Here is a 113973-nt window from a genome sequence, read left to right as displayed (position 1 = left end):
TGGAAGCGGCGACCACCCGGGAAGGCGAACACCGCCTGCACTACCTCGCCACCGGCGGCCACTACGCGTTGCTGCGCATCGGCCAGGTCCGCGCAGTAGAGGATCACCAGCGGCCCCCCGTGGGCACGCACCGGCGCGTCGGCCACGAAGCCACCTTTCAGACGGCCGTCGTCGAACTCGGTGTAGGCCGTGCCGTAGTCCGTGAAATGCCAGCCGAACACCTCGCCGTAGAAGCGCTTGCTACGGGCAATGTCGGCGACGTTGAATTCGATGTTGTCGATGCGGCGTTCGGCATCGTGGGGCGCGGCAGGATTCATGGCGAGGCTCCGTGGTGGGAGCCCAGCATCGATCAATGCAGCACAGTGGTCTTGAACAAAACGGCCATCATTGTCCCCACTCCAGGCGCAGCTCGCTGGCGGTCATGCCCGCCAGTTCACGCGCCTCGCGGCTGAGATGGGCCTGGTCGGCATAGCCGGCATCAGCGGCCAGCATCGCCAGCGAGTGCTGCGGCAGCGCACGGCTGTGGCGCAGGAAACGTTGCAGCCGCAGGATCCGCTCCAGCGTCTTGGCGCCGTAGCCGAACTGCGACTGGCTGAAACGCCGCAGGCTGCGCGGGCTCAGGCCCAAATGCGCCGCCAGCGTATCCAGCGTGGCATTACCCGCGGCGAGCGCCTGGAACAGGACATGGGCGCGCCGCGCCGGCGTATCGAGCGCGGCCGCACCCATGTGCTGTTGCAGGCAGTGCGCCATTCGCTGCAGGCGCTGTGCAGGCGCGGTGTCGCCAATGGAGGCCGCCGCCTTGTTCGCCCACGCGCCCTTCAGGTCGGCCAGTGGCACGGCCTGGCCGATGATCCCGGCCAAGGGCAGGCCCAGCGCGGCCAATCCCTGGCCGGGACGGAAGCGTGCGCCCAGCACCTGCGCACCGGGTGCCAGCGCCGGGTGCGCGGCCACGCGGTCCGGGCCGACGACGAACAGCGCACCGTCGCGCCAGAGGATATCCACGCAGCCATCGGGCAATACGGTGATGTGCCCATCGGCATCGGCAGGAAGCTGGCTCTGCCACAGCTGGCCAAAGTGGCCGCGCAGCGGCGCAGGCGCCAGATGCTCCTGGTAGGTCGTGCCGGTGCCTGCAAGAGAGGAAGGGTCGCCCATGCCGCATTGTGGCGCCACGGGGCCCATAAAAGTGAAGCCCGGCGCGAGGCCGGGCTTCGGTTGGCGTGTGGGAGAGAGAGAGAGTCACACGCCAGCACAACACGCACTAACGACAGGCGTTTGTTACCAGGTGAAGCGCGGGCCCACGAACCACTCGCGGTCGCCGGCCTTGGCCAGCTTCACTTCGCCACTCAGGCCCCAGTTCTGGTTGAACTTGGCGGTGGCGCCGACACGGCCATAGAACTCGCCGTCCGGGTTGATGCCGTACTTCTTGGTGTAGTCCTCGTAGCCGGCCATCACGTAGCCTTCCACGTACGGGTTGAACGCGGTGCGCACGCCAACTTCGGTCGAGTAGCCGTTGAAGTCCAGGCCATGCTTCATGTCGAACTTCTGGTACGCAACGCGAGCCACCAGGTCGGTGTTCGGTGCGATGCCGTAGTTGTAGCCGGCGCCGATGCGCCACTGGTCGACGTCATTCTTGAACTTGTCGGTCTCCTGCGCGCTGTAGTCGCCGAAGATGTGGAAGTTCGGGTGCACCGCCACGGAACCCTTCACCTTCCAGCCGTCGGCGTCGCCGCCCTTGGCATCGGTGTTCACGTAGCCGCCTTCAACGTAGTTGTACGACAGGCCATCGGTTGCCGATGCAGCGAACGGCAGAGCAGCCAGAAGACCCAGGGCAAGCAGCGAATTCTTGTTCATCGGGACACACCTTTAATTATTTTGGTTTCGTCGGCCGCCTCCCGGGAGGGGGAGAGAGAAGAGGCGGTCGACAGGTGTGAATTATCCGTTAGGGGGTCTAATCAACCCTGAATATTGAACTGACTGGTGTATAAATAAGGCTGGCGTTCAGGGAACTCCGCATGGCATTGCGGGGCGAACACCATAGTTGTCACCGCTTGGGAGGAACTATGGTGAGAGGGGACTCGCACAACTATGGTGTCCAGCGAACTTGGCGTTAGTCTGAGCGGTCGCCAGTCACGACCCAAAGCTGGCAGAGGGCTAGAAGCGCAGCTTGGATACGACGTTTGGCATTCTACGCCCCGACTGCCACTGCTCAAACGTCAGCATTGTTTTCCATGACAGCTCTTTCGTCATTCGCTGAATACCAGATTCCGAACTCTCTTGAACAGCGATTAGCGTCTTGGTGTTGGCGTCCTTTCCCCATCGGTAGCGCGACTTGTTGTCATCTGGAGACCCTTGACGCGAAGGGTCGTCAGGTAGGAACAAGATCGCTTCCTCGCCATCGGAATTCAACGAAACATCTCTGGTCCTCTCACCAGACTTACAGTCGGCAGAATTTTTCTACGTCTTCAGTTGCCACTGAGGGCACTGTCAGCTTGCTAGATCGAGGAAGCGCTCTAACTCACCCAGAACCTGTTCAGGGGTGAGCCGCTTCGGTTGAGTCGCTGCATATACACGGGCAGTCTTCTGCTTTGCCGCGCGCTTCAGCTGCCGCCGTTCCTTGTTGCTACCCAAGACACTCTCCCTGTTTCCCGTTCTGCAACTAAGCCACAACCGAGAACAAGTTGCTGAGGAATCGCTCCAATTGTCTGAGAGTGTACGGTACCAAGTGGGCGACTAGCTCTGACAGTAATAATTCAGAGTACCGACTTCAGCCGCTTTGGTCCCCTTTTCCAGGCGATCATCAGCGGAGGAGGTCGGGCAGGTCATACAGCAGCCGCAATGCGTCGGGCCAACCCACCTCCGAGAACAGCTGTAGGATCTCGACCAGCATCGCACGCAGTCCGGGATCTTCGAAGATACCCCGATGGTCCGCGATATAGAGCGTCACGACCCTCACGACGGCGGCGCTGCCAAGGCTTTCGTAGTGATACCCTTCTTCAGCGCCTACGCCGGTGAGAATCGCGTGAATCGCCAAGAAGACTGCTACGGGATTACCGGTGATCAGATGCTCATACAGTTCGATGAGGTGATGAAGCGTTCTGGGCTCCCGAGACTTCTGGAGAAGCTGAAGGATCTCCGCATAATCTGCAAGAAAGCGCGACTTAGTTTCCCGATTATTCAGAGCGAGCCCAGCCGCGCTATCCTGCGTCCGCACGCCAGCGCCGAAATAGAGCTGATTCATGGCATGGTGAATCACACGTTCGGCAGCGATGTAGCGCTCTCCGGCAGGCCTACTCTCCTCTTGGCTAGTCGCAGACATTAGAGTTGCGTGCTCCTTGACCGATATAGCTAGCGCCTGCATTAGGACGACTTTAAGACCATCCTGCGCGCGGTCGCACATGTCTCGATCACTTTCCTTGGCATCCGCCCTGTAGCGCGCGAAGAACGTGCTTCGCAACCTAGACGTGTACGCGTTCAGCGCGTCTTGGAAGTGCAGGGGATCAGCTGCCCATCCCTCGAGCCAAATGCGCGCGATCGGCCGACCCTGTCCGGCGCCTAGTTGCGCGGCCCAACCGCCGAGACATTCCCTCAACAGGCTGCTGCCGTCCTTGTCGTAAAATGCGTCCAGCCTATCATTCGCCAACATCAGGAGTCGTTCGCAGCGTCGCGGCTCGGCGTGGCTGAACCTCCTGAGCGTGCCCGAGAGGTATGACACCAGGACCTGCTCGTCAGCTTCGCTGCTGGCGATACGCTCGCCCATCGCCCACATTCGGTCGGGAGCCGCCTTGGAGATCACATGCAGGTTCTGCGCGGCCTGCAACCGCACGGCGCGCTCCTCATCCCGCAGGATCGCCTCGATCTGATCAACTATCTCCGGCCGCTCCTCGGCATGTCGCGGTGCCAATGAAATCCACGATTTCGCCGCATACACTCTCACTGACAAGTTTCCCCAGCTAATGCTCATCGGTCGCCCGTCCGAGTTTCAGGATACTTGCTCGAAGAGAGACGACCGAGCACCGCGAGCATAGTGTCCAGGTCCGGCAGGCTTCCTAAGCCCGGAACGTAATTCGAGCTGGAGGCAACGCGCTCCACCGCATTCGCTACGTGTCCCCAAGCCCGGTGGTCGATCTGGCCATGGAGTCCGGGATTTTCATCGATCATGGCGATCATAGCCATGGCATCAGACCACAGTGCTGCGAGTGCCGACGCTTCGCTATCAGCCGGCGTGGCCATGCAATTGGCGTCAAGCGCACTAAATGCTTCGAAGATCATACGGTCGGGCCCAGCATCCATGTGGACGCCTTCGTGGCGCAGCCGCTCGATCTGCCAGTTCTCGTGATCGTCCCCCAATCTGTGGATGCCTTGGGCGCGCGACTCCTCCAGCAGTTCGCCATCATTCTCCATCTGCCGGCGGAGGCGCCGGGTGGCATCGAGGGCAAGCGTCTCCTCCGGGATAAGCGCTAGCATTCGGACCAGAACCCGCCGCCACTGCTGCTTGCGTTTCTCATCCGGATGCTCAGCTGCATGCAGAGACATCACCTCGAACCGCTCCCTATCCTCCAGCGTCCGCGATGACCAAGCGGCGGCGATGAAGTGCACAGCATCGCGGCGAGTGCCGCGGTTCTCGAACAGGTCGGGCTTCGTCATCATTGGCCAGAGGAGGTCACCGATCTCCTCCGCGCGTTCACTAGCGACGCCGAGGATACGGGTCCACACGGAGACTGTGGCATATCCCCGTGATGCCGCATCAACACTCTCAGAAAACGCATCGACATCACAAGCACGCAGGAACTCGACCAGATTAGCTAGAACGTCATCCTCACCTCGCGGGACATCCTCGTCCTTCTCATCCCAAGCATTAAACTCGACAGTTGGTCCACGGAACTCAACCTTCGTGGTACCGAGGTCGATGACCACGACTCCATTGGCTCCGCCATAGCCTTCCGTCGCGGCCTGACCGATGACCGCGTCGATAACCGCACGGGTACCGTACTGTGGCGATATCTCGAGAAATTTTCCGAGCGATCTGCCCAGTTGCCAGCGTGAATGCTCGTAATCTTGCCGCCGATTCGATGACAACGGCATGATCCGGCTCTGTGCACCGCCGAAGGCGGAAGTGGCGGTGTCGGCGATAATCTGGCCGTAAATGCAGCGATACACTTCTGCGGCGAACTCAGGGTCGGCTATGGCGATTGGGATGATCTGCTCGGACAGCCAGTGGGCCTCACGGTCAGCGTATTGGGAGAAATGCGGCTCACGCAGGATGCGGTCAAGTAGAGCGCGCGATGCTGCAATATCAGAGCCGAAGCTCTTCCCCACAAACCTGATAGCGTTGGCGCTAGTCGCCTGGAGGGGCGGAGACTGCGACCAAGCGAATCTCAGCATCGCCCGGGCCGCCCGTCCGAAGACACCTCGCAGAGCGGTGTCGGTGAGATCGCCTTTCTCGAACAGCACGTACAAGAGCGATCTGGCGGAATCGATCAATAGAAGTAGGTTAGCCTCAGTGAGCCTCTCGGAAAGGGTGGCCCAAGCGAGGGCACGCTTAGGCGTCAAGACGCGGGTCGCATCGATTCCCATCGCTACGAAGCGACTCAGGCGGTTCAGCAGACTCGCAAGCATTGCAACGTCGGGAGTCGTCCTCACGCGATCGATAAGACCGGCCAGGTCTTCGACATCGGTGACGTTATCGGAGAGGATGCGCAGCGCCACGTTCCCAAGCACTGGATCGACCTGGGTCGCTGAAAATATGTTGCACACCAGCTTCCAGCTCTGGGGTCGTCCGGGTCTGTCCGTACGCCAAATCCGCTCAATTGCGAACCGGAGCGCGGGCGCGAGTAGAAGCGCGACTGAGGTGTCGCCCGCGAGCTGCTCGATCAGTCGATCGGGATCGTCCCACGCAAGGTAGAAACGGCCCGCAACGTGATCGAACAGAACATGGTGGGGGAAGCGCACCAAATCATCTGCAGTGGTAAGTACACCGGCTTGGATGACCCGGTCTACGTCCATATGCCGTACGTCGACCTTGCGCACGGTGAGTCTGCGAAGCGTCGCCATGGCCTTAACGGCCTCAGCTGCGGCCTGGGTCATGCCGGTCGTCGGCATGCGGCGGTCCTCGTAGGCGTCGATTAGGCCCGACTGGCTCGCGATCCCAGCGAACCCTGCCGGATCCGCCCCGTCAGACAGCAGCTCGGACGCCAAGGACAAGTTGAATACGTTGCGCAATAGCTCGGCAAGCGCTTCGGTTGCGGAAGCCAGCAGTGCCGCGATCTCCGCGGACGCGGTCCCCGCCGCAACGATATCAGCATCGGTCAATCGAGGAACAGAGAAGTGCTGAATAGCTCCAAGGGTTGCGTCGGCGTGCAAGGCGTCGGCGGGCCTGCCCTTGAAGGCTGCCCGATACCGACGGCCGTTGCGCAGGTCGAATGTGCGAATCGATGCGACCACCGTCCAGCTGTCGCGAAGCTCGACCGTGACCCGTTCAATTAGGTTAGCGAACACGCCTTCGGATGGGCCACCTCGCGCCGCGTCCAACGCGTCGATGAACAGGAATCGCGGCTGCGATCCAGGCGCGGCCGACAGGATCTCTACAAGATCGTGATCGAGGTGCAGCTCCGAGCTGAGGTCCGCAGCTATAGCCACACCTGGGAAGCGATCGACCGAGAGAAAAACCACAAGAGCACCCTCGTCGATGAGCGATCTCGCAGCGCGAACGAGCGAACCGGTCTTGCCAGCGCCCGGCTCTCCGACGACCAGGAGAGAACCGGCCTTGATCGCCAGCTCCATCGGCGCATCGCTTTCGCGCTTGATTGTGATGCCACCGGCGAGGGGAAGTTCCCCGTGGACGGCAAGCCGGTCCAGTTCCATCCCTGCGACCGCGTGCAGTCTCGCCAAATCCTCGGCATACCGTGGCGCGCCCACGTCTGAATGACCCCGTTGTCTGAGAGCACGCAGCAGCCCATCGCGGTCAGCAGGTGCGCCGCTCGCAATGAGGTTGCGCATGATGCCGAGCAAGTCCCGCAACGGCGCGTCGCCTGCGGCATCGCCGCCGTAGAGATGACGGCCAAGGAGCATCGACGCCTCTCGCCAGTCGGTATCGCCCTCGTCCATGGCGAATCTGGCTACGTGGAAGGACCGGGCCATGTCGGCAAGATCTTCGAGTGTAGGTGCGGAGCCATGCGTGTTCGTCCATGCCGTCGTGACAATCTCCTCCAGCGCCCCAAGGGCGCTCTGCTGAGCAGCGTTGCGTCCAGCCTTCGTGGGAGCCCAAGCGCCTCCTTGGTCAAACGCACGGCAACCTGCCTCAAGGTGGTCCAAGGTGCGGGCCGCATTCGCCCTCACCGCCAGCACTGCGGCATTCCGCGTGGGGTCCGGCGAGCTGCCTGACGCTTTGGCACCGGATATCCAGTCAGCAAGCTGAGCGCCGGTCTTCGCTAATGGCGCATTGCTTCCAGTGGCGAGTGTGGCGGAGGTCTTGTTCTGCACGTGAACCGAGCCCCCATCGGACTGCGAAACCTCGATGTCGTCCAAGCCAACGCCGGTCTCAAGCTGGATTGCCATCGGCAACGCTATGTTGTTGATGCCCAAGCGGCCGCCGACCGGAAGCCGCACCAGGATGTGAACCGCGAACCAAGCCGCCACTGCGGCTTGGAATGCCATGCCAGCTTCGGTCGCCCTGCCGCCTGCATGCATGCGCTTGTTTGTAGGAATTTTAGTCAGCGCCATAGTCATGCGGCCACTTTGCCGGAGATTATCGAATACGCAATAGTATGCAGGCATCTCCCCATTTCGAGATAGCTCCCGACGTTAGCTTTTACCTGCTGGCTCCACGGCAACCACAACTCGGTAAGGGTGGCAACGTTCTGCTGCGTCCGGATAGCCTGCCGGACATATTCTGATCAGCGACTATTTGCGCGGTACGATTGCTATCCGCGGCGACTTTGGGTGACGGCCTCTGCCCGAAGGCAGGCGTTATGCAAATTGACACGGCAGATGCGATCAAGGTGGACAGCGCCTGTGATCTACTGACAAGATCGCGGACTCCTCTCCCCAGTTGAAGTTTTACAGGCCTCGCGATTGAAAGAGCTTCCGCGGCAGGTTCAGACAGTACTGTCTGAACGACGTCGCCCCTTCTCGTTGGCCCCTATGCCGAGCAAATCGAATCGTGCCGGATGTTCTAGAACGAGCGGTGTCCCACCAGTGCAATGGCACGGAGGCCTCTGCGGAGCAGGCCAGGGAGCGGGGTGGCCAGTCGAAAGTCTGGCTCTAAATAGTCAAATCTATTAGAGTGGAACATCAATTACTAGGGAAACAGGGAAATGGACTTCAAAGAGTTTGACCCCAACATTGGCGTAGAGGGCTATTGTAGGGAGTTGCGTAGCCTCCTCTTTCCGAACTCTGCCCCGGATACAATCAATGCTACGAGCCTGAATCTAGGGTCTCGGACCTATCCAAAGGGTTCGGTTTTCTCCAGGGTCCGCCGCCTCAGCGAAGAAGACGCAAAGGTGTTCCAAGAAACTAGGATTGCAGTCAAGGAGTTTCTTCCACCCCGGCGATTCGATGTTGAGGTTAGTGCGGGACGTTTCAACAAGAAGGGCGAGCGAAAGCTCTATCTTGCAGATCATCCGTATGTCGCAATGAGGGAGTGCCGCATAAAGCCAGGCGAGTACTTCTTACTCAGTCAGTTCAGTCTTGATGTAGAGACTACATTCGTGGAAGCGGAGAACACTGGCGGCGAATTTATGGAAGCGCTGATTTCTATTCTCAGAAGCGAGGATATCCGCTTCCATGAAGTCACTGCCATTGTGGCTGATGATTATTTGAATTACGACGCCATGCATGGGATTGCATATAATTCTGTCAGAGTTCCAGTTGGGCACGAGGATCCCGTATTTGGCAAAGTCACATCGACAACCAACCTTGTAATGAAGGAGCAATACGTTCCGTCGGCGCAGTTGCTGGCTGGGTGGCTGTTCAAATGTGATGAAGACGGACATCCAAGTCACGTCAGCCTATTCGTGCCCTGCAGTCAAAAGAAGAAGAAGAAGCTGACGACTATTCATCACCGGGCGAACAAGCGGCTATACCTGGAAAAAAATCAGAAACTCTTGAGATCAATTCAGGCAATTGCAAAAAAATCCGAGAGAAGTATTCCAGAAGTTGACCGTGCAGATCTCATGGTTGGCAAACTTCTATCCAATCAATAAATTTGCAATCACCCATTCTTCTCTATTCGGGTCATTCGGATTGTGTAAAGGTACTGTCTGTATTCTGCTTCATAGTATTCTCTGCCTTACGGCGACGCTGTCTGTTTTGGGGGGCGACCCGGCCAGCGATCACACATTAGGCGTTCCTTTGACTATCAAAGGGACGCCGCCCCTCCGCCATGATCACTGGGTGCAGGTCGTACCTAGCGTCCTAATAGCTTGTGCAACCGGCGACGCCGGCAGATTCGTCGGTAGGCTGCGATGAACTTCAGGTCCTCCTCGGTCAAGTCTATGGGGTAAAGTTAGCAGTTACTGAGGCAGCGGCTGCCATACGGCCGCTTCACCTTCACTCGATTCGAATCAGATGTAGCCGTTAATGTCTACTTGTGACCGGAAGCAGCCTTTGCAATTATCAGGAAGGATTAGTCATGGAAGGACGTCGCGGGACTTGACGTACAGCAGAGCCATACATTTTAGAAGCAGTAGAAATAATAGGAGGAAGGGAGGCATGTCACCACTGACAGTGCACCCTTTAGAGGTTCAATTTACTTCCCATGGATTGTGATGACGAAGAAGACAAAGGTCAGTCAAAAGGATAGCCGAGGTCCCACGCAGCGTGCCGCTGACAGTAGGAGCAAGTCCATTGCCGCTAGAAGAGCGCGTATTGCGAGTCACAACGATTGGCCTTCGATAACTGCAACTGATGCGGAACTGAAATTCAAGAAATTGCTGGATGACAACCCGGAAGTCCGAGTACTGAAGCCCTACGGCTTTAAAAACATCGACGACAATGATTTCCACCGACACCTTGGGATGTTGATTGATGGGCTCGAAATGCTACCCATGCGACCCGATCACGCTTTTGACTTTTTCTTTCGAGCTGCCGATGAGTTGTCCCAACTAATAACGAAGAGGACAAAGATAACTGATGCGGTAGAGGCACTAGGGCCGCATGTGTGCGGCAGTTTGGCGTCGAAGGAAACTTGGAGATACTTCACTAATCTCTTCTCTGAAAATCTCCCCATCACTACCGCCAAATTCATGGCTCAACGAATTCTATCTGCGTATGGGGACCCAAAAGACCCGATCAGGCCAAGAGCTGAGCGTTTGTTTAGCCAGAATCGATACAGTGAAATCCACCAGAAATTCTTCGGAAGCCGCATCGAGGAAGGGGAGGAAGGACTGGCGAAGGGGGCGAACGACGCGGGTATTTTTCTAAAACACTTGGTTGGCAAGCGAACGGCTATTATCTCAGCACGGCCTGATGACTCCTTCCCCTTGCTCGATCTGAAAGATCCGAAGAATATATTTGATGAGCCTCGTGCACTTTCGACCCTGATGTCTCTTGCAGCGTTTACCTCTCGAAACGAGCGCTTCCATGGCTCGTCCCTTTCTCCATTTAGGTCTAGCAAGGCGAGCCTGAAGACATACGCCAGCTATTATTTTGAGATGCTTTTTCTTTACACGCTCGTCGTGGGCTTGATGATTGAGTTGTTCGACGATTGCGGCGACGTGGATTCCTGGAAGGATGACATGGATGATAATATCCAAAGGCTTCATGTCATTTTCGGGAATAGCATTAAGTAGAGGTTGCGTGAACTTCTATGACCGGAGCGGCGTGCTTTGAGTCACGTAATCGTCGGCAATTAGTTGGCAGACGCGGTACACGTCTGCCACTCATCGCTAAAAGACCTGCGCGCACCCGATGTCGCGATCAGAATGCAATCCATAGCAAGCATCGAGCAACTACCGGTCGCTGTGCTTCTGAGTGCGAGGCTCGGCATTTTTGCGAGAACGTCGCAGCCTGGAGAGCGTCATCGCAGACAGGAGGGCACAATGGTGGTCGAACCGGTAACAACGTCTTGCTCTGTGCGTTCGCGCAACTGCCAGAGCTCGATCACCGTTGCCTCGCAGGTATCCAAAAGCCTGCCTTGCAACCTGATGGATTGGACTGAGGCCCTTTTTGACGGATGAGCACGCACGGAAGCTGCAGTCCCGTCCTCTACAACCACGTCTCTAATTTTTCGAAAACGCTTGAGCGCAATCCTCTGGTTGGCAGAGTGCGCGAGAAGCAATACAACGCATACCGGGATGCCCATTCCGGGTGCCGGTGACTGGACCGGCATAAGCACGAGGCTGCTTGCGATGAGGCGCCCGGATCGGTTCCTTTATGGGGACATAGCTATTGCTGTCGGCTTCTTACGCGCACCACGCTCGATGCTTGATGCGGGCACTGATCCTGATCGCCTCGCCGGTTGCGCTACTGCAGGCACAGGCCGCTGAGCGCATCGTTTCTGCCAGGCACATCGTCGTACAGACAGACGATGTCACGAGCTTCTTCAAGGTGCTGGACGCCAACCAAGGGCGCCCAAGCGCCGATGATCTGCAACACGGCTATCTGGATGCGGGTACGGATGCCCTGCGCAGCTTCACCGACCGCCGTATCGGCTCGATGGAGCGGCTGGCCAGGGCCATCCAGGACAAGCCGGCATTGTTTGCGAAAGCGAGAACCTGCGCGACCGCATTGCCATCGATCCGCACGCGCGTCGCCGCTGCCGTCGATCGACTTGGCGCCCTGTTGCCGTCTGCGCGCTTTCCTCCGGTCACCGTACTGGTGGGCCGCGGCAACAGTGGTGGCGTGACTACCGAAGCAGGTGTGGTCGTCGGACTGGAAGCACTGTGCAACGCCGACTGGATGCAGGCCGATGTAGGTGACCGCTTCGTACATCTGATCGCGCATGAGTATGTGCACGTGCAACAGCCCGGTGCACGCGTGGACCTCGAGCAGCCCACCCTGCTCTATCAGACCCTGCTGGAAGGGGGCGCCGAATACGTGGCCGAACGGATCTCCGGGCAACCGGCCAACGCGCATCTGCAGCGTTGGACACAGGGTCGCGAGTGTGCGCTGGAGCGTGCGTTCCTGCAGGACAGCATGGGTACCGATCTTTCGAGGTGGCTGTACAACGGTCCCGGCGACGATGCGCGCCGCGGAGATCTCGGCTACTGGATCGGCTATCGCATCGCCCATGCCTATGTTGCGCGCGCGGCCGACACGCGCAGCGGCGTCGCCGAACTGCTGGATGTCCAGCCTGGGAACGCTGCGGCGCTGCTGGAAGCAAGTGGATGGCAACCTGCGTGCGGAGCAGGCGAAAGCACGCAGACGCGCATGCCGTGATGGCGGCTTCATGCAGGTGAATGGGTAACGTTTAACAGGCACAAGGCGCTTCGCCGATGCAGATCAGTTCGCTTGATCCCGCTTGTTAAGGTTTGTTGATCTACAGGCCTTCACAGCCCATCCACGTACTCAAATTCCAGCTGAAAGCACGGGCTAGCGCCGGGAACAAACGCCGCTATATTCCAGCTTCCCCAGACGAAGGAGGGAGTTGGAAATGAAACTGACCAAGCAGCACATCAACGCAGCACGCGCCATCACCGTCGCCATCGTGGCCACCGTAAGCCTCGGCGCTTGCGCCACCTACAAGGACGAGTTCGCAACCATCAACTCGCGCCTCGATCAGCTCGACGTAAAGGTGCAGGGCGCTGCCCAGAGTGCCGAGTCCGCCAACCAGTCGGCGCAGCAGGCCAACCAGCGTCTGGACCAGATCGAAGGCCGCGTACAGCAGCTTGAAAGGGCACCGGCCGGTCGCAAGCCGCGCGGCTGATAGCTCCCTCATCCTTTGAATTGATCCACCTCTGTATCGGGAACCAGTGGCCTTCGCCGGCCACTGGCATCCTTCCACCCAGGATTGCATTGCAAGGAGCCGTCCCATTCGTACCTCCTCCTCCCCTGCACGCCGCGCCCTCCATGCCGCACTGGCGATGGCACTGGCCGTTGCGTGTAGCGGCGCAGCCAGCGCCAAGGGCAAGGACAAGGAAGCCCCTGAACAGCGAATTGCCGCCGTTGATGAACTTCCACCCGACCAGAGCGTGTCCGAAACAGTGATCGAGCTGGCCGGCTGGGTGGTTGCCAGCAAGGACAACCAGGGCTACCCGTTCGCAATCATGGACAAGGCCGCCGCGCAGGTCCTGATCTTCGGCGGCGACGGTAAGCTGCGCGGCGCGGCACCGGCGCTGTTCGGTTCGGCCATCGGTGATCACTCGGCCCCTGGTGTTGCCAAGCTCGCACTGAGCGCGATTCCCGGCCATGACCGCACCACCCCTGCCGGCCGTTTCATTGGTGGCTACGGCCCCTCCGACGATGCCGGGCGCGTGCTGTGGGTGGACTACGATTCCGCCGTCTCGATGCACCCGCTGCCGCCAGGCACCCCGAAAGAGAAACGCGCCCAACGGCTGGCAACGCCGACGCCGGACGACAACCGCGTCACCCACGGCTGCATCAACGTCTCGCCCGCGTTCTACGAGCAGATCGTGCAGTCCACGTTCGAGAAGGGCGGTGTGTTCTACATCCTGCCGGACAAGGATTCGATCGCGAAGACGTTCCCGGAGTTCGCGCAGAGCCGTGGCGATGCAAAGGACGAAGACGAGAAAGGCGCGCGGCGCGCAAGCAAGTAGAAGTGGGTAGTGGAAAGCGTTTGCGTACCGGAAGTCAGGAAGCCGCAGCGCCCGCCGCCCGCGCCAATGCAGCGGCATGCGCATCGCCCTTCCTCTGGCTGTAACGGTCCACCAGGTAGTCCGTCCTGCCACGCGTCAGCAGCGTGAGCTTCACCAGCTCCTCCATCACGTCCACCACCCGGTCGTAGTACGGCGAGGGCTTCATTCGCCCTTCGTCATCGAATTCCTGCCAGGCCTTGGCCACCGACGACTGGTTGGGGATGGTCAGCATGCGCATCCACCGGCCGAGCACGCGTAACGTGTTGACCGTGTTGAACGACTGCGAACCGCCGCTCACCTGCATCACTGCCAACGTGCGGCCTTGCGTGGGCCGTACGCTGCCATCCTCCAATGGCAACCAGTCGATCTGGTTCTTGAACACGCCGGTGACCGTGCCGTGCCGCTCCGGACTGACCCAGACCTGGCCTTCCGACCACTGCGACCATTCGCGCAGTCGCTGCACTTCAGGGTGGTGCGGGTGCACGCTGTCCAGCATGGGCAGCGCATGCGGATCGAACACGCGGGTCTCGCACCCCAGGTGACGCAGCAATCGCTCGGCTTCCAGCGCCAGCTTGCGACTGAACGACTGCGGCCGAAGCGAGCCGTAGAGCAGGAGGATGCGTGGCGGTCCCGGATCTGCCGCGGCGAGCTGGTGGTGATCGGGCTGGGGCAGCGAGGCGTCTACCAGATTCGGTAGATGGGGGCTTGTGATGGGCTTATTCATTCGATTATTCTAGAAATATGGAAACGTTGAATGCAATTGCTGCCCTGACTGCCCTGGGCCATGCCACCCGCCTGGCTGCCTTCCGCCTGCTGGTGGAGGCTGGCCCGGCAGGTCGCATGGCGGGCGACATCGCCACGGCCCTGCAGGTGCCCCCAGCCACGCTCAGCTTCCACCTGAAGGAGCTGGTGCAGGCCGGCCTGGTGGAGAGCGAAAGCCAGGGTCGCCATGTCTGCTACCGCGCCAACTTCGATGCGATGAACGGCTTGATCGAGTACCTGACGCACAACTGCTGCGCGGGCTCGCCAACCGAGCAATGCATGCCCACGGCGCCCGCCTGCAAGGGCTGACCCCACACAGATCCTCTCCACTCAAGGCAATTGCTCCATGACCCGCAATGTCCTGTTCCTCTGCACCGGCAACAGCGCCCGCAGCGTGCTGGCTGAAGCCACCCTGCGTGCATGGGGCGGCGATCGCTTCACCGCCTTCAGTGCCGGCAGCCAGCCCACCGGCCAGGTCAATCCGTTCGCGCTGGCACAACTGCATGCCGAAGGAATGCCCATTGAAGGGCTGCGCAGCAAATCATGGGACGAGTTCGTGGATGCAGCACCGATGGATCTGGTGATCACCGTGTGTGATGCAGCCGCAGCGGAAGCCTGCCCTGTGGTGTTCGGTGACTTCGTCCGCAGCCACTGGGGCCTGCCCGATCCGGCCGCCGTGGCAGGCAGCGATGCCGACAAGACCGCAGCCTTCGCGCTGGCTCATGCCATCGTGAAGGCGCGACTGCGTGCATTGCTCGCCTTGCCTGACTCATTGTGGTCCGACCGCGAAGCGCTGCAGCACGCGCTGGATCAGATTGGACAGTTGCAGCCGACCGACAGCATGCCGTGACTTCCCGCATGAATCTGTTCGAACGCCACCTGACGCTTTGGGTCGGGCTTTGCATTGCGGTCGGCACGCTGCTGGGCCACTTCCTACCCGGTGCTTTCGCGGTGCTGGCGTCCGCCGAAGTCGCCAAGGTCAACCTGCCGGTTGCCGCGCTGATCTGGCTGATGATCATCCCGATGTTGCTGAAGGTCGACTTCCGCGCAATGCGCCAGTTGCAGCAGCACTGGAAGGGCATCGGGGTGACACTGTTCATCAACTGGGCGGTCAAGCCGTTTTCGATGGCGCTGCTGGGCTGGCTGTTCCTGCGCCATGCCTTCGCGGACTGGCTGCCCGCAGCACACATCGACAGCTACATCGCCGGGCTGATCCTGCTGGCAGCGGCGCCCTGCACTGCCATGGTGTTCGTCTGGAGCAACCTGTGCCGCGGCGATGCCAACTTCACCCTGAGCCAGGTGGCGTTGAACGACGCGATCATGGTGGTCGCATACGCACCGGTGGTGGCGCTGTTGCTGGGCCTGTCAGCGATCACTGTGCCGTGGGACACGCTGCTGTTGTCGGTGGGTCTCTACATTGTGGTGCCAGTACTCGTGGCTGCACTGCTGCGGCACTGGATCCTTTCGTACAGTGGCGAAGCGGGCCTGCAACTCGCGCTTCGAAGGCTGGGGCCGCTGTCCCTGTCCGCGCTGCTGCTGACGCTGGTGGTGCTGTTCGGGTTCCAGGGCCAGCAGATCGTGAAGCAACCGCTGGTGATTGCACTGATTGCAGTGCCGATCCTGATCCAGGTCTACTTCACTTCAGGCCTGGCCTACCTGCTCAACCGCCGCTTGGGCGTGGCGCATTGCGTGGCCGGCCCTTCAGCGCTGATTGGCGCCAGCAACTTCTTCGAACTGGCTGTGGCCACAGCGGTGGGACTGTTCGGCGTGCACTCGGGAGCGGCGCTGGCCACCGTGGTGGGTGTTCTGATCGAGGTACCGGTCATGCTGTCCGTGGTGCGGATCGTAAACCGTACACAAGCCTGGTACGAGAGACGCGAAGAACACTGACAGATCAAAGTGTGTGGGAATCGATTTACGTTCTTCGCCCCGCACTGTCGTCATCGACTTGGTGGGGTGCCCGTACGCCACGTCATCAACTTCGACCCATGTCGCATATTCCCCATGCCGCTACGGCCGTTGCGGCGCCTGCGTCTGCGACAGCTTAACAGCGTGCAAAAATGCCAGAAGCGTCTTTGATCAAGCGTTGAATGCAACTGTTCTGATTGGCACCGCGCAGCAGCACGCGTACAGATGACGTGCCATCGAAAAAGGATGGCCGGGCTTCGAAAACCCGTGCGCTTGTTTAACAACGCTTGCCCGCCGGCGTCACCCCTCGTGGCGCCGGCGGGCAATCCGTCTGCCGGCTATGGCGGGCGGAGCGTGGAGGCCCTGTGCCTGCCGGTTTCAACAAGCGCCCGGTTTTCGAGCCACGTCTCCGCCCGCCACCTTTGCGTGGCGGCTGCCGTCTGTCCTGCACGGAGCATTGCCATGAGCACACCCGAATCCTCCCGACTACGCACGCAGTACGTGCCCGCCAGCGCGGACGCGCCTTCGGAAGCACTGCACCCGCACGATCCGCACGGTTTCATCGCCACGCTCGACCGCATCGGCAAGGGCGCGGCCGCCGACGGCCAGCCCTGGCCCGAACGTCATCAGATGCCAGGGCGCCGCATGGCGCTGGCCGACGCGGACTGTGCGTTGGCCGGGCTGCGCGTGGCGCTGGAAATGCTGCTGGCTGCCGAGCGCGTGCGCCAGAACGGACCCGACGAGGAGTACGTGGGCGACCGCGTGATGGAGGGCCTGATGATGGCCAGCCTGTCGCTGGCCGCACAGGTCAGCGCACGCATGCGGCCGGAAGGGTAATACGGGGAACAACGCACACTGCAACGCCGGGCACGGCCCGGCGCTGCGGCGCACGCCACATCACTCGCAGAGTGCGCTGTCTTCCTTCAACGCGGCATCCTGCAGTGGCTGGCGCTGTTCGATCTGCGCACGTTGTTCCGCCGTCGGCTCGCCCAGCCACCATACACGGCAGCGCGCGGTAAGACGGCCAACCATCTTCGACTGATCGGGCGAATACAGCATCGCCAACGCGGTGCCGGGGCAGTCGTGGGCCTGGCAGGCGGTGTAGAACCACCACGGCTCACCCTGCAGCACTACCAGTTCGCCAGGACCGCTGGGCCCGCTCAACAGGCGTTCGCGCAGCGATGGAATCTCCTTGTCAGCGGATTCGGCTGCGGCCGTGCTCTTCATCAGGGCGTTGAACGCGGCCAGCACCTTCGGATCCTTGCGGCCGCAGTCGTCCACGGTATTGCCGCCCACCAGGGTGAAGAAATGCGTCGCCAGCGGGTTGTCCACGCAGGTGAGTTCCCCGCCGGCGCTCGGGTCTTCCGGTTCGCCTTCGTTGTCCGACACCGAGGGGTCCACACCGTCTTCGGCGGACGGTTCCTTCTCGACCACCGTCGCCACGGCGGCCGGTGCTTCGGCGGTCAGCGCCGGCGCCACAGCAGGTGCAGTCTCGCCAGTCTTCTCCGGTGCCTGTCCGCAGGCTGCCAGCAGCGCGGCCATCATCGCCATCCCTGTGATTCGCATCTTCATTCCGTGTCCTTGTCTGATCTGCGCTGCATCCACCAAATCGGCGGCCGCGTGATTCTAACCAGCGGCGCGCTAGGATGCGTCTGAAGCCTTCCCATCATCGCCAGGGCCTGGACGCATGCGCCGCACACGACTCGCCATGATCTTCTGCAGTGCCCTGCTGATGGCATCGCCGGCAATTGCCCACGATGCAGAAGGCGCGAAGCCCGCACAGCCGCTTCCCGATATCGCGCTGCCCGCACCGCTGGACCGTGTACTGCGCGACTACGAGCAGGCGTGGCGCACGGGTGATGCCAAGGCATTGGGTGCGCTGTTCGCCGAGGATGGCTTTGTGCTGCAGAGCAACCAGCCGCCGGTGCGAGGCCGCAGTGCGATCGAGGCCGCGTATGCCGGCCAGGGCAGCAGTCCGTTGCGGCTGCGTGCCTTGGCGTATGCGGTGGAGGGGAATACGGGCTACATCATTGGTGCGTACAGCTACGGCAACAACGTGGGCGATACCGGCAAGTTCACGCTCACGTTGAAGCGCGTGGGGGATGGGCCGTGGCTGATCTTTTCGGACATGGACAACACCAGCGCGCCGCCGCGGGCGCGGTGATTGCTGCCGCCGGGCGCCAACCAAGGTTGGCAGCTACCAGAAGCGGGGTCCGTCGTAGATCCACGCCATGTGTGGATGGCACGGGCACAAAAAAACCCCGGCACGTAGCCGGGGTTTTTCGATTCACTTGAACAGCGTGTCCGGGTATTCCGGTTTCTGTTCCCGCGCCAGCAATGCGCGCAGGCCTTCTTCCGGCGTCTGCTCACCATGCAGCACGGCACGCACGCGGTCGGAGATCGGCAGGTCGATGCCATGGCGGCGCGCCTGTCGCATCACTTCGTCGGCGGTCTGCACCGATTCGACCACCTGGCCGATTTCGCGCACGGCATCCTGCAGCGTCTGGCCACGGCCCAGGGCCAGGCCCAGGCGGCGGTTGCGCGACAGGTCGCCGGTGCAGGTCAGCACCAGATCGCCCAGGCCCGCCAGGCCCATCAGCGTTTCCGGCTTGGCACCGATGGCAGCGGCCAGGCGCAGCATCTCGTTGAGGCCACGAGTGATCAGGCCGGCACGGGCGTTGAGGCCCAGCTGCATGCCATCGGCCACGCCGGTGGCCACGGCCAGCACGTTCTTCATCGCGCCGCCCAGCTCGGCACCAACCATGTCGTCGCCGGTGTAGGCGCGGAACGCCGGGCCATGCATCGCCTCGGCCACCATCTGCGCGAACTCGGGCACGTCGCCGTGCACGGTGATCGCGGTCGGCAGGCCCTGGGTCACTTCCTTGGCGAACGACGGCCCGGTGACAACGGCCAGCGGCACGTCCTCACCCAGCACTTCGCGCGCCACTTCATGCAGGAAGCGGCCCGAACCGGGTTCGAAGCCCTTGGTGGCCCAGGCCACGCCGGCACCGGCAGGACGCAGCGGCGCCAGCGCACGCACGGTTTCGCCGAAGGCATGCGAGGGGGTCACCACCAGGATCCAGGCCGCGCCCTCCACCGCCGACGCCAGGTCGGTGGTGGCACGCAGGCTGTCCGGCAGCGGGATGCCCGGCAGGTAACGCGGGTTCTCGTGGCGCTGGTCGATGGCTTCGACCACGGCAGCATCGCGCCCCCACAGCACGGTCGGGTGACCGTGCCGTGCGAGCAGGCTGGCCAGCGCGGTTCCCCAGGAACCGGCGCCAAGCACGGCGATCTTGTCAGCGGTAGTGCTCATCCGTGACGTCGCGGCAGGAATCAGGCGTTGCCAGCCGGCTCGGAGTCAGCCAGCGACGGTGCGTCGCCCTGCTCCTGGCGCTGGCGCAGGGTTTCTGCGTACAGGCCTTCGAAGTTGATCGGCTGCAGGAAGAACGGCGGGAAGCCGCCGGCCTGGATCAGGTCGCTGATCAGCTGGCGCACGTACGGGAACAGGATATTCGGGCACTGGGTGCCGAGCAGCACGTCGATCGACTGCGGGTCCAGGCCGACCAGGCCGAACACGCCGGCCTGCTTCACTTCGGCCACGTAGGCGGTGCGCTCACCGGCCTGGCAGGTCAGGGTCACGGCCAGCACGACTTCGAAGGCGTTCTCACCCAGGCGCTGCACCTGCTGGTTCAGGTTCAGCTGCAGCTCCGGCTGCACCTGGTCATTGAAGATGGTCGGGGCGTTCGGCGACTCGAAGGAGACGTCCTTGACGTAGATCTTCTCGACGGTGAAAGCGGGGCCGGTGGCGGCATCGACCGGCGCAGCAGCGCCGTTGGTGATCTCTTCGGACATTTCCAGTAACTCCAATGAATGCAATGAAAACGATGGTCGAATTACTGCGATGGGGGCGGGATCAGGCCCATACAAGGCCGGATCCGCCACCTGCGGCAATCAGTTGCGGCCCTTGACCAGCGGCAGCTCGGCCTGCTGCCAGGCGGGAATGCCGCCCTCGAGCACGTAGACCTTCTCGAAGCCGGCCTTCTTCAGCGCCTTGGCGGCGGTTTCCGAGGCATTGCCGCTGCGGCACACCAGCACCACCGGCGACTGCTTGGCGTTGGCCACCAGCTTGTGGTCCGGGCCGAAGGCACTGGCCTGGGCGTTGCGGCTGCCGGCAATGTGGCCCTTCTCGAAGTCACCGCTGGCCGACAGGTCGACCACCACCGTGCCGCCCGCGTTCATCAGCTGGGTCAGTTCGGCGGGCTTGATGCCCTTGAAGCCCCGGAACAGGCGGCGGATCTCGGTGACGATGATGGCCACGGTCAGGCCGACCAGGGCCGCGGACAGCATCGGGTTTCGGCCTGCAAAGGCCAGCAACTCTTCGTAATTCACTCAGGTCACGGGTCGATTAAGCGGGCGCCGATTGTCGCACAAGCCGGACGCGGCCCGTCACTGCCCCTTCCACAGGTCCGGCAGGCCGGCGGTCTGCCACCAGCGCTTGGCCTCCGGATCCCAGCGCCAGCGCTCGACCACCATCACGGTGCGTTCGGCCTGGGTGTTCTGGTTGATCACCCCGATTTCGACCCGGCGCTCGACCAGGCCGCCTTCCAGCGCCGCGCTGCTGCGCTCGCGGTAGGACGACACGCGCAGCTGCGCGTAGCGGTTGAGCTCGAACTCGGTGGGCGGCTTTTCCTTGCGCAGCTTGGGGTCCAGATAGCCGATGGCATCGTCCATGCTGCCCCAGCGGATGGTGGCGCCGTAGGCGATCTGGGTCTCTTCCAGCAGCTTGCGCTGCTTGCGGCTCAGGTCGTCGGCCGAAGCCACGGCGCTGACCAGCAGCAGGGAACACATCAGGAACTGGATGAGGCGGCGCATCGGTGGTTTCCCCAGAACGTCAGCCTGCCATCCTACCCTTTGGCGAAGGCAACAAAGCGACCGCTGAACTCGGCGGCAGGCTTGCCATCGACACCGGGCTGGGTGGCGATGATGCTGATGCGGGCCTTGCGGCGCTGGCGGAAGGTGTTCAGGAAGGCGTCCCAGCCGGTGGCCTCGGCCGCTTCGGCGTGGGCGTGCAGGTCTTCGTAGACCGGGGCCAGGTAGCGCAGGTTGCTGTCGGCCACGTAGACCTCGGCATCGTGGCCGGCCAGGCGCAGGCGCAGGCTGACCAGCGCCCAGCCGGACAGGGTCAGCACCGAGGCCAGGCTGCCACCGAAGGCGTTGCCCTTGTCGTTGACGTTGGCGGCCAGCGGCGCGGTGATGCGCAGCACGCCGTCGGCATAGCCGTCGAGCTGGATCTGCATGGCGCGGACCGCCGGCATGCAGTCCAGCACGTCCTGCAGGGCGGCCAGCGAGGAAGTCAGAGCATCAACGGACATCGGAGCAGAGACCACGACAACGAAGGGCCCGCATAATGCAGGCAATGGCCGACCATACGATACCCACTGGCGCCGCCGGTTCCGAGCCGGGCTGGACCTTCATTTCGCTGCGACCGCAGGGCCAGAATTCCGCACTGCGCCGCGCCGTTGCTGGGCTGGGCGGGCATGTGGTGGCCCTGCCACCCTGGCGCCTGCAGCGCCTGAAGGGCATGCCAGTGGTGCGTCAGCTGCAACGCGCGCTGAACTGCGATCGGGTGGTGTTCACCAGCCCGGCCGCCGTGACCGCGGCCGCCACCCTGCTGCCACTGGCCGAGGCGCAACGCAGCCCGTGGCTGACCGTGGGCGAAGGCACCGCGCGCGCACTGCGGGCGCAGGGCGTCGGCGAGGTGCATGCACCGCAGCGGATGGACAGCGAGGGCCTGCTGGCGCTGCCGGTGCTGGCCGAGGCGCGGGGCCTGCGCATCGGACTGGTCACCGCGCCCGGCGGACGCGGGCTGATTGCTGCACACCTGCAGGCCGCAGGCGCCACGATCGAACGTGCCGATGTCTACCAGCGCCGCCTGCTGCGCCTGTCGCCCCGCACGCTGGTTCGATTGGCGCATTCAGCGCAGCCGTGGGTGCTGGCGGTGAGCAGTGGTGAGGCGTTGCTGCATTTCTGGCAGCAGCTTCCGGCGGCATTGCAGCAACGCCTGCAGACCCAGGCCACCGTCGTCGTGGCCAGCGAACGGCTGGGCGATCAGGCGCATGCACTGGGGCTGCAGCGCGTGGTGCGCGCGGCCGGGCCCACCACGGCACAGCTGGTGGCCGCTGCACACGCCACGCTCACCGTCCCGGCAGCGACCTGAACAGGGACGTGGGTCACGCTTGCCGCTGTGGTCGGCAACAGTGATGCTGTGCACAACGCGGCCTGCCGGATCCTGACCGGCGACGTTGCCGACAAGGAAGCCCCATGAACGAGACTCCGCCCGTTTCCCCGCCCCGTCGCCCCGCGCGCTGGCTGCTGCCGCTGGCCGGGGTGGTCGTGCTTGGCGTGGGCGGCTATGCCGGCTGGTACGTCTGGCAGCAGCAACAGCACGAACAGGAAGCGCAGGCACAGACCATGGCCGTGCAGCTGCAGGGCCTGGAGGCGACGCTGGATGCACTGCGCCGCGACCAGCGCGCGACCAGCCAGCGCCTGCAGGATGCGGCGACCACCAACCGCGTGCTGCGCGACGAGATGCTGGGCCTTTCGCAGCGCAGTGCGCTGCTGGAAGAGAACCTGGCCAAGCTGGCCGACAGCGCCAACCAGGGCCGCCAGGCGGTACAGCGCGATGAGGCCGAACTGCTGCTGACCCAGGCGGCGCAGCGGCTGAATTATGCCGACGACGTGGAAGGCGCGCGCCGCCTGTATGCACAGGCCGCCACCGCGCTGGCCGATCTGCCCGACAGCGATGGCCTGAACCTGCGCCAGGCATTGGTGCAGGAGCGCGATGCACTGGATGCGCTGGGCGCCGGCCCGCGCGTGCGGTCGCTGCAGCGGCTGGATGCCTTGGCCAGGGCACTGCAGGGGCTGCCGTCGCAGGTGACCGGCAACGCTGCGACCGACACCGCAAAACCGTGGTGGCAATCGACGCTGGCCCCGTTCGTGGACATCACCCCGAGCCGCCAGAATGGCCCGCTGACCGCCGCCGAACGTCGCAATGCCGACGACGCCCTGCAGCTGGAACTGACCCTGGCGCGCGCCGCGATCGAACGCGGCGACCGCACGGGCCGCGATACCGCACTGGAACGCGTGGAGCACTGGGCACAGCGGCGTTGGCCGGATTCACCGGCCCTGCGCGCGCAACGTGCTGAACTGAAGGCCTTGCGCGAGCTTCCGCTGCAGGCCAGCAACACCGTGCTTGGCAGCACCCTGCAGCAACTGCGCACCCAGACCGACCGGAGGTAATCCCGCATGAAACCCCTGCAATCCCTGGTTGTGCTGTTGCTGGCGGTGGCCATCGGCGTGGTGGCCGCGCAATGGCTCGGCGCCGATGACCTCAACCGTTTCGGTGAAGTGACCCTGCGCTACGGCGGTTACGACTACCACAGCAACCTGCCGAAGGTGGCGCTGCTGTCGGTGATCGCAGTGCTGGTGCTGTGGCTGCTGTGGAGCCTGATTGCCGCACCGTTCCGCGCCTGGGGCCGCTACCGCCGCAAGCAGGGCCGGGTGCGCCTGATCGACGGCCTGCAGGCCTACGAGCACGGCCAGTGGCAGCGTGCCGAGAAGCTGCTGGATGGCGCTGCCAAGGACCCGGAAGTGAGCGCGGTGGCGCTGGCCAATGCCGTGCGCAGCGCACAGGCACGTGCCGACGGCCCCGCCGGTGAAGCGCTGCTGCAGCGTCTTGGCGAGAGCGATGCCACCCTGCAGGCACTGCTGCGCGCCGAACAGCTGCTGGCGCGCGATCTGCCGGTGGATGCGATCAACGCATTGGACGTGGCGGCGATCCAGCCGCTGCCGCCGCGCGGCCTGTGGCTGCGTACCGAGGCGCTGGCGCGTGCCGGTCGCGCACACGAGGCCTATGGCCAGCTGGGTGCGCTGCGCCAGAGCAAGGTACTGCCGGCCGAATCAAACAGCGAACTGGAAGCCCGCCTGGCCGCACAGGCGCTGCTGGAAGCGGCCGACGTCAACGCATTGGCCGCACAGTGGGAAGCCACGCCGAAGGCGCTGCGGCCGAACCCGGACGTGGTGGGCGCCTATGCCAGCCGTGCGGTGGCCCTGAACTGGGATGAGCCGGCGCTGCTGGCGCTGGAACAGGCGCTGGACCAGCGCTGGGACGACGAACTGGTGGCGCTGTACGGCCGCCTGCCGGCCGAGCGCCTGGCCACCCGCCAGGCCAACCTGGCGCGCTGGCGCAATGTGCATGATGGCTCGGCCGCACTGCATCTGGCGCAGGGCCGCGTGGCCCTGGCCCAGCAGCAGTGGGATGCCGCCGATACGTTCCTGCACGAGGCCATCGCCGCCGGCGCCGGTGCCCCGGCGTGGGAGGCACTGGGTGAACTGTTCGCGCAGCGTGGCGAGCACGCGCTGGCCGCGCAGTGCCTGGCCAATGCGCTGCGACTGCAGCGCGGCGAGGACAGCGTGGCGCTGGTGCGCGGCAGCGAGGCACCATTGCGTGCCACGGTGGAAGAGCAGCCGATCGCGGTGCAGCCGCCGGTGTATGACGCCAATGAAGAGCGCGACGAGTTCGGCAACCCGCGGTTGCCGTGAGGCGTGCCGACCAACGGTCGGCACCCACCGGAGCAACAAAAAAACGCCGCCCAATGGGCGGCGTTTTCGTACCAGCGCTGCCGGCCAGCGGCCGGCACTACCGTGATGCTCAGCGTTCGACGATCGCCACCACGCCCATGCCGCCGGCGGTGCAGATCGACACCAGCGCGCGGCCACCGCCGCGTTCGGCCAGCTGCTTGGCTGCGGTAGCAATCACACGTGCACCGGTGGCGGCGAACGGGTGGCCGGTAGCCAGCGACGAGCCCAGCAGGTTGATCTTGTCCGGGTCGATACGGCCCATCGGCGCATCCAGGCCCAGGCGGTTGCGGCAGTAATCCTCGCTCTCCCACGCACGCAGGGTGCACAGCACCTGTGCAGCGAAGGCCTCGTGGATCTCGTAGATGTCGAAGTCCTGCAGGGTCAGGCCGTTGCGCTTGAGCATCTCCGGCACGGCCACGGTCGGTGCCATCAGCAGGCCTTCGCCATGCACGAAGTCCACCGCAGAGACGTGCGCATCGCGCAGGTACGCCTGCGGCTCATGGCCGTGCGCACGCGCCCACTCTTCACTGGCCAGCAGCACCGCGGCGGCGCCATCGGTCAGCGGCGTGGAGTTGGCGGCGGTCAGGGTGCCACGGCCGGAGACCTTGTCGAAGGCCGGCTTCAGCGTGGCCAGCTTTTCCAGCGAGGTATCCGGACGCAGGATGTTGTCGCGCTCGACGCCACGGAACGGTGCGATCAGATCGTTGAAGAAACCGCGCTCATAGGCAGCGGCCAGCTTCTTGTGCGAGGACACCGCCCACTCGTCCTGCGAGTCGCGCGAGATGTTCCATTCCTTGGCCATGTCCTCGCAGTGGTCGCCCATGCTCTTGCCGGTGCGCGGCTCGGCCACGCCCGGGAACTCGGGCTTGAGCTCGGAGAACTTGAAGCCGGAAGTGAGCGCGCGGATCTTGTCGCCGGTGCTCTTGGCACGGTTGGCGGCCAGCAGGCGCGCGCGCAGCTTCTTGCCGTAGACGATCGGCACGTCAGAGGTGGTGTCCGAACCGCCGCCGATGCCCGATTCGATCTGGCCCAGCGCGATCTTGTTGGCGACGGTGATGATGCTGTCCAGCGAGGTGCCACAGGCGCGCTGCAGTGTGATGCCCGGGGTCAGCGGCGACAGGCCGGACGACAGCGTGGCTTCACGGCCCAGGTTCCAGTCGCTGGAGTGCTTGATCACCGCACCCATCGCCACTTCACCCAGCTGCTGGCCGTGCAGGCCGAACCGTTCGACCAGCGCGCCCAGCGTACGGACCGACATGCCGAGGTTGCCGACATCCGAATACGCGGTGTTCTGGCGGCAGAACGGAATGCGGACGCCACCGAGGATGGCGACGGGACGAGCGTTGGGCATGGAGATACCTGGCATGGATGAGGGTGTCTGCAACATGGCCTGCACGGCGGAGCAGGCATAATGGAGCCAAGTGTAGCTGCCGCCCTGTGATGGGCCAACCGTGGAACCATGAGCAAACCCGACCCCGCGATGAATGCCCTTGGCGTGCTGGCCCTGGAACTGGCCGGCGGTGAAATCCCCCGCCAGGCGGTACTCAGCGCCGAACAGGCCGGTGAACTGGCCGATCGCGTCGGCCGCGACCTGTCCAAGCTGGTGCCGCAGGTGGCCGAGCTGGACCTGGTGTTCGCCGCCGCCCATTTCGACCCGGCCGAAGTGCTGCGCCCGGGCTGGCCGATCCACCGCCGCCTGGAAGAACTGCAGATGCGTGCCCCGGGCCGCAACCAGGGCCCGCGCCTGCTGGCCTTTGGTACCGACGCCCAGGGCGACGTGCCGCTACCGTTCCAGGCCGACGCCAGCCTGGTGGGCGGCGGCCTGCGCGTGGTGCCGTTCCTGCTGACCGGCAGCGACGTGGCGACGACCAATGCGGTGGCCGAGGCGCTGGAAGACACGCTGCTGGCCAACGGCATGGCCCATGCCGACACCGCGTTGATGGCGCAGAACACCTTCGGTGCCCGCATCGAGCACGCGCGGTATTTCACTGTGAATGATCTGGCCGCGATGATGTCGATGCAGTACGACAACCAGGGCCTGGCCGCACTGTGGCCGCTGATCGAGACCGCGATCATGGCCCCCGGTGAAGACGAATGGCTCAACGCCGCGCCCGAGCCGCTGCTGCGTTACACGCATGGCGAAGCACGCATGGCGCTGTTCGATCCGGCCGGCTGGTGCGCGCACTACGATCACGGCAAGAACGATTGCGACCGCCTGAAGGGCATCTACGAGCAGTTCCTGATGCGCCAGCGGCAGATGGCCGCGGTGCTGGAAGCACATGGCGTGCCGGTACTGTTCGTGCACTGCGAGGCCGGCCAGGACGCGCGCGAACTGCTGGCGCGCTGATCAAGCCGCACCACGCGCCGCCAACCGGTTCGGCGGCGCGATGTGCCACCATTGCGGGCTAGTGCATGGATACTCATGCGCGATCAAGGACGAACTGCATGCTGTGTAGACTTCAATGCGCAGGGCTGACCCTGCTTGCCGCAGCCGTCTGTGGCCTTCCGATCATGGCCCAGGCAGCGGTACCGGTTGCCGCGACACCCACCTGCACAGTTGCGCCGGCCTTCGCTGCTGCCGTGGCGGAGCCCGAGGTCTATGACAGCCATATCAGCTTCAGCAACACGGTCAAGGTGCAGGTCAACGTCGATGCGCAGGGCCGCGCCCACGATGCGCGCGTGCTGAACGGCTCCCGCAACCGGGTGCTGGATGATGCAGCCCGGCAGGCGGCCCTCAGCTGGAAGTATCAGTGCACGGGCCCGGGCGGCATCGCGCAACCGGTCGTGCCTGTTCCGGAACCGGCTTGCCGGCTGGACCGCCTGAGCTGGGCGGACAACGAACCCAGGTTCTCCAGCGCAGTGCGGTCCAGCGGTTTGCGCGGCTCGGCGGAAGTCTGGTTGCGCCCGGTGGCCGGCGATCCGGCAAAAACGGAGGTGAAGATCGGCCGGAGCAGCGGGGATGCACGCATTGATGACACGCTGCTCAACGCCGCACGGAACTGGCGGCTGACCTGCCCGCCGGACGCGCCCGTGAAGCACCCCTGGATCAGCTTCACCCAGTCATTCAACTTCGAACCGCGGCGCCAGCCAGCGGCCACGGAGGCATCAGAGCCGGAGCCAGATGATGTGGTGATTGCAAATGATGCCCTGCTGGAATTCGGCACCGTCGCCGGCTTCGTCGAAGCGCTGCCGAAGATGAAGGGTGTAGATCTTGCGCCGGATCAGTCGAGTCAGCCGGGGATGACGCTCTACAACACCAGTCTTGGCGCGATCATGCGGGAAATCGAGATGACCGAGGGACGGTTGAAGCCGGTGACCATGACCCACTGGCTGGTGATGGTGCCGCCCCACCGCACGGCACCGGCCGTGGTGCGCACCTTCAAGCGCGAAGTGATCGATGCCAAGACGGGCAAGGCCCACATGCAGACCGATATCTCGATCCTGTGTGAAAGCGGCCCTGCCGAATGCGCTGAACTGCGGCGGCGACGCGACACATTGCTGCGATCCCCCTGACCGCAGCAAAGGGAGCCGAGCATCGGCTCGGCTCTACAGGAAGGGATGCAAGAAAAGCGCCGGCTTGCGCCGGCGTTTTCCATTTCCAGCAGGAGCGCGCTTACTGCGCCTTCTGGATCACCGCACACGCCAGGCGCGCGCCGGCGTTGCCGGTCGGCTGGGTCTTGTAGTCATCCGCATCGGCATGGACGATCAGGCCACGGCCGATGATGTCGAAGTCATCACCCTTGCCGATGTTGACGTTGCTCGACACCGGGCCGTCGATGGTGGCCACGCCCTTGTCGTCGGCCTTGATGTTGGGCATGTCGCCGCCGTGGTGCGGATCGGTGGCGACATTGCCGTGATCCTGCTTGCCCGGGTTGAAGTGGCCACCGGCACTCATGCCGTCCGGGGCGCTGCAGTCGCCCTTCTCGTGAATGTGGAAGCCGTGCTCGCTGCCCGGCTTCAGGCCGCTGATCTGGCCGGTCACGTGGACCTTGCCATCGACCACCTTGAAGGTGACGCTGCCCTTGGTCTCGTTGCCCTGGGTCGGTGCCAGCTCGGCGCTGGCCGTAGCATCGGCAGCCGGTGCAGCCGCCGGGGCCGGCGTTGCAGCCGGTTCGGTGGTAGCACCGTCGGCCGGCGCGGCCGGCGGGGTTTCAGCCTGCGGCGCGGCCGGCTGCTGGTTGCAGGCCGCCAGGCCCAGCGCAGCAATGGCTGCGAACAGCGAAGTGTGGATCAAGCGCATGGAATCTCTCCCTGGATGATGCCTGCAGTGATCAGCGGACAACCCGGATCACGCCACAGGCGATGCGGACGCCGGCATTGCCGGCGGGCTGGCTGCGATAGTCGTCGGCGTTGGCATGCACGACCAGTGCACGTCCGGCGATATCGGTGGCGGCGCCTCCGCCAAGGGTAACGCCCTTGAGGTGGATATCGACGTTGGCGCGGCCCTGGGCGTCGGCACGCAGATTGTCCATGTCGCCCAGGTGGTGCTTGCCGGTGCCGGCGCGGCCATGCGCAGCGCCACCGGGATTGAAGTGATTGCCGGCACTGCTGGCATCCACCGCACTGCAGTCGCCGCGCTCGTGGATGTGGAAGCCGGCCTGCTGCATCGGCTGCAGGCCACCGATCAGGCCGGTGATGTGGATACCGCCGGGCTCCACCATCAGTGCGATGCGGCCACTGACAATGCTGGCCGAGGCCGGCGCAATATTGGCCTCGCCCTGCTTCGCTGCGCTGACCACGGTCGGCGGCGGCGGAGTAGGTTCGGTCTTTTTCGGCGCGCTGCCGCAGGCAGACAGCAGCACGGCGGCGGACAACGGCAGGATGACAAAGGACAGACGCATCAAAGACTCCTTGCAGATGACACTAAGCGTTGCATCGTCCATGAACGATCAACAGTTCGGCAAGCGGGCGCGAGGATCGCGTGCAGGGGCCGTTCAATGGCCCCCGCGGCGGCGCCCGGCGCCCAGCTTGCGGGTAAGGGTATTGCGGCCAAGGCCGAGGCGGGCAGCGGCTTCTGCGCGGCGCCCATGGGTGATCTGCAGCGCGGCCTCCAGCAGCGCATGGTCGACCCGCTCGCGCACCTGCGCGTGCAGCCCTTCCACGCCTTCGGCCAGCTGACGGCGTGCCCATTCGGCCAGCAGCGCTTCCCACTGCCCCGGATCGGCGCTGGTGGTGCTGCTGCGACGACCGCGCGTACGGTTGAGCGCGGTATCGACGTCGGCCACGCCGATGGTGTCGGCGGCCGCCAACGCCGCCATCCGCCAGCACACGTTTTCCAGTTCGCGCACGTTGCCCGGCCAGTCGTGTTCGCGCAACGCCTGCAGTGCGGCCGCGGTCAGGCGCTTCGGCGGCGTATCCAGCTTGCGCGCGGCGGCGGCCAGGAACGTACTGGCCAGCTGTGCGATGTCCTCGCGGCGCTCGCGCAGCGGTGGCAGCTGCAGGCGCACCACGTCCAGGCGGTGCAGCAGGTCGGCGCGGAACTTCCCCTGCGCAACCAGACCTTCCAGGTCCTGGTGGGTGGCGGCAACCACCCGCACGTCGACGCGGATCAGTTCACGGCCACCGACGCGGAAGAACTCGCCCTGCGCCAGCACGCGCAGCAGCCGGGTCTGCAACGGCAGCGGCATGTCGCCGATCTCATCCAGGAACAGTGTGCCGCCATCGGCCTGCTCGAAGCGGCCGATATGGCGGCGCTGCGCGCCGGTGAAGGCGCCGGCTTCGTGGCCGAACAACTCGCTTTCCAGCAGCTCGGACGGGATTGCAGCGGTATTGAGCGCGACGAAGGGCCCCTGCGCGCGCGGTGATTCGCGATGCAGCGCATTGGCCACCAGCTCCTTGCCGGTGCCGGTCTCGCCGGTGATCAGCACCGCCAGCGGTGCCTGCGCCAGGCGACCGATGGCGCGGAACAGCGCGCGCATCGGCGGGGTATCGCCCACCAGTTGCGGCGGTTGGTCGCTATGCGCTTCGGCCGCAGGTGTGGCCGCCGCCAATGCCGGTGCGACGGCCGGCAGCACCCGTTGCGCCAGTGCCACCGCATCGTCCAGATCGAACGGCTTGGACAGGAATTCATGCGCGCCACCGCGGAACGCGCCGGCCGTGCTGGCTACATCGGTATAGGCCGACATCACCACCACCGGCAGCTGCGGCAGCGCGGCCTTGAGCTTGTCCAGCAGCACCAGGCCATCGTCGCCGGGCATGCGCACATCGGTGAACAGCAGCGCCGGTGGCGGGCCTTCGCTCAACGCCTGCAGGGCGGGTGCGGCGCTGTCGAAATCGACGACCTGGTAGCCCGCCTCGCGTAGCGCGGTGCACAGCACGAAGCGCACGGCCCGATCGTCATCGACCACCCAGATGCGCTGCGGGGACGAAGAAGACTCAGACATCGCGCGGGGCCTCCTCGGCCGGGGCAGCGCCGCTGACGATCGGCAGCAGCAGAGTGAACACGGTATGGCCCGGGCGCGAGCGGTAGGTCAGCGTGCCGCGATGCTCGCGCGCCACCTGCTGGGCCAGCGCCAGGCCCAGGCCAGTGCCTTCGGCACGGCCACTGACCAAGGGCAGGAACAGGTGTTCAGCCAGTTCCTCGGGAACGCCACGGCCGTCGTCGGCGATTTCCAGGCGCAACGCCAGCGTGTGCAGCTGCTCGGCAATGCGCACGCCATGCTCCACGCGGGTACGCAGGGTGATGTTGCCGGCGCCGGCCTGGATCGCGTTGCGCACCAGGTTCCAGACCGCCTGGGTGAGGCGGTCGGCGTCACCATGGAATTCGGGAATGCTGGGGTCGTAGTCGCGCTGCAGGCGCACCGCCCAGCCGGCTTCGCTCTCGGCCAGGCGCAGCACGCGCTCCAGCGCGGCATGGATGTTCAGTTCGGCGTGGGGCGCCGCCGGGGCCGGCGACAGCAGCTGGTCGAGCAGGCCGTTGAGGCGCTCGATCTCCGAACCGATCAGTTCGATCAGCTCACGTTCGCCGGCGTCGCGCTGAGCGGCACGCCGCGCCAGCAGCTGCGCCGCGCCCTTCAACCCGGCCAGCGGATTACGCAGTTCGTGGGCCAGCCCCTTCAGCGCCGCGCTGAGCGCGCTGGGCAGCGCCTGGGTGGGATCGAGTCCTGGGAACTCATCGACCGGATGCGCCTCCAGCAGCCAGCCGCCATCGTCGCGGCGGCTCATCCAGCCCTCGGCGAAGCGCGGCGCCTCGCCGGGCACCGCCAGCGCCAGCCGGTTCAGGCGCAGGCTGTCGCGCTCGTCGCGGGCCAGGAAATGGGCCAACGCCTCGCCCTGCACTTCCAAGGCGACCAATGGCCGACCCAGCAGGCGCCGGACGCTGACGCCCAGCCAGCGGGCGAAGGCCGGATTGCAGCCGGCAATGCAGCCATCGGCCCCGGCCCAGGCCAGCGGCGTGCCCAGGGCATCGAGGGACGGCGGGGGTGCGGGGTCGGACATTGCACCAATGTAGTGCAAAACGGGGGTCCGGGGTCGGATCCCTTTCCGTGAGGAAAGGGCTCTGACCCCTGCCGCAGGTCGAGCAAGCTCGACCACTACCAGATGCATGGCCGGTTACAGCTTCATGTTCAGGCCGACGAACACGCTGCGGCCCGGGGCCGGCGAGAACATCGGGCGGGCGCTGTCCCAGAAGAAGCTGTCGTACCAGGCGTAGGCGTACTGGCGGCCGGTGACGTTCTTCAGCTGCAGGTCCACGCTGAAACGCGGGGTGAGCTGATAGGCCGCACTGAGGTCGAGCACGGCGAAGCCACCGAACTTGCCGGCCACGTTGCGTTCTTCCAGGTAGTAATCGCCCTGTGCACGCGCCTGCAGGCCCAGCCGCAGCGCATCCGTGGCGCGGTAATCCACACCCAGATTGCTGATATGGCGCGGGGTGGCAGCCACTTCGCGGCCCTGCAGGGAAATGCCGGCATCGCGGTCGTCGCGGGTGATCTTCGCTTCCTGGTAGGCGTGCGAAGCCCATACCGTCCAGTCGTCGCCCAGTTGCAGGCTCAACTGCGCATCCACGCCTCGTCGGCGGGTCTTGCCCAGGGTGACCGTGGTGCCAGTGGCCGGCATGTTGGATACCTCGTTTTCCGCGTCCTGCTGCCACACCGCCAGGCGCGCCTGGGCGCCCTGGAACGGCTGGAACTTCAGGCCCAGCTCCATGCCGGTGTTGGTGGACGGCTGCATCGGTGCCTGCCCGGGGGTGAGGTAGGCCGGCGCGGTGGACCCGGTCAGCACCTGGAAGGTGCGGCCCCAGTTCGCGTAGACGTGGGTGGTCTGGCCCAGGCTGTGGATGATGCTCAGCTTGGGCTGACCGATGCTGCCGTAATCCTGCAGCCGAGCGGTGATGCCGTTCATCAGGTGCGTGCGGCCACTGAAACGGTCCACGCGGTAGGCCGGCACGATCTTCCAGGCCTCGACCGGCTGGTAGACGGCCTGCACGTAGGCACCCCAGTTGTCGAAGCTGTGGCGATCGTCGTTCTGCACGCGCGCCGGCGGCTGGCTGTAATCGGTCGGTTCGGCGTAGGCGTAGCGCTCGCGGATATAGCCGTTGTCCTGCTGCTCGTAGTTCAGGCCGCCCTCGACAGTAAGCGCGGGGCTGGCCTGCCAGGTCAGCGTGCTGAGCAGGCCAGTCTGGCGCTCATCCCACACGCGGCGCTGACGCGGCAGGTTGCCGGTGGGCAGATCGCTGAAGGTCACGCGGCGGTCGTCTTCATAGCGGTTGTAGTAGAGCCGCGTGCCGAAGGTGAGTGCGTCGGACAGCTTCAGGTCGACGTGCGCGGCGATCTGCCGCATGTCGCGGTCATCGCCATCATTGCCGTTGCGCAGCTCGCTGCCACGGCGGAGCGTGCGCAGTTCCTCGGCGGTCATGAAGCCCGGTTCGTCGGCCTCATGGTGGTAGGCGCGCGCCGTCAGGCCCACGCGCAGCCCTTCGTCCAGCGTGCCGAAGAACCACTTGCCGCCCAGCGAGTACTTCTTCGAGGTGTCGTGGTCGCGATAGCCATCGCTGGCCTGGGTGCCAACAAAATAGTTCTGCGCGAAGCCATTGGCTTCGCGGCCAACCGCCAGCTGTGCATCACGGGTGTTGTAGCTGCCGTAGGCCAGGCGCGCATCGGTGTAGCTGCCGCCCTGACGCGTACCGAAGTTCACGTTGCCACCGATGTTGTGCAGCCCATAGCGCGGGTCGTTGGTCCCGCGCACCACTTCGATGTAGCTGATGTCCAGCGGGAACAGCATGTCGATGAAGCGCTGGTTGCCGCTGTTGACGTTGCTGGGGATGCCGTCGATGAGGGTCTTGATGGCGTTGAGGTAGCCCTCGCCGTTGAAGGCGCGGAAGCTGACCTTGCCCGATTCGGCACCCTGCCGCGTTTCGGTGAGCTGGATGCCGGGCATCTGCCCCAGCAGCTCCCAGCTGTGCGAGACGTTGCGGTCTTCGATCTGGTCCGCGCCGAGCACGTCCACCGAAGTCAGCACCTGGTGCGCGCTGAGCTGGCCTTCGCCATGCTGGTGCACCTGCACCTTGCCGAGGGTGAGCGCGGCATCGGCGGACTGTGCGAAAGCTTCAGGGGCGAGCGGAGCGGCCGCCAGGGCGGCCACAAGGGTGGGAGTCTTCATGGGAAGGGGCGGCTGCGGTGAAACGTAATCATATAACATTTCACATGCCCGCTTTTTGCAGCGTCGAGCAAGGCTCGGCGCTACAAGGGCGGGTGCCGGGGGCTTGGATTACACCGGGTAGCCGGTGGCTTCCCGTGCTTTCTTCCAGGCGGCTTCGAATTCACGCGCGGAGATTTCGTCGTCCTCGTCGAAATCCAGGAACGACACTGGCTGGTCGGCCAGCAGGAAGCGGTCGTCGCTGTGGGCATGCTCGTCGGCCCAGACCATCCTGGTGCCGTAGATTTCCACCTGGCGCACGATCTTCTCGCCACGGGCTTCCATCAGCACGTTGCCCTTGCCCAGGCCCGATTCGGCCCAGTGCTTGTAGTACTTCTTTGCGGCGGATTTCGCGCCGGGTTTTGCGTTGTGCTTTGCGTAGGTCATTGCAGGGGTCCTGGCCGCAGGCGCGGCCGGAAAGTTCGGAATAGCGCCATTATCAGGCATCCGGGGGTCAGAGCCCTTTCCTTTGGAAAGGGATCCGACCCCTGCTGCTTCAATTCGGCAGGGGCACGCCCTTCGGCCACAGCATCCAGATATTGCCCTTCTGCTTCATGTCGCCGGCCAGCTTGCCGGCGGCATCCCCGCTGCCCCAGTACAGGTCGGCGCGCACCTCACCGGCGATGGCGCCGCCGGTGTCCTGCGCGGCCACCGGTCGCACCACCGGGCTGCCGTCCGGGCGCGTGGTGGAGAGCCACAGCAGGCTGCCCAGTGGCACCACGCTGCGGTCCACCGCCACGCTGTAGCCGGCGGTGAGCGGCACGTTCAGCGAACCACGCGGGCCTTCCGGGCTGTCCGGGTTGCGCACGAAGAACACGTAGCTGGGGTTGCTGCGCAGCAGTTCCGGCACGCGCGCGGGATTGGCCCGGGCCCAGGCGCGGATCGCGTCCATGGTGACGTCTTCCTTCTTCAGCTGGCCCTGGTCGACCAGCCAGCGCCCGACGGCGCGGTAGGGGTGGCCATTCTGTTCCGCATAGGCCAGCCGCACCTGCTTGCCATCGGCCAGGCGCACGCGGCCGGACCCCTGGATCTGCAGCAGCTGCAGGTCCATCGGGTCGGTCAGCCAGGCCAGCACCGGGGCGTTGGCGCCCTGGGCCGCGATGGTGCCGGCGTCGTCATAGGGCTTGAGCACCTTGCCTTCGACGCGACCGCGCAGGCGCTTGCCCTTCAGTTCCGGGTAGAGGCTCTCCAGCTGCACCACCACCAGATCATCGGGAGTGCCGTAGACCGGCACCGTCGCCTTGTCGGTGCGGGTCAGGCTGCCGGCATAGATCGGCTCGTAGTAGCCGGTAATCAGTCCGTCGGCCTGGTGGCCACCGGCACGCAGCGCATAGGCATCAAGGTCGCGCTGCAGGAACTGGCGGATCGCGGCCGGGTCCTTGTCTGACACTGCTGCGGCGGTGGCGCAGGGTTTGGCCCAGACCGCATCGTTCTTCAGGCGGGTGCAGCTGCTGCGCCAGGCAACGAAACCGGCCTGCAGATCGCTGTTGGAGACGGGTGGCAGCGCGCTCCATGCAGCCTTGGCATAGGTCGCTGCAGGCGGCATGGTGGGCGTGGGCGCTTCAGACCCGGTGCGGGGGGCGGTGGTGGCGCAACCGGCGAGCACGGCCGCTGCCAGCAGGATGCAGTGCCTGCGCTTGACGAAGGTGGCGGAATCGATCATGCCGCCATGGTGGCGGGCCGGCCGCTGGGCGGCAACCCGGCGCGGGGTCAAGCGTTCATGCGCGGGGTCACGGCGTCTGCAGCAGCAGCGAGTACAGGATGCGCGCGTCTTCGGCATCCAGCGTCTTCGGCAGGTCGTCGCGGCCACGGAAACGGCGGTGGAAGGCGGCGACGGTGGCCTCGCGGTTGTCCAGCGGATAGCCAAAGCGGGCCAGCGCATTCCACGCGTCGAAACCCTCTGGCGCAGCACCGTCGGCCGCGCGCGGCCACACGCCAAAGCCGACCTCGGCCAGCTGCTGCCAGGGGAAGAAGCGGCTCGGATCCTGCTTGCGCGTCGGCGCCAGGTCGGCGTGGCCGATCACCTGGCGCGGCGGGATGTTCAGGCGCGAGGTGAGGTCGCGCAGCAGCACGATCAGCGATTCGATCTGCGCCGCACTGAACGGGCTGCGGCCATCGTTGTCGAGCTCGATGCCGATCGAGGCCGAATTGAGATCGGTGATGGTGCCCCAGCGCCCGGCGCCGGCGTGCCAGGCACGGCGCTCATCGGCGACCAGCTGGTAACGATGGCCATCGGCACCGACCAGGTAATGTGCACTGACCGGTCCACCGCTGTTGGCCGTGCGCAGCGTATGCAGGCTCTGCTGCACCGACTTCTGCTCGGTGTGGTGGATGACGATGATGACAGGCGTGCGCGCGTTCTGGTTGGGTGATGGCACCCAGGTGGCGAGCGGGTTGCGGGTTTCCTGCGGCGCGGAGGCACAGGCAGCCAGCAGCAGGCAGGCCGAGAGCATCAGGACAGTGCGGATCGGGTGCATGGCCTGATTGTGCGCGATCAGGCGCGATGATGCATGTCACAAGGAAGATTCGGTAGGTCCACGCCAGGCGTGGATGCGCCACTCCGGCTGTGCCACCAACGGTCGGCACCCACCAGAGCAGACCCCGTGCCAAGCAAGCTTGGTACCTACCAGAACGAGGACAGTGGAAGTGCCGACCAACGGTCGGCACCCACAACATCAATGCAATAGCTCTGCCGCTACTTCAGGCCTCGTAGGCAGATTCGCCGTGCGAAGTCACATCCAAGCCGGTGCGTTCGGCCTCTTCGGTCACGCGCAGGCCGACCACGACCTTGACCACCAGCAAGATGACCGCGGTCACCACCGCCGACCACACCACGGTGAGGCCGACGCTGACCACCTGCACCCACACCTGGTGGGCGATATCCAGACCGGCCTTGGTACCACCCAGCGACTGTGCACTGAACACACCGGTGAGAATCGCGCCGACGATGCCGCCGACACCATGCACACCGAACACGTCGGCAGTGTCGTCCACCTTCAGCAGGCGCTTGAGGCCGGTCACGCCCCAGACGCAGACCACGCCGGCGACGAAGCCGATGATGATCGCGCCGAGTGGGCCGACCGTGCCACATGCCGGGGTGATGCCGACCAGGCCGGCCACCGCACCCGAAGCAGCGCCCAGTGCCGATGGCTTGCCCTTGCTGATTGCTTCCACCAGCGTCCAGCCGAGCACGGCGGCGGCGGTGGCCAGCACGGTGTTGAGGAAGGCCAGCGAGGCCACGGTATCGGCTGCGGCAGCGGAACCGGCATTGAAGCCGAACCAGCCCACCCACAGCAGCATCGCGCCGATGTAGGTGAACGGCACGTTGTGCGGCTTCAGCGCGGTCTGGCCGTAGCCCAGGCGCTTGCCGACAAACCAGGCAGCCACCAGGCCAGCAACGCCCGCATTGATGTGGACCACGGTGCCGCCGGCGAAATCGATCGCGCCCAGCTCACCCAGGTAGCCGCCCCCCCAGACGATGTGGGCCATCGGGATGTAGCTGAGGGTGAACCACAGCGCCGAGAACAGCAGCACCGCGCGGAACTTGATGCGCTCGGCGAAGGCACCGACGATCAGCGCGGTGGTGATACCGGCAAAGGTCGACTGGAACGCGACGAACAGATAGTCCGGCAGGCCCTTGATCGGTGTGTTGCCGACCGACTCGGGGGTGAAGCCCTTGAGGAAGGCGAACTCGGTGAACGACCCGAAGAACGGATTGCCCGCGCTGAACACCGCGCTGTAGCCGTAGGCCACCCACAGCAGCAGCACCAGCGAGAACACCACCAGGATCTGGCTGAGCACCGACAGCACGTTCTTCGAACGCACCAGGCCGCCGTAGAACAGGGCCAGGCCCGGCACGACCATCAGCAGCACCAGCAGGGTGGAGGTGAGCATCCAGGCCACGTCGCCATGATCATAGGCGGCGGCCGCTTCGGCCACGGCCGGCGCAGCGGCTGCAGCTGCAGTGTCCTGCAGCGGTTCAACGGCCACGCTTTCGCTCGGCAGTGGCGACACCTGCGCCTGGGCGTGGGCATTGCCCGGCCAGGCACCCGCGGCCAGCGCACTCAGCAGCATCAACAGCCACACGACATGGAACCGGGCTTGCCACCCGGTGAGAAGGCGCATCTTCATGGGGGAGTCTCCGGAAAGGGGTTACAGCGCGTCGGCACCGATTTCGCCGGTGCGGATGCGGATGACCTGTTCGACGGCGGTGACGAAGATCTTGCCGTCACCGATCTTGCCGGTGCCTGCCGACGATTGGATCGCTTCGATCACCGCATCGGCACGCTCGTCGGTGACTACGGTTTCGATCTTGATCTTGGGCAGGAAATCGACGACGTACTCGGCGCCGCGATACAGCTCGGTGTGGCCCTTCTGGCGGCCGAAGCCTTTCACTTCGGTCACGGTAATGCCCGACACGCCTGCGTCGGACAAGGCCTCGCGGACCTCGTCGAGCTTGAACGGCCGGATGATGGCGGAGATCAGTTTCATGCGCATGTCCCGATGGTGGATGGGGCCAGCACGCCAGCGCGCGTTGGCATCAGGCAACCAGCGGCCATCACTGTGATGGCCGTGGCTGTTGCACCGGACACGTACAGGGCCGGGACGGCCGTGCCTCTCTCCTTGCACGACCGACGCGGGAGGGAGGGCGGCCCTGGTCGCGTATCCGGTCTTTCTCTTGCCCCTGGATAAGCGGGCCAATGGCCCGCGTTCCAATGCAGCGGACTGACAGTCCGCTCTACAACGGCGGGCCTGCGCCCGCCTTGCGGCTCCCCAGCCGCGAAAACGGAAGCGATGGCGGCGGGTGGGAGGGGGAAGCCCACCGCCATCGCATCCGGTCAGCTGGCGTAGTACAGCTGGTACTCCAGCGGGTGGGTGGCCGCGCGGAACTTGGTCACTTCCTGCATCTTCAGCGCGATGTAGCCGTCGATGAAGTCATCGCTCATCACGCCACCGGCCTTCAGGAACTCGCGGTCCTTGTCCAGCGCTTCCAGCGCCTGGTCCAGCGAGGAGCAGACCTGCGGGATCAGCTTCTCTTCTTCCGGCGGCAGGTCGTACAGGTCCTTGTCGCTCGGTGCGCCCGGGTCGATCTGGTTCTTGATGCCGTCCAGGCCGGCCATCATCAGCGCGGTGAAGGTGAGGTAGCCGGACTGGATCGGGTCCGGGAAGCGCATTTCGATACGGCGCGCCTTCGGGTTGGAGACCCACGGAATGCGGCACGATGCCGAACGGTTGCGGGCCGAATAGGCCAGCATCACCGGCGCTTCGAAGCCCGGCACCAGGCGCTTGTAGCTGTTGGTGCCCGAGTTGGCGAAGGCATTGATGGCCTTGGCGTGCTTGAAGATGCCGCCGATGTACCACAGCGCCAGCTGGCTCAGGCCGCCGTAGCCGTCACCGGAGAACAGGTTGGTGCCGCCCTTGGACAGCGACTGGTGCACGTGCATGCCGCTGCCGTTGTCGCCGACGATCGGCTTGGGCATGAAGGTGACGGTCTTGCCGTTGCGGTGCGCGACGTTCTTGATCACGTACTTCATGCGCAGCAGTTCGTCGGCCTTCTGCACCAGGGTGCTGAACTTGGTGCCGATCTCGCACTGGCCGGCGGTGGCCACTTCGTGGTGCTGCACTTCCACTTCGATGCCGACCTGTTCCAGGGTCTTGCACATCTCGGCGCGCAGGTCGTGCAGGGTGTCGGTCGGCGGAACCGGGAAATAGCCACCCTTCACGCCCGGACGGTAACCGCTGTTGGCGCCGTCGTACTTGGCGCCGCTGTTCCAGGCGGCTTCTTCGGAATCGACCTTGAAGAAAGTGTTGCCCATTTCATTGGCGAAACGGACCGAGTCGAAGATGAAGAATTCCGGCTCCGGGCCGAAGAACGCGGTTTCGGCAATGCCGGAGGACTTCAGGTAGGCCTCGGCGCGCTTGGCGATGCCGCGCGGGCAACGGCCATACGGCTGCATGGTGGCCGGGTCGAGGATGTCGCAGCTGATCACGATGGTCGGATCGGCGTAGAACGGGTCGACGTAGGCGCTGGCGGTATCCGGCAGCAGCACCATGTCCGACTCGTTGATGCCCTTCCAGCCGGCGATCGAGCTGCCATCGAACATCTTGCCTTCTTCGAACAGCGACGGTTCGACGATGCTGACCGGGAAGGTCACGTGCTGCTCGACACCACGCATGTCGACAAAGCGCAGATCGACGAATTCGATCTGGTTGTCCTTGATCAGCTTCTCAACGTTTTCCACGGACATCGGTACGACCTCGGATGGGGATGAATGCCTGCTGAGGTAGAGCAACGACCGTGCCAACTTTTCAGATGCCGCAAGTCATTGATTTCATGAAGGCCGCCCCGTGCGGGTGCAGAACGCGGCGCACCAAACGAGTGCACCGACCACCAGACGCACCCGTTTGGTGCAGCGCGGATCGTCTATCCTCTCGCCCTTCTTCCTTCCGCCGCGCGTGCACGCACCGTCCATGTCCGACCTGCTCTCCGCCCTGCTGCTGGGCATCCTCGAAGGCTTGACCGAGTTCCTGCCGATCTCCAGCACCGGCCACCTGCTCATCGCCCAGCACTGGCTGGGTGCCCGTTCGGACTTCTTCAACATCGTCATCCAGGCCGGCGCCATCGTGGCCGTGGTACTGGTGTTCCGCCAGCGCCTGCTGCAGCTGGCCACCGGCTTCAACCAGCGCGGGAACCGCGAGTACGTGTTCAAGCTGGGCGCGGCGTTCCTGGTCACCGCGGTGGTCGGCCTGGTGGTACGCAAGGCCGGCTGGTCGCTGCCGGAAACGGTCAGCCCGGTGGCCTGGGCGCTGATCATCGGTGGCGTCTGGATGCTGCTGGTGGAGGCCTACACCGCGCGCCTGCCCGACCGCGACCAGGTGACCTGGACGGTGGCGATCGGCGTCGGCCTGGCGCAGGTCGTGGCCGGCGTGTTCCCCGGCACCTCGCGCTCGGCCTCGGCCATCTTCCTGGCCATGCTGCTGGGCCTGAGCCGCCGCGCGGCCGCCGCCGAGTTCGTGTTCCTGGTCGGCATTCCCACCATGTTTGCCGCCAGCGCCTACACCTTCCTGGAAATGGCCAAGGCAGGGCAGCTGGGCAGCGAGGACTGGGCCGACGTGGGCGTGGCCTTCCTTGCCGCGGCCATCACCGGCTTCGTCGTAGTGAAGTGGCTGATGGGCTACATCAAGTCGCACAGGTTCACCGCCTTCGCGATCTACCGCATCGCACTGGGCGCGGCGCTGCTGCTGTGGTTGCCCTCCGGCAGCTGAACAGCGCCGGGGTACGGTAACCCCGTTGCCGACCCCACCCCGTTTCCCCCACGGTTCCCCAAGGAGAATCACCATGAACCGCAAGCTCACCCTGCTCCTCCCGCTGGCCCTGATGGCCGCCTGCAGCCAGACCCCGGCCCCGGCCGGCACCGGCGGCGACGACGTGGCCCCGGCCGCGGCCAAGGCAGCAGACCAGCAGACGCTGGCGCACCTGGATGCGCAGCGCCTGCAGAGCCAGCACTGGCTGCTGCAGCAGGCCACCGGCGCCGACGGCAAGCGCATCGACGCGCTGTTCGCCCGCGAAGACAAGCCGGTCACCCTGGACTTCGCAGATGGCCGCCTGTCGGTCAGCAACACCTGCAACCGCATGGGCGGCGGCTACACCCTGGCCGACGGCAAGCTGACGGTCAGCGCGATGGCCTCGACCATGATGGCCTGCACCGACAAGGCGCTGATGGCGCTGGACGAAGCCGTGTCGAGCCGCCTGCAGGGCGAGCTGAAGGCCGAGCAGGATGCCGATGGCAAGCTGACCCTGACCACCGCCAAGGGCGACGTGCTGGTGTTCAACCCGGAACCGACCGCTGAAACCCGCTACGGCGGCGCCGGCGAAACCGTGTTCCTGGAAGTGGCTGCGAAGACCGAGAAGTGCTCGCACCCGCTGATCCCGGACTACCAGTGCCTGCAGGTGCGCGAAGTGAAGTTCGACGACAAGGGCCTGAAGCAGGGCGAGCCGGGCAAGTTCGAGAACTTCTACGGCAACATCGAGGGTTACACCCACGAAGACGGCGTGCGCAACGTGGTGCGCGTGAAGCGCTACGAGGTGAAGAACCCGCCGGCCGATGCGCCGTCGCAGGCGTACGTGCTGGACATGGTGGTCGAGTCGGCCATCGAGAAGAAATAAAACGATGGAAGGGCGGCCGAGAGGCCGCCCTTCTTCATGGTCGGTAGGGCCGGCCGCTGGCCGGCTGCCCTGCGCGGCACTGCCAACACACGGATGCTGCCGGCCAGCGGCCGACACTACGCGGATGCATCGGGAGATCGGCATGAAGCACGTCCCCGTCCTCATCATTGCTGCGCTGCTGGCCATGTCCGCGAATGTGGCCGCTGCCAGCACGCCCAGCACGCCCAGCACCGATCAGCTTGAAGCGCACCTGTGGCAACTGGTGCGTGCCACCAACGCGCAAGGAAAGCGCATCGACGCGTTGTTCGTCCGCGGTCGCGCGCCCTACACACTGCGCTTCCAGTCCGGTTTCATGAGCGAGTTGAACCTGTGCAACCACGTCAGCAACGAGTACCGGCTGCAGGGCAACCTGCTGATCCTGCGCAACAGCGTGCAGACCACAGCGCTATGCGTCGATCAGAGACTGCCCACGCAGCAGAAGCTCGCCGGAAAGCTGATGCACGGCGAAGGCTCGGCACCGACGCTTGCGCTTGACGACCGCGGCGCGCTGGTGCTGCGCAACGCGAGAGGCGACACCGCAGTGTTCGAACCGGCGGCGCTGCAAGCGGATGGAAGGTAGGGCCGGCCGCGGGCCGGCATCTTCCTGTGTTGCCGCCGTTGCCTGCAGCAGCCGGCCCGCGGCCGGCTCTACCCTGTGTGCTGCTCAGCCCAGCGCCGGGTTCAACGTGTAGGTGCCGTGCAGTGCGGCTTCGGCCAGCACGTGGCCGTGCATGGCGCGGTACGCGTCGGCGGCGGTGAAGCGCTGCGGCAGGTCCAGCGACGCCACGTCCAGCGCGAATACCCGGAAGAAATAGCGGTGCATGCGCTCGTCGTTGAACGGCGGATACGGGCCGTCATAGCCCAGGTAATCACCGGCCATGTCCGGGTTGCCCGCGAACCAGCCGGTGAAGTCGTTCAGGCCCTGGCGGCTGCCGGCCGGGCCGGCGGGTGCGGGCTTGCCCTTCACCACGAAGCCGTCGCTGCAGCTGCCAGCGGCGATCTCCTGCACCGTGGCCGGGATATCGGCCATCACCCAGTGCACGAAATCGCAGCGCGGCTGGTCGCGCGGCACGCTCATGTCGCCGCGGCCAACCGTCTCCGGCACGGTCGGTACGTCCGGGTCCACGCATACCAGCAGGAACGAACGGGTGCCGGCCGGCGCCCCGCTCCAGGCCAGGTGCGGGTTGCGGTCCGGGGCGAAACCGTTGGCGTCGCCCGCGGCGAACTCACGATCGATCGGTGCGCCGTTGGTCAGGCTGTGGCTGGTCAACTGCATCGGACTCTCCTCACTCTTCCGGGTAACCCAGGCGCACCGCAACCGGGGTGAGCTGGGCGAAGGCGGCGCTCATCACGTCGCGGTAGTTGCGCCAGTGGCCGGCCGGCAGGCGCGGGGCTCCCAGCTGTGCCGCCGGCGGCATCGGCCGCTCGAACAGGCGGCCCAGCAGTTCGGCCATCGCCTGCGGATCGTTGCCGATCTGGTCGATGCGCAGCAGCACGTGCGGGTACAGGTCGTCCTCATGCAGCGTGGCGATCTGGGTCAGCGCGCGGGTCAGCCATTCACTGGCTTCGGCCAGCGACGTCATCGCCAGCGGCGCGGCGGCACCGTAGGCCACCCAGTCCAGCAGCATGTCGCGCGGGTCGCGCAGCACCAGCACCAGGCGGCCCTGCGGCAGCTGCGGGCGCAGCGCCCACAGCAGGGCGTTGTCCCACCACAGCAGCCAGTCGATCACGGTGTCGCTCTGCAGGCCACGCGCCGGCAGCTGTTCACGCCAGCGCTGCACCAGCCGCTCCGGCGTCAGCACGCCTGAGGCCAGGTCCTGCAGCGTGTTGTAGTTCTGGAACGCATCATCGGGCGGCGTGTTGGTGTAGCGGTCGCTGCGCAGCACCGGGCTGGCAGCAGCCAGGCCGGTCGCCACCCGCTCAACGCCCGAACCCGGCGGGCCCCAGAGGAAGATCGGCGCGGAGCTGGCATCGCCGTCAATGCTGCCCTTGTCCGGCCAGCTCGGCGGGGACTTGGCCTGTGGCGGCAGTGGCAAGCGCTGCGGCGCCTGGTCAGCCTGCAGCGACAGCCAGGTGCGCAGGGCGTCCTGCGGCTGCCCGGCGCGGTCCTGGATCTCGCCCATCCACGTCCGCAGGTCGGCGCGATGCTCTTCCGGCGCCAGCTCGATCAGCGCCTGCACGCGGGCCACGGCGGCGGCGGGATCGCGCTGCAGCAGGCCTTCGACCAGCCGGGTCTCGCCGCTGACGCGGCCCGGTTCCAGGCTGACGATGCGTTCGGCGATCGCTTCGGCCTGAGCATGTTCGCCGGCCATGTCATGCAGGCGCAGGCGCGCCTCCAGGGCCGGCAGATGCGCGGGCATCGCCGCCATCCAGCGCTCGACCGCGGTCACGGCGCTTTCACTGCCCACCTGCTCGATGGCCAGCCGTGCCAGCCACACATCGTGCAGCTGGTCATCGGTATCCAGTACCGCATCCAGGCGCGCACGTGCTTCATCCTCGCGCCCCAGGCGCTGCCATGACATCAGCAGCAGCTGCAGCACCTGGCGGTCTTCCGGCTGCGTCTCCAGCAGCGGCAGCAGGTAGTCCAGGGCCTGCAGCGGCTGGCCATTGCGCAGCGACAGTTCACCCGCCAGGCGGCGCATCGACGGTACGTCCATCTCCGGCTGCTGCAGGGCCACCTGCATGGCTTCGGCGGCGGCCGGTACGTTGCCCTGGCGCAGTGCCAGCTGCACCACCAGCCCATGCAGCGAGGACAGCGACGGATTGAGTTCCAGCACGCGGCGGAACGACTGCTCTGCAAACGCCAGCATGTCCTTGCCCAGGTAGGCAAAGCCCAGTGCGTACAGCACGCGGGTATCGTCCGGCAGTGCCTTGCTGGCAGCCGACAGCAGCGCCAGTGCACGGTCGGCGTCACCGCGGCGCAGTGCAACCATGCCGTCGATGGTCAGCAGTTCCGGATGATCCGGCTCCACGCGCGCGGCCAGGGTGGAGATGCGCTGCGCTTCGTCGAAGTCATTGCGGCCGATCGCCAGGTGCGCTTGCATCAGATAGGCGGAGAACGAGTTCGGATCGAGGCCGGTGGTGCGCACCAGTGCTTCGTCGGCACCCTCGAACTGGCGCAGTGCCAGCAGCAGGCCGGCATGCTGCAGGTGCAGCTGGGCGTCGTCCGGAGCCAGCCGCAGCGCCTGCTGCAGGGCCTCCATCGCCTCCTCGGCGTTGCCCTGCTGCTGCAGCGCAAGCGCCAGCCAGCGGTGGGCGTTGGCCTGGCCGGGTTCGTCACGGGTCCACGCCTGGGCCAGCTGCACGGCCTGGTCGGCCTGGTTCTGGCGCAACGCTTGGATGATCTGGTCTTGCATGGCAGTCCGGTTCAAGTGCAAACCCGCATTGTAGCGGGCTGCGCGCTGTCGCCGGTTCAGGCCTGCAGGACCCGCTGCAGGCGCTGGGCGACCCAGCGCTCGGAGAAGCCGTCGCCGCGCCAGTTTTCGATGAACCCGCAGTGGCCGCCCCAGCAGGCGGTTTCCAGGCGCGCCTGGCCCGGCAGCTGCCAGTTGCTGAAGGTCGCGTACGGAATCACCGGGTCATCCTGCGCCATCAGGATGTCGGCCGGTACCTGCAGGGACGACAGGCGGTCGCCGGCGATCGAGTAGCCGTCGAAATAGGCCTGCAGCGAACCGAAGCTGGTGTGGCGCTCGACCAGCCAGGCGGTCAGCGCGCGGATGTCCAGCTTCAGCACGCGGTCGTCGCAGTCGCTCAGCTCGGGGAACAGATCGCGCTTGCGGCGCAGCGAGCCGGCCCATTTGCGGCGGAAGTACCAGTCGTACATCGCCGGGCCGTTCTCGATGCTCTCCATCGTCAGCGCCGGGTCCAGCACCGGGCACACCGAGGCGACGCGCAGCAGCGGCACGCCGGCCGCCGGCGCGCGCAGGGCCAGGCGCAGCACGAAGTTGCCACCCAGCGAATAACCGGCGGCCACCAGCGGCAGCTGCGGCCAGCGCTGGGCGATATCGCCCGCGGCGTGCACCACTTCATCGATGAGATTGGAGTGGAAGATGCCGGGGTTCAGGTGATGGGTGTTGCCGTGGTCGCGGAAGTTCAGCCGCACCACGTCGAAGCCCTGCTCGATCATGCGCGCGGCGGCCATGCGCATGTAGCTGGATTCGGCACTGCCTTCCCAGCCATGCAGCAGCAGCGCGATGCCCTTGGGCTCGCGGCCTTCGACATGGCTGTGCCAGCCCTGCAGGCGCACGCCATCACCACCATCGAGGATCAGCTCTTCGCTGACCGCACCGGTGGCCGCCAGCAGCAGCAGGCCGCGCTGCAGGCGCATGCGGCTGGAGCTGAGCATCGACTGCAGGTGCGGATTGCGCAGCCAGCGCGGCGGCTGATAGTCAGCCGCATGCAGCGTCGGCGTACCGGCGTCCAGGACAGGTGGCGGGATCAGGGCCACCGTAGCCTCACCCGGCGCTCATGGCCGCCACGATGCGCGCGCGCGAGGTTTCCGCGATGCGCCGACGGCCTTCCAGGTCCTGTGCACCGATCGGCGCCAGGAAGTGCACTTCGGCACGTCGCGCCGGCTCGCCGAGCAGGCGCAGGAAATTGGCAAAGAAGCTCTCGTTCGGGCCGAACGCGACGATGGTCTGCGCGTCGCCCTTCGCCCCGTACACCAGGGCCACCGGCTGCACCGGCACGCCGGTCTCGACCGCGGCCTGGAAGATGCGGGCGTGGAACGGGCCCACTTCGTGACCGCCGCGGGTCCGCCCTTCCGGGAACACGCCCACGGCCTTGCCCTCGCGCAGGCGGTCGGCCATCACCTGCATCACGCCACCGAGCGATTCGGTGTTGCCACGCTGGTGGAAGATGGTCTGGCCGCGCGCGGCCAGCCATCCCACCAGCGGCCAGCTGGCGATCTCGCGCTTGGCGACGAAGCCCATCATGCGCTGGCTGTGCAGGATGCAGATATCCACCCAGCTGACATGGTTGGCCACGAACAGCACGGCACCGGGCAGCGGCGCGCCGACCTGCACCAGGCGGAAGCCGAAGATCCACATCAGCCCGCCCTGCCACCAGTTGACCACCTTGGCGCCGAAGGTCGCCTCGCCCATGCGCAGTTCGCCCCACGGCGGAAGCATGCCGATCAGGATGAGCGGCAGGAACACGATGATGTGGACCAACAGCAGCGGTACGCGGTACAGGTAACGGCACACACGCGCCACGCCGCCACGGGGGGCCGGAGTGGGGGAAGTCATCCGCGCACGATACCGGAGGGCCGTCATCGCTGCCAGCCGATTTAGGCCATAACCGCCATCGACCGGGGCAATCGGCGGGGAACGCTGGGTTCCGCTGCCGTCAACGAGCCCAGGGGGGCTCAGCCGTGACCGGCAGCCACCACCGCCAGGGTCAGCCGCGAGATGCATACCAGGCGGCCCTGCTCGTCCTCGATGCGGATCTCCCACAGCTGGGTGCTGCGGCCGACGTGCAGCGCGCGGGCGGTGCCGGTGACCGTGCCCGAGCGCACGGCACGCACGTGGTTGGCATTGATCTCCAGGCCCACGCAGACCTGCTTGCCGGTATCCACGCACAGGTTGCCGGCGCTGCTGCCCAGGGTCTCGGCCAGCACCACGGAGGCACCGCCGTGCAGGATGCCGTAGGGCTGGCGGGTGCGCTCATCCACCGGCATGGTGGCCTGCAGCCAGTCCTCGCCGGCGGCACTGAAGACGATGCCCAGGGATTCAATCGCCGTGTTGCGGCTGAGCGCGTTGAGCTGCTCGATGGAAACGGCTTCGCGGAACACCTGGGCCATGCGGGTACCTTCAGAGGATGGGAACGAGACCGGCGCCGAATGCGGTCAGCATGCGCACCAGCAGCCACTTCGGGCCGACGTTGACTTCGGGGAAGTCGCCGACGGCGACGTAGCAGCGATGGAAATCAGGATCCTGCCGCGGCAGCGGCTGCGGGCACTCCGGGCCGGGCTTGAACTCGTAGTCGGTGGCGTAGCGCCAGGGCCAGAAATCAAGGATGGGCAGCGCTTCGGAGGCCTTGCCGACGCTGTAGTTCAGCCCCGACAGCACCGGTGGCTTGGCCCGTGGCGCCACCGTCCAGGAGTTCTGTGGGTGGGTGTCACGCAGGATGCTCTGCGCCAGTTCCTCGGCAAAAACCGGGTCGTCGATGATCACCGCGCCTTCGGTGTTGTAGTTCTCGCTGCGCGGATCGAAGTTGTGGGTGCCGACCACGCCGATGCGGCGGTCGACCACCAGCGACTTGGCGTGCAGGCCCATGCGCGCGCCCTTGCGGGTGACCGGCAACGGCTTGTTGACCGCCTTGCTGCCCAGGAACGACGGCCGCGTCTCGGTGCGCAGCAGGCGCGTTTCCACCTCGCTGCCGGCGGCGCGACGGCGTGCGCGTGCGTTGTCGTAGGCACCATCGCTGTGGCGATTCAACGGGCCCTGCCTGCTGCCGGCATCCGAACCACTGCTGCTGCCACCGCGTGCGTTGCTGCCGGCAGCACTGCCACCGATCAGCGGATTGCGACCGCCCTCGTCTCCCCCCCCGGGCGCAGCGATCGGGTCGGGCAGCAGGTTGCGGTAGTCAACCGGCGCGTCCAGCGGGAACGGCTTGTATTCGAAGATGTTGAAGCCCAGTTCGCGCATGTTGCGCCGCTTGTACTTGTACGACAACGCATACACGATCGGGTTGTCGGTCGCCGCCAGGCTGTTGCTGGACACCACCACGCGCGGTGGCTGCGGGCGCTTGCGCAGTTCACGGAACAGCTTCTGCGCCGGCTTGGACAGCACCAGGTACGGCGTCTGCAGGATCACTTCCTTCTGCGCACTGGCGATCAGCGCATCCAGCTGGGGCTCGGTCACATGCTGGCCGGCCAGCGGTGCATCGGCCTTCTCGCGGCGATGCTTGCGTGGCAGGTCGGCCACGTAGCGCACCGAAGCCACCGGTAGCGCGGTATCGACGAAGGAACGGGTGACGAACTCGGTGTCGTTGGCTTCGGCACTGACCCGCTGTACCCGTTCCGGGCGGCGGAAGCTGGCCGGCGGCAGCGTTGGCACGCCCTCGCGCAGCAACGTGCGGCCCACGTCGTTGAGGCGCTCGGCCGGCACGCTGCGGTGTGCGCGCCAGAACGCGTCGAAGTTGGCCGCCATCGCACGTGCTTCCGGGCCGGCGATGAGTACATCGCGGTCGCGGAAGTTGTACTCGCGGTCCCAGTCGTAATAGTCGTCCTGGTAGTTGCGGCCACCGACCACGCCGATCGCATCGTCGATCACCAGCAGCTTGTTGTGCATGCGCTGGTTGAACCGGCGGAAGCAGCACAGCACGCTGCCGGCATAGTCGAAGTAGTTCAGCCGGGCCTTGCCGAAGGTCGGGTTGTAGACCCGCAGCTGGAAGTTCTGGTGGGCGCCGGACAGGGCGCCGAGGATCTGCAGGTCGGAGATCGCCGAGAGCTGGTCGATCAGCAGCCGCACCTTCACCCCGCGCCGCGATGCGGCCAGCAGTTCGTCGATGACCAGACGGGCGCTGTCGTCCTTGTCGAAGATGTAGGTCTGCAGGTCGATGCTGCGGGTGGCGCTGCGCAGCAGGTTCAGGCGTGCGACCAGGGCGCCCTCGCCCTCATCGAGCAGGGTGGCGTAGTGGCGCGGTCGTTCCGGGGTGGATTCGGTGAACGCCCGGCCGGCCAGCGCCCGCAGCGGCGAATCCTGTGCACAGCGGTCTGCACGCTGGCAGTCGACCACGGTCGAACGTGCCTGCACGGCGATCGCCTCGGCGCGGTCGCGCTCGGCATTCGACAGCGATGCACAACCGCTGCCCAGCAACACGGTTGCCAGCGCCAGTACACGCAGCAGGAGGTTCACGGTTTCGGCGCCTCGCTCAGGCGCGCACGCAGTACGAAAGTCACTCGGTCACTCAAGGCAAGCTGCCAGCTGTCCATGCCATACCGGCCTCGCTGCACGGTACCGCGGCTGACGACGTCGCAATCATAGCCGGGTCGGGCGCACTCCGCCTTCTCGACCTTCAGTGTCTCGGGGTGGCTGATCCCGCGCAGGGTCAGCCGGCCGTTGATGTCGCCACCGCTCTCCACGGTTTCCGGCCAGTACGGCAGCGAGTCGAACTCGACCACCGGATGGCGGCCGGCATCAAAGAACTCCTCGCCGCGCATCCACCCGGTATAGCGCGCCTTGCCGGGGATCTCGACCGAGCGCGTGAACATCTTCAGGTGCACCTGGTGGCGGCCGTCGGAGAGGATCTCGATGCGTCCTTCGAAGTGCGGGAACAGGCCTTCGATACGCTGCCCGAAACGGGTGCGCACCTCGAAGCCGATCTGCGAACGCTGGGTATCCAGGCGCATTACCCGGTGCGCTTCGGCGACCACCGGTGGCAGGGTGGTCGGCGTGGGCACGGCCGCCCAGGCCGGGCCGAGTGCCAGCAGCGCGGGCAGCAGATAGCGGCTGCGCCGCGCCAGGCTCATCGGATCACGGCCACCAGAATGCGTTCAGGCTGGCCACGCCTGGCTCGATCGAGGCCTCGCGCGGGAAGCCGAGCACGGCGATGCCGGCCGGCGGCATGCCGCGGTAGTCGCTGCTGGTGCCCTCGGTCATCAACGCCACCAGCCGCTCCAGGCCCGGGTTGTGGCCGACGATCAGCACCCGGTCGAGATCACGGCGGTCGTCCACCAATGCCGCCAGGGTGCCGGGGGTGGCTTCGTAGATGCGGTCTTCCAGGCGCTTTTCCACGTAACCGATGGTGCCGAGCACGGCTTCCAGCGTTTCGCGGGTACGCCGCGCCGGTGAGCACAGCACGCAGTCCGGCAGCAGGTTGTTCTCCTTCAGCCACTTGCCGGCGGCTTCGGCTTCGGCGAGCCCCACCGGCGACAACGGCCGGTCGAGGTCGGCCTGGCCGGGGGTAGCCGGTTCGGCATGGGCATGGCGCAGCAGGATCAGTTCACGCATCGCGGGTTTCCATGAAGAAGAGGATGCAGCAGGAAGAGTGACGCAGGCATCAAAGCTTGAGCCAGGACAGCAGCGGCTCCCAGTCGGCCTGATGCTCCCGCACCTGGGCCGAGCGGTAGTCGAACAGGCTGCGGCCGAGGCCGGTCATGACCACGTAGCTCTGGCTGTCACGCAGCTGCGCGACCACCGGGTACGGCCATTCGGCCAGCATCTGCAACGCCTGCTGCGAGGTCTGGGTCCAGGGCTTGGTGCGGTTGAGGACCAGCCCCACCGGCAGCTTGCGGCTGTGCACCCGCGGGTTCTGGGCCAGGCTGTTGAGGAAGCCGACGATGGCTTCGATGTCGAGCGCCGAGGGCAGCACCGGCACCACCACCGCGTCGGCAGCGTCAAGAAAATGGGGGATATCGTCGGCCAACGCACCCGCCGGTGCATCGATGATGACGGTTTCGGTGCCATCGGGCAGCTTCTGCGCCCACTGCTTCTTCCGATACACATCAATGGGGAGCACCGCGCTTTCCAGCCCGGCCCGCCGTTGCGCCCAGCGGGTGCTGGAGCCCTGAGGGTCGGCGTCGGCGATCACCGTGGCCCTGCCCTGCAATGCCGCGTACGCGGCCAGGTGGGTGGCGACGGTGGTCTTGCCCACCCCGCCCTTGGAACCGGCCACCAGGATCGTCTTCATGCCAGCCTCGCTTCCGGGTACGTGCCCCGAGCGTACACCGGCGGTGGTGACGGGAGGTAGCACCGCGCTGAACCTGCGGCCATCGCCTTTGCTATCGTGGCGCCCCCGAAGGATCGAACCGGCATGAGCGAGCTGCAGGACCTGAGCGCACTGATCCGCGCCAACACCCCCCTGATCGTGATCGAGACCCAGGACGAGGGTCGCATCGTCGACCTGTTCCGGCAGACGCTGATGCACGTCTGGCGGGCGCTGCACCGGTGGTCGATCACCGAGGGCCTGCGTCGCATCGACCTGGACAGCGAAGATCCGCCGGCCGGGCCACCCGACGCCAGCGCGGCCCTGCAGATGATCCGCCAGGCCGGGCAGCGCGGGGTCTACCTGCTGCTCGATTTCCACCCCTACCTGGGCTATGCCAGCCACCAGCGCGCCCTGCGCGACCTGATCCAGCGCCGCCACAGCGAACCGCACGTGCTGGTGCTGATCGGCGCCAAGGTCGAACTGCCGGCCGAGCTGGAAGCGCTGGCGGTACGCTTCAACCCGCGCCTGCCCGATGCCAACGCCCTGCTGAAGATGCTGCGCGAGGAGGCCGATGCCTACGCCCGCGAACACGGCGGCCGCCGCGTCGAAGTCGAAAGCGAGGCGGTGAAGAAAATCCTGAAGAACCTGCAGGGCCTGAGCCTGGTGGATGCCCGGCGCATCGCCCGGCAGCTGATCTACGCCGACGGCGCGCTGCGCGACGACGACCTGCCGCAGCTGGCACGGCTGAAGTTCGAGCTGCTCAACCGCAGCGGCCACCTGTTCTTCGAGCATGACAGCGCGCGGTTCGGCGACGTGGCCGGCGCCAACCGGCTCAAGCGCTGGATCAACCAGCGGCGTGTGGCGTTCATCGCTGGCTCGGCACCGGCCGGGCTGGACCCACCGCGCGGCATGCTGCTGCTGGGCGTGCAGGGTTGCGGCAAGTCGATGCTGGCTAAGGCCACCGCCGCCGGTTTCGGCGTACCGCTGCTGCGCCTGGACGTGGGCGCGCTGTACAACAAGTACCACGGCGAGACCGAGGCCAACCTGCGCCAGGCCTTGGCCTCGGCCGAGCAGCTGGCGCCCTGCGTGCTGTGGATGGATGAAATCGAGAAGGGCCTGGCCAGCGGTGGCGAGGACGGTGGCGTGTCACGCCGCGTGCTGGGCCATCTGCTGACCTGGATGGCCGAGCGCAAGGCACCGGTGTTCATCGTGGCGACTGCCAACCAGGTGCACGAGCTGCCTGCCGAGCTGCTGCGCAAGGGCCGCTTCGACGAGATCTTCTTCGTTGACCTGCCTTCGCCGGAGGTGCGCGTGGAACTGCTGCGACTGCATCTGGGTCGGCGCCAGCTCAATGCCGACGACTTCGCGCTGCCAGCGCTGGCGGCCGCGGCGAATGGTTTCTCAGGTGCGGAGATCGAGCAGGCGATCGTGGCCGGGCTGTATGCGGCGCACGCCGAAGGGCGGCCGCTGGATACCGAGCTGCTGATGAACGAGATCCGTGCGACGCGGCCGCTGTCGGTGCTGATGGCCGAGCAGGTCGAGGCACTGCGGGCATGGGCGTCGGGGCGGACGGTTTCCGCGGACGATTGAGGTTTCCAGCGAACGGCGCAGCCCCTCGTGGCTGGTCGCTGAAAGCAACAGCCGCAGTTGGCCGGGCGGGTAGGCCGCGCAGGGGACGCTGCAAGTACGTCCCTGTAAGCTCGGTCGCCGCATCCATGCGGCTCACGCCCCTGCGCAGCCTACCCACCCGGCCCCTGACAGTTTCCGGGGGCGATCAGCCACGTAGAAGAAAGAAGAAGAGCAAAAGCGCTTGGCTGGCTGCTTTTTGTAGAGCCGAGCCCACGCTCGGCTGCGCTTCGATCAGATATCGAATACTCGATTCCGATGCAGATTCATCCACGCATGGCGTGGATCTACCGTGTCGACCAAGGTCGACACCTACCAACAGCAGCGTTGAACCGTCAGAGGTGGGGCGGTGTGGGTTGGCAGGACCGTTGGCGCCATGGATGGCGCCATCGAGCCCCCAGGGACGGGTTTACGGCGTGTCCTGCCAACCCACACCGCCCCGCCATCCCGCGGATTGCCCGCTGTTGCTGTTGCTTCGGCTGTTGCTTCGGCTGTTGCTTCAGCTGTTGCCTCTGCGGGTGCCGGGTGCAACCCGGCCGAACCTCCTCCCTCAGGGCCAGGCAGGCGGTGCGGCCGCCCAGGCCTGCTGCACTTCGGCCAACGACGCGCGCTCATCCTCGCGCCACTGCGGCAGCAGCTGCGCGTAATTGGCACTGGTGCTCCATTGCGACGGCTCGGTACGCACTGCTGCGGCATACCACTGCACGGCCTCCTGTTTCTGCCCCATCCGCCATAGGGCCAGCGCGTACGTGGGTGGCACCCAGCTGGGCTTGCTGCGCGCATTGCCGGCCGACGACAACCATTGCTCCAGCGCCGCCTCCGGCTTGCCCTGGCGCAGCAGGTCCCAGCCATAGTTCCAACGCACGCTGCGGCCCGCGCTGCTCTGTGCCGGCGCCTCCTTCAGGGCCTCGCCATACAGCTGGTCGGCCAGCTCGGCACGGCCCTGGGTGCTGGCCACCGAAGCCAGCTGCACGGTGGCTTCCACCGCGCGCCGGCCGCGCTCGCGCAACCTCACCAGCTGGGTGACCAGCTCATCGCCCTCGCCCTGCATCGCCACCATCGGTGCCGCCGCCAGGTCGCTGTCAAAGTAGAACTCCTGTGGTGCCGGCATGGCCGGCGCGGCCCACGCCGTGGCCGCTCCCGAGGCCAGCAGCACGCTGGCCAGGATCTTTCCTGGAACTGACATCCCTTCTCCCCAGGCTGCACAACCGCAGCCTCCCTCTCTCGCCCCGATCCTAACCCCAGCAGCGGCGCGGGCGCGAGTGCCGGGCCCACCACGGCCCCGCTGCTACAATTCGCGCCTTTCCCGCCGCGTGCCCGCACGCGGCCGGTGCCAGCCGATCCTACCGGGCCAGCCATGACCAGTACCGCGCAACTCACTTCGCCCTCCTCCGCCGACCTGCTCGACCGTGATTACACGCTCGACCACAAGTACACCCGCAACGAGGGGCGGATCTACCTGAGTGGCGTGCAGGCGCTGGTGCGGCTGCCGCTGATGCAGCGCCTGCGCGATGCCGCCGAAGGCATCGACAGCGCCGGCTTCGTCAGTGGCTACCGTGGCAGCCCGCTGGGTGGCTTCGACCTGGAACTGTGGCGCGCGCGCAAGCATCTGGAAGCGGCCAAGGTGAAGTTCACCCCCGGCCTGAACGAGGACCTGGGCGCCACCATGGTATGGGGCACCCAGCAGACCAACCTGTTCCCCGGCGCCAACGTGCAGGGCGTGTTCGGCATGTGGTACGGCAAGGGACCGGGCGTGGACCGCTGCGGCGACGTGTTCAAGCATGCCAATGCGGCCGGCACCTCGCGCTATGGTGGCGTGCTGGCACTGGCCGCCGATGACCATGCCTGCCGCAGTTCGACCCTGCCGCATGGCAGCGAGGACGAGTTCGTCAGCGCGATGATGCCGGTGCTGAACCCGGCCGGCGTGCAGGACATCCTCGACATGGGCCTGCTGGGCTGGGCGATGAGCCGCTATACCGGCCGCTGGGTCGGCTTCAAGACGATCGCCGAGACGGTGGAATCGTCGGCGTCGGTGCAGGTCGATCCGATGGCGCGCCGCATCGTGCTGCCGGAAGACTTCGAGATGCCGTCGGGTGGCCTCAACATCCGCTGGCCGGACCCGCCGCTGGACCAGGAAATGCGCCTGCACCGCTATGCGGTGAAGGCCACGCAGGCCTTTGCCCGCGCCAACGGCATCGACAAGGTGGTGATGGATGCGCCGCGCGCGCGGCTGGGCATCGTCACCACCGGCAAGAGCTACCTGGACGTGCTGCAGGCGCTGGAGTACCTGGGCCTGGACGAAGCCGCGTGCGCCGACATCGGCATCCGCGTGTACAAGGTCGGCATGACCTGGCCGCTGGAACCGCAGGGCATCGCGCGCTTCGCGCAGGGCCTGGAAGACATCATCGTGGTGGAGGAGAAGCGTGCCTTCATCGAGCGCCAGATGAAGGAACAGTTCTTCAACTGGCCGGCCAGCTGGGGCCAGCGCCCGTCCATCGTCGGCAAGTACGACGAGAGTGGCGAATGGATCCTGCCGTCCACCGGCGAACTGACCCCGGCCACCATCGCCGGCGTGATCGGCCGCCGCATCCAGAAGTTCTTCAACAACGAATCCATTGAACAACGCCTGCAGTGGATGCAGCAGAAGGAAGCCGAGCTTGCGTTGCCGCGCGCCAGCTTCCCGCGCGTGCCGCACTACTGCTCGGGCTGCCCGCACAACACCTCCACCCAGGTGCCGGAAGGCTCGCGGGCACTGGCCGGCATCGGTTGCCATTACATGGTGACCTGGATGGACCGCAGCACCGACACCTTCACCCACATGGGCGGCGAAGGCGTGACCTGGGCCGGGCAGGCGCCGTTCACCGATACCCCGCACGTGTTCCAGAACCTGGGCGACGGCACCTATTTCCACAGCGGCTCGCTGGCGATCCGCCAGGCGGTCGCGGCCGGCGTCAACATCACCTACAAGGTCCTCTACAACGACGCGGTGGCGATGACCGGCGGCCAGCCGGTGGACGGCCCGCTGAGCGTGCCCGACATCGCACGGCAGATGCGCGCCGAAGGCATCCACACCATCGTGGTGCTGTCGGACAACATCGGCAAGTGGACCGGCCAGCGCGAGCACTTCCCCAGCGACGTGGAGTTCCACGACCGCAGCGAACTGGAGGAGGTGCAGAAGCGCCTGCGCGAAGTGAAGGGTGTTTCGATCCTGATCTACGAACAGACCTGCGCCACCGAGAAGCGTCGCCGCCGCAAGCGCGGCAAGCTGGAAGATCCGCAGAAGCGGGTGCTGATCAATTCGCTGGTCTGCGAGGGTTGCGGCGACTGCGGCAAGAAGAGCTTCTGCGTGTCGGTGCTGCCGAAGGAAACCGAGTTCGGGCGCAAGCGCGAGATCGACCAGTCCAACTGCAACAAGGACTATTCGTGCGTGAACGGCTTCTGCCCGAGCTTCGTCACCGTACACGGTGGCCAGCCGCGCAAGGGCAGCAAGCGCGATGCCTCCACGCTGCTGGACAATCTGCCGGCACCAGCCATCCGCGGCACGCTGGAACAACCCTGGAACATCCTGATTACCGGCGTCGGCGGTACCGGCGTGGTGACCATCGGTGCACTGCTGGGCATGGCCGGCCACCTGGAAGGCAAGGGCGCGACCGTGCTCGACCAGACCGGCCTGGCGCAGAAGGGTGGCGCGGTGACCACGCACATCCGCATCGCACGCCGCCCGGATGACATCCACGCCGTGCGCATCGCCGCCGGTGAAGCCGACCTGGTGCTGGGCTGCGACATGGTGGTGGTCAACGACTACTGGGCGCTTTCGAAGGTGCGCGCCGGCCGTTCGCAGGTGGTGCTGAACACCTACGAAGCGATGCCGGGCACGTTCACCACCCGTCCGGACATGCAGTTCCCCGCCGCCGACATCATCGCCGGTGTGCGCGTAGCCCTGGGCGGCCAGGAGCCGCTGCTGCTCGATGCCACCCAGCTGGCCACCGCGCTGCTGGGCGATGCCATCGCCGCCAACCTGTTCATCCTCGGCTACGCCTGGCAGCAGGGCCTGGTGCCGCTGTCGTTCGAGTCGCTGATGCGCGCCATCGAACTCAATGGCGCCGCCGTGGCGATGAACCAGCAGGCCTTCGCCTGGGGCCGCCTGGCGGTGGTCGACCCGCAGGCCGTACAGCAGGCCGCCGGCCTGGTGCACAACCGCCACACCGATACCGAGTCCACCCCCGGCCCGCTGCACCCGCTGCCGCCGGGCGAGTGGGAAGGCAATGAATGGGGTGCGACCGCGGCACCGCGCAACACCGGCGACGAACGCGAGCTGCGTGGCCTGCCCTCGCACGGTGGCGACGTGGCATTCCTGCCGCTGGACGACGCACGCCTGTCGCGTTCGCTGGACGAAATGATCGAGCGTCGCGCCGCCTTCCTGGTCGATTACCAGGACGCTGCCTATGCCAAGCGCTACCGTGATCTGGTGGCACGCGTGCGCGCCACCGAGGCCGAGCGCATCGGCGGTTCCACTGCGCTGACCGAGACCGTCGCCCGCTACCTGTTCAAGCTGATGGCCTACAAGGACGAGTACGAAGTGGCCCGCCTGTACACCAGCGGTGACTTCCAGCGCCGCCTGCAGCAGCAGTTCGAGGGCGATTACCAGTTGCGCTTCCACCTGGCGCCGCCGCTGTTCGCGAAGAAGGACGAGCAGGGCCGGTTGCTGAAGAAGGAATACGGCCCGTGGATGTTCAAGGCCTTCGGCCTGCTGGCCAAGCTGAAGTTCCTGCGTGGCGGCCGCCTGGATGTATTCGGCCGTACTGAAGAGCGGCGCATGGAGCGCCAGCTGATCGCCGATTACGAAGCGACCGTGCAGCTGCTGCTGGATGGCCTGGAGGACGGCCGCCTGGCCCTGGCGGTGGAGATCGCCAGCGTGCCCGAGCACATCCGCGGCTTCGGCCACGTCAAGGAAGCGCACTACGAACAGGCCAAGGCGCGCGAGGCTGCCCTGCTGGCGCAGTGGCGAAACCCGAAGGCGCTGCATATCGTGCAGGTGGCTTGACGCGGCGCTGCGTCATGGAAAGGCAACCTATAGGTTGCATAGCGATATAGCAATCGATAGGTTGCCTCCTCAGCGAGAAAGCGATAGGTTGCTTGTCGTAAAGCAACCTATCCTTTGCGTACGCGTTGGCGTACGGTCATCTTTCCTTGAGGACTGCCGGTATGGACAGGCCGCTGCACACAGTGAGGACAGCCCAACAACTTGCGCCCCTGATGCGTGCTTTCCGGCGCCAGGCGGGCCTGAGCCAGGCTCAGCTGGCGGAGCGACTCGGGATCAGCCGCCAGGCAGTGGGCGCGCTGGAACGCGACCCTGCATCGGCAAGTTTTGAACGCCTGATGCGGATCTGGGCGGTGCTGGGTCTGGAGGTCAGCCTCCAGCAACGAAGTCCCCAGGAGAACACGTCGTCATTGGAGTGGTGAGCCATGGGTACGCTGCAGGTCTGGATGAATGGTGTGGAAGTCGCACTTTGGGATGATGTCCGGAACGGGTCATCCCGGTTGTCGTATGTCAGCCAGTGGATCAGCTCGCCCCAGTCCCGACCGTTGTCGCTCTCTCTACCCCTGCTCCCAGATGGCGAGAGCCATCGGGGCAACGTCGTCAACGACTACTTCGATAACCTTCTTCCCGATAACGTCGCCATACGCAACCGGATCCGCGACCGGTTCGCCACGCGCGGCAGCGATACGTTCGATCTTCTTGAAGCCATTGGACGGGATTGTGTCGGCGCAGTGCAGCTGTTGCCGCCAGCGCGTCCACCCGAAGACATCCAGCAGATCACGTGCGAGGTGTTGGACGAAGCAGGTGTCGCTACGATCCTGCGTCAGGTGACGACAGGGAACCTGCCTGGCGCACCCAGCCGTGATGATGCATTCCGCATTTCCATCGCCGGTGCGCAGGAAAAGACCGGTCTTCTGCTGCATGCTGGCAAATGGTGCATTCCTACCGGCAACACACCATCCACTCACATCTTCAAGCTGCCGCTTGGCATTGTTGGCAACATGCGGGCAGACATGCATCAGTCCGTGGAGAATGAATGGCTGTGCATGCATCTGCTTTCCGCCTTTGATATCCCCGTGGCCGAGACGCAGATGGGCCGCTTCAACGACCAACGTGCTCTCATTGTCGAGCGGTTTGACCGTCGCCTGTCTGCCGACCGCCGGTGGTGGCTGCGACTGCCACAGGAAGACATGTGTCAGGTCTTTGGTCTGCCGGCTGCCAGAAAGTATGAATCCGATGGCGGCCCCGGTATCGTTCCGATCATGGATCTGCTTCGACAGTCCGAACACCCCGAGGATCGCGCGATCTTCTTCAAGACGCAGATTCTTTTCTGGATGCTGGCCGCAACCGACGGCCATGCCAAGAATTTCAGTGTTCACCTGGAAGCCGGTGGACGCTTCCGCCTGACGCCCGTCTACGACGTGCTGTCGGTATATCCCATCCTCGGCAGGGGACCCAATCAACTCGATCCACGAAACGCACAGCTCGCCATGGCCGTACATGGCAAGAACCGCCACCGGAAACTGCACCTTGTGCGACGGCGGCACTGGAATGAAACCGCGCGCGCCTGCGGCGTTGCCGATGGTGCAGAACCATGGATCAAGACATTGATCGCGGCCGTCGAGCCCGCCATCCAGCAGGTCACCCGTCAGCTCCCGGATGACTTCCCCTCAAACGTGTCCGAACCGATTTTCAACGGACTTCGTGCTGCGGCAGCACGCCTTTCCAGCATGGCCCCCGAGGCTTGATCACCCCAACCGCCACAGCAGGAGGCGGTTGTTGGCCGGCATCACCACGTCGCGCAGGCGGGTGAAGCCGTTGTCCTCGGCCAGCGCCTGCACGGCTTCCACATCGCGTATGCCGCTGCGCGGGTCACGTGCCTTCAGCCACGCATCGAACTGCGCGTTGCTGTCGCTGGTGTAGCGGCCGCCGTAGTTGAACGGGCCGTAGACCGCCAGCAGCGCACCGTGGCGCAGCAGCGGCGGCAGCGCGGCAAACAACGCCTGCACGTGCTCCCAGCCCATGATGTGCAGGGTATTGGCAGTGAACGCCGCATCGAACGTGCTGCCCTGTGGCAGGCTGAGCCCGGGCGCCGGTGGCAGTTCCACCTGCAGCGCCGCCGGCGGCAGCAGGTTCAGCAGCGCCGCCTCGGCGCGCCAGGCCTCGATGCCGGGCAGATGGTCCGGGTGATCGCTGGGCTGCCAACGCAGCCACGGCCAGCGCTCGGCGAAGAAGGCCGCATGCTGGCCGGTGCCACTGCCGATCTCCAGCACCCGATGGCGGTCGCCCATCCACGGGTCGAGTGCGGTGGCGATGGGTTCGCGGTTGCGCTCGCAGGCTTCTGAATACGGCTTGCTCGACATCAGGACGGGGTCCGGGCGGGGTCGACCCCATTGTGCACGAGGGGGTGTTGCTCGGCAGGGCTTGCAGCCCTGCACCCGCAGGAGCCGGAGCCGGAGCCAGAGCAACGTCAAAAGCGGGCTTTCCGTGGGATGGCGGGGTGGGTCCGATTGAGGGGGACGCTGCAAGTACGTCCATGTAAGCTCGGTCGCCGCATCCATGCGGCTCACGCCCCCTCAACCGGACCCACCCGCCTTCGACAGTTGGCCGCGATCTGTCGGAAACACTCTTGGGGTCAGATCCGTTTTCCGCAGGAAAACGGATCTGACCCCGAATTTCATTCGATATCTGACAGATGTGCCGACCAACGGTCGGCACCCACCAACAGCCACCGGCCAGCTGTCAGAGGTGGGGCGGTGTGGGTGGGCAGGACCGTTGGCGCCATGGATGGCGCCATCGAGCCCCCAGGGACGGGTTTACGGCGTGTCCTGCCCACCCACACCGCCCCGCCATCCCTCAGCAAGTCCGCTGTTGCTGTTGCTGTTGCTCCGGCTCTGAGCAGGTGCAGGGCGCAGCCCTGCCGAAACACCCCCAACCATGACTGCAGTCACTTGTCCCCACGCCCCGCGCTGGCGAAAGTCGAGGAGTTGACGTGATCGGTCCGGCCCATTGCCAACCGCACGCAAGCGAGAGAGAGAAACGCTGTGCAACGACGTGAGTTCCTGGCTTTTTCCGGTCTGGGCCTGGCGGGCCTGCTGCTGCCGCATTCCCGTGCCATCGCCGCCGAGCAGCTGCTCGCCCCGGTCGATACCGCCCAGCGCAGGCGCCTGGCGGACGTGGCGCTGGCCGCCGCACGCACCGCCAAGGCCAGCTACTGCGATGTCCGCATCGGCCGCTATCTCAACCAGTCGGTCATCACCCGCGAACACCAGGTCGGCAATGTGACCAACCGCGAGTCGTCCGGCGTGGGCGTGCGCGTGATCGTCAACGGCGCCTGGGGCTTCGCCGCCACCCATCAGCAGACCGAGGCCGCCGTGCGCGCCGCAGTCGAGCAGGCGGCCGCGATCGCACGCGCCAACGCCAGCATCCAGACCCGGCCGGTGCAGCTGGCGCCGACGCCGTCGGTCGGCGAGGTGCGCTGGCAGACCCCGATCCGCAGGAACGCAATGGCGGTGCCGATCCAGGACAAGGTCGAACTGCTTCTGGCGCTCAACGCCGCCGCGCTGAATGCGGGTGCCGACTACATCAATTCCACCCTGTTCCTGGTCAACGAACAGAAGTACTTCGCCTCCAGCGACGGCTCGTTCATCGACCAGGACATCCACCGCATCTGGCTGCCGTTCACCGCCACCGCCATCGACAAGGCCAGCGGCAGGTTCCGTACCCGCGCTGGCCTGTCCTCGCCGATGGGCATGGGCTACGAGTTCCTCGATGGCGATGCGAGTGGCAAGGTGCAGCTGCCCGGCGGCATCACCGCCTACCGCGATTCCTACGACCCGGTCGAGGACGCCATCGCGGCCGCCCGCCACGCGCGCGAGAAGCTGAAGGCGCCGTCGGTAAAGCCCGGCAAGTACGACCTGGTGCTGGACCCGTCCAACCTGTTCCTGACCATCCACGAGAACGTCGGCCACCCGCTGGAGCTGGACCGCGTGCTCGGCTACGAAGCCAACTACGCCGGCACCAGCTTCGCCACCCTGGACAAGCGCGATGCGGGTTTCCGCTGGGGCAGCGACATCGTCACCTTCTTCGCCGACAAGACCCAGCCGGGCAGCCTCGGCGCCGTCGGCTACGACGATGAAGGGGTGAAGACGCAGCGTTGGGACCTGGTGCGCGACGGCATCCTGGTTGACTACCAGGCCACCCGCGACGAGGCCCATATCCTCGGCCGCGATGCATCGCATGGCTGCAGCTATGCCGATTCCTGGTCCAGCGTGCAGTTCCAGCGCATGGCCAATGTCTCACTGGCACCGGGCAAGCAGCCGCTCAGCGCCGAGGACATGATCAAGGACGTGGAGAACGGCATCTGGATCCACGGCCGCGGTTCGTATTCGATCGACCAGCAGCGCTACAACGCGCAGTTCGGCGGCCAGCTGTACTACCAGATCAAGGACGGAAAGATCGCCGGCATGGTCGAGGATGCGGCCTACCAGATCCGAACGCCGGAATTCTGGAATGCCTGCACCGCCATCTGCGATGAACGCGACTTCCGCCTGGGCGGTTCGTTCTTCGACGGCAAGGGCCAGCCCGGCCAGGTCTCGGCGGTCTCGCACGGTTCGTCCACCACCCGCTTCAACGGCATCAACATCATCAACACCGCGCGCAGTCTCGGCGCTTGAGCCACCCATCCTTCGACATGGAGAGCAGCCTTGCAAAGACGTGACTTCCTGGCCCTGACCGGGCTTACCGCGGGCGGGCTGATCGTGCCCTCCTTCTTCGGCAAGGTGATCGCCGCCGAACAGCTGCAGAGCTCGCTGGACCTGGGGCTGAAGAAGCGCCTGGCCGATGCGGCGCTGGCCGCCGCCCGCCAGGCCGGTGCCACCTACTGCGACGTGCGCATCGGCCGCTACCTGCGGCAGTTCGTGATCACCCGCGAGGACAAGGTGCAGAACGTGGTGAACACCGAGTCCACCGGCGTGGGCATCCGCGTGATCGTCAACGGTGCCTGGGGCTTTGCCGCCACCAATGCGCTGGGTACGGCCGATGTGGCCAAGGCCGCGCAGCAGGCGGCGGCGATCGCCAAGGCCAACGCCGGCGTGCAGACCGCGCCGGTGCAGCTGGCCAAGGCGCCGGGCGTCGGTGAGGTGAGTTGGCGCACGCCGATCCGCAAGAACGCGATGGAGGTGCCGATCAAGGACAAGGTCGGCCTGCTGCTGGACGTCAACGCTGCGGCGATGGGTGCCGGTGCCAGTTTCGTCAATTCGATGCTGTTCCTGGTCAACGAGCAGAAGTACTTCGCCTCCACGGACGGTTCCTACATCGACCAGGACGTGCACCGTATCTGGGCGCCGATGACGGTCACCGCCATCGACAAGTCCAGCGGCAAGTTCCGCACCCGTTCGGGCCTGTCCTCGCCGATGGGCCTGGGCTACGAGTACCTGGATGGCGCCGCCGCAGGCAAGGTGGTCGGCCCCAATGGCGTGGTCAACTACAGTTCTTCCTACGACATGAAGGAAGACGCCATCGCCGCTGCCAGGCAGGCGCAGGAAAAGCTGAAGGCACCGTCGGTGAAGCCGGGCAAGTACGACCTGGTGCTCGACCCGTCGCATACCTGGCTGACCATCCACGAATCGATCGGTCACCCGCTGGAGCTGGACCGCGTGCTTGGCTACGAGGCCAACTACGCCGGCACCAGCTTCGCCACCCTGGACAAGCGCGAACAGCATTTCCAGTACGGCAGCGAACTGGTCAACATCTTCGCCGACAAGACCCAGCCGGGCAGCCTCGGCGCGGTGGCGTACGACGATGAAGGCGTGAAGTGCAAGCGCTGGGACCTGATCAGCAACGGCAAGCTGGTGGACTACCAGACCATCCGCGACCAGGCCCACATCCTCGGCAAGACCGAGTCCGACGGCTGCTGCTATGCCGACTCGTGGTCCAGCGTGCAGTTCCAGCGCATGGCCAACGTGTCGATGGCACCGGGCAAGAAGCCATTGAGCGTGCCGGACCTGATCAAGGACGTGGAGAACGGCATCTACATCATCGGTGATGGTTCGTTCTCGATCGACCAGCAGCGCTACAACGCGCAGTTCGGCGGCCAGCTGTTCTACGAGATCAAGAACGGCCAGATCACCCGCATGCTGGAAGACGTGGCCTACCAGATCCGCACGCCGGAGTTCTGGAACGCCTGCACCGCCGTGGCCGACGAGCGTGACTACCGCCTGGGCGGTTCGTTCTTCGACGGCAAGGGCCAGCCGGGCCAGGTCTCGGCGGTCTCGCACGGTTCGTCCACCGCGCGCTTCAACGGCATCAACGTCATCAACACCGCACGCAGCCTCGGCTGATCGGTCAGGAGCCCTTACACCATGAGTATCTTCACCGAAGCCCAGGCCAAGGCCATCCTCGACAAGGTCATCGCCCTGTCCAAGGCCGACGAATGCACCGCCGTGCTGGCCGGCGCGATCGACGGCAACATCCGTTTCGCACTGAACAATGTCTCCACCAGCGGCATCGTCGACAACACCGAACTGGCGGTCACCGTTGCCTTCGGCAAGCGCGTCGGCACGGCCTCGATCAACGAGTTCGACGATGCCGCGCTGGAACGCGTGGTGCGCCGTGCCGAAGACCTGGCCCGCCTGGCCCCGGAAAACCCGGAGTTCATGCCGGCCATCGGCAAGCAGACCTACCGCGCCAGCCCAACCTTCAGCGAATCCACTGCCGCGATCGATCCGGCGTTCCGTGCCAAGGTTGCCGCAGATTCAATCGCGCCGTGCCGTGGCCATGGCCTGATCGCCGCCGGCTTCCTCGAAGACGGCCAGGGCTTCCAGGCCACCGCCAACAGCAACGGCAACTTCGCCTACCAGCGCACCACCAACTTCAATTACACCTGCACCGTGCGCACCGAGGATGGCCGTGGTTCGGGCTGGGTCGGCCGCAACCTGAAGGATGCGGCTGACTTCAAGGCGGACCAGGACATCCGCATCGCCATGCGCAAGGCCACCGAATCGGCCGAAGCCAAGGCGCTGGAACCGGGCAAGTACACGGTGATCCTGGAGCCGGCTGCGGCGGCCGGCCTGATCAGCTTCATGATGAACTTCTTCAGCGCACGCTCGGCCGATGAAGGCCGCAGCTTCCTGTCCAAGAAGGGCGGCGGCAACAAGCTGGGCGAGCAGGTCTACGACCCGCGCGTGACCATGATCGCCGACCCGTGGCACCCGGACGCACCGGTGCTGCCGTGGGACAACGAGGGCCTGCCCCGCGAGCGCATGGCCATCATCGAGAACGGCAGGATCGCCAACCTGGACTACTCGCGCTTCTGGGCGCAGAAGCAGGGCAAGACCGCCAAGGCGTCGCCGGGCAACCTGCTGATGAGCGGTGGCGACAAGAGCACCGCCGAACTGGTTCGCGGCACCCAGAAGGGCATCCTGGTCACCCGCACCTGGTACATCCGCATGGTCGATCCGCAGACCGTGCTGCTGACCGGCCTGACCCGCGATGGCACCTTCTACATCGAGAACGGCCAGATCAAGCATCCGGTGAAGAACTTCCGCTTCAACGAATCGCCGGTGATCATGCTCAACAACATCGAAGAGCTGGGCAAGCCGGTGCGCGTGGCCGGTGATGAATCCAGCTACGTGATGATGATCCCGCCGATGAAGCTGCGCGATTTCACCTTCACTTCGCTGTCCGACGCGGTCTGATGGATCGCCGGGCCTGCCTGCGCTGGTTGGCCGCTGCCGCTTCGGCGGCGGCGCTGCCAGCCTGGGCACAGGCAGGCCCGCGCAGTTCGCGCTACGACTTCTGGTTCACCCGCCTTCAGTACGACTCCGGTGACTGGGACGTGGACGCGCGCATGCCGTCCAACCTGATCACCTCGCTGATCGACTACACCTCGCTGCGCGTGGACCCACAGGAACACGTGGTGGCGCTGGCCGACCCACGCATGCTGGAAGCGCCGTTCTGCTACCTGGCCGGGCACACGCTGGTGGAGTTCAACGCCGCCGAGCGGCAGAACTTCGTGCGCTACGTGCGCAATGGCGGCTTCGTCTTCGTCGACGACTGCAACCACGATATCGACGGCCTGTTCGCTACCTCGTTCGAGGCGCAGATGGGTCGCCTGTTCGGGCCCAGGGCATTGCAGAAGCTGCCCAACAGCCACCCGCTGTACCGCAGTTTCTTCCGCTTCCCGGATGGCCCGCCTGCCACCAGCTTCGAACTCAACGGCTGGGGCGACGACCTGGTGCACGACTACCTGAAGGGCATCGAGGTCGACGGCCGCCTGGGCCTGCTGTACAGCAACAAGGACTACGGCTGCGAGTGGGACTACGACTGGCGCAACAAGCGCTTCCTGGCCGAAGACAACACCCGCTTCGGCGTCAACATCGTGATGTACGCGTTGAACAACTGATAGGACCTGCACGCCCATGACCTCCCCCGACCTCGATTCCCTGCTGCCGCGCCTGGATGAGCTGCGCGCCGCGCTCGCACGCGCAGTAGTGGGCCAGAACACCGTGGTCGAGCAGCTGCTGATCGGCCTGCTGGCCGGCGGCCACTGCCTGCTGGAAGGCGCACCCGGGCTCGGCAAGACCCTGCTGGTGCGCTCGCTGGGCCAGGCACTGGAGCTGCAGTTCCGGCGCGTGCAGTTCACCCCCGACCTGATGCCCAGCGACATCCTCGGCACCGAGCTGCTGGAGGAAGACCACGGCACCGGCCATCGCCACTTCCGCTTCCAGCAGGGCCCGATCTTCACCCACCTGCTGCTGGCCGACGAACTCAACCGCACCCCGCCCAAGACCCAGGCCGCACTGCTGGAAGCGATGCAGGAGCGCACGGTCAGTTACGCCGGTACCACCTACGCGCTGCCCGCGCCGTTCTTCGTGCTGGCCACGCAGAACCCGATCGAGCAGGCCGGAACCTACCCGCTGCCGGAAGCGCAGCTGGACCGCTTCCTGCTGCACGTGCTGGTGGATTACCCCAGCGAAGACGAGGAACGGCAGATCCTGGAACAGACCACCGGCGGTGCCACCGACGCGGTGCCGAAGGTGATGGATGCCGACGCGGTGATCGCGCTGCAGGCCGCGGTGCGCCAGGTGCATGTCAGCCCGGATGTGCTGGCCTGGATCACCCGCCTGGTGCGCGCCAGCCGGCCCGGCGACGGTGCTCCGGCGGCGATCAACCAATGGGTGAAGTGGGGCGCCGGCCCGCGTGCCGGCCAGTCGCTGGTGCTGGCAGCGAAGGCACGCGCACTGGTGCAGGGCCGTTTCGCCGCCACCCGCGAGGACGTGCAGGCGCTGGCCGCGCCGGTGATGCGCCATCGCCTGCTGCTGTCGTTCGCCGCCGAGGCCGAGCAGAAGCGTGCCGACGACGTGGTCGCCGCGCTGCTGCAGGCCGTGCCCTTCCCGGGTTGAGCCACGCGTGAACGCAGGTACGCCGTTGACCCTGCCGCCGGAACTGCGTGCGCGCCTGCGCCTGCTGCGGTTGCGGCCGCGCCTGGCCAGCGGTGCCAGTGGCATCGGCCAGCACGCCAGCCGCAGCCGCGGTGCCGGCCTCGAATTCGCCCAGTACCGTGCCTACGAACCGGGTGACGAACTCCGCCAGATCGACTGGAAGCTGTATGCACGCTCGGACCGCTTCTTCGTGCGCGAGTCCGAACGCGAAAGCCCGATCACGGTCTGGCTGCTGCTCGATGCCACCGCCTCGGCCGGCCAGGCGGATCGCGCGGCACCGCAGCACTCGCGTCTGGACCATATGCGCGGAGTGGCCGCGTGCGTGATTGAGCTGGCCTTGCAGCAGGGTGACCGTTTCGGCCTGCTGGCAATCAATGGCGATGGCCTGCAGCTGGTCCCCGCGGCGAACGGCGCGCGCCAGCGTGATCGCGTGCATCTGCAACTGCACGCCCTGCAGGCGCGCGGCGCCTGGCCTGCGGCCGATCGCCTTCGGCCGCTGTGGGAGCGCGTGCGCCCGGGCGACCTGCTGCTGGCAATCGGTGATGGCTTCGACGACGCCGGCATCGTGCTGCTGGAACAACTGGCCAGCGCGCGCCGCGAAGTGGCACTGCTGCAGATCCTCACCGCCGACGAGCGCGACTTCCCATTCGACGTCGGCCACCGCTTCCGCGACCCGGAGACCGGCGAGGAACTGCTGGGCGATGGCGCGGCGATCCGCGCTGACTACCTGCAGCGCTTCGCCGACGCACGCAGCGCATTGCATGCGCGCCTGCAGGCCAACGGGATTGCCAGTGCCACCGGCTGGCTGGACCAGCCGCTGGACCAGGCGCTGCAGGCGCTGTTTGGCCGTGGGGGCGATGCATGACCCTGCTGTTCCCGCTCGGCCTGGCCGCGCTCGCCGCAGGGTTGCTGCCGCTGCTGATCCACCTGGCCCGCCGCCATCCGTACACGCCACTGGATTTCGCCGCGCTGCGCTGGCTGCGCGCGCAGATACGGCCACGCCAGCGCATCCGCTTCGATGACTGGCCGTTGCTGCTGGTGCGCCTGCTGTTGCTGGCCGCACTGGCCCTGCTGCTGGCACGACCTGTGTTGACTGGCCCGACGGCGCCTCCCGCTGCATGGACCGTGGTAGCGCCGGGACTGGATGCTACGACCCTGCATGGAACGGCCGAGGATGGCAACTGGCACTGGCTGGCACCCGGCTTCCCCGCCATTGATCAGGCACCCCCTGCAGCCACCGCCTCCCTACCCAGCCTGCTGCGCGAACTGGACGCGCAGCTGCCCGTCGGCACCGCATTGACCGTGCACGTTCCCGATCCCCTGCCCGGCCTGGATGGTGCCCGCCTGCAGCTGTCGCGCGACGTGCAGTGGCACACGCAGCCGATGCCGGTCACTGCGCAACCGAGTGCCGCGACGTCGCCGCGCCTGCGCGTGCACAGCGATGCTTCGGCCACTGCCCAGCGCTGGTTGAACGCACTGCAGCGCGCGTGGGGCGTGCAGGCACCGCTTGCTCCGCCGCCGGCGGATGCCCTGCCGGAGCGCGGCGAGATCGGCGTGTGGAGCCGCAGCGATGCACTGCCGGCGAACTGGCAGGCGTGGCTGCGCGGCGGCGGTCGTGTCATGACTGCCGGCAAGCCTGCTGCCAGCGCCCGCATCCTGCTGCGCGATGCCGAGGGCGCACCGCTGCTGTGGCAGCAACGCATCGGCCACGGCTATCTGCTGGCGCTGCCGGGTGGCTGGAATGCCGCCAGCAACCCTGCGCTGCGCGATCCGCGCCTGCCACGTGCCCTGCTGCTGGCGCTGCAGCCGCCTACGGCCCCGCGCCTGGGCGATGCACGTGACCAGGCACCGCAGCGGGCCGCATTGCCTGCTGCAACACCACCGCTGCGTGAGCCCACGCCTTGGCTGTTGCTGGCCGTCGTGCTGCTGTTCGCGCTGGAACGCTGGATGGCCAGCAGCGCCCGGCGCAGGGTGGCCGCATGAACACCCTGCAGCACGCCTGGCAACGCGCACGCCGCCGCCGTGCGCTCATCACCCTGCTGTTGGGCCTGCCATGGGCGCTGGCCGCCACGGTGCTGGCCCTGCGTCTGGCAGGCTTCGATACCGCCTGCGTCGTCGGCACGGTCAGTCTGCTCGCGTGTGCGGCCTTCGCCACTGCGCATGTCCGCCAGCTGGACCGGCAGTGGCTGCAGCGCCAGCTCGATGGCAGCGGTGCCAGCGAGGACAGTGCCGATCTGCTGTTCGCCGATGCCGCCACGCTCAATCCGCTGCAGCAGCGCCAGCGCACGCATGTGCTGGCCATGCTGGAACGCGCGATGCCGGAGCTGCGTCCACGCTGGCCGCGTGGGGCATTGGCGCTGTGCTGGATCGCAGGCCTGGCCATTGTTGTGCTGGCATTCGGCTGGCCACGTTCCGGCCCCGGCTCCGTGCCTGTCCGCACGCCGGTGCCTGGCAGCGCTGCTGCTGCGGGCCCGCTGCGCCTGCAGTCCACCCGCCTGCGCATCGACGCGCCGGCCTATACCGGCCAGGCCACGCTCACCCAGAATGCGCTGGATGCGAAGGTTGCCGCCGACAGCCGGCTGTCCTGGTCCCTGCGCTTCGATCGCGCCCCGGACAAGGCGTGGCTGCAGTTCCACGATGGTCGCCGCTTGCCACTGATCGAGCGCGAAGGACAGTGGCAGGCGCAGGATGTGGCACGTATGCCGCTGCTGTACCGCGTGGTGAGCGAACCGGCGCTGGCAGAGACCCGCCTGCATCGGCTGGATGTGGTGGCCGACCGTGCACCCAGCGTGCGCGTACTGGAGCCCACGGCCAGCCTGGTGCTGGGCACGCCGGGGCAACGGCAGTGGGCACTGCGCTTCGAGGCCAGCGACGATTACGGTGTCGCGGCGCAGGCAACGCTGTCGATCACCACTACCCAGGGCAGCGGTGAGAACATCACCTTCGTAAAGCGCAGCGTCACGCTTGCCGGCAGCGGCGAAGCCACCGCGCGGCGTTTCGCCCACACCCTTGATCTGGCTGCGCTGGGCGCGCAGCCTGGCAACGATGTGATCGCCCAGCTGGAAGTACGCGACAATCATGCACCCACGCCGCAGACCGGGCGCAGCAGCAGCGTGATCCTGCGCCTGCCCAGCGCCGAAGTCGCGCTCGGTGCAGAGCTCGAGGGCCGCATCAAGAAGACCCTGCCTGCGTATTTCCGCAGCCAGCGGCAGATCATCATCGATGCCGAAGCGCTGATCCGGCAGCGACGCAGCCTGGCCGCCGAGGACTTCGTGAAGCGCAGCGATGCGATCGGTGTCGACCAGCGCATCCTGCGCCTGCGCTACGGCCAGTTCCTGGGCGAGGAAAGCGAAGGTGCGCCGAAGCCGCCGCCGACCAGCGACCTGCCCACCAGCGATGCGCCGACCGCAGACGGCCACGACGACGATCACGAGCACGACCATGGCGCGCAGGCCGGTGCGCAAGACGACCATGGCCACGATCATGGCAGTACAGCCAACGCAGATATCCCGCCGGTGTTCGGCAGCGAGACCGACGTGCTTTCCGAATACGGGCACACCCATGACCACGCCGAGGCGACCACCCTGCTCGATCCGCAGACCCGCGCCACGTTGAAGGCCGCGCTGGATCAGATGTGGTCGGCCGAAGGCGAGCTGCGCCAGGGCCGCCCGGAGCAGGCGCTGCCATTTGCCTACAAGGCGCTGGGCTTCATCAAGCAGGTGCAGCAGGCCGAGCGCATCTACCTGGCCCGGGTCGGGCCGGAGCTGCCACCCATCGATGAAAGCCGCCGGCTGGGCGGTGATCGCGCCGGACTGGCCAGTCGTGAACTGCCGTTGGCCGCGCGAACCCCGCTGGACCCGGCCATCGTTGAAGCCTGGCAACGCCTCGGTGATGACAACGGCGCACCGGATCTCGATGCGCTGGCGGCCTGGCAGCAGCGCAACGCCGCCTACCTGCCCGATGCACTCGATCTGGCTGCGGCCATCGAGCAGCTGCGCATCGAGCCCGACTGCGGCGACTGCCGCCAGCGCCTGCGCGCACAGTTGTGGCGGGCGCTGCAGCGTCCGCTGCCACAGGCGATGCGGCGCAGTGCCGCCGATGCGATGGGCCAGCGCTACCTCGACGCGCTGGAGGCGCAGCCATGAACGCCTCCGCTGTGAACCTGTGGATTGCACCGGCACTCGCCCTGATCGTGGTCATCGCCAGCGTGCGCCAGCTGCGTGCGGACACTGCGCACCCTGGCCACCGGTGGGTCGTGATCGCACTGCAGATCGTCGTCGCCACGCTGCTGTATTTCTGCCTGGCGCCCCCCACCCGCCAGCAGCCCGCAGGGGGGCTGGTCGTGCTTGGCGTCGATGCCGGCAAGGCCGGCACACTCCCGGCCAGCGAAGGCCCGCTGTTGCTGTTGCCGGAAGCTGCCGATGTGCCCGGCGCACAGCGCGTACCCGACCTGGCCACCGCGCTGCGCCAGCATCCGGCCGCCACGCTGACGCTGGTCGGTGCGGGCCTGGTCGCACGTGACCGCGACGCGGTGCTGCCGCCGGATGTGCGTTGGCAGGCTGCACCGGAGCCGCGCGGCTGGATCGCGCTGCAGCCGCCGGCCGATGTCGCACCCGGTGCCCGCTTCGACGTGCTGGCGCAGGCGCGTGGCGCGGCCAAGGCGAAGGCCGAACTGCTCGACCCGGCCGACAGCGTGGTCGATCGCACGGACGTTGCCGACGACGGCCGCGTGCAGCTGAGTGGTGTCGCCCGCGCCGAAGGCCGCAGCGTGTTCCAGCTGCGCCTGCTCGATGCCGACGGCCATGTGGTGGACAGCGTACCGGTGCCGCAGCAGACCCTGCCGTCCGCACCGCTGCGCCTGCTGGTGCGCGCCGGCGCGCCGGGTCCAGAGCTGAAGTACCTGCGGCGCTGGGCAGCCGATGCAGGCATCCGTGTGCAGGTGCAGGCGGATACCGGGGCCGGACTCAGCATCGGCGATGGCGCGGTGTCGATCGATGCAGCATCGCTCACGCGCAGCGATCTGTTGCTGCTGGACGAGCGCAGCCTGGCGGCATTGAGTGCGGGCCAGCTGGCCGCCGTGCGCCAGGCGCTGCGCGATGGACTGGGCGTGCTGGTGCGCAGTGCGGGCGCACCTTCGGCCAGCGCGCGGCAACGCCTTCGCGATCTGGGCCTGCCAGTGCAGGGTGATGGCAGCAGCCACCCCCTCGAACTTCCCGGCGATGGCGAAAGCGCGGTCCTCGCCGCACGCCGTGGCCCGCTCGCCGCTGGCACATTGCCGACCGGCTACGGCGAAGAGGCCGACCGCAGCTCGCACAGTGCCGCGCTGTCTTCGCTGGAAGCACTGGCGTTGCAGGCGCCGGGCAGCAACGCGCTGCTGCACGATCGGGGCGGTCAGGCCGTCGGCGGCTGGCGCGCGGTCGGCAAGGGCCGCATCGGCCTGCTGCCGCTGACCGACAGCTGGCGCTGGGTGCTGGCAGGCCGCGATGACCGCCACGGCGAACTGTGGAGCGACGTGGTTGCCACGCTGGCACGCGCGCAGGGCAGCGGTGATGCGCTGTGGTCACCACAGCCCATCAGCTGGGCAGGCGAACGGCAGGCGCTGTGCGGCGTGCAGGCGCCGCTGCAGGCCTTCAACCTGCGTGGCGACAGCGTGGCGCTGATCGCCGATGGTGCAACGTCGGCGCTGCGCTGCGCCGGCTGGTGGCCCCGTGAGGCAGGCTGGCAGCGCCTGCAGCATGGCGACAGCATCGTCTGGCGCTATGTGTTCGACCCAAAGGACGCCGCTGCACTGCATCGGCAGGCGATGATCGATGCGACCACGCAGGCGTTGGCCTCCAGCACGTCGGCGAACGCGTCGGTGATGCAGCCCGTGCCGGGCTCACGCTGGCCGTGGTGGCTGGCGTTCGTGTTGTGCGCATCGCTGCTGTGGTGGCTGGAACGGCGGCGCTGACCCGGGGTCGGATCCCTTTCGCCCGCGAAAGGGCTCTGACCCCCTCCGTCAGGCGTTCTTCAACGCGAGCCCGCGCGCCGGTACACGCCATTGAAGCGCACGTTCATGCCACCGCATTCGCTGTTGTCGGCCACGATCAGCACCTCGCCCAGCGAATGCACGCGTACCTTGCAGGTGTCCTCGACGAACTCGACGTCGGCACCGCGCGGCGCGGCGCGCGCTTCCACCTGGCCCATGTTCGGTCCGTAGGGACGCTGCTCCGGCGTGGGGTTGGCGGAGGGCCAGTAGGCGTCCCCCTCCACATGCAGTTGCCCACCCTGCACGGTGATGCGCAGGCCGTTGTCGCCGTCCTTCCAGTTGCCCGCCCAGTCCTGCAGCGACGGCACGGCCACCGGCAATGGCTGCAGCTTGCTGCGGTCCACCCAGCCGGCACTGCCACCCACCCTGTTCGGGAAGAACGCGCAGCGATAAGCGCCCAGGTCGCGCCCGGTCACCACCGTATCGCCGTTGACCACATAGCTGCGCTGTCGGCAGGCCGGTTCGCCCTTGGCCGGGCAGCCGTCCATGTCGCCAAGCAGGTACAGGCGCGGTGCATCGACCACCCGCGCCAGTGCGAACCGGCTCTGTTCGGACGGGAACGCGCCATTGCGGCAGGCGCCGTCATCGGCGATGCCGGAAGCGAAGGCGGAGGCTGGCAGCAACGCGGCCAGCAGGCAGAACGAACGCAGGGACATGGCGATGGCACCGATGGGGAAGCCGGCAGGATATACCGGGCTACTTCACCGGCGGCGCGTCGCCAGCATTCTGCTCCTGGGAGAACCGCAGCGCGCGCCGCTGCTGTTCCGCACTGAGTTCCGGCGGCGGCCGCGCCACGGCGGCCTGGATCTGCGAAGGTCCACCCGTGAGCTTGTTCACGCCCTTGGCGGCCGCCATCACACCCTTGACCACGCCCATCATGATGTAGCCGCCGCCCATGCTCACCTGCTCCGGCGATGGCGGTTCGCTCCAGTCACGGCTGAAGCGGTTGTCGCCGAACTTCACCGGGTTCTTGAAGCGGTAGAGATCCAGCGGCTCGTCTTCCGGCTTGAGCGCACGCACTTCGCCGAGGGTGGTGACGTTGTCCTGCGGCAGAGCGGTGGAGATCGGTGCGGTGGTTGCCGCCGAAGCATCCACCGGGGGAACGGGCGCCGGATCGGGCACCGCCACCGGCGCGGCCTGCTGCGCCTGCGCGATGCCGGCCAGCAGCATGCCGGCCAAGAGGGCTCCCTGCGTTCCACGTCGTGCCACAGCCATCCACCTGTTGGTTGCGTCCAGCGCCCAAGGATACGGATGCCGGCTTCAGATTTCGTTGCTGCACTGGCAGCTGTTCAGCCAGGGGAGATGCGGCGACGCTACGGGACGCGGGCACTGAACGGTTCACGCCCTCCGTGTGCGGTGTCTCACATCCTGAGACGTGAGTGTGGTGCCATGTGACCCCTCGCAATCCGTCCCGGCTCCATCTTCCATGGCCTACGAACTCGCCAAGCGCACCGCCGATGCCGAGCAGAAGCTCGCCACGCGCGACGGCCTGCCCGCCCGCGACGGCGCCCTGCTCAGCGCGCGCCTGCAGCGCCGCTACCAGGACCGCATCACCGGCAGCTTTGCCATTCCCGGCCGCGAAGGCCGCTATGCGCCCATTCCCGATTCAGTTCCGCCTGCCCTGGCCGCTGCGCTGAAGGCGCGTGGCATCGAACAGCTCTACAGCCACCAGGCCGAAGCTTGGGAGGCCAGCCAGCGCGGCGAGCACGTGGCCATCGTCACCCCCACCGCCAGCGGCAAGTCGCTGTGCTACACCCTGCCGGTGGTCAGCGCGGCAATGCAGGACAAGGCCAAGGCGCTGTACCTGTTCCCGACCAAGGCACTGGCCCAGGACCAGGTGGCCGAGCTGCTGGAACTCAACCGCGCCGGCGATCTGGGCGTAAAGGCCTTCACCTTCGATGGCGACACGCCCGGCGATGCACGACAGGCCATCCGCCTGCATGGCGACATCGTGGTGTCCAACCCGGACATGCTGCACCAGGCCATCCTGCCGCATCACACCAAGTGGGCGCAGTTCTTCGAGAACCTGCGCTACATCGTCATCGACGAGGTACACACCTACCGCGGCGTGTTCGGCAGCCACGTCACCAACGTGCTGCGCCGGCTCAAGCGCATCTGCGCGTTCTACGGCGTGCAACCGCAGTTCATCCTGTGCTCGGCCACCATCGGCAACCCACAGGCGCATGCCGAGGCGCTGATCGAGGCCCCGGTGACTGCCATCACTGAATCCGGTGCGCCCAGCGGGCCGAAACAGGTGCTGTTGTGGAACCCGCCGGTGATCAATCCGGACCTGGGCCTGCGCGCCTCGGCGCGCTCACAGAGCAACCGCATCGCGCGCATCGCGATCAAGTCCGGGCTGAAGACCCTGGTGTTCGCGCAGACACGTTTGATGGTGGAAGTGCTGACCAAGTACCTGAAGGACATCTTCGACCACGACCCGCGCAAACCGCCGCGCATCCGCGCCTACCGCGGTGGCTACCTGCCCACCGAGCGGCGCGAGACCGAGCGCGCGATGCGTGCCGGCAACATCGACGGCATCGTCAGCACGTCGGCGCTGGAACTGGGCGTGGATATCGGCAGCCTGGACGTGGTCATCCTCAACGGCTACCCCGGCAGCGTGGCCGCCACCTGGCAGCGCTTCGGCCGCGCCGGCCGCCGCCAGCAACCCGCACTGGGAGTGATGGTGGCCAGCTCGCAGCCGCTGGACCAGTACGTGGTTCGCCACCCGGACTTCTTCGCCGAGGCCTCGCCCGAGCACGCGCGCATCGCGCCGGACCAGCCGCTGATCCTGTTCGACCATATCCGCTGCGCGGCCTTCGAGCTGCCGTTCCGGGTCGGCGATGGCTTCGGCCCGATCGATCCGGAGGTGTTCCTGGAAGCGCTGGCAGAGACAGAAGTGATCCACCGCGAAGGCGAGCGCTGGGAATGGATCGCCGACAGCTATCCGGCCAACGCGGTCAGCCTGCGTGCGGTGGCCGACGGCAACTTCGTGGTGGTCGACCGCAGCGATGGCCGCCAGCAGATCATCGCCGAGGTCGATTATTCCGCCGCCGCGCTCACCCTGTACGAGGGCGCCATCCACATGGTGCAGTCCACCCCGTACCAGGTGGAGACGCTGGACTGGGAGGGGCGCAAGGCCTACGTCACCCGCACCCACGTGGACTACTACACCGACAGCATCGACTTCACCAAGCTCAAGGTGCTGGACCGTTTCGATGGCGGCGTGGCCGGCCGTGGCGATTCGCATCATGGCGAAGTGCACGTGGTGCGCCGCGTGGCCGGCTACAAGAAGATCCGGTATTACACCCACGAGAACATCGGCTACGGACCGGTGAACCTGCCCGACCAGGAACTGCACACCACTGCGGTGTGGTGGCAGCTGCCGCAGGCGCTGCTGCTGCGCGCGTTCGCCAGCAAGCAGGATGCGCTGGATGGCTTCCTCGGCGCCGCGTATGCACTGCACATCGTCGCCACCGTGGCGGTGATGGCCGATGCGCGCGACCTGCAGAAGTCGGTGGGCAACGGCGATGGTTCCTGGTTCGCGATCGCCGACCAGAGCGGCCGCGGCCAGCTGCGCGGCAGCGAGGGCGATCCCGGTGGGGTGGAGCTGCTGCAGGAGTTCGTGCCCACCGTTTACCTGTACGACAACTTCCCCGGCGGCGTCGGCCTCAGCGAACCGCTGTGGCAGCGCCAGGCCGAACTGGTGCAGCGCGCGCGCGAACTGGTGCAGCGCTGCGACTGCAGGGCCGGCTGCCCGGCCTGCGTGGGCCCGGTGCTGGCCGCGCAGGAAGACGATGAGACTTCGCCGCGCGCGCTGGCGCTGCGCGTGCTCGACCTGTTCGATGCCGACGCCTGCCAGCACGTGCCCGACGTGGTGGTGACCACGCGCGACCCGATGGAGCTGCTGGCACCGTGAGCCTGAGCCTGGACAAGCTGCGCCTGCTGCGCAGGCAGGCCGGCGACACGAAGGCGAGCACACCGGCCGCGCCGGACGTGCCCCCTGCGCCACCGGCACCCGTGGCCGCGAACGATGCGCGGCAACCACCGGCCGAACGTTCGGTGTTCGCCTGGGTCGAACAGGAGATCCGCCACAAGCCGACCGGCGCTGCGGTCTCCACACCGGCACCCGCACCGCTGCGTCGGCCGGAAGTGGGCGGTCTGCATCGCCTGCTCGGCCTGCGTTCGCGCGGTGGAGCCGCGCCGGCACGCGCCAGTGCACAGGATCGTCAGTTGCCCGGCGAGGAGATCGCGCCGGGCCTGTTCCTGATCGAATCGCTGCAGCCGCAACCAATCCCGACCGCCCCGCTGTCATTGGCCTTCGCCAAGCGCGAGGACCAGCATGTAGCTGCGCGCGACCTGCTGTTCTTCGATACCGAGACCACGGGCTTGGCCGGTGGCACCGGTACGCGTGCCTTCATGATCGGCGCGGCCGACTGGCACGTGTGCCCGCAACGTGGCGAAGGCCTGCGCATCCGCCAGCTGCTGATGTCCACCATGGCTGCGGAAGAAGCGATGCTGGCCACCTTCGCCAGTTGGCTGCAGCCCTCCACCGTGTTCTGCAGCTACAACGGCCGCAGCTACGATGCGCCGCTGCTGAAGGCGCGCTACCGGCTGGCGCGCCAACGCGATCCGATCACCGCGCTGGACCATGTGGACCTGCTCTACCCCACCCGTCGCCGCTATCGCGGCACCTGGGAGAACTGCAGGCTGTCCACCATCGAGCGCCAGCTGCTGCGCGTGGTGCGCGAGGACGACCTGCCCGGCTCGGAAGCGCCGGGCGCATGGCTGCGCTTCCTGCGCGGCGGCGACGCGGTGAACCTGCGCCGGGTGGCCGACCACAACCATCAGGACGTGGTGACCCTGGCCCTGCTGCTGCAACGGCTGGTGCACGAGGAGCAGCGCGAGCGCGAGACGCTGGCGCTGGTCGGTCAATAGGCCTTGACGCGGCCTGACGGTGGCAGCGGTGACACTGCCGCCACCATCCACGCCTGGAGCCCGACGATGCGCCTCAATCCCCTGGTCCTGCTCGCCATCCTGCCCTTGGCCGCCTGCAGTCATGCCGGCAGCAGCACCTCCCACGATCCCGCGCCAGCGCCCGTGGCCGATGCCGCGCACGAATGCAAACCGGAGGCGCTGGACGCCTTCACCGGCAGGACCGCCGACGAAGCCACGATCAAGAAACTGGTGGCTGACAGCGGTGCGCGCAATGCACGGGTGGTCAAGCCGGGCATGGCGGTGACCATGGACTTCCGCCAGGACCGCGTGACCGTGCAGGTGGATGCGCAGAACCGCATCGAGCGCGCCAGCTGCGGTTGATGTTCCCAGGGTAGTGCCGGCGCTGGCCGGCCCCCCCCATTGCCGGCCAGCGGCCGGCACTACCGATCAGAGTCGCTCGGCCTTGCCACTGGCCAGTGCGCGCGCGATCACCTGCTGCGCCTGCTGCGATGCCTGCGCATGCACGCGTGCCTGGCGCTCGCCCAACGCGGCCTGTTGGCTGCCCAGCGTCGTTTGGCGGCTGGCCAGTTCAGACTGCTGGCTGGCCAGGCGCTGCATGGCGCGGGTGCGGCTGGCACGCGCGGTTTCGTTGTCCACTTCCTGCATCGCACGACGCGCCTCGGCGGCAGCCTCACGTGCGGCCTCACGTGCAACCGCCGCGTCGTTGGTCGCGCCCCGCGCCGCCTTCGCCGCTTCGGCCGCCGCTTCGCGGTTGATGTCATGCGCGGCCATCGCACTGCGCGCGGCCTCCGCTGCGGCCAGTGCCAGGCGGCGCGCCTCTTCACCCTGCAGACGCCCCATCTCACCCATCTGCTTGCCCAGGTCGCCCTGCTGGCGGCCCAGCGCACTCTGCTGGCGGCCCAGTTCGCTCTGCTGGCGACCAAGGTCCGCCGCACCGGCATAGGCGCGCTGCAGCGACTGGATCAACATCGGGTCGCGCACCACATAGCGCTTGTCGCCCTGGCGGAACCACAGCGCCGGGCCCTTGCCGAGCTGCCTGCGGGCCACCATCACGTCGTCCATGCCGCCGTTGGCGAAGGTCGAATCACCATCGACCAGCACGAAGGCCTCCCGGGGCGACTTGCCCAGATCGAGGCGACCGTAGGTCGTGATGGAGGAGGTGGTGGTCGTGCCGTCATGGTCCTCATCCATGCCAGCGGCATCGTCGACATCGGCCACATCGGCCACATCGGCATCGTCGGGACCGGAGGGTTCTTCCATATCGGCCGGTTCTGCGGGCGGTGCGGGAGCCACCGGCTCGGCCGGAACGCGCGCGGCCGAGGCTGGTGCGGGCGGGGCTTCCGGAGCCTTCGGCGGGGGCGGCACCACGGCCGTCGGGGCGGCCGGAGGTGCGGGCGGGGCCGGCGGCACCGGCGCTGCGACCAGCCGCATCGGCGCCACGCCCACCACCACCACCACAGCGGTCAGCGCCACCGCCAGCAGACGCGGGCAGGACCGGTGCGACTGCAGCGAAAGCAGGCGACGCTTGAGGCTGGTGGTGCTCGGTGCGGCGCTGGCCACGCCCAGATGCGGCTGCGGGGCCACGCCCAGCTGCAGCAACAGGCGGCCATAGGCCTGGCGGCTGGCGCCATGTTGGCCGACCACCGCCGCATCCACGGCTTCCTCGCGGGCCTGCGCGTATTCGCGCACCGACAGGCGCAGCAGCGGGTGGAAGAAGAACAGGTGCTGGGCCAGCGCGGGCAGCAGGCCCCATTGCAGGTCACGGCGCTGCAGGTGCTGCAGTTCGTGGGTCAGTGCCAGGTCCAGCGCATCGCCCTGCAGGACGTTGTCGCCGGCCGGCAGCAGCAGCACCGGGCGGAACGGCCCGACCAGCTGCGGTGCGTCCACCTGCATGCTCATCCACAGTCGCGGCGCACGGCGCACGCCGTGGGCATCGGAGGCCAGCTGCAGGGCCTGCACCAGCGCCTCGTCCTCGCAGGGATACGCCGCAGCCAGCAGTGCGCGGCAGCGGCGCCACTCACCGAAGGTGCGCAGCGCCATCATCAGCACGCCGGACAGCCACAGCGCGGCCAGTGCGACCGCCCACCACGCAACTGCCGGTACTTCGGCCGCGGGCAGCGGCATCGCGGCCAGCAGCTGCGCCGAGGCCTCCGGGGCCAGCGGGTAGACGATGTCAGCGGCCACGTCGGTCGCGGTCATCGCCACCGCCTGCGGCGCCGGCAGCCAGGCCAACTGCAACGGCTGGCTCCAGAACAGGCCGAGCACGGCCTGCAGCGAGACCAGCCACCACAGGCGGCAGCGGGTCGCCGCCGACAGCGACGGCAGCGCGCGGCACAGGCCGTACACCAGCGCCACCAGCAGCACGGTCTGCAGGCTGGTCCAGCCCAACCGTTCCAGCATCGGAATCAGCATCGTGGTGTCCATGGCTCAGCCCTCGTGGCGACGCGATTGGAGTTGGGCGACCAGCGCTTCCAGCTCGGCCAGTTCGTTGTCGCTGACCTGCTGGCGCTGCGACAGGTAGGCCACGAACGGCGACACCGAGCCCTGCAGGGTGTTGTCGACGAACTGGGCCACGGCACCCTGCAGCACGCTCTGCGGGCCACGGGTGGCCTGGTAGCGGTAGACGCCGTCCTGCTGCCGGCGCTGAAGATACCCCTTCGCCCGCAGCCGCTCCATCATCGTCAGCACGGTGGAACGGGCCAGGCCGCGGGCCTCGCCGTAGCCACTGGCGACCTCGCCGACCGTGGCCGGCGCATGTTCATCGATGTACTGCAGCAGGGCCAGTTCCTGATCCCCGATGGTCTTGCCACGCATGACACCACTCCCTTGACTACACGTGTCGTCACTGTCAGCTTGACGACAGCTGTAGTCAACCCCCCGGAAGTCATGGGCCGACGAACGGTAGGCACCACCGAGCGCTTAAACCTTTGACCCGCCCGCTGCATCCGATCCGCAACGCCCCGCTGGAATTCCGCATGTCCCGCCCAATGCTCCGAGTCCTGCTCATGCTCATCAGTGCACTGCCCTTCGCCGCTGTCTCTGCCAGCCAGGACCAGGCCAACGACCAGACCCGCCGCCTGATCCGCCAGATCATGCTGGAGCAGCGCATCCCGGGATTGCAGATCGCGGTGGTCAAGGACGGGCAGACGGTGTTGTCCGAGGCCTACGGGCTGGCCAACGTGGAGAACGGTGTGCTTGCCTCGCGCGACACCCGTTTCCCGCTCAATTCGGCCACCAAGGCGTTCACCGGCGTGGCCACCGCGCAGCTGGCCCAGCAGGGGCAGCTGGATCTGGACGCACCGGCCTCGCGCTACCTGGATGACCTTCCGCCAGCGTGGAGAGACGTACGCATACACCAGCTGCTGGCGCATACCTCCGGCCTTCCCGAAATCCTTGATGCGAAGGGACTGCTGGGCGGTGGCTCAGAAGCGCAGGCGTGGGCGGCCGTCACTGCGCAGCCGCTCGAAGCCGAACCCGGGCAGCGCTTCGCCTACAACCAGACCAACTACGTACTGCTGGCACGAATCATCGCGAAGCAATCCGGCATGCCCTACGAACGTTTCCTCGCCACCGGCCAGTTCAGCAGCGCGCGCATGGCCCGCACCACCTTCGGCGACAGCTACGACCTGATTCCCGATGCGGCGACGATGTACAGCCTGGCCCCGCGTGCCACCGACGCTGCGGATGCACCGTCCCGCCTGTCGCACTGGTTCTACGACATACCGCCTTCGCTGTGGGCCGGTGGCGGCATCCTCACCACCGCCGACGACACCGCGCGCTGGCTGGTCGCGCTGACCGAAGGCCGCCTGCTGCCGGAGACCGCCCTGCGGCGGATGTGGAGCGCGGAGCGCCTGGCGGATGGCCGTGCCGGCCCGTGGGCGGGGGGCTGGCCGGTACTGCGCGCATCGCCCGACCTTCAGGTGGCCGGTATCGGCGGTGCGCGCTCGGCGTTCGTGGTCTATCCCGAGCGCGGCGTGGCGGTGGTGGTGCTGACCAATCTTGTCGGTGCCAATCCGCAGCAGTTCATTCCACGCATTGCCGATTTCTATGCGCGCGATGCCTCAACGCCCAGTCACGAACGGGTCGCCCCTGCACGGCAGTAACGGGCTGTCATCGCAGGGCCATAGCCCGGCCGGCACGGTCCTGGCCACTTCGAAGTGATCCTGGTTCCAGCGCAGGAAACCGCCGTGGATGGCATTGCCATGGTCGAAGCTGCGCGCATCGTCGGCCAATGGCTGCTCGGGGTCGGCTTCGGCCACCCAGCGCACCACCGGCACCTTGTCCAGCTGCCCGATGAAGGCGAACAGATCGCCCGCGCCCCTGTCCTGGTAAGCCGTCATCGTCGCCGTATCAGGCAGCTCGGCCTGCGCCAGCAACGACGCGGTGACATCCTGCAGCGGTGCGGCTCCCTGTGCGATGTAGGCGCGCATGCCCGTGGTGGTTGCTGGGCAGTCCTGCAGCTGCACGAGATACCCGGTGGTACCGCCATTGCTGGAGAACGAGCGCATCCAGTAGCGGAAACGCGGTCCGCTGCGATCGGTGACCATGAAATCCTGCTGGCCACCCTGCGCGGGAATGGAAAGCACCTGCGCATTGCCGGCACTCTCCACGTTGCACTTCAACTGCGCCAGCACCCGCCTGGCCGGTTCGGGCAGCGCAGCGTAGCGGCCGCCGGAATGGGCGCTGCCGGAAGCTTCCGGCAATGCAGGCAATCCGCGTTCAGTGGGTCCTGCCTGCGCAGGCAAGGTCTCCGGTTTCGCCTCAGGCTTCGCAGCAGGTGCGACCGGCACGGTGTACTCCCCGGCGGGTGCGCATGCGCTGCACGCCAGCAGCAACACCCACGGCAAACCGGACATCAAGGGTAGACGGACCATCCTTCAACGTCCTCCCATCGCGGGTGCTTCGTGCTGCTGTGCCGGCGCGGGCACGGGTGCACCCTGTTCGCGCGCTTGCTGCTGCAGCTGGCGCAGGCTGGTTTCCACCGCAGTCTCGCGCACCTCGGCTGCGTTGACGCCTGCGCGCACGGCCGCCGGATCGCCCGGATTGCCCTGCACCAGGAACAGTGTCTCACCCGCAGCGCGGCCGCCACTGGGATTGCTGGCCACGATCTGGTCGACCCGGGTGATGCCTGCGGCCTTCGCTTCGCGCAGCAAGACCAGACTGTAGTCATCGGCATGCTCGGCGTAGCGCCCGCCCAAGGCCTGCAGGTGCGTGCTGATCTGCTGCTGCAGGGCATGGTCGCGATGCTGCGGCTGCCGGGGATCGTCATTGGCCGCGAGCGGCGTGTCCTGTCCCAGCCCGCGCGCCTGGCCCGGCGCAACCGAGGTCAGCACATACTGCCAGCGGTTCTGCCCGGGGGTGCCGCGTACCGTCGCCACGAAGTCGTCGTACTCACCGCCGCCGATGGTCTGGCAGCCCGCCGAATCGGTATTGGACCGGCTGCCACGATGGATCTTGAAGGTGTCGTTGAGGTGCTGCACGCCCTGGGTATCGCGCGCATCGAACCAGCCATCGCCATTGGTGTCGCGCTCCACCCGTCCAGCGCCGGCGGTGATCGCCGCCTGCGAAGGGCGCAACGCGAACTCATCGGGATGGCCGTTGCGCGGATGCGTGGTCGCGCGCATCTCGGTGGTGCCTTCGCCCAACCGTCCAAGATCCTTGACCCGGTCGCCGTTGACGTCCTCGCCCTCGGTCTTGGTACGCGGCGCCACGTTGCCGAAGCCAGGGCTGCGTGGCGTGGTCTTGGCGTGTCCGTCGTACTGGGCGGTCGGTTCTGTCGTGGCCTGGTTGAACTCGCGCACATGGCCGTGGTCCTGCGCATCCTTCCACAGCACCACGATGCGGTCGTCGTAGACACCACGTCCTCGCGCCTCGGTGGTGCGGTTCTCGTCGCGCAGCCCCAGCACCACGCGATCCTGCGTGGCCATCGCATCGTTCGCTGCGGCGTTGCCGCGCTGGGCCACGATGCTGCCATACACGTCGTACTGCTGGGCCTGGCTCAGGCCCGCAGTCTCCGCGGCGTCGGGCATGCGCGGTGGGCGCGTCGCGTCGCTCAGGCGATCCAGCATCGGCTTGACCGTGGCCGCGTCAGTGGCGGATACGCCACCGCTCCGTCGCAGCGCCTCAAGCTCGGTGGCGCCCCGCGCCGCGATGTAGCGATCCAGCGATTCCTGCACCACCGCACGCTGGCCGTTGTGCAGGGCCTCCAGGCGGGCGGCCGCGCCACGGGCATCGTTCTGCCGCAACAGGGCGACGACTTCATCGGCCGCTGCGCTGATATCCATCTCCGGCATGATCTTTCCCTGAACGTGATCGTATGGGAGTCCAGCCTACCCCACCGCACCGGCGCAGCCGTTGACACACGCCACACACCTGCGCGAAGCCCCGTTCAGCAGGCGCCACGCCGTAGTGCTGTTCACCCGCGTGGCCCGCCCATCACCGGCAGGATCACCCCGCTGATGTAACTGGCACAGGCCGGCGAGGCCAGGAACACGTAGGCCGGCGACAGTTCCTCGGGCTGTGCAGGCCGGCCCATGTCACTGTCCTTGCCAAATTCCGCCACGTCCTGCGCCGGCTTGTCGGCCGGGTTGAGCGGCGTCCATACCGGCCCCGGCGCCACGCAGTTGACCCGGATGCCGCGCGGCAGCAGCTGGCTGGCCAGCGATTTGGTGAACGCGTGGATCGCGCCCTTGGTCGCCGAGTAATCGATCAGCGCCTTGCTGCCGAAGATTCCCGTTTCCGAACCGGTGTTGATGATGCTGGCGCCCTCGCCCAGATGCGGCAGCACCGCGCGCGCCATCTGGATGTACCCGCCGATGTTGGTCTGCAGGGTCTCCTGCAGGTGCGCGTCTTCCAGGTCTTCCAGCCGCTCGCAGTGCAGCTGGAACGCGGCGTTGTTGACCAGGATATCGATGCCGCCGAACGCCTTGGCCACCTGCTTCACCGCTTTGTCGCAGAAGCGCGGATCGCGCACGTCACCGGCGATCACCACGCAGCGACCGCCTTCGCGCTCCACGTGCTGGCGGGTGATGTCCGCGTCCTCGGCTTCGTCCAGGTGCAGCACGGCCACGTCGGCACCTTCGCGTGCGAACAGCACCGCCACCGCGCGGCCGATGCCGGAATCGCCACCGGTGACGATCGCACGCATGCCCTGCAGTTTGCCGCTGCCGGTGTAGTCGGGTGCAAGGAAACGCGGCGCCAGCTCCAGTTCGTGTTCGTGCCCGGGCTTGGCCAGCTGCTGCGCCGGCATCGCCTCCGGCTGGCGTCGTGCTCCGGCCTGGGTCGCGGTCTTCTTTGTTGCCTTCTTGGTTGCCTTCTTGGCCGCGCGGGCGTCCTTGGCCTTCTCCTGGTCCTGCAGGCGCCGCTGCCGTGCCGCAACGCGGGCGGCGCGGGGATCGCTGGCGGCGGCCTTGCGGGTTGCAGTCTTCACCACGCGCGGGCGATCGGGGTCGGCGATGGTCCTGGTTGCAGTGCTGCCTTTGCGCACCTTGGGTGAGGCTTTGCGGCGGGCGGGGGTTTTCCTGGTGGTGGCCATGCAGGTCTCCTCGGGGGGGGAATGGGATTGCCGGCCAGCGGCCGGCACTACCGGGCGCATGCGCCGCAGTACCGGGGGCGGCATCCGCCGCTCCTGCAGTGTCTCCACCCCTGCTGTTGGCGGCAGTGAGCGCGCCGTGTCCATGATGTGCACGGCATTCATTCCGCCACCACGTGCGCCGTCGCACCCTGCACGCAATCACACAAGGAACGCCTCCATGAAACACGCCATCGCCACCGCCGCCGTCTGCTTTGCCCTCGCCGCCTGCAGCAGCACACCGGTGGCCCAGGTACAGCCGATCGACGGTGTGATTTCCGGCCAGTGCCACAGCGACAGGGTGCGCGGCGCACTTGGCCTGGCCGCGTCGGACGCCACCGTCGCACGCGCACGGGTGGACAGCGACAGCCTGCACGTACGGGTACTGCGCCACGACGGCCCGCGGGTGCCGCCGGCCAGCGAAGGCGGCGACCGCCTGACCATCGAAAAGGGACGCACCAACAACATCACCGCGATCTACTGCGGCTGAGCCGGCGCGCCCTGCGCAGCACGCGCAGGGTCGCCTGTTCCCACTGGCGCGGCCCACGCAGGCCGGCCAGCGTGGCCAGTTCGCCGCGCTCCCAGCCGGCGAACACGCAGGGGTCGATATAGGCCTTGCGGCACACCGCCGGGGTATTGCCCAACAGCGACGCCACTTCGCACACCACCGCGCGCTGCGCCTGCGCCAGCGCGCGCTGGCTGGCCGGTTCCGGCAGTTCGGTGGCGGCAAACGCCTGCACCGCCGCAACCGTCCCGCCCCAGGTGCGGAAATCCTTGGCAGTGAAGTCCTCGCCCATCACCTCGCGCAGGTAGTCGTTCACCGCGCCGGAGTCGACCGGCTGCAGCGCACCGTCGTCATCGCGGTACTGGAACAACGCCTGCCCCGGCAGCTGCTGCAGGCGCCGCACCAGCAGCCCCAGCCTGCGGTCGCCCACGGTGACCTCCTGCAGCTGCCCGGACTTGCCACGGAAGCGCATGCGCACGCGGCCACCGCGCAGCAGCTCCAGATGCCGGTTTCGCAGTGTGGTCAGTCCAAACGAACGGTTCTGCTGCGCATAGGTCTCATTGCCGACCCGCACCAGCGTGTCCGCCAACAGCGCGACCACCATGGCCAGCACCTTCTCCTTCGGGAAACCGGGGCGCTTGAGATCCCGCGACAGCCGCCGCCGCAGCGTAGGCAACGCCTCGCCAAAGGCGATGATGCGGTCGAACTTGCCGGCATCGCGCTCCCTGGCCCAATCGGGGTGGTAACGGTACTGCTTGCGACCGCGCGCATCACGACCGGTGGCCTGCAGGTGGCCGTTGGCATGGGCGCAGATCCACACCGCGGTGTAGGCCGGTGGGATCGCCAGTGCGCGGATGCGTTGCAGGGTGGTGGCGTCGCGTATCGCGTGGCCATCAGCATCGCGGTAGCTGAAGCCCTTGCCGGCGCGGCGCCGGCTGATGCCCGGCTGGGTGTCGTCGACATAGCGCAGGCCGGCCGCGCGCGCTGCCTGTCGTTCGGGGGTGGAGGGAGTTGGCATGCCGCCAGTGTCGCCGTCGCCATGCCGCGATCCTGTCGATAACACAAGACAAACACGTGAGGGCCGGTTCGCCGCTATGCTCGGGTCTTCACAACCCCTTCCGGAGTCATGATGTCGTTCCCGATTCGCGCCCGTTCGCTCTCCGCCCTGTTGCTGCCGGCCGTGCTGGCCCTGACCGCCTGCCAGGCACCGGCGCTGGATGAACAGGATTCGGCCACCGCCCACGCCCAGCAGGCCGCCGAAGCAGCCAAGGCGCCGGCCGACGACGCCGGCAAGGCCACCGAGGCTCCGCCGGTCGGCACCTGCGATGCCAGCCAGGTACAGAGCCTGGTCGGCCAGGCCTACACCGATGCCCTCGGCAAGCAGGCACAGGAAGATGCAGGTGCCAGCCAGGTGCGCGTGCTCAAGCCCAATGATGTGGCCACGATGGAGTTCCTCGGCGACCGCCTGAACATCGAAGTGGACGACAAGGGCGCCGTCAGCGGCGTGCGTTGCGGCTGAGTCCCGCCCCGCGCCGGCACTGGGTTGCCGGCGCGTTCCGTTGCACCTGCAACCGTGTATTGCGGCGTTGCAGCAACCTGTGATCTAGTCGAGGCATCCGGTGGCCTCACGATGCGCTCCAGGGAATGAGCGGGGACGAGTGTCGCCGCCAACCCTATACGCATCGAGGTAGAGATGGCCCCCCGCAACCGCCAAGGGCTTTACGACCCGCGCTCCGAGCGCGATGCCTGTGGATTTGGCATGGTCGCCCAGCTCGACGATCAACCATCGCGCCTGTTGGTTGATACCGCCATCGCCGCGCTTTCGCGCATGACCCACCGTGGCGGTGTCGCCGCCGATGGCCTGACCGGTGATGGCTGCGGCCTGCTGCTGCGCCGCCCCGATGCGTTCCTGAAACTGCTGGCCAGCGAAGCCGGCATCACCACCGCCGCGCGTTTCGCCGCCGGCCTGGTATTCCTGCCGCATGACGCCGACGCTGCGCAGGCCTGCCGCGCGCAGCTGCAGGCGCAGGTGGAAGCGGTGGGCTGCAAGGTCGCTGGCTGGCGCGAGGTACCGACCGACGACAGCGTCTGCGGCCAACTGGCGCGCGACACGCTGCCGCGCATCGAGCAGGTGTTCGTCGATGCCGGGGTTGGCCAGGATGATGCCGGCTTCGCACTGGCGCTGTTCCTGGCCCGTCGCCGCAGCGAACAGCAGCTGCGCGAACACGCCGACTTCTACGTCACCACCCTCACCCCGGATGCGATCAGCTACAAGGGCATGGTGCTGCCGGACAAGCTCAGCCGCTTCTTCCCGGACCTGCAGCGCCGCGAGCTGGCCTCCAGCGCGATCGTGTTCCACCAGCGCTTCTCGACCAACACGCTGCCGCGCTGGCCGCTCGCCCACCCGTTCCGCATGCTCGCCCACAACGGCGAGATCAACACCATCGAGGGCAATCGTCGCTGGGCGCAGGCGCGCAGCAAGGTGTGGAAGACGCCGCGCTTCGATATTGGTGAATTCGACCCGGTCATCTCCATGCACGGTTCGGATTCGCAGAGCCTGGACAACATGCTGGAGCTGATGGTCGCCGGTGGCATGGAGCTGATCCAGGCGCTGCGCATCCTGGTGCCGCCCGCCACCCAGTCGCTGGAGTTCAAGGACCCGGACCTGGCCGCGTTCTACGAGTTCCACGGCCTGAACAGCGAGCCGTGGGATGGCCCGGCCGGCATCGTCGCCTGCGACAGCCGCTATGCGGTGTGTACGCTGGACCGCAACGGCCTGCGCCCGGCGCGCTGGATGCTGACCGCCGACCGCCACTTCCTGGTCGCCTCCGAGGCCGGCGTCTGGGAAGTGCCGACCGAGCGCGTGGTGCGCAAGGGCAAGCTCGGCCCCGGCGAGATGATCGCGATCGACCTCAAGCGCGGCGACCTGCTCGACTCCGACGCGGTCGACCGCATCAACCGTGGCCGTGCGCCGTACAAGCAGTGGCTGCAGCAGGGCGTGACCTACCTGCAGACCGAACTGATCGACCCGTCGCTGGTGGAGGAACCCTTCGACGAAGGCACCCTGCGCAGCTACCACAAGCTCTACCAGCTCAGCAGCGAGGAAGTGGAGCAGGTGCTGCGTCCGCTGGCCGAGACCGAGCAGGAAGCCACTGGCTCGATGGGCGATGACACGCCGATGGCGGTGCTGAGCCAGCGCAGCCGCCCGCTGTACGACTATTTCCGCCAGGCCTTCGCGCAGGTCACCAACCCGCCGATCGATCCGCTGCGCGAAGACTGCGCGATGTCCCTGTCCACCCAGCTCGGCAAGGAGACCAACATCTTCCATGCTGGCCCGGAGACGGTGAACCACGTCATCCTCAATTCGCCGGTGCTGAGCCAGCGCAAGCTGCGCCAGCTGCTGAAGATGGAGCAGTACGTGCAGGCCAACCGCCTGCTCGATCTGTCCTACAGCGAAGACGAGGGCCTGCGCGCCGGCATCGAGCGCATCTGTGCCGAGGCCGAACAGGCCGCGCGCGATGGCATGGTGATGCTGCTGCTGTCCGACCGCTACCCGGTGGCCGGACGCCCGATGGTGCATGCCCTGCTCGCCACCAGCGCCATCCACCACCACCTGTCGCGGCTGGGCCTGCGCTGCGACGTCAACCTGATCGTCGAGACCGGCACTGCGCGCGATCCGCACCACATGGCCTGCCTGCTCGGCTTCGGTGCCACCGCGGTGTACCCGTACCTGGCCTATCAGACCCTGTTCGACCTCGGCCGTCGCGGCATCCTCAAGCTCAGCAAGGGCGGTGAGCAGTCGCAGATCGGCCGCCGCTACCGCAAGGGCGTCTACAAGGGCCTGTCGAAGATCATCTCGAAGATGGGCATCTGCACCGTGGCCAGCTACCGCGGCGCGCAGCTGTTCGAGATCATCGGCCTGGAACCGGAAGTGGTGGACCTGTGCTTCCCGGATACGGCCTCGCGCATCGGTGGCGCTGGCTTCGCGCGCCTGGATGCCGACGCACGCGAGCTGTGCGCGCAGGCCTGGGACGCGCAGCAGGACGTGGACGTAGGCGGCCTGCTGAAGTACGTGCACGGCGGCGAGTACCACATGTACAACCCGGACGTGGTCACCACCCTGCAGCGCGCGGCGCGCAGCGGTGACCCGCGTGCCTGGCAGCAGTACTGCGATGCCGTGCATGCACGGCCGCCGTCGGCGTTGCGCGACCTGCTGGAACTGGTGCCGGCGGCCACGCCGGTAGCGCTGGACGAGGTGGCTCCGGCCAGTACCCTGTTCCCGCGCTTCGATACCGCGGCGATCAGCCTGGGCGCACTGTCGCCGGAAGCACATGAAGCATTGGCCATTGCCATGAACCGCCTCGGCGGCCGCAGCAATTCCGGCGAAGGCGGTGAGGATCCCGCCCGCTATGGCACCGCAAAGCGCAGCAAGATCAAGCAGGTCGCCTCGGGCCGCTTCGGCGTCACCGCTGAGTACCTGGTCAACGCCGAAGTGCTGCAGATCAAGGTCGCGCAGGGCGCCAAGCCCGGCGAGGGCGGCCAGCTGCCGGGCCACAAGGTGAACGAACTGATCGCGCGCCTGCGCTATGCCCGGCCTGGGATCGGCCTGATCTCGCCGCCGCCGCACCACGACATCTATTCGATCGAAGACCTGGCGCAGCTGATCTACGACCTCAAGCAGGTCAACCCGACCGCGCTGGTGTCGGTGAAGCTGGTCAGCCATGCCGGCGTGGGTACGATCGCCGCCGGCGTGGTCAAGGCCGGTGCCGACCTGATCACCATCTCCGGCCACGACGGCGGGACCGGTGCTTCGCCGGTCAGCTCGATCCGCTACGCCGGCGTGCCGTGGGAACTGGGCGTGGCCGAAGCGCACCAGGCGCTGCTGGCCAACGACCTGCGCGGGCGCACCCTGCTGCAGACCGATGGTGGCCTGAAGACCGGCCTGGACGTGGTCAAGGCCGCGCTGCTCGGCGCGGACAGCTTCGGCTTCGGCACCGCGCCGATGATCGTGCTGGGCTGCAAGTACCTGCGTATCTGCCACCTCAACAACTGCGCCACCGGCGTGGCCACCCAGGACGAGCGCCTGCGCGAGAACCACTTCACCGGCCAGCCCGAACGCGTGGAGAACTTCTTCCGCCTGCTGGCCGAGGAAGTGCGCGGCTGGCTGGCGTACCTGGGTGCACGTTCGCTGGAAGAGATCGTCGGCCGTACCGACCTGCTGCGGCAGATCGAGGCCGCGCCGCGTGACGGCGTGCGCGTGGACCTGTCGCGCCTGCTGGCCGATGCCCGCTACGAAGGCAGCCACTGCGCCGCCCAGCGCCTGTACGAATCGCCGGACGGCCTGGCCACGCAGATGGATGGCCTGCTGGCGCCGGCCATCGAACACAAGCGCGGTGGCGAGCATCGCTTCCTGATCCACAACACCGACCGCAGCATCGGCACGCGCCTGGCCGGTGCGGTGGCGCGCGCGCACGGCAACCAGGGCATGGCCGAGGCACCGCTGGAACTGCGCTTCCGTGGCAGCGCCGGGCAGAGCTTTGGTGCCTTCAATGTCGGTGGCCTGCACCTGGAAGTGGAGGGTGAAGCCAACGACTACGTCGGCAAGGGCATGGCCGGCGGCCGCCTGGTGGTGCGCCCGCCGCGTGGCGCGCGCTTTGAAGCGCGCAGCACCGCGATCATCGGCAACACCTGCCTGTACGGCGCCACCGGTGGCGAGCTGTTCGCCGCTGGCCGCGCCGGCGAGCGTTTCGCGGTACGCAATTCCGGCGCGCTGGCGGTGGTGGAAGGTGCCGGTGACCACTGCTGCGAGTACATGACCGATGGCGTGGTGCTGGTACTGGGCAAGGTCGGCCTGAACTTCGGTGCCGGCTTCACCGGTGGCCTGGCCTACGTGCTGGACGTCGACCGCGATTTCGTCGACCGCTACAACCACGAGCTGATCGACATCCATCGCGTCTCCGCCGAGGGCTTCGAGAACTACCGCCAGCACCTGCACCGCCTGATCGGCCGCCACCGCGAGCTGACCGGCAGCATCTGGGCGCAGCAGATCCTGGACGAGTTCCGCGATTACATCGGCAAGTTCTGGCTGGTCAAACCGAAGGCCGCCAGCATCGAGTCGCTGACCGAAACCCTGCGACGCGCCGCGTAACGGTAGTGCCGGCCGCTGCCGGCAACCCAGGACCACGTAGTGCCGGCCGCTGGCCGGCGACCGCAAAACACCACAGAGCCCGCCATGAGCCGCAAGCACGCCTTCCAGTTCCTCGACCTGCCCCGCACCATGCCGCAGCGCATTCCGGTGGAACTGCGCACGTCCGGCGACTGGGGTGAGTTGTACGGCAAGTTCGGTAAGGAAGATGCCCAGTACCAGGCCGGTCGCTGCCTGGACTGCGGCAACCCCTACTGCAGCTGGAAGTGCCCGGTGCACAACGCCATTCCACAGTGGCTGCAGCTGGTGCAGGAAAACCGCATCCACGAAGCGGCCACGCTGTGCCACAGCACCAACCCGCTGCCGGAAGTGTGCGGCCGGGTCTGCCCGCAGGACCGGCTGTGCGAGGGCAGCTGCACGCTGGAAGAGTTCGGTGCGGTCACCATCGGCGCGGTCGAGAAGTACATCGTTGATACCGCGCTGGCCACGGGCTGGCGCCCGGACCTGGGCGCGGTGCAGCCGACCGGCCGCAGCGTGGCTGTGATCGGCGCCGGCCCGGCCGGGCTGGCCTGTGCCGACCGTCTGGCGCGCGCCGGCATTGCCGCCGTGGTCTACGACCGCTATGAGCAGATCGGCGGCCTGCTGCAGTTCGGCATTCCCAGCTTCAAGCTGGACAAGGATGTGATCCACCGCCGCCGCGAAGTGCTCGAGGGCATGGGCGTGCAGTTCCGCCTCGGTGTGGAGATCGGCCGTGACCTCAGCGTGCAGCAGCTGCTGGACAGCCACGATGCGGTGTTCGTCGGTACCGGCGCCTACCGCTATACCGACGGTGGCCTCGACGGCCAGGACCTGAAGGGCGTGCTGCCGGCACTGCCGTTCCTGGTGCAGAACAGCCGCATCGTCGGCGGCGATGATCCGAAGGGCCGGCCGATTGCCGGCTGGGAAGACAGCATCGCCCTGCCCGACCTCAACGGCAAGCGCGTGGTGGTGCTGGGCGGCGGTGATACCGGCATGGACTGCGTGCGCAGCGCGGTGCGGCTGGGCGCGGCCAAGGTCACCTGTGCCTACCGCCGCGACGAAGCCAACATGCCCGGCAGCGCGCGCGAAGTGGCCAATGCGCGCGAGGAAGGCGTGCGCTTCCTGTTCAACCGCCAGCCGCTGTCGATCGAAGCCGGCGCCGACGATGAGGTGATCGGCGTGACCGTGGTCGAAACCCGGCTGGGTGAGCCCGATGCCAATGGCCGCCAGAATGCGGTGCCGATCGAAGGCAGCGAATCGCTGCTGGAGGCCGACGTGGTGATCATCGCCTTCGGCTTCTCGCCAACCGTGCCGGCGTGGCTGGCCGAGCACGGCGTGGAAGGCCGGTCCAACGGCCGCATCGTGGCTGGCGGCAAGGACCGCCTGCCATTCCAGACCGCGCACCCGCGCCTGTTCGCCGGCGGTGACGCAGTGCGTGGCGCCGACCTGGTGGTGACCGCCGTGGCCGAAGGCCGCGACGCCGCCGCCAGCATCATCCGCCTACTGGCGCATTGATTCCGGCGCCAGCAGCACGGCCAGCAAGCCCCGCAGTTCCTGCGCCGCCACCGGCTTGGCCAGGAAATGATCGATGCCCGCTTCGCGGCAGGCCTCGCGGGTGCGACCCAGAGCGCTGGCCGTGAGCGCGATGATCGGGACCTGCGCGCGAACCGCGCAGGCGTCGGCGCGGATGGCCCGTGCCAAGGCAAAGCCATCCATGTGCGGCATGTGGCAGTCGGTGATGACCAGGTCGAACGCCCGCGCCTGCCAGGCCTCGAAGGCCTGGCGACCATCGGTGCAGGCGTGCACCTGCAGACCCAGATCATGCAGGCGCTGCTCCAGCAGGTGCAGGTTGGTGGGGTGATCTTCAGCTACTAGCACCCGGGCCGACGACAGTGGCCGCGCCGCCTCTGCCGGAAGCGGCAATGCCTCGGCAGGCAACTCACAGGCGTCCAGATCCAGTTCCAGCCACACGGTGGTGCCCTTGCCTGGCGCGCTGCGCAGGCACAGTTCTGCTTCCATCGATGCAGCCAGTTCACGGCAGATCGCCAGGCCCAGGCCGCTGCCGCCGAAACGGCGCGTTGTCGATGCCTCGGCCTGGGTATAAGCAGCGAACACCGCCTGTTGCCGTTCCGGGCTGATGCCCACCCCGCTGTCACTGACCTGCAGGCGAAGACGTTGGCCGCCATCGTGCTGCTGCAGCACCTGCACCTGCAGATCCACGCCGCCATGCTCGGTGAACTTGAGCGCGTTGCCGGCAAGGTTGAACAGGATCTGGCGCAGGCGCAGGCCGTCGGCCAGCGATCCGGCCTGCAATTCCGGATCAAGTTGGATCCGCAGATGCAGGCCCCGGCTGGCCGCCACCGGCATCAGCAACTGCTGCACCGCGCGCACCAGTGCCGCCACGTTCGTGGGTCGCAGCTGCAGCGGCAGTGCCTGCAGCCGTTGGCTGTGCAGCACGTCGTCCAGGATCTGCCGTAGCATCTGGGCAGCATCACCCACGGTCACCAGGACCTGTTGCTGGCGATGATCCAGATCGCTGCCCTCCAACCGCTCGAGCATGCCCAGCAGGGTGCTCATCGGCGTACGGATCTCGTGGCTCATGGTTGCCAGGAAGTGGGCCTTGGCCAGGGCTGCCTGCTCGGCCGCACGGCGCGCCTCGGCCAGCGCATGGGTGCGCGCCTGCACTCCGCTTACGTCGATCCAGTAGCCACTCCACTCGACGTCGCCGCTGTCCAGGGACAGCGGCCGTCCATGCGAGTGGACCCAGCGCCAGCCTTGTGGCGAGCGCGTGCGGAAGGTGACATCGATCGGGCCCCGCGCCAGGGCAGCGGCGTCGACGGTGTCCATCAGCCGCGAGCGATCATCGGGATGAACCGCTGCCAGCAGGCGCTGATGATCGATCAGGGCGGTTTCCACGCTGATTCCGAACAACGCCTGCACGTCACCTGCGATCTGGGGAAAGCTGTAGTGGCCGGTGGCAGAGCGACGCGCCTGATAGACCACCGCTGGCAGGTTCGAGGTCACCTCCTGCAGGCGTTGCGCAGCCACGCGGCGACGCTCGCTCTCGCGATGCACGCGCCAGTAGCCGAAGGCGTACACCAGCATGAGCGCCAGCAGGGTCAGCGAGGCCGGCACCAGCCAGCGCAGGGGGGACGCAGAGGGCGGGTGTCGCGGCTGGTTCGGCAGCCAGGACGTGCGGATCGCCTCGCGTTCGTTCGCGGTCAGCTGCGACACGGTCCGCTCGAACACCGGGATGACGTCGGCGCAGGCGGGCACGGTGGCCAGCACCGGCGCGTCGTCGATTCCGGCCGGCGCAGCGATTACCAGCGGCTCGCCCTGATAGTGGCGCAACGCGGCCTCGACCTCTCCAAGATTGGCGACCACGGCATCGACCAGGCCCGTGCCCAGCAGTGACAGGGCGTCGTCGATGGGGGCGGGGGGCAACAGCTGCACGCCAGACGCCTGTTCCGTCAGCGCCCCGACCAGCGACAGCGGGTCGGGACTGGCCACGGTGCCTCCGCGCAACGCCTCCAGGCCCAGCACCGGCGATGCATCCCGGCGCCGCACGATGACCTGTGGCAGCTGCACGTAGGGCGCACTGGCCACCCACCCCGTCGGCAACTGCGAGCGCGACCAGCCCAGCAGTGCCTGGACGTCGGGCGGCACCGTTCCCTCGGCGATGGCGGCGGTTGGCAATGGCTGCATCTGCAGTGGTCGCTGCGCGCCCAGCAGCTTCAGGTACTGCGCGCTGAGCCCGCGCGGCTGGCCCTGCTCGCTGGAGGACAACGGCGCGCGGTCGGCGGGCCAGGCAATGCGCAGCGGCGTCCTGCAATCCGCAGCGGCGGCCAGGGCAGGCAACAGCAGGCCGGCCACGACCGCGGTGGCGGCACGCAGGCCAGCGGCGTTCACGATGGGCATCCTCTTCTGGCGGGCGGAAATGAACGGCCGCGCAGCGGTACCGCTGCCTCGTACGCTAGCGGCGCGTGGACGAGGCGCAATGAAGAAAGTTGTAAAAACACCAAGATAGGTGAATGGCGACATACACTGCCGCTTTCACCCGTATCTGCGGAGCATTCGATGCGCATCGGCCTGGCTGCCAACCGTCTCCATCACCACGACGCGCGCGCCGCCCTGTTCCGCTGGCTGCGCGTCAGCGAACCCGGCCTGCGCGAGCTGGGCGTGTCGCTGCACGCGGTCGGCCGCACCCATGACGCGATACAGCGTCAGGGCTTCCTGACCGGATACGCGGGCCTGCATCGCTACCCCTATGGTCGCGAGGGTGGCTTGATGAAGCTGGTGGCCGAGGTGGTTGGCATGGGGCCGGATCGGACACTGGATGGCGCGGTCTACCTGATCGATCCGGTCGATCCATCCTCGGTGTTTCCGGAAGCCACGGCGCTGAAGCGGCAGTGCGTGATCCACGGCAAGCCTTTCATTTCCACCGTGGCCACCGCGCGCGACTGGATCGAGGTGGAACGCATCCATGCCGGACTGGCTGCCGATGCTGGCGCCGACGACCTGCATGCGTTCGAAGGACAGACGCTGGCGCTGATCGCGCACGACGCGATGAAGCCGGCGATGCTGGCCTTCGCCGATGAGCACTTCGATGTGCTGGCGCGGTTCGGTGAGCGGGTGGCAACCGGAACCACCGGCCAGCGCTTGAACGAGCTGGCGTGGAGCCGTGGCTGGCCCAGCGATACGCCCTGGGTGACGCGCTACCAGAGCGGCCCGATGGGCGGCGATGCGCAGATTGCCGACCGGGTACTGGAAGGGCGCTGCCAGCGCGCGATCTTCTTCGAGGATCCGCACGTGGCGCGCCAGCATGAGGCGGATATCCAGCTGCTGGAGCGCGCGGTGACGACGGTGACCGACCAGGCGGTGTGCATTACGGCGCCGCGGGTGGCGGCGCGCTGGGCGGCGGCGGCGGCGTTGCGGGCGAGGTGAGGATTTCGGCCAACGGCTGAGCCCCTCGTGGTGGGTGGTATCCGAAGGCAAAGCCGTGCTTGGCCGGGCGGGGTGGATTGCGCAGGGGTCGCTGCAAGTACCCCTCCGGGGCCCGGCCCAGCCGCTGGCGGCTGTGCGTTCAGGCGCTTGCGAAGCAGTGCTTCGCAAGCAAAGCGCCTTCACCCCTGTAAGCTCGGTCGCCGCATCCATGTGGCTCACGCCCCTGCGCAACCCACCCCGCCCGGCCACGGACAGATTCCGGTGTGCCCACCACGGAAGAAAGAAAAGAAGAGCAGGAGCAGGTCGCGCGCTGCGCGCGCTCCATGGCGCGTTGCCAGGCCGGGGAATGCTCATCCTCTGCGCAGACTCTGTGCAGCGTCGAGCCTGCCCGACTGACCAGCCCACTCTCTGGAGGAAAGCCCCTTCTGTTGAAGGGGCGCGCCGAAGGCGGGGGTAGAGGAAGAATGCGTGGGCAACTGCTGTAGCGCTGGCGCTACAGCAGTTGCCGCAGCATCGCCTTCAGCCTGCGGCCTTCCAGCTGGAAGTAGTCGCGCTGCTCGCGCCACGCGGGGAAACGTTGTTCCACTTCGTGCCAGAACGCGGGCGAGTGGTTGGGCTGGATCAGGTGGCAGAGCTCGTGCACCAGCACGTACTCGAACGCCTCAGGCCGGCCCAGTACCAGCGCCAGGTCCAGTGCCATGCTGCCATCGGGGGCGAGTGAGCCCCATTGCGAGGACATCACCTTCAATCGCAGGCGGCTGGGTGCGCGCGGCAGTGTGGGCAGGTACTTCGGCAGCCAGCGGCCGACGTCGGCGCGGGTCTGTGCTTCGTAGAACTCGCGCAGCAGGCGACGCAGGGTGGCGTCACCACCACGTGTCGGCCACTGCACGCAGGCACCATGCGCGTCGATCTCCAGGCGCGCGTAGCGGCCTTCCTGCCAGCGCAGCGGCAACAGTTCGCCGCGCAGGGGCAGCACGCCGTCTTCGCCCGGCTGCAGCGGTGCCGGCAGGCCCTGGCCCTGGTACTGGCGCAGCTGCAGTGCCAGCCAGTCGCGGTGCTGTTCCAGGAAGCGTTCGCCCATCACCAGGCTTGCGCGCGGTGGCAGGGTCAGGCGCGCGCCGCGTTCGTCCACGCTCAGCTTGATGCGGCGCGCACGCGGATCGCGCACGCGCAGTACCTCGATCTCGGCATCCTCCAGGCGCAGGCGAACGGTGTCGCGCTGTACGGTGGCGGGCGGGGTCGGGCTGATCAGGCGGCGCAGCAGACGGCTCATGCGCCCAGCATAGCGCCGCTTCGGGCCGCCGGATGACCGGCGGCCGTCGGGCTGCCTGTTCAGTCAGCCTTGCTGAGCTTGAAGGCTTCTTCCAGCAACAGGAACAGACGGCGGATCTCGGCGCTCTGCAGGGCGAAGCGGGCGTCGAACTCGGCGCGGCGGCCGTCTTCGTCGGCATGCTCCAGCTGGTCCAGGGCGCCGTCGAGGAACTTCAGCTTGCGCACGATCAGGTCGTCGCCGATGACGAAGGACAGGTTGTCCTCGAAGATCAGCGCCAGCTTGGTCACCTGCTTGCCGGCATCCAGGTGCTTGTCGATCTCATCGCAGCGCAGTTCCTGGTGCTGGCACTTGACCACCGCGCCGCCTTCCACCGGGTCCTTCATCTCGCACTCTTCGCCCAGGCTCAGCCCGGTCGGCAGCGGCTCGCCGGCGATCCAGCCGGTCAGGATCGAACGCGGCGCGACTTCGGCGTTCAGCGGCATCGCCGGGAAGCTGCCGAGCAGGCCGCGGATGTCGGACATGAAGTACTCGCCGGTCTTGCGGCTGGAGGTATCCACCGCCACGTAACCGTGCTGCAGGTCGATGAAGGCGTCGTTGCGCGAGGACTTCACGAAGGCGCGCGGCAGCAGTTCATGCAGCAGGTCGTCCTTCATCCGCTTGCGTTCGCGGCCACCCGGGCGGCGGCCTTCCTTCTCCTCGATCTCCTCCAGCTTGCGCTCGAGCAGGTCGTTGACCACCGCCGCCGGCAGGATCTTGTCCTCGCCGCCCACGGTCAGCCACAGGTGTTCGGCGATGCGGTGGGAGAGCAGTTCCTTCTCCTCGCGGCCGAACGGCGAGATGAAGCCGCGCGAATTCATTTCCAGTGCGCCGACCGGCTTGAGGAGGGCGTGCGGCAGCAGCGTGTCGACTTCGGAAAAATCGGTGGTGGTCGGGAAACGGAAGAACGTCAGGTTGCGAAAGAACATGGAATTCCGGATGGCAAAGAGGAAGGGCGACCGACCTTAAACGGTGGGCGTCTCGGGATCTGCGTCGGCGTCGGCCGGGGAACCGGCCAGCCAGGCATGGGCGTCAGGCAGCGGCGCGTCGTCGCGACGGCCCAGCGCCATGAAGTCGAACAGGGTGGTGTCGGCCAGCTGCGAGGGCCGGACTTCGCCCATGGCGCGCGCGATCTGCTCGATGCGGCCCGGGTGGTCCTTCTCCCACTGCTTCAGCATCAGGCCGACCTGGCGGCGCTGCAGGTTCTCCTGGCTGCCGCACAGGTTGCAGGGAATGATCGGGAACTGGCGTGCCTGCGCGTAGTCGACGATGTCGCTCTCGCGCACGTAGGCCAGCGGCCGGATCACCACGTGCTTGCCGTCATCGCTGCGCAGCTTCGGCGGCATGCCCGACAGCTTGGCGTGGTGGAACAGGTTCATGAAGAACGTGGCCACCATGTCGTCGCGGTGGTGGCCCAGCGCGATCTTGGTGAAGCCGTGGGTCTCGGCGTAGTTGTACAGCGCGCCACGACGCAGGCGCGAGCACAGCGAACACATGGTCTTGCCTTCCGGGATGACCCGGCTGACCACCGAATAGGTGTCCTGCTCGATGATGTGGTACGGCACGCCCAGGCCTGCCAGGTATTCCGGCAGCACGTGCTCGGGGAAGTCCGGCTGCTTCTGGTCCAGGTTCACCGCCACCAGCTCGAACGGCACCGGCGCCTTCTTCTGCAGCTGCAGCAGCACGTCCAGCAGGGTGTAGCTGTCCTTGCCGCCGGACAGGCAGACCATCACCTTGTCGCCGGCCTCGATCATGCCGAAGTCGGCAATCGCCTCGCCGACCTGGCGGCGCAGGCGCTTGGCCAGCTTGTGCTGCTCGCGCTCGGCCACGCGCGGATCGCGGGCGGCGCGTGGCTGGGGATCAGGGAGGGAAATCACGGCACTCATGGGCTCCATTCTAACGGCTCGGAGCGGCCACGGCCGGGGGTCGGGATTCCCCTCTCCCGGCGGTCATCATCGCTGTGTATCCTCGAAGCCGTGGATACCTACGACCCCGCCGAGATTGTCGAACGCCTCGCCGCCCTGCGCGCCGAGCACCGCCTGCTGGATGAACAGATCACCCGCATGGCCGCCAACGGCGAGGACGAGCTGGAAGCCAAGCGCCTGAAGCGGCGCAAGCTGCAGTTGAAGGACTGCATTGCCAGGCTGGAAAGCCTGCAGATTCCCGACGAACCGGCCTAAAGACCGTCCTGGTGGGTGCCAACCCTGGTTGGCACGGCTGGAAGGTGTGGACCAAGGTCCACACCCACCGCATGGCCCGGCGCTGCCTTCAATCCTGCGGCGCCGGCTCGTCCGGGCGCGCTGCTTCCGGGCTGACCCGTTCGATGGTGTGGCGCAGTTCGCGGCCAAGGATGAACTTGGCGTCCTTGGCCCAGGCATCCAGGCGCTCGTCGAACAGCAGCTTGCTGTTCTCGTCCGGCCACACCAGGCGCAGTTCGCGCAGCTTCTGGATGAAGCCGCGGAACAGGGTGCGGTCGAAGAACTCCGGCGCGGCCGGTGCATAGAGCAGGCTCAGACGCTGCGCCGCCTGCTGGCACAGGCTTTCCAGCTCGGCCGCACCCAGCACGCCCGGGCCGTTCTTCACCAGCACCGAAATGGCGATGTAGTAGCGCTCGAAGGCCTGCTGCAGCGAGTGGCCGATCGCACGCAGGCGGAACACCTCGTCGGTCTGCCCGGTGTTGCGCGCCAGGATGCCGCCGTCGTCGTCATTGACGTTCTGCAGCAGGCCCTCACGCACGAACACGTTGATGGTCTGGTCGATGCGCTGTGCGAATTCGTCCTCGCTCCACGGCAGGAACAGCTCGGCCTGCAGGAACGGGTACACCGTGCGGCCCAGCTGGACCAGGCCGGTACGGCTCATGCGGCGGTTGTTCTGGAAGCAGCAGGCCACCCACGACGAGGCGGTGAACAGGTGCAGCACGTTGTTGCGGAAGTAGCTCAGCAGCACCGCGGTATCGCCGCTGACGCTGAGCACGTCGCCCAGCGGGTGCTTGATGCGGGTGAGGACGTTGATTTCCTCGGCGTGGGCGATGATCCGCTCCGGCGAGTGCGGGGTCACCGTCACCCGGTCCGAATACGGCATCTCGACCAGCAGCGTCTTGCACAGCTCGATCTGCGCGATCAGGTCGGCCTCGCCCATCGCGTGCTTCGGCGTGGACAGCAGCGCCAGCGCCAGCAGGTTGATCGGGTTGACGTCGGCGGCGCCGTTGATGCGCACCTGGATGCGTTCGGCCAGCGTGTCCACCGTGGTCGACAGCCAGGCTGGCTTCTCGTCCTCGGACACCGCCTCGCCCTTCCACTCCGGCGCCTTCTCGGCCAGTACGTCGTTCAGTGCTATCGGTTCGCCGAAGTTCACCACCACCTGGCCGTAGTTCTGCTTGAGCACCTTCGGGATGCCCCACAGCAGCGACCAGATCGATTCCTTTTCCTTCGGCCGGCCGGACAGTTCGTCCAGGTAGCTGCCGCCTTCCATCAGCTTCTCGTAGCCGATGTAGATGGGCTGGAACAGCACCGGCTTGCGCGGCTGGCGCAGGAACGCACGCAGCGTCATCGAGATCATGCCGCCCTTGGGCTGCAGCAGTCGGCCGGTACGCGAGCGGCCGCCTTCGACGAAGTACTCCAGCGAGTAGCCGCCGGCCACCAGCTGCGCGACGTACTCACTGAGCACCGCCGAGTACAGCGCGTTGCCACGGATCGAGCGGCGGATGAAGAACGCACCGCCCTTGCGCAGCAGGGTGCCGACCACCGGCAGGTTCAGGTTGATGCCGGCCACGATGTGCGGCGGCACGATGCCACGGTCGTACAGCAGGTAGGACAGCAGCAGGTAGTCCATGTGGCTGCGGTGGCTGGGCACGTAGACCACTTCGTGACCCGGCGCGGCGGCCTTGAACTTGTCCAGGTGGTGCACCAGCACGCCCGCATAGATGCGGTTCCACACGTGGCTGAGCATGAAGCTGGCCGAGCGCACCACCGGGCTGGAATAGTCCGCGGCGATTTCCCAGGCGTAGGCGTGTGCCTTCTTCCAGGCATCGGCCGTCTTCGAATTGTCGCGCTTGGCCTGCGCGGCGATCGCTTCGCGCACCGGTTCGGCGGCCAGCACCTGGTCCACCAGCAGGCGACGGGTCGACAGGTCGGGGCCGATCACCGATTCACGGATGCGGCGGAAATGGGTGCGCAGCACGCGCTGCAGCTTGCGTACCGTGCGTTCCGGCTCCAGGCCTTCGTCGATGATGGAACGCAGCGAGATCGGCGGCGCGAAGCGGACGATGGTGCTGCGGCCATTGAGCAGCACCGCCAGCAGGCGGCGGAAGCGGCCGACCAGCGCCCAGTTTTCCGAGAACAGCACCGCGAACCAGCCGCTCTGCTTGTCCGGCGCGCGGCCGACGAAGATCGACACCGGCACCAGGTGCACGTCCAGGTCATCGCGCACGCGATGTGCCTGCAGGACCTTGGCCAGCGAGTCGGAATGGGTCTTGGCACCGCGCTGCTCGGGGATCAGCGAATTGCTGGAGCTGCGCCGCGACAGCGCCAGGTAGGCGCGCTTGCGGCCGGTCGGGTCACCGGCCAGCGGCACCAGCGGCGACGGCAGGCCGGCCTGGCGGCAGGCCTTGTCCAGGATCAGCGCGTTGGACAGGCCGTAGTCTTCCAGCACGTACATGACCGGGCGGCCATCGTTGTACTGGCCCGGGTCTTCCGGCTCGATCTTCAGCGACAGCCACGGCTCGACCAGGCGGCCCAGCAACCGTGCCCACAGTGGGCGTCGGCCGGCCGGACGCGCGTGCACGGGCGGCGGTACCGGGTTCGGGCCGGTACCGGTCGAGGGGGACGCCGGCACCGTATCGGCGGGCGTCGACTGGGATTCTTCGCCGGGGAACGGCAGCGGGTTCTGTTTCGACATCGGCGCCATTATGGCTTAGGCGGCGGCGTTGCCGCTTCCCCACCCTCGGCGGGGGCTTCAGCCGGCGACGGCGACGCAGCGGCGCGGGCCGCCTCGGCCTTGCGCAGCAGCGCGTCGGTGTCGGCCAGGGTGCGGGTCAGGTACCAGTGGCCTTCGCGGCGGCTCAGCGGCAGCTGCAGGCTCATCTCGCGACCGGCGAGGTCGTAGCGCAGGCGTACCAGGGCGTTGTCACCTTCCACCGACAGCAGTTCGCCGCGCACGCTGCGCAACGCGTCGTCCACGCCCAGCCCGTAGCTGCCCAGCACCGCCTTGAGGGTGTGGATGAACGGCGCCAGCTGCGCCAGGCTGCCTTCCATGCCCGCGGCCTGCAGGCCGGCTTCGTCGTCGAAGCCGACCTTGTTGGCGGCGCCGACCAGCGCGGCGATGGTGCTGCGTGCGCGGGCCCGGTCACTGATCGGGGCACCCTGCGCCCAGCTGGCCAGGGTTTCGACCAGGGCGATGTAATGCGCCTGTTGGCCAGGCGTATAGCCCTTCTGGTGGCGAAGGTACTGCACACCGAAGTTGCCCATCGATTGCGCGGCCTGGCGAACCGCGCCGGCCTGTCCGGCCAGCTGGCGATCGAAGCTGCGCTGCAGTTCGGCGCTGGCATTGGGCTTGCGCAGTGCGGCCAGCATCGGCAGCAGCTGGTCACCCAGCGGCAGTTCGGTCAGCGGCCACTGGCTGTGGCCTTCGGTCCAGGCCTGTTGCAGGCGCTGGTACTGGCTGGGCGGTACCGACAGCTTTGCATAGCCGACCAGATCGTCCTCGGCCAGGCGCAGCGCCATGGCCTGCACCGCCGCGACCGGCTCGGCCGCCGGCTTGGCCGGGTCCTGGGCCGATTCACGACACGCCGCCACGGCCAGCAGCAGCATGGCTGCCAGCCCCCATCCACGCGCAGACCTTCCTCGCACTGCCACGCTCATGCACTCGGACTCCCCGGACCGGTCCGCATCTTGCGGCCTGTGACGTGACAGCGGCAAGCCGGGACGTCACGGTTTCCGCTGTTGCTTGTGCAAGTCACTGATGGGAATAAAAAAAGAGCCGGGATCACGGGGATCACAGGCTCTTCAAACCGGCGCAGGGCCGGTGGACAGTGTTGTGGCACATGTCCGGCCCGAGGACCGGATGGCGGCGATCCTACGCTGCCGCTCAAGTTAAGGCAACACTTCACGTAGTGCGGCCTAAATTATTGATTTTATTGATCGTCCTGATGCCTGGCATGGAGGCCATGAAATCTACGGCAGGTTTTGCGGCGATTCGGGCACAACCGCTCGGTGGACGGATGCAGAAACGCCATCCCGCGCGGGTCGGGATGGCGTTCGGGCCTGCAGCCTGCGCAACGGAATCTCAGCGCGCAGCCAGCGCCGACGCGATTTCCTGCTGGATGGCCCGCGCCGCGGCCTGCGGATCGGTGGCCAGGCGGATCGGGCGACCAACCACGATGGCATCGGCGCCATCGGCAAAGGCCTGGGCCACGCCAACGGTACGCTTCTGGTCATCGCCGACCGGGCCACCGGGGCGGATGCCCGGGCAGACGATCGAGAACCCGGCGCCGGTAGCGGCGCGGATCGGGCCGGCTTCCTGGCCCGAGGCGATCACGCCATCGATACCGGCCGCCTGCGCGGCCAGCGCGCGTTCGACCACTACGTCCACCGGTTCACGGTCGATGCCCATCTGCGCCAGGTCCGGGCGGCCCATCGAGGTCAGCACGGTCACCGCCAGCAGGCGCATGTCGCTGCTGTTGGCGGCGGCGCAGGCTTCCATCATCGCCGGGTGCCAGCCGTGGATGGTGGCGTAGCTGACCGGCCACTGCGACAGGCGCTTGATCACCGCCGCGGCAGTGGCCGGGATATCGAAGAACTTCAGGTCGACGAACACGCGCTTGTCGCGGCGGGCCAGCTCGTCCAGCACCTGGAAGTACTCGCCCGACGCCAGCAGTTCCATGCCGATCTTGTAGAACGCCACGCTGTCGCCGAGGCGGTCGACCCACTCCAGCGCCTGCGCGCGATCAGGCACGTCCAGCGCGAAGATCAGGCGCTCGTCATCGCGCAGCGGCAGCGGCGCGCGGCTCACGGCGCGTAGTCCAGGGCAGCGCGCTTGGCGTCGTGGCGGGCCTGGCGCGACTGGCTGTAGTCATTGTTGAACTGCGCCGGCTCGAAACCGCCGTAGGTCGGGTTCGGCAGCATCCACCAGCGCTCGCCGAACCAGTCGTGGTACTGCTGCAGCAGGGCGTCACGGCCTTCGTTGGTGTTGGCGGTCACTTCCACGAAGTCGCCCAGCTGGTCGCCGAACTGCATCAGCACGCGGTACTTCTGCCCGGCCAGGCGGCGGCGGCAGTTCTTCTCGCTGCCGGCCTGCTCGCAGCCTTCGACCACGGTGCCCAGGCCCAGGAACACGCTGTCATCGGCCACCGGCAGGCCCTGCTCGCGCAGGTTGGCCAGGGTCGCGTCCTTCAGGTGCACGGCGCGGTTGGAGATGTACAGCAGGGTTACGCCCTTGGCGTTGGCGGCCTTGGCGAAATCGACCACGCCCGGAATGGCCTTGGCCTTCTTTTCGGCCACCCACTGGTCCCAGCTCAGCTCGTCGTATTCCTTGCCGTCGCGCACCAGGCGCGCCTGGTAGGGCGAGTTGTCCAGCACGGTCTCATCCACGTCCAGCACCACGGCCGGCTTCAGGCCCTTGGCCTCGTTGCCGCGTTCCTCCGGCACCAGCGCATCCCAGTGCGCTTCCTTCAGCGCGGCGTCCAGGTGGTCGGCGGCGGCGCGGTAGGTCTGCTCGGTGATTGCCTTGTACTCCTGCGCGCGCTGCATCCACAGCACGGCGTTGAGATTGTCGTTGGCGGTCGCATCAAGCGCGCCATCAGCCTTGGCAGCGGCGGCCGGGGCCTCCGGGGCAGCGGCTTCGGCAGCAGGCGCATCCACGCGCTTGCAGGCGGACAGGCCCAGCGCCGCAGTGGCGAGCAGGGTCAGGGACAGGGAAACGGGACGACGCATGGATTCACCGGCAATCAGATATACCGGCGCATTTTACCGGCAAAGGCGGCCCCGGGACGGCTATGCTTGGCGGTTGACCCGTTGCCCTTCCGGAGGCCGCCATGACCGATTCCGTCCAGACCCCCGACGTCCCCCTGCTCGACGCCGTGCAGGCCCGCCTGCTGGGCTGCCTGGTGGAAAAGGAGGCGACCACGCCGGACACCTATCCACTGACGGTCAATGCCGCCCAGTCGGCTGCCAACCAGAAGACTGCCCGCGAGCCGGTGATGAACATCGATGCCGGCAGCGTGCAGCACGCGCTGCGCCAGCTGGAGGCGTTGGGCCTGGCCCGCCAGCACTTCTCCTCGCGCGCGGACCGCTACGAGCACCGCCTGCAGGCCGCGCTGGACCTGACCCGGCAGCAGACCGTGCTGCTGGCGCTGCTGCTGCTGCGTGGGCCGCAGACGCTGGGCGAACTGATCACGCGCAGCGAGCGCCTGCACCGCTTCGCCGACGCCGATGACGCCCGCCACGCCATCGAACGCCTGCAGCAGCGCGCGCTGCTGGTGGTGCTGCCGCGCGCCAGTGGGCAGCGCGAAGACCGCTACATGCACCTGCTGTGCGGTGAAGTGGACGGTGCGGCGCTGGCGGCCAGGTACGCCAGCAGCGGCGGTGGCAACAGCGATGCAGCCGACCCGGGCCTGGCCGAGCGCGTGGCCCAGCTGGAAGCGGCCGTGGCCGAGCTGCAGGCGCAGCTGGCCGAACTGCGCGGCTGAGGGGGTGGGTGCCGACCGTTGGTCGGCACTGCATCTGAATCGTGCCGACCAACGGTCGGCACCTACCAACATCAGGGGTCAGACCTGCGCCGCACCCGGCGTCGCATACAACCGGCTCGGGCTGTCCACGCCCGGCAGCTGGATCACCCCCCGCTCCTGCATGCCCAACCCCAGCAGGATCTTCCCGGACACCACGTTGTCCAGATCGGTGATGCCATACAGATCCTGCAGGCCCAGCCCAGCGCGCGCATGCGCGAACACTGCCCGCGCCGCCTCACCGGCATAGCCCTGCCCGGCGAATTCCGACAGCACCGCATAGCCGATGTCCGGACCCGGCAGCCCATCACGCCGTACCAGCCCGGCATTGCCCAGCCAGGCACCATCGGACAACCGCTCGATGGCATACATGCCAAAGCCATTCAACGCATAGCTGTGCAGCACACGCAGCGCGATGTAGTCCCGCGCCTGCTCCTCACTGCGCACATTGCGGTCGCCAATGAAGCGCACGAAGCCCGGATCATTCAACAGCGCCAGCATCGGCGCCGCATCGCGATCAGGCTCGATCGCACGCAGGCGCAGGCGTTCACTCTCGATCGGTTGCACAGGTGGACCTCCAGCCGAAACCCCGATTCTGCCTCAACCCCGGCTGCTGCTTTTGATTTTCTTTGCATTGCCGTGGAAGGAAGCGCCCGGCATCTGTCAGAGGCCGATCGGGGTGGGTTCGCGGGGGTATCCGCGCCATGGATGGCGCGGCTAAGCCCCCAGGGACGGGTTCACGGCGTCCCCCGCGAACCCACCCCGATCGGCCACACTGCGGAACCAACGCGTGCTCCACCACGGAGGGGCGGCGCCGTTGGAGCGCCCTAGTCGAACAACGCCTCGATCGCCGCCAACCCCGCACTCGCCCGTTCCTTCTTGCGCGCCGCATCGGCCACCGGATCAGCGCCATCACGCTGGATTTCCTCGGCCGGGATCTCATCGAAGAACCGGCTCGGCTTCAGCCGCACATGCTCACCGAACTTGCGCGTCAGCTTGCTGTAACTCATCCACAGCTGGATCTTGGCGCGGGTGATGCCCACGTACAGCAGCCGCCGCTCTTCCTGCAGGTTGCCCTCGTCCAGGCTGACCTGGTGGGGCAGCACGCCATCCTCGCAGCCAACGATGAACACGTACGGGAATTCCAGGCCCTTGGAGGCGTGCATGGTCATCATGCGCACCTGGTTGCCGCCCTCGTCCTTGTCGCTGCGTGACAGCAGCGCCAGCTGGCCGGCCAGGTCGGCGGCGGTGGCACCGCGCGGGCCGCCCTCGAACCACTGCGCCAGCTCCTCGATGTTGTTGGCACGGCGCTGGTAGCTGGCTTCTTCCTTGGCCTGCTGGCGCAGTTCGCTGAGCAGGCCCGATTCCTTGGCGACCTTGCGGATCATGTCGCCCGAGGTGACCTGACGCATCTGCGCGCGCAGGTCGCGCAGGATGTCGGTGAAGCGCGCCAGGCTGTTGGCTGCGCGCGGCGGCAGTTGCTGCAGGGCACCGATCGCCTCGGCGGCCTGCGCCATTGGCATGTCCTTTTCCTGCGCCAGTTCGGCCAGCCTGGCCAGCGTGCCGGCACCGACGTCGCGCTTGGGCGACTGCACCGCACGCATGAACGCGGTGTCGTCGTCCGGATTCACCAGCAGCCGCAACCAGGCCAGCGTGTCCTTCACTTCCTGGCGCTCCAGGAACATGGTGCCGCCGGTCAGGTGGTAAGGGATGCGCAGCAGCTGCATCGCCTTTTCCAGCGGCCGTGACTGGAAGTTGCCGCGGAACAGGATGCAGAAATCACTCCACGGCACGTTGCGCGACTGCGCCACGAAGGCGATCTCGGCCGCGACCTTTTCCGCCTCGTGCTCGCTGTTGCGGCACTCCCACACGCGGATGCGTTCGCCGTCGGCCTGGTCGCTCCACAGCTTCTTCAGGTGCTCATGCGGGTTGTTGGCGATCAGCGCGTTGGCCGCGCGCAGCACGCGGTTGGAGCAGCGGTAGTTCTGCTCCAGCTTGATGATCTCCAGCGTGGGATAGTCGCGCCCCATCTGCTGCAGGTTTTCCGGGTTGGCACCGCGCCAGGCGTAGATCGACTGGTCATCGTCACCCACGCAGGTGAAGTTGCCCTTGTCGCCGGCCAGCTGCTTGAGCAGCCGGTACTGCGCGTCGTTGGTATCCTGGCATTCGTCCACCAGCAGGTAGCCGATGCGCTCGCGCCAGGCCAGCGCGATCTCCGGATTTTCCTCCAGGATCTGCACCGGCAAACGGATCAGGTCATCGAAGTCGACCGCGTTGAACGCCGTCAGGCGCAGCTGGTAGCGCTCGTAGACGCTGGCCGCTTCCTTCTCGCGGTTGCTGCGCGCGGCGGCCATCGCCTGCTCGGGCGACAGGCCGGCGTTCTTGGCGCGCGACACCAGGTTCTTCATGTCCTCGATGTCGTCGGGCTTGGCCCCGTACATCAGGTCCTTGATCTGCGCAGCGGCATCATCGGCATCGAAGATCGAGAAGCCACGCTTCAGGCCCACGGCCGCGTGTTCGATCTGCAGGAACTTCAGGCCCAGCGCATGGAAGGTGCAGATGGTCACCTCGTCGGCGTCCTGCTCGCGCAGGCGCTTGGCCACACGCTCGCGCATTTCCTTGGCCGACTTGTTGGTGAAGGTGATCGCTGCGATGCGGCGTGCCGGATAGCGGCCGCTGCCGATCAGGTGGGCGATCTTTTCCACGATCACGCGCGTCTTGCCGCTGCCCGCGCCGGCGAGCACCAGCAACGGACCTTCGATATGCAGGACGGCGGCGGCTTGAGGGGGATTGAGACCGTGCATGGGAATGGGATTGTAGCGGGGCCGCAGCGGGCGGACCTGACTTGCATGCACGCCGTTCCTAAGCTATTGATTCGCCACCGGAGCACTGGAGCCAGGTGCATGCGCCCGACCGCCTCTGCCGCCCTGCTGGGCACCCTGCTGTTGCTGCTGGCGCCGTTGGCTGCCCGCAGTGCGGACTGCGCGCCCGATGCTGGCGCATCGTTGCGGTCGGCGCTGATGACCCCGGGCTTCCTGCAGGCTCATCCTGACCTGCACTGGCGCGAGCTGGGCCTGCAGTCGTGGCGCCAGGGCCGGCCCGATCATGCGCTGGTGCGTTTCAAGCGGGCGGCCGCGCACGCCGACAAGCTGTCGCAGTCGCTGGTCGCGCGCATGTACCAGGAAGGCACGGGTACCGCCCCTGATCCGGTGCTGGCCTACATCTGGATGGACCTGGCCGCCGAACGCGGCTACCGCGACCTGCTGCTGGAGCGCGAGCGCTACTGGAACCGCCTGGATGCCGCGCAGCGGCAACGGGTGCTCGCCGAAGGACCGGCGCTGTATGCGGCCTACGGCGATGCCGCGGCCAAGCCGCGCATGGAGGCTGCCATGCGCGTGGACCGCAGCCGCATGACCGGCAGCCGTACCGGCTGGGTCAGCTCGATGCTGCAGGTGGAACTGTCCGACGGTCCGGAAGCCGGCTGGCCCACCCGTGGCGATGACTACTATCGCGATGCCTACTGGGACCCTGCAGCGTACTGGTGCATGCAGGACCGCATCTGGGAACAGGAGTTCCGCGGCCGCAGCGTCGAGGTCGGCCCACTCAGCCCCGTGGGAGGCGCGGGGCGCTGACGTTCGTATTCCATGGTCATTGCCAGGAGGGCGATCAAGTATGAAAGCGAAGCACGCTCCGCGCTTCTGCCTGCTGCTGGGCCTGTCGATGGCCGCTGCCGTGACCGCCAGGGAATGCCCGGTGGAGGCCCCGCGGCAGATCCCGCCTACCGTCCTGACCGGAGGCTTCTTCGATGCCCATCCGGACCTGTTCTGGCGCAGCATGGCCCAGCGGGCCGAACGGGACAGACAGCCCGCCAGGGCGCTGGACAACTACTGGCGCCCCGCGCTGACCCCCAGCGTCGAGATAGGACGGCCGGACGCGGTCCGCGACGACAAGGCGGTGGACGACTAGAATTGGGCGATGGCCAAGCTCTATTTCTACTATTCGGCGATGAACGCCGGCAAGACCACGACCCTGCTGCAGAGCGCGCACAACTACCGCGAACGCGGCATGCGGGTGGCGATCCTGACCCCGCGCCTGGATGATCGTGCCGGCGCCGGCGTGGTGGCCTCGCGTATCGGCCTGCGTGCGGACGGCATGGCCTTCGACCGTGACACCGACCTGCAGCACTGGGTCGAACAGGACCTGGCCGCCAACGGCCCGATGGGCTGCGTGCTGGTGGATGAAGCGCAGTTCCTCACGCGCGCACAGGTCTGGCAGCTCAGCGAGGTGGTCGACCAGCTGCGCATTCCGGTGCTGTGCTACGGCCTGCGCACCGATTTCCGCGGCGAGCTGTTCGAGGGCAGCCAGTACCTGCTGGCCTGGGCCGACGAGATGCAGGAGATCAAGACCATCTGCCACAGCGGGAAGAAGGCGACGATGACCGTGCGCGTGGACGAGCATGGCCATGCGGTGAAGGATGGCCCGCAGGTGGAGATCGGTGGCAACGACCGCTACGTGTCGGTCAGCCGTGCCGAGTTCAAGAAGATCACCCGCGGTGAAGGGCGGATCGATCCGGCGCAGGCGCCCCTGCCGCTGTAAGGGGGGGTCTTGTGCAGGGCTTGCAGCCCTGCACCTGCTCAACGCAACGGCAACGGCGAAAGCGAAAGCCAAAGCCAAAGCGGCATTCCGTGGGATGGCGGGCCGGTGTGGGTGGGCAGGACACGCCGTAAACCCGTCCCTGGGGGCTCGATGGCGCCATCCATGGCGCCAACGGTCCTGCCCACCCACACCGCCCCACCTCTGACAGATCCCCGCGGCTGTTGGTGGGTGCCGACCGTTGGTCGGCACATCTGTCAGATATCGAAATTCATCTATCGAAATTCATCTGGGTCAGAGCCCGTTGCGCAGCAACGGGATCCGACCCCGTGCTCCGACAGATCGCGGAGGTCTGTCGAAGGCGGGGTGGGTCCGGTGGCGGGAGTGTCCGCGGCATGGATGCCGCGGCCAAGCCCCCATGGTGAAGTGACCCCCGAGACTTGGACGGGGTCAGGCGGCCGATTGGGCCCGCTCCCGGTACTCTACCGGGCTCAGACCTTTCAGTTTCAGTTTGATGCGCTCCTG

At 66.8% G+C, this 113973-nt stretch carries 99 protein-coding genes (1 of these 99 only partly in view); 45 read left to right on the top strand and 54 right to left on the bottom strand.

Annotated features, from left to right (window positions below; genetic code table 11):
- From AC5P67_RS15880 to AC5P67_RS15860, 5 genes are all read right to left on the bottom strand, one after another.
- Nucleotides 1–317 carry the 5' portion of a VOC family protein gene (locus tag AC5P67_RS15880; RefSeq protein ID WP_012478754.1) on the bottom strand. Its footprint begins 52 nt before the window's first position, so 317 of the gene's 369 nt are visible here — the first part of the coding sequence; the start codon lies at nt 315–317; the stop codon falls past the left edge of the window.
- Between the two features lie 67 nt (nt 318–384).
- The gene (locus tag AC5P67_RS15875; protein ID WP_495214903.1) at nt 385–1152 is read right to left on the bottom strand and encodes a helix-turn-helix transcriptional regulator; all 768 of its coding nucleotides are present in this window, start codon (nt 1150–1152) and stop codon (nt 385–387) included.
- Nucleotides 1153–1275: 123 nt separating this feature from the next.
- On the bottom strand, nt 1276–1851 hold the full coding sequence (locus AC5P67_RS15870) for an OmpO family porin (protein WP_495214901.1): 576 nt from the start codon (nt 1849–1851) through the stop codon (nt 1276–1278).
- A gap of 946 nt (nt 1852–2797) precedes the next feature.
- Entirely contained in the window at nt 2798–3961 is a 1164-nt protein-coding gene (locus AC5P67_RS15865; RefSeq protein ID WP_495214900.1) for a hypothetical protein, read from the bottom strand.
- Nucleotides 3958–7725 (bottom strand): P-loop NTPase family protein, encoded by a 3768-nt coding sequence (locus AC5P67_RS15860; RefSeq protein WP_495214898.1) that lies wholly within the window; start codon nt 7723–7725, stop codon nt 3958–3960. Before AC5P67_RS15860 ends, AC5P67_RS15865 begins: the two co-directional genes overlap by 4 nt.
- Nucleotides 7726–8312: 587 nt before the next feature.
- Between AC5P67_RS15860 and AC5P67_RS15855 the strand changes: the two genes are divergently transcribed.
- The 5 genes from AC5P67_RS15855 (at nt 8313) to AC5P67_RS15835 (ending at nt 13712) form a co-directional block, all read left to right on the top strand.
- The gene (locus tag AC5P67_RS15855; protein WP_495214897.1) at nt 8313–9200 is read left to right on the top strand and encodes an RES domain-containing protein; all 888 of its coding nucleotides are present in this window, start codon (nt 8313–8315) and stop codon (nt 9198–9200) included.
- Nucleotides 9201–9764: 564 nt separating this feature from the next.
- Nucleotides 9765–10787, top strand: coding sequence for a hypothetical protein (locus tag AC5P67_RS15850; protein ID WP_312568085.1), 1023 nt, complete (start codon nt 9765–9767; stop codon nt 10785–10787).
- A gap of 637 nt (nt 10788–11424) precedes the next feature.
- Nucleotides 11425–12375 (top strand): DUF2268 domain-containing putative Zn-dependent protease, encoded by a 951-nt coding sequence (locus AC5P67_RS15845; protein ID WP_495214896.1) that lies wholly within the window; start codon nt 11425–11427, stop codon nt 12373–12375.
- A 214-nt stretch (nt 12376–12589) separates the two neighbouring features.
- Nucleotides 12590–12862 (top strand): hypothetical protein, encoded by a 273-nt coding sequence (locus AC5P67_RS15840; protein ID WP_005407606.1) that lies wholly within the window; start codon nt 12590–12592, stop codon nt 12860–12862.
- A 157-nt stretch (nt 12863–13019) separates the two neighbouring features.
- The gene (locus tag AC5P67_RS15835; protein WP_049402849.1) at nt 13020–13712 is read left to right on the top strand and encodes a L,D-transpeptidase family protein; all 693 of its coding nucleotides are present in this window, start codon (nt 13020–13022) and stop codon (nt 13710–13712) included.
- 34 nt (nt 13713–13746) lie between these two features.
- On the opposite strand, the gene arsH is transcribed toward AC5P67_RS15835, so the two are convergent.
- A complete protein-coding gene (arsH, locus tag AC5P67_RS15830) occupies nt 13747–14475 on the bottom strand; it encodes an arsenical resistance protein ArsH (RefSeq protein ID WP_111198205.1) in 729 nt (242 codons plus the stop codon).
- 17 nt (nt 14476–14492) lie between these two features.
- Here arsH and AC5P67_RS15825 point away from each other — a divergent pair, with 17 nt between their 5' ends.
- From AC5P67_RS15825 to AC5P67_RS15810, 4 genes are all read left to right on the top strand, one after another.
- Nucleotides 14493–14822, top strand: coding sequence for an ArsR/SmtB family transcription factor (locus AC5P67_RS15825; protein WP_024957759.1), 330 nt, complete (start codon nt 14493–14495; stop codon nt 14820–14822).
- A 37-nt stretch (nt 14823–14859) separates the two neighbouring features.
- The gene (locus AC5P67_RS15820) at nt 14860–15363 is read left to right on the top strand and encodes an arsenate reductase ArsC (protein ID WP_005407602.1); all 504 of its coding nucleotides are present in this window, start codon (nt 14860–14862) and stop codon (nt 15361–15363) included.
- Nucleotides 15364–15371: 8 nt separating this feature from the next.
- Nucleotides 15372–16403 (top strand): ACR3 family arsenite efflux transporter, encoded by a 1032-nt coding sequence (arsB, locus tag AC5P67_RS15815; protein ID WP_197614278.1) that lies wholly within the window; start codon nt 15372–15374, stop codon nt 16401–16403.
- Between the two features lie 480 nt (nt 16404–16883).
- Nucleotides 16884–17258 (top strand): hypothetical protein, encoded by a 375-nt coding sequence (locus AC5P67_RS15810; protein WP_114618776.1) that lies wholly within the window; start codon nt 16884–16886, stop codon nt 17256–17258.
- Nucleotides 17259–17318: 60 nt separating this feature from the next.
- Here the strand turns inward: AC5P67_RS15810 and AC5P67_RS15805 are convergent, their stop codons facing one another.
- Nucleotides 17319–17993: an Ivy family c-type lysozyme inhibitor gene (locus tag AC5P67_RS15805; RefSeq protein ID WP_495214893.1), complete on the bottom strand. Its 675-nt coding sequence runs from the start codon at nt 17991–17993 to the stop codon at nt 17319–17321.
- Between the two features lie 136 nt (nt 17994–18129).
- On the opposite strand from AC5P67_RS15805, the gene AC5P67_RS15800 reads away from it, so the two are divergent.
- Nucleotides 18130–18585, top strand: a complete 456-nt coding sequence (locus AC5P67_RS15800) for a YybH family protein (RefSeq protein ID WP_043034939.1) — start codon at nt 18130–18132, stop codon at nt 18583–18585.
- A gap of 123 nt (nt 18586–18708) precedes the next feature.
- Here AC5P67_RS15800 and AC5P67_RS15795 read toward each other — a convergent pair whose 3' ends face one another.
- The 5 genes from AC5P67_RS15795 to AC5P67_RS15775 all read right to left on the bottom strand — a co-directional run bounded on the left by AC5P67_RS15795 (nt 18709) and on the right by AC5P67_RS15775 (nt 21793).
- Nucleotides 18709–19734 (bottom strand): NAD(P)H-dependent glycerol-3-phosphate dehydrogenase, encoded by a 1026-nt coding sequence (locus tag AC5P67_RS15795; protein ID WP_012478742.1) that lies wholly within the window; start codon nt 19732–19734, stop codon nt 18709–18711.
- 20 nt (nt 19735–19754) lie between these two features.
- Complete coding sequence (gene secB, locus AC5P67_RS15790; RefSeq protein WP_005407596.1) at nt 19755–20273, bottom strand: protein-export chaperone SecB; 519 nt, start codon at nt 20271–20273, stop codon at nt 19755–19757.
- Nucleotides 20274–20372: 99 nt separating this feature from the next.
- Nucleotides 20373–20810, bottom strand: coding sequence for a rhodanese-like domain-containing protein (locus AC5P67_RS15785; protein WP_088430951.1), 438 nt, complete (start codon nt 20808–20810; stop codon nt 20373–20375).
- Nucleotides 20811–20867: 57 nt separating this feature from the next.
- On the bottom strand, nt 20868–21293 hold the full coding sequence (locus tag AC5P67_RS15780; protein WP_005407594.1) for a hypothetical protein: 426 nt from the start codon (nt 21291–21293) through the stop codon (nt 20868–20870).
- Between the two features lie 32 nt (nt 21294–21325).
- Nucleotides 21326–21793: a YiiD C-terminal domain-containing protein gene (locus tag AC5P67_RS15775; protein WP_088430953.1), complete on the bottom strand. Its 468-nt coding sequence runs from the start codon at nt 21791–21793 to the stop codon at nt 21326–21328.
- 35 nt (nt 21794–21828) lie between these two features.
- Between AC5P67_RS15775 and AC5P67_RS15770 the strand changes: the two genes are divergently transcribed.
- From AC5P67_RS15770 to AC5P67_RS15760, 3 genes are all read left to right on the top strand, one after another.
- Nucleotides 21829–22638, top strand: coding sequence for a uroporphyrinogen-III synthase (locus AC5P67_RS15770; protein WP_111118458.1), 810 nt, complete (start codon nt 21829–21831; stop codon nt 22636–22638).
- Nucleotides 22639–22742: 104 nt separating this feature from the next.
- Nucleotides 22743–23720 carry a uroporphyrinogen-III C-methyltransferase gene (locus tag AC5P67_RS15765; RefSeq protein WP_024957767.1) on the top strand — a complete coding sequence of 326 codons (978 nt, stop codon included), beginning with the start codon at nt 22743–22745 and terminating at the stop codon, nt 23718–23720.
- A 6-nt stretch (nt 23721–23726) separates the two neighbouring features.
- Nucleotides 23727–25022, top strand: a complete 1296-nt coding sequence (locus tag AC5P67_RS15760; RefSeq protein WP_099472776.1) for a heme biosynthesis HemY N-terminal domain-containing protein — start codon at nt 23727–23729, stop codon at nt 25020–25022.
- 109 nt (nt 25023–25131) lie between these two features.
- Here the strand turns inward: AC5P67_RS15760 and AC5P67_RS15755 are convergent, their stop codons facing one another.
- Nucleotides 25132–26427, bottom strand: coding sequence for an acetyl-CoA C-acetyltransferase (locus AC5P67_RS15755; protein WP_012478738.1), 1296 nt, complete (start codon nt 26425–26427; stop codon nt 25132–25134).
- A gap of 93 nt (nt 26428–26520) precedes the next feature.
- Here AC5P67_RS15755 and AC5P67_RS15750 point away from each other — a divergent pair, with 93 nt between their 5' ends.
- Nucleotides 26521–27408, top strand: coding sequence for a hypothetical protein (locus AC5P67_RS15750; RefSeq protein WP_005407588.1), 888 nt, complete (start codon nt 26521–26523; stop codon nt 27406–27408).
- A 98-nt stretch (nt 27409–27506) separates the two neighbouring features.
- Complete coding sequence (locus AC5P67_RS15745; RefSeq protein WP_099470504.1) at nt 27507–28574, top strand: TonB family protein; 1068 nt, start codon at nt 27507–27509, stop codon at nt 28572–28574.
- Between the two features lie 100 nt (nt 28575–28674).
- Here AC5P67_RS15745 and AC5P67_RS15740 read toward each other — a convergent pair whose 3' ends face one another.
- From AC5P67_RS15740 to glnA, 11 genes are all read right to left on the bottom strand, one after another.
- A complete protein-coding gene (locus AC5P67_RS15740; RefSeq protein WP_012478735.1) occupies nt 28675–29301 on the bottom strand; it encodes a superoxide dismutase family protein in 627 nt (208 codons plus the stop codon).
- A gap of 31 nt (nt 29302–29332) precedes the next feature.
- Nucleotides 29333–29902: a superoxide dismutase family protein gene (locus AC5P67_RS15735; protein ID WP_495214890.1), complete on the bottom strand. Its 570-nt coding sequence runs from the start codon at nt 29900–29902 to the stop codon at nt 29333–29335.
- A 93-nt stretch (nt 29903–29995) separates the two neighbouring features.
- Entirely contained in the window at nt 29996–31444 is a 1449-nt protein-coding gene (ntrC, locus tag AC5P67_RS15730; RefSeq protein ID WP_012478733.1) for a nitrogen regulation protein NR(I), read from the bottom strand.
- Nucleotides 31437–32498 (bottom strand): two-component system sensor histidine kinase NtrB, encoded by a 1062-nt coding sequence (locus AC5P67_RS15725; protein WP_012478732.1) that lies wholly within the window; start codon nt 32496–32498, stop codon nt 31437–31439. The genes ntrC and AC5P67_RS15725 overlap by 8 nt, the downstream gene beginning before the upstream one ends.
- A gap of 114 nt (nt 32499–32612) precedes the next feature.
- The gene (locus AC5P67_RS15720) at nt 32613–34658 is read right to left on the bottom strand and encodes a TonB-dependent receptor (protein WP_111118457.1); all 2046 of its coding nucleotides are present in this window, start codon (nt 34656–34658) and stop codon (nt 32613–32615) included.
- Nucleotides 34659–34766: 108 nt separating this feature from the next.
- Nucleotides 34767–35081, bottom strand: coding sequence for a hypothetical protein (locus AC5P67_RS15715; RefSeq protein WP_021204073.1), 315 nt, complete (start codon nt 35079–35081; stop codon nt 34767–34769).
- Between the two features lie 109 nt (nt 35082–35190).
- Nucleotides 35191–36357 (bottom strand): murein transglycosylase A, encoded by a 1167-nt coding sequence (gene mltA, locus AC5P67_RS15710; protein ID WP_111118469.1) that lies wholly within the window; start codon nt 36355–36357, stop codon nt 35191–35193.
- A gap of 67 nt (nt 36358–36424) precedes the next feature.
- Entirely contained in the window at nt 36425–37171 is a 747-nt protein-coding gene (locus AC5P67_RS15705) for an N-acetylmuramoyl-L-alanine amidase (RefSeq protein WP_012478728.1), read from the bottom strand.
- Between the two features lie 223 nt (nt 37172–37394).
- On the bottom strand, nt 37395–38825 hold the full coding sequence (gene amt, locus AC5P67_RS15700) for an ammonium transporter (RefSeq protein WP_043034922.1): 1431 nt from the start codon (nt 38823–38825) through the stop codon (nt 37395–37397).
- Between the two features lie 21 nt (nt 38826–38846).
- The gene (locus AC5P67_RS15695) at nt 38847–39185 is read right to left on the bottom strand and encodes a P-II family nitrogen regulator (RefSeq protein ID WP_004134334.1); all 339 of its coding nucleotides are present in this window, start codon (nt 39183–39185) and stop codon (nt 38847–38849) included.
- Nucleotides 39186–39532: 347 nt separating this feature from the next.
- Nucleotides 39533–40942, bottom strand: a complete 1410-nt coding sequence (gene glnA / locus AC5P67_RS15690; protein ID WP_005407550.1) for a type I glutamate--ammonia ligase — start codon at nt 40940–40942, stop codon at nt 39533–39535.
- Between the two features lie 223 nt (nt 40943–41165).
- Between glnA and AC5P67_RS15685 the strand changes: the two genes are divergently transcribed.
- From AC5P67_RS15685 to AC5P67_RS15675, 3 genes are all read left to right on the top strand, one after another.
- Nucleotides 41166–41960: an undecaprenyl-diphosphate phosphatase gene (locus AC5P67_RS15685; RefSeq protein ID WP_012478726.1), complete on the top strand. Its 795-nt coding sequence runs from the start codon at nt 41166–41168 to the stop codon at nt 41958–41960.
- Nucleotides 41961–42033: 73 nt separating this feature from the next.
- Nucleotides 42034–42861: an META and DUF4377 domain-containing protein gene (locus tag AC5P67_RS15680; RefSeq protein ID WP_012478725.1), complete on the top strand. Its 828-nt coding sequence runs from the start codon at nt 42034–42036 to the stop codon at nt 42859–42861.
- A 142-nt stretch (nt 42862–43003) separates the two neighbouring features.
- Nucleotides 43004–43480: an META domain-containing protein gene (locus AC5P67_RS15675; RefSeq protein WP_043034985.1), complete on the top strand. Its 477-nt coding sequence runs from the start codon at nt 43004–43006 to the stop codon at nt 43478–43480.
- Nucleotides 43481–43564: 84 nt separating this feature from the next.
- Here AC5P67_RS15675 and AC5P67_RS15670 read toward each other — a convergent pair whose 3' ends face one another.
- The 9 genes from AC5P67_RS15670 to AC5P67_RS15630 form a co-directional block, all read right to left on the bottom strand.
- Nucleotides 43565–44176 carry a YbhB/YbcL family Raf kinase inhibitor-like protein gene (locus AC5P67_RS15670; protein WP_012478723.1) on the bottom strand — a complete coding sequence of 204 codons (612 nt, stop codon included), beginning with the start codon at nt 44174–44176 and terminating at the stop codon, nt 43565–43567.
- Between the two features lie 10 nt (nt 44177–44186).
- Nucleotides 44187–46256, bottom strand: a complete 2070-nt coding sequence (locus AC5P67_RS15665; RefSeq protein ID WP_012478722.1) for a tetratricopeptide repeat protein — start codon at nt 46254–46256, stop codon at nt 44187–44189.
- Nucleotides 46257–46312: 56 nt separating this feature from the next.
- Entirely contained in the window at nt 46313–47302 is a 990-nt protein-coding gene (locus tag AC5P67_RS15660) for a YheT family hydrolase (RefSeq protein WP_024956257.1), read from the bottom strand.
- Nucleotides 47303–47354: 52 nt separating this feature from the next.
- Nucleotides 47355–48146 carry a lysophospholipid acyltransferase family protein gene (locus AC5P67_RS15655; RefSeq protein ID WP_495214888.1) on the bottom strand — a complete coding sequence of 264 codons (792 nt, stop codon included), beginning with the start codon at nt 48144–48146 and terminating at the stop codon, nt 47355–47357.
- A 119-nt stretch (nt 48147–48265) separates the two neighbouring features.
- Complete coding sequence (locus AC5P67_RS15650) at nt 48266–48700, bottom strand: hotdog fold thioesterase (protein ID WP_005407542.1); 435 nt, start codon at nt 48698–48700, stop codon at nt 48266–48268.
- A gap of 10 nt (nt 48701–48710) precedes the next feature.
- A complete protein-coding gene (locus tag AC5P67_RS15645; RefSeq protein ID WP_099472833.1) occupies nt 48711–50759 on the bottom strand; it encodes a phospholipase D family protein in 2049 nt (682 codons plus the stop codon).
- Nucleotides 50756–51373, bottom strand: a complete 618-nt coding sequence (locus AC5P67_RS15640; RefSeq protein ID WP_005407540.1) for a YceI family protein — start codon at nt 51371–51373, stop codon at nt 50756–50758. The genes AC5P67_RS15645 and AC5P67_RS15640 overlap by 4 nt, the downstream gene beginning before the upstream one ends.
- Nucleotides 51374–51377: 4 nt before the next feature.
- Nucleotides 51378–51854, bottom strand: coding sequence for a SixA phosphatase family protein (locus AC5P67_RS15635; RefSeq protein WP_005407539.1), 477 nt, complete (start codon nt 51852–51854; stop codon nt 51378–51380).
- 49 nt (nt 51855–51903) lie between these two features.
- Nucleotides 51904–52533, bottom strand: a complete 630-nt coding sequence (locus AC5P67_RS15630; RefSeq protein WP_005407538.1) for a nucleotide-binding protein — start codon at nt 52531–52533, stop codon at nt 51904–51906.
- Between the two features lie 123 nt (nt 52534–52656).
- Between AC5P67_RS15630 and AC5P67_RS15625 the strand changes: the two genes are divergently transcribed.
- Entirely contained in the window at nt 52657–54141 is a 1485-nt protein-coding gene (locus AC5P67_RS15625; RefSeq protein ID WP_012478719.1) for an AAA family ATPase, read from the top strand.
- Nucleotides 54142–54727: 586 nt separating this feature from the next.
- Here AC5P67_RS15625 and AC5P67_RS15620 read toward each other — a convergent pair.
- Nucleotides 54728–55363, bottom strand: a complete 636-nt coding sequence (locus tag AC5P67_RS15620) for a tetratricopeptide repeat protein (protein ID WP_005407536.1) — start codon at nt 55361–55363, stop codon at nt 54728–54730.
- Between the two features lie 171 nt (nt 55364–55534).
- Between AC5P67_RS15620 and AC5P67_RS15615 the strand changes: the two genes are divergently transcribed.
- The 3 genes from AC5P67_RS15615 to AC5P67_RS15605 all read left to right on the top strand — a co-directional run bounded on the left by AC5P67_RS15615 (nt 55535) and on the right by AC5P67_RS15605 (nt 60966).
- Nucleotides 55535–59221 carry an indolepyruvate ferredoxin oxidoreductase family protein gene (locus AC5P67_RS15615; protein ID WP_495214887.1) on the top strand — a complete coding sequence of 1229 codons (3687 nt, stop codon included), beginning with the start codon at nt 55535–55537 and terminating at the stop codon, nt 59219–59221.
- 161 nt (nt 59222–59382) lie between these two features.
- The gene (locus tag AC5P67_RS15610) at nt 59383–59640 is read left to right on the top strand and encodes a helix-turn-helix domain-containing protein (protein WP_005407534.1); all 258 of its coding nucleotides are present in this window, start codon (nt 59383–59385) and stop codon (nt 59638–59640) included.
- Nucleotides 59641–59643: 3 nt separating this feature from the next.
- Nucleotides 59644–60966, top strand: a complete 1323-nt coding sequence (locus tag AC5P67_RS15605; RefSeq protein ID WP_012478717.1) for a type II toxin-antitoxin system HipA family toxin — start codon at nt 59644–59646, stop codon at nt 60964–60966.
- Here the strand turns inward: AC5P67_RS15605 and AC5P67_RS15600 are convergent, their stop codons facing one another.
- Nucleotides 60967–61581 (bottom strand): DUF938 domain-containing protein, encoded by a 615-nt coding sequence (locus tag AC5P67_RS15600; RefSeq protein WP_049397989.1) that lies wholly within the window; start codon nt 61579–61581, stop codon nt 60967–60969. It abuts the gene before it with no gap.
- A gap of 681 nt (nt 61582–62262) precedes the next feature.
- On the opposite strand from AC5P67_RS15600, the gene AC5P67_RS15595 reads away from it, so the two are divergent.
- From AC5P67_RS15595 to AC5P67_RS15555, 9 genes are read left to right on the top strand one after another with little or no spacing between them, the layout of a single operon-like run.
- Nucleotides 62263–63894, top strand: a complete 1632-nt coding sequence (locus AC5P67_RS15595) for a TldD/PmbA family protein (protein ID WP_049395460.1) — start codon at nt 62263–62265, stop codon at nt 63892–63894.
- Between the two features lie 30 nt (nt 63895–63924).
- Complete coding sequence (locus tag AC5P67_RS15590) at nt 63925–65559, top strand: TldD/PmbA family protein (RefSeq protein ID WP_005407530.1); 1635 nt, start codon at nt 63925–63927, stop codon at nt 65557–65559.
- 21 nt (nt 65560–65580) lie between these two features.
- Nucleotides 65581–66915, top strand: coding sequence for a TldD/PmbA family protein (locus AC5P67_RS15585; protein WP_005407529.1), 1335 nt, complete (start codon nt 65581–65583; stop codon nt 66913–66915).
- On the top strand, nt 66915–67622 hold the full coding sequence (locus AC5P67_RS15580; RefSeq protein ID WP_005411842.1) for a DUF4159 domain-containing protein: 708 nt from the start codon (nt 66915–66917) through the stop codon (nt 67620–67622). Before AC5P67_RS15585 ends, AC5P67_RS15580 begins: the two co-directional genes overlap by 1 nt.
- A gap of 16 nt (nt 67623–67638) precedes the next feature.
- Nucleotides 67639–68622 (top strand): AAA family ATPase, encoded by a 984-nt coding sequence (locus tag AC5P67_RS15575; protein ID WP_329754796.1) that lies wholly within the window; start codon nt 67639–67641, stop codon nt 68620–68622.
- A 7-nt stretch (nt 68623–68629) separates the two neighbouring features.
- Nucleotides 68630–69526, top strand: coding sequence for a DUF58 domain-containing protein (locus tag AC5P67_RS15570; RefSeq protein ID WP_049395464.1), 897 nt, complete (start codon nt 68630–68632; stop codon nt 69524–69526).
- Nucleotides 69523–70644 (top strand): BatA domain-containing protein, encoded by a 1122-nt coding sequence (locus AC5P67_RS15565; protein WP_065183488.1) that lies wholly within the window; start codon nt 69523–69525, stop codon nt 70642–70644. The genes AC5P67_RS15570 and AC5P67_RS15565 overlap by 4 nt, the downstream gene beginning before the upstream one ends.
- Nucleotides 70641–72806 carry a hypothetical protein gene (locus AC5P67_RS15560; protein ID WP_329754797.1) on the top strand — a complete coding sequence of 722 codons (2166 nt, stop codon included), beginning with the start codon at nt 70641–70643 and terminating at the stop codon, nt 72804–72806. The genes AC5P67_RS15565 and AC5P67_RS15560 overlap by 4 nt, the downstream gene beginning before the upstream one ends.
- Complete coding sequence (locus AC5P67_RS15555) at nt 72803–74611, top strand: hypothetical protein (RefSeq protein WP_495214882.1); 1809 nt, start codon at nt 72803–72805, stop codon at nt 74609–74611. The genes AC5P67_RS15560 and AC5P67_RS15555 overlap by 4 nt, the downstream gene beginning before the upstream one ends.
- Nucleotides 74612–74670: 59 nt before the next feature.
- Here AC5P67_RS15555 and AC5P67_RS15550 read toward each other — a convergent pair whose 3' ends face one another.
- Together AC5P67_RS15550 and AC5P67_RS15545 are read right to left on the bottom strand one after the other, a co-directional pair.
- Nucleotides 74671–75345, bottom strand: a complete 675-nt coding sequence (locus AC5P67_RS15550; protein ID WP_012478708.1) for a hypothetical protein — start codon at nt 75343–75345, stop codon at nt 74671–74673.
- A 40-nt stretch (nt 75346–75385) separates the two neighbouring features.
- Nucleotides 75386–75904, bottom strand: a complete 519-nt coding sequence (locus tag AC5P67_RS15545; RefSeq protein WP_044569323.1) for a hypothetical protein — start codon at nt 75902–75904, stop codon at nt 75386–75388.
- 211 nt (nt 75905–76115) lie between these two features.
- On the opposite strand from AC5P67_RS15545, the gene AC5P67_RS15540 reads away from it, so the two are divergent.
- From AC5P67_RS15540 to AC5P67_RS15530, 3 genes are all read left to right on the top strand, one after another.
- Nucleotides 76116–78605 carry a DEAD/DEAH box helicase gene (locus AC5P67_RS15540; protein WP_049395469.1) on the top strand — a complete coding sequence of 830 codons (2490 nt, stop codon included), beginning with the start codon at nt 76116–76118 and terminating at the stop codon, nt 78603–78605.
- A complete protein-coding gene (locus AC5P67_RS15535) occupies nt 78602–79624 on the top strand; it encodes a ribonuclease H-like domain-containing protein (RefSeq protein WP_060380950.1) in 1023 nt (340 codons plus the stop codon). The genes AC5P67_RS15540 and AC5P67_RS15535 overlap by 4 nt, the downstream gene beginning before the upstream one ends.
- A gap of 66 nt (nt 79625–79690) precedes the next feature.
- Entirely contained in the window at nt 79691–80005 is a 315-nt protein-coding gene (locus AC5P67_RS15530; protein WP_012478704.1) for an I78 family peptidase inhibitor, read from the top strand.
- 66 nt (nt 80006–80071) lie between these two features.
- On the opposite strand, the gene AC5P67_RS15525 is transcribed toward AC5P67_RS15530, so the two are convergent.
- Nucleotides 80072–82069: a M56 family metallopeptidase gene (locus AC5P67_RS15525; RefSeq protein WP_012478703.1), complete on the bottom strand. Its 1998-nt coding sequence runs from the start codon at nt 82067–82069 to the stop codon at nt 80072–80074.
- A 3-nt stretch (nt 82070–82072) separates the two neighbouring features.
- The gene (locus AC5P67_RS15520; RefSeq protein WP_005407516.1) at nt 82073–82459 is read right to left on the bottom strand and encodes a BlaI/MecI/CopY family transcriptional regulator; all 387 of its coding nucleotides are present in this window, start codon (nt 82457–82459) and stop codon (nt 82073–82075) included.
- A gap of 191 nt (nt 82460–82650) precedes the next feature.
- Here AC5P67_RS15520 and AC5P67_RS15515 point away from each other — a divergent pair, with 191 nt between their 5' ends.
- Nucleotides 82651–83748: a serine hydrolase domain-containing protein gene (locus tag AC5P67_RS15515; protein ID WP_495214879.1), complete on the top strand. Its 1098-nt coding sequence runs from the start codon at nt 82651–82653 to the stop codon at nt 83746–83748.
- On the opposite strand, the gene AC5P67_RS15510 is transcribed toward AC5P67_RS15515, so the two are convergent.
- The 3 genes from AC5P67_RS15510 to AC5P67_RS15500 all read right to left on the bottom strand — a co-directional run bounded on the left by AC5P67_RS15510 (nt 83707) and on the right by AC5P67_RS15500 (nt 87179).
- Nucleotides 83707–84348: a hypothetical protein gene (locus AC5P67_RS15510; RefSeq protein WP_024958664.1), complete on the bottom strand. Its 642-nt coding sequence runs from the start codon at nt 84346–84348 to the stop codon at nt 83707–83709. The genes AC5P67_RS15515 and AC5P67_RS15510 overlap by 42 nt on opposite strands.
- A 174-nt stretch (nt 84349–84522) precedes the next feature.
- Nucleotides 84523–85938, bottom strand: coding sequence for an XVIPCD domain-containing protein (locus tag AC5P67_RS15505; RefSeq protein ID WP_012478700.1), 1416 nt, complete (start codon nt 85936–85938; stop codon nt 84523–84525).
- 122 nt (nt 85939–86060) lie between these two features.
- Nucleotides 86061–87179, bottom strand: coding sequence for an SDR family oxidoreductase (locus AC5P67_RS15500; RefSeq protein ID WP_005411829.1), 1119 nt, complete (start codon nt 87177–87179; stop codon nt 86061–86063).
- Nucleotides 87180–87396: 217 nt separating this feature from the next.
- Between AC5P67_RS15500 and AC5P67_RS15495 the strand changes: the two genes are divergently transcribed.
- Nucleotides 87397–87705, top strand: coding sequence for a putative periplasmic lipoprotein (locus AC5P67_RS15495; protein WP_005407511.1), 309 nt, complete (start codon nt 87397–87399; stop codon nt 87703–87705).
- On the opposite strand, the gene AC5P67_RS15490 is transcribed toward AC5P67_RS15495, so the two are convergent.
- Nucleotides 87683–88738: a DNA topoisomerase IB gene (locus AC5P67_RS15490; RefSeq protein WP_005407510.1), complete on the bottom strand. Its 1056-nt coding sequence runs from the start codon at nt 88736–88738 to the stop codon at nt 87683–87685. The genes AC5P67_RS15495 and AC5P67_RS15490 overlap by 23 nt on opposite strands.
- 111 nt (nt 88739–88849) lie before the next feature.
- Between AC5P67_RS15490 and AC5P67_RS15485 the strand changes: the two genes are divergently transcribed.
- The 3 genes from AC5P67_RS15485 to AC5P67_RS15475 all read left to right on the top strand — a co-directional run bounded on the left by AC5P67_RS15485 (nt 88850) and on the right by AC5P67_RS15475 (nt 95398).
- Nucleotides 88850–89239: an I78 family peptidase inhibitor gene (locus AC5P67_RS15485; RefSeq protein WP_005407509.1), complete on the top strand. Its 390-nt coding sequence runs from the start codon at nt 88850–88852 to the stop codon at nt 89237–89239.
- 174 nt (nt 89240–89413) lie between these two features.
- Complete coding sequence (gene gltB / locus AC5P67_RS15480) at nt 89414–93868, top strand: glutamate synthase large subunit (protein ID WP_111193566.1); 4455 nt, start codon at nt 89414–89416, stop codon at nt 93866–93868.
- Between the two features lie 84 nt (nt 93869–93952).
- Nucleotides 93953–95398, top strand: a complete 1446-nt coding sequence (locus AC5P67_RS15475) for an FAD-dependent oxidoreductase (RefSeq protein ID WP_012478696.1) — start codon at nt 93953–93955, stop codon at nt 95396–95398.
- Here AC5P67_RS15475 and AC5P67_RS15470 read toward each other — a convergent pair.
- Nucleotides 95384–97792 carry an ATP-binding protein gene (locus tag AC5P67_RS15470; protein WP_111174504.1) on the bottom strand — a complete coding sequence of 803 codons (2409 nt, stop codon included), beginning with the start codon at nt 97790–97792 and terminating at the stop codon, nt 95384–95386. The two genes, AC5P67_RS15475 and AC5P67_RS15470, sit on opposite strands and share 15 nt — an antisense overlap.
- A gap of 168 nt (nt 97793–97960) precedes the next feature.
- On the opposite strand from AC5P67_RS15470, the gene AC5P67_RS15465 reads away from it, so the two are divergent.
- A complete protein-coding gene (locus AC5P67_RS15465) occupies nt 97961–98827 on the top strand; it encodes a methylglyoxal synthase (RefSeq protein WP_049449746.1) in 867 nt (288 codons plus the stop codon).
- A 493-nt stretch (nt 98828–99320) separates the two neighbouring features.
- On the opposite strand, the gene AC5P67_RS15460 is transcribed toward AC5P67_RS15465, so the two are convergent.
- The 3 genes from AC5P67_RS15460 to ttcA are packed head-to-tail and all read right to left on the bottom strand — an operon-like array spanning nt 99321 to nt 102022.
- Complete coding sequence (locus AC5P67_RS15460) at nt 99321–100100, bottom strand: M48 family metallopeptidase (RefSeq protein ID WP_005407504.1); 780 nt, start codon at nt 100098–100100, stop codon at nt 99321–99323.
- 59 nt (nt 100101–100159) lie between these two features.
- Nucleotides 100160–101065: a recombination-associated protein RdgC gene (locus AC5P67_RS15455; protein ID WP_005411825.1), complete on the bottom strand. Its 906-nt coding sequence runs from the start codon at nt 101063–101065 to the stop codon at nt 100160–100162.
- Nucleotides 101066–101101: 36 nt separating this feature from the next.
- Nucleotides 101102–102022 carry a tRNA 2-thiocytidine(32) synthetase TtcA gene (ttcA, locus tag AC5P67_RS15450; protein ID WP_171956739.1) on the bottom strand — a complete coding sequence of 307 codons (921 nt, stop codon included), beginning with the start codon at nt 102020–102022 and terminating at the stop codon, nt 101102–101104.
- A gap of 90 nt (nt 102023–102112) precedes the next feature.
- On the opposite strand from ttcA, the gene AC5P67_RS15445 reads away from it, so the two are divergent.
- The gene (locus tag AC5P67_RS15445; RefSeq protein WP_005407501.1) at nt 102113–102316 is read left to right on the top strand and encodes a YdcH family protein; all 204 of its coding nucleotides are present in this window, start codon (nt 102113–102115) and stop codon (nt 102314–102316) included.
- Between the two features lie 88 nt (nt 102317–102404).
- Here AC5P67_RS15445 and plsB read toward each other — a convergent pair whose 3' ends face one another.
- From plsB to AC5P67_RS15425, 4 genes are all read right to left on the bottom strand, one after another.
- On the bottom strand, nt 102405–105041 hold the full coding sequence (gene plsB / locus AC5P67_RS15440) for a glycerol-3-phosphate 1-O-acyltransferase PlsB (protein ID WP_044569309.1): 2637 nt from the start codon (nt 105039–105041) through the stop codon (nt 102405–102407).
- The gene (locus AC5P67_RS15435) at nt 105041–105994 is read right to left on the bottom strand and encodes a hypothetical protein (protein WP_012478691.1); all 954 of its coding nucleotides are present in this window, start codon (nt 105992–105994) and stop codon (nt 105041–105043) included. Before AC5P67_RS15435 ends, plsB begins: the two co-directional genes overlap by 1 nt.
- 424 nt (nt 105995–106418) lie before the next feature.
- On the bottom strand, nt 106419–107144 hold the full coding sequence (gene pyrF / locus AC5P67_RS15430; protein WP_005411820.1) for an orotidine-5'-phosphate decarboxylase: 726 nt from the start codon (nt 107142–107144) through the stop codon (nt 106419–106421).
- Nucleotides 107141–108064, bottom strand: a complete 924-nt coding sequence (locus AC5P67_RS15425) for a 5'-nucleotidase, lipoprotein e(P4) family (RefSeq protein ID WP_021202272.1) — start codon at nt 108062–108064, stop codon at nt 107141–107143. The genes pyrF and AC5P67_RS15425 overlap by 4 nt, the downstream gene beginning before the upstream one ends.
- Before the next feature lie 101 nt (nt 108065–108165).
- Here AC5P67_RS15425 and AC5P67_RS15420 point away from each other — a divergent pair, with 101 nt between their 5' ends.
- Nucleotides 108166–108819, top strand: coding sequence for a YceH family protein (locus AC5P67_RS15420; RefSeq protein WP_111118364.1), 654 nt, complete (start codon nt 108166–108168; stop codon nt 108817–108819).
- Nucleotides 108820–108897: 78 nt separating this feature from the next.
- Here AC5P67_RS15420 and AC5P67_RS15415 read toward each other — a convergent pair whose 3' ends face one another.
- Both AC5P67_RS15415 and AC5P67_RS15410 read right to left on the bottom strand, forming a co-directional pair.
- The gene (locus AC5P67_RS15415) at nt 108898–109422 is read right to left on the bottom strand and encodes a GNAT family N-acetyltransferase (protein WP_005407495.1); all 525 of its coding nucleotides are present in this window, start codon (nt 109420–109422) and stop codon (nt 108898–108900) included.
- A 260-nt stretch (nt 109423–109682) separates the two neighbouring features.
- Complete coding sequence (locus tag AC5P67_RS15410; protein ID WP_049402880.1) at nt 109683–111659, bottom strand: UvrD-helicase domain-containing protein; 1977 nt, start codon at nt 111657–111659, stop codon at nt 109683–109685.
- A gap of 99 nt (nt 111660–111758) precedes the next feature.
- On the opposite strand from AC5P67_RS15410, the gene AC5P67_RS15405 reads away from it, so the two are divergent.
- From AC5P67_RS15405 to AC5P67_RS15395, 3 genes are read left to right on the top strand one after another with little or no spacing between them, the layout of a single operon-like run.
- The gene (locus AC5P67_RS15405) at nt 111759–112487 is read left to right on the top strand and encodes an SEL1-like repeat protein (protein WP_111118365.1); all 729 of its coding nucleotides are present in this window, start codon (nt 111759–111761) and stop codon (nt 112485–112487) included.
- A 40-nt stretch (nt 112488–112527) separates the two neighbouring features.
- Nucleotides 112528–112821: a hypothetical protein gene (locus AC5P67_RS15400; protein WP_111118366.1), complete on the top strand. Its 294-nt coding sequence runs from the start codon at nt 112528–112530 to the stop codon at nt 112819–112821.
- A 9-nt stretch (nt 112822–112830) separates the two neighbouring features.
- Nucleotides 112831–113451 (top strand): thymidine kinase, encoded by a 621-nt coding sequence (locus AC5P67_RS15395; RefSeq protein ID WP_005407490.1) that lies wholly within the window; start codon nt 112831–112833, stop codon nt 113449–113451.
- Between the two features lie 447 nt (nt 113452–113898).
- On the opposite strand, the gene AC5P67_RS15390 is transcribed toward AC5P67_RS15395, so the two are convergent.
- Nucleotides 113899–113973 (bottom strand): IS3 family transposase (locus AC5P67_RS15390; RefSeq protein WP_338322609.1); only part of this gene is annotated, 75 nt, incomplete at its 5' end.

This window comes from Stenotrophomonas sp. YJH_SMC_21 (assembly GCF_059369555.1).
Note: the sequence above shows the minus strand (reverse complement) of the source record. Positions and strands in the feature narration are given on the sequence as shown.

Bases quoted from the DNA above. Each gene is read 5' to 3' on its own strand.
- AC5P67_RS15875 (WP_495214903.1), bottom strand. From the start codon at position 1,152: ATGGGCGACCCTTCCTCTCTTGCAGGCACCGGCACGACCTACCAGGAG.
- AC5P67_RS15870 (WP_495214901.1), bottom strand. From the start codon at position 1,851: ATGAACAAGAATTCGCTGCTTGCCCTGGGTCTTCTGGCTGCTCTGCCG.
- AC5P67_RS15865 (WP_495214900.1), bottom strand. From the start codon at position 3,961: ATGAGCATTAGCTGGGGAAACTTGTCAGTGAGAGTGTATGCGGCGAAA.
- AC5P67_RS15860 (WP_495214898.1), bottom strand. From the start codon at position 7,725: ATGACTATGGCGCTGACTAAAATTCCTACAAACAAGCGCATGCATGCA.
- AC5P67_RS15855 (WP_495214897.1), top strand. From the start codon at position 8,313: ATGGACTTCAAAGAGTTTGACCCCAACATTGGCGTAGAGGGCTATTGT.
- AC5P67_RS15850 (WP_312568085.1), top strand. From the start codon at position 9,765: ATGACGAAGAAGACAAAGGTCAGTCAAAAGGATAGCCGAGGTCCCACG.
- AC5P67_RS15845 (WP_495214896.1), top strand. From the start codon at position 11,425: ATGCGGGCACTGATCCTGATCGCCTCGCCGGTTGCGCTACTGCAGGCA.
- AC5P67_RS15840 (WP_005407606.1), top strand. From the start codon at position 12,590: ATGAAACTGACCAAGCAGCACATCAACGCAGCACGCGCCATCACCGTC.
- AC5P67_RS15835 (WP_049402849.1), top strand. From the start codon at position 13,020: ATGGCACTGGCCGTTGCGTGTAGCGGCGCAGCCAGCGCCAAGGGCAAG.
- arsH (WP_111198205.1), bottom strand. From the start codon at position 14,475: ATGAATAAGCCCATCACAAGCCCCCATCTACCGAATCTGGTAGACGCC.
- AC5P67_RS15825 (WP_024957759.1), top strand. From the start codon at position 14,493: ATGGAAACGTTGAATGCAATTGCTGCCCTGACTGCCCTGGGCCATGCC.
- AC5P67_RS15820 (WP_005407602.1), top strand. From the start codon at position 14,860: ATGACCCGCAATGTCCTGTTCCTCTGCACCGGCAACAGCGCCCGCAGC.
- arsB (WP_197614278.1), top strand. From the start codon at position 15,372: ATGAATCTGTTCGAACGCCACCTGACGCTTTGGGTCGGGCTTTGCATT.
- AC5P67_RS15810 (WP_114618776.1), top strand. From the start codon at position 16,884: ATGAGCACACCCGAATCCTCCCGACTACGCACGCAGTACGTGCCCGCC.
- AC5P67_RS15805 (WP_495214893.1), bottom strand. From the start codon at position 17,993: ATGAAGATGCGAATCACAGGGATGGCGATGATGGCCGCGCTGCTGGCA.
- AC5P67_RS15800 (WP_043034939.1), top strand. From the start codon at position 18,130: ATGATCTTCTGCAGTGCCCTGCTGATGGCATCGCCGGCAATTGCCCAC.
- AC5P67_RS15795 (WP_012478742.1), bottom strand. From the start codon at position 19,734: ATGAGCACTACCGCTGACAAGATCGCCGTGCTTGGCGCCGGTTCCTGG.
- secB (WP_005407596.1), bottom strand. From the start codon at position 20,273: ATGTCCGAAGAGATCACCAACGGCGCTGCTGCGCCGGTCGATGCCGCC.
- AC5P67_RS15780 (WP_005407594.1), bottom strand. From the start codon at position 21,293: ATGCGCCGCCTCATCCAGTTCCTGATGTGTTCCCTGCTGCTGGTCAGC.
- AC5P67_RS15775 (WP_088430953.1), bottom strand. From the start codon at position 21,793: ATGTCCGTTGATGCTCTGACTTCCTCGCTGGCCGCCCTGCAGGACGTG.
- AC5P67_RS15770 (WP_111118458.1), top strand. From the start codon at position 21,829: ATGCAGGCAATGGCCGACCATACGATACCCACTGGCGCCGCCGGTTCC.
- AC5P67_RS15765 (WP_024957767.1), top strand. From the start codon at position 22,743: ATGAACGAGACTCCGCCCGTTTCCCCGCCCCGTCGCCCCGCGCGCTGG.
- AC5P67_RS15760 (WP_099472776.1), top strand. From the start codon at position 23,727: ATGAAACCCCTGCAATCCCTGGTTGTGCTGTTGCTGGCGGTGGCCATC.
- AC5P67_RS15755 (WP_012478738.1), bottom strand. From the start codon at position 26,427: ATGCCAGGTATCTCCATGCCCAACGCTCGTCCCGTCGCCATCCTCGGT.
- AC5P67_RS15750 (WP_005407588.1), top strand. From the start codon at position 26,521: ATGAGCAAACCCGACCCCGCGATGAATGCCCTTGGCGTGCTGGCCCTG.
- AC5P67_RS15745 (WP_099470504.1), top strand. From the start codon at position 27,507: ATGCTGTGTAGACTTCAATGCGCAGGGCTGACCCTGCTTGCCGCAGCC.
- AC5P67_RS15740 (WP_012478735.1), bottom strand. From the start codon at position 29,301: ATGCGCTTGATCCACACTTCGCTGTTCGCAGCCATTGCTGCGCTGGGC.
- AC5P67_RS15735 (WP_495214890.1), bottom strand. From the start codon at position 29,902: ATGCGTCTGTCCTTTGTCATCCTGCCGTTGTCCGCCGCCGTGCTGCTG.
- ntrC (WP_012478733.1), bottom strand. From the start codon at position 31,444: ATGTCTGAGTCTTCTTCGTCCCCGCAGCGCATCTGGGTGGTCGATGAC.
- AC5P67_RS15725 (WP_012478732.1), bottom strand. From the start codon at position 32,498: ATGTCCGACCCCGCACCCCCGCCGTCCCTCGATGCCCTGGGCACGCCG.
- AC5P67_RS15720 (WP_111118457.1), bottom strand. From the start codon at position 34,658: ATGAAGACTCCCACCCTTGTGGCCGCCCTGGCGGCCGCTCCGCTCGCC.
- AC5P67_RS15715 (WP_021204073.1), bottom strand. From the start codon at position 35,081: ATGACCTACGCAAAGCACAACGCAAAACCCGGCGCGAAATCCGCCGCA.
- mltA (WP_111118469.1), bottom strand. From the start codon at position 36,357: ATGATCGATTCCGCCACCTTCGTCAAGCGCAGGCACTGCATCCTGCTG.
- AC5P67_RS15705 (WP_012478728.1), bottom strand. From the start codon at position 37,171: ATGCACCCGATCCGCACTGTCCTGATGCTCTCGGCCTGCCTGCTGCTG.
- amt (WP_043034922.1), bottom strand. From the start codon at position 38,825: ATGAAGATGCGCCTTCTCACCGGGTGGCAAGCCCGGTTCCATGTCGTG.
- AC5P67_RS15695 (WP_004134334.1), bottom strand. From the start codon at position 39,185: ATGAAACTGATCTCCGCCATCATCCGGCCGTTCAAGCTCGACGAGGTC.
- glnA (WP_005407550.1), bottom strand. From the start codon at position 40,942: ATGTCCGTGGAAAACGTTGAGAAGCTGATCAAGGACAACCAGATCGAA.
- AC5P67_RS15685 (WP_012478726.1), top strand. From the start codon at position 41,166: ATGTCCGACCTGCTCTCCGCCCTGCTGCTGGGCATCCTCGAAGGCTTG.
- AC5P67_RS15680 (WP_012478725.1), top strand. From the start codon at position 42,034: ATGAACCGCAAGCTCACCCTGCTCCTCCCGCTGGCCCTGATGGCCGCC.
- AC5P67_RS15675 (WP_043034985.1), top strand. From the start codon at position 43,004: ATGAAGCACGTCCCCGTCCTCATCATTGCTGCGCTGCTGGCCATGTCC.
- AC5P67_RS15670 (WP_012478723.1), bottom strand. From the start codon at position 44,176: ATGCAGTTGACCAGCCACAGCCTGACCAACGGCGCACCGATCGATCGT.
- AC5P67_RS15665 (WP_012478722.1), bottom strand. From the start codon at position 46,256: ATGCAAGACCAGATCATCCAAGCGTTGCGCCAGAACCAGGCCGACCAG.
- AC5P67_RS15655 (WP_495214888.1), bottom strand. From the start codon at position 48,146: ATGACTTCCCCCACTCCGGCCCCCCGTGGCGGCGTGGCGCGTGTGTGC.
- AC5P67_RS15650 (WP_005407542.1), bottom strand. From the start codon at position 48,700: ATGGCCCAGGTGTTCCGCGAAGCCGTTTCCATCGAGCAGCTCAACGCG.
- AC5P67_RS15640 (WP_005407540.1), bottom strand. From the start codon at position 51,373: ATGAGCCTGGCGCGGCGCAGCCGCTATCTGCTGCCCGCGCTGCTGGCA.
- AC5P67_RS15635 (WP_005407539.1), bottom strand. From the start codon at position 51,854: ATGCGTGAACTGATCCTGCTGCGCCATGCCCATGCCGAACCGGCTACC.
- AC5P67_RS15630 (WP_005407538.1), bottom strand. From the start codon at position 52,533: ATGAAGACGATCCTGGTGGCCGGTTCCAAGGGCGGGGTGGGCAAGACC.
- AC5P67_RS15625 (WP_012478719.1), top strand. From the start codon at position 52,657: ATGAGCGAGCTGCAGGACCTGAGCGCACTGATCCGCGCCAACACCCCC.
- AC5P67_RS15620 (WP_005407536.1), bottom strand. From the start codon at position 55,363: ATGTCAGTTCCAGGAAAGATCCTGGCCAGCGTGCTGCTGGCCTCGGGA.
- AC5P67_RS15615 (WP_495214887.1), top strand. From the start codon at position 55,535: ATGACCAGTACCGCGCAACTCACTTCGCCCTCCTCCGCCGACCTGCTC.
- AC5P67_RS15610 (WP_005407534.1), top strand. From the start codon at position 59,383: ATGGACAGGCCGCTGCACACAGTGAGGACAGCCCAACAACTTGCGCCC.
- AC5P67_RS15605 (WP_012478717.1), top strand. From the start codon at position 59,644: ATGGGTACGCTGCAGGTCTGGATGAATGGTGTGGAAGTCGCACTTTGG.
- AC5P67_RS15600 (WP_049397989.1), bottom strand. From the start codon at position 61,581: ATGTCGAGCAAGCCGTATTCAGAAGCCTGCGAGCGCAACCGCGAACCC.
- AC5P67_RS15585 (WP_005407529.1), top strand. From the start codon at position 65,581: ATGAGTATCTTCACCGAAGCCCAGGCCAAGGCCATCCTCGACAAGGTC.
- AC5P67_RS15580 (WP_005411842.1), top strand. From the start codon at position 66,915: ATGGATCGCCGGGCCTGCCTGCGCTGGTTGGCCGCTGCCGCTTCGGCG.
- AC5P67_RS15575 (WP_329754796.1), top strand. From the start codon at position 67,639: ATGACCTCCCCCGACCTCGATTCCCTGCTGCCGCGCCTGGATGAGCTG.
- AC5P67_RS15565 (WP_065183488.1), top strand. From the start codon at position 69,523: ATGACCCTGCTGTTCCCGCTCGGCCTGGCCGCGCTCGCCGCAGGGTTG.
- AC5P67_RS15560 (WP_329754797.1), top strand. From the start codon at position 70,641: ATGAACACCCTGCAGCACGCCTGGCAACGCGCACGCCGCCGCCGTGCG.
- AC5P67_RS15555 (WP_495214882.1), top strand. From the start codon at position 72,803: ATGAACGCCTCCGCTGTGAACCTGTGGATTGCACCGGCACTCGCCCTG.
- AC5P67_RS15550 (WP_012478708.1), bottom strand. From the start codon at position 75,345: ATGTCCCTGCGTTCGTTCTGCCTGCTGGCCGCGTTGCTGCCAGCCTCC.
- AC5P67_RS15545 (WP_044569323.1), bottom strand. From the start codon at position 75,904: ATGGCTGTGGCACGACGTGGAACGCAGGGAGCCCTCTTGGCCGGCATG.
- AC5P67_RS15540 (WP_049395469.1), top strand. From the start codon at position 76,116: ATGGCCTACGAACTCGCCAAGCGCACCGCCGATGCCGAGCAGAAGCTC.
- AC5P67_RS15530 (WP_012478704.1), top strand. From the start codon at position 79,691: ATGCGCCTCAATCCCCTGGTCCTGCTCGCCATCCTGCCCTTGGCCGCC.
- AC5P67_RS15525 (WP_012478703.1), bottom strand. From the start codon at position 82,069: ATGGACACCACGATGCTGATTCCGATGCTGGAACGGTTGGGCTGGACC.
- AC5P67_RS15520 (WP_005407516.1), bottom strand. From the start codon at position 82,459: ATGCGTGGCAAGACCATCGGGGATCAGGAACTGGCCCTGCTGCAGTAC.
- AC5P67_RS15515 (WP_495214879.1), top strand. From the start codon at position 82,651: ATGCTCATCAGTGCACTGCCCTTCGCCGCTGTCTCTGCCAGCCAGGAC.
- AC5P67_RS15505 (WP_012478700.1), bottom strand. From the start codon at position 85,938: ATGCCGGAGATGGATATCAGCGCAGCGGCCGATGAAGTCGTCGCCCTG.
- AC5P67_RS15500 (WP_005411829.1), bottom strand. From the start codon at position 87,179: ATGGCCACCACCAGGAAAACCCCCGCCCGCCGCAAAGCCTCACCCAAG.
- AC5P67_RS15495 (WP_005407511.1), top strand. From the start codon at position 87,397: ATGAAACACGCCATCGCCACCGCCGCCGTCTGCTTTGCCCTCGCCGCC.
- AC5P67_RS15490 (WP_005407510.1), bottom strand. From the start codon at position 88,738: ATGCCAACTCCCTCCACCCCCGAACGACAGGCAGCGCGCGCGGCCGGC.
- AC5P67_RS15485 (WP_005407509.1), top strand. From the start codon at position 88,850: ATGTCGTTCCCGATTCGCGCCCGTTCGCTCTCCGCCCTGTTGCTGCCG.
- gltB (WP_111193566.1), top strand. From the start codon at position 89,414: ATGGCCCCCCGCAACCGCCAAGGGCTTTACGACCCGCGCTCCGAGCGC.
- AC5P67_RS15475 (WP_012478696.1), top strand. From the start codon at position 93,953: ATGAGCCGCAAGCACGCCTTCCAGTTCCTCGACCTGCCCCGCACCATG.
- AC5P67_RS15465 (WP_049449746.1), top strand. From the start codon at position 97,961: ATGCGCATCGGCCTGGCTGCCAACCGTCTCCATCACCACGACGCGCGC.
- AC5P67_RS15460 (WP_005407504.1), bottom strand. From the start codon at position 100,100: ATGAGCCGTCTGCTGCGCCGCCTGATCAGCCCGACCCCGCCCGCCACC.
- AC5P67_RS15455 (WP_005411825.1), bottom strand. From the start codon at position 101,065: ATGTTCTTTCGCAACCTGACGTTCTTCCGTTTCCCGACCACCACCGAT.
- ttcA (WP_171956739.1), bottom strand. From the start codon at position 102,022: ATGAGTGCCGTGATTTCCCTCCCTGATCCCCAGCCACGCGCCGCCCGC.
- plsB (WP_044569309.1), bottom strand. From the start codon at position 105,041: ATGGCGCCGATGTCGAAACAGAACCCGCTGCCGTTCCCCGGCGAAGAA.
- AC5P67_RS15435 (WP_012478691.1), bottom strand. From the start codon at position 105,994: ATGAGCGTGGCAGTGCGAGGAAGGTCTGCGCGTGGATGGGGGCTGGCA.
- AC5P67_RS15425 (WP_021202272.1), bottom strand. From the start codon at position 108,064: ATGCGTCGTCCCGTTTCCCTGTCCCTGACCCTGCTCGCCACTGCGGCG.
- AC5P67_RS15420 (WP_111118364.1), top strand. From the start codon at position 108,166: ATGACCGATTCCGTCCAGACCCCCGACGTCCCCCTGCTCGACGCCGTG.
- AC5P67_RS15410 (WP_049402880.1), bottom strand. From the start codon at position 111,659: ATGCACGGTCTCAATCCCCCTCAAGCCGCCGCCGTCCTGCATATCGAA.
- AC5P67_RS15405 (WP_111118365.1), top strand. From the start codon at position 111,759: ATGCGCCCGACCGCCTCTGCCGCCCTGCTGGGCACCCTGCTGTTGCTG.
- AC5P67_RS15400 (WP_111118366.1), top strand. From the start codon at position 112,528: ATGAAAGCGAAGCACGCTCCGCGCTTCTGCCTGCTGCTGGGCCTGTCG.
- AC5P67_RS15395 (WP_005407490.1), top strand. From the start codon at position 112,831: ATGGCCAAGCTCTATTTCTACTATTCGGCGATGAACGCCGGCAAGACC.